Raw genomic sequence first — 112,448 nt, forward strand, 5'->3', positions numbered from 1 at the left:
GTCGGCACCTGGCCCAGCGGGTTGGTCGGCAGGATGGTCGCGTCGCGCTTCACCGGGCCGGCCGCGCTCGGCAGGCGCTCGATGCGCTCGGCGATGCCGAGCTCGTGCGCGACGACCATGCATTTGCGCACGAAGGGGGAAGCGGGGGAATAGAAGATCTTCATGATGGGTGTGAAGTGTGTGGTGTCAGGCGTGTTCGTCGTGGCCATGGGCCAGGTGCATGCCGGCAGCCCAGCCGAAGGTCAGGGCCGGTCCCAGCGTGATGCCGGGCGCAGGATACTCGCCTCCCATCACCGAATGCATGTCGTTGCCGGCCACATACAGGCCCGCGATCGGCGAGCCGCGCGCATCGAGCACGCGCGCATGGCCATCGGCGCGCACGCCCAGCGCCGTGCCGATGTCGCCGGGGTAGACCTTGACCGCGTAGAACGGCGCCTTCGCGACCGGTGCCACGCAGGCATTGGGCTGGTGCTCGGGGTCGCCGAGGTAGCGGTTGTAGGCCGTGCTGCCCTTGCCGAAGGCCGGGTCCTCGCCGCGAGTGGCCGGTGGGTTGAAGGCGGCCACGGTGCGTGCGAGGCCGTCGGGGTCGACATCGGCCTGGCGTGCCAGCGCCTCGAGCGTATCGGCGCGGTACAGGTAGCCGGCGCGCACCAGGTGCTCGCGCGAGCGCCCGCCCGGCAGCGCGAGGCCCAGGCCCCACTTCTCCATGAAGTCGCTGTCGCACACCAGCAGCGCCGGAACGCTCGTGCCGGCCTCGTTGGCCTGGTACATGCCGCGCACGAACTCGTGGTACGAGGTCGACTCGTTGACGAAGCGCTCGCCGCGCGCATCGACCGCGATCAGCCCGGGCTTGGCGCGGTCCCACACCAGGTGCGGATAGCGCAGCATGCTGCCGTCGGGGCGCTTCATCATCGACACCGGTGCCCACAGCGCCGGGCCCAAATGGCCGGTGCCGAGCACGCCGCCGGCCTGCCGCGCCATCGCGATGCCCTCGCCGACATTGCCCTGCGGCGACATCGAGTAGGGCCCGGTCGGCGCGGGATAGTGCTCGGCGCGCATCTGCGCATTCCACGGAAAGCCGCCGGTCGCGACCACCACGCCGCGCCGTGCCTGCAGCACGATCTCGCGTCCGTCGCGCTTCACGCGCACGCCGGTCACCGCACCGCCCGCATCCTGCTCGAGCGCCAGCGCGGGCGTCTCGAGCCAGAACGGAATCTTCTCCTTCAGCAGCCCGTGGAACAGCCGCCCCGCGAGCGCATTGCCCAGCAGCAGCCGCGTGCCGCGGTGGTGGCCGCTCAAGCGGTCGGCGAAGTAGCGCAGCACCAGCTTCATGCCGTGCTTCCACGACGCGAACGAGCGCGTGACCGCGAGCAGATGCTTCACGTCGGTCATGTTGACCATCATCCCGCCGAGCACGCAGAACTCGGGCAGCGGATCGCGCAGGGTGCGGAAGTGCGGGCCGAGCAGCCGGCCGTCGAACTCGATCGGATCGAGCGAGCGGCCGCCCATCGCGGCGCCCTCGCGGTCGGGGTGGTAGTCGGGCGAGTAGGTGCGCGCGGCGAGCTGCACGTCGGTGCGCTCGCGCAGGTAGCGCAGCGCGCGCGGCCCGGCCTCGAGGAAGGCATGGCGCAGCGCCTCGTCGCCGGCCGCGCCCACCGTGTTGCGCAGGTAGGTCAGCGCTTTCTCGCGCGTATCGGGATGGCCCGCAGCCTCGGCCTGGTCGTTGAGCGGCACCCACACCGCGCCGCCCGAGATCGCGGTCGAGCCGCCGATGCGGTCGGTCTTCTCGATCACCAGCACGTCGAGGCCCTCGAGCTTCGCCGTGAGCGCGGCCGCGAGCCCGCCCGCGCCGCTGCCGATCACGACCACGTCGTAGCCGGTCTTCTCCTGGGGCTGCGCCATCACGCCCCCGAGCCGCCGAGCGACTTGCCGCCGTCGACGAACAGCACCTGGCCCGTGACGAAGCCGGTGGCCGGCGAGGCGAAGAAGGCCACGGCCTGCGCGATGTCCTCGGGCCGGCCGGCCGCGCCCGTGGGCTGCAGCGCGAGCTGCGCGGCGCGGCGCTCGGGCGTGAGCGCGCGCAGCAGCGGCGTGTCGATCAGGCCCGGCGCGATCGCGTTGACCAGGATGCCGCGCGGCGCGAGCTCCATCGCGCTGGCGCGCGTGTAGCCCACCAGCGCGGCCTTCGAGGCCACGTAGTGCGGATGGTTCTTCGCGCCCAGGTAGGCGCGCGAGGCGATGTTGACGATGCGCGCGCCGTCGGCCATCTTGCGTGCGGCCTCCTGCGTGAGCGTGGCCACCGCCAGCAGGTTCACCTCGTACATGCGGCGGAAGTCGGCCGAGCTCACGTCCATGAAGGCGCGCTCGTCGAAGATGCCGGCGTTGTTCACCAGCGCGGCGAGCGGCGGCAGCGACTGCACCATCGCGCGCACCGCGGCCTCGTCGGTCAGGTCGATGGCGCGATAGTCGACATCGAGGCCGGCGGCGCGCAGCACCTGGGTCTCGCGCTCGGCCAGCGCGCCGTTGTAGTCGGCCATCACCACGCGCCAGCCATCGCGCGCCAGGCGCTCGACGATGGCGCGGCCCATGCCGCTGGCGCCGCCGGTCACCAGGACCAGCGGCTTGTCTTCACTGCTGTCGTTCATCGTTGTTCCTTGATAAGTTCAGGAAGCCAACAGCCGGACGCAGAGGACGCGAAGGTTCCGCAAAGAACGCGAAAAAGATTCAAGAGACATCTTCTTGAATTTCCCTTTTGCGACCTTCGCGGAACCTTCGCGTCCTCTGCGTACGGCTGTCCGCGTTCGCGTCATGCCGCCAGATAGCCCCCATCGACCGGCAGCACCACCCCATTGACGTAGCTGGCCATCGCCGAGGCGAGGAAGACCACCGGCCCGGCGATCTCGTCGGCCTCGCCGTGGCGCTTGGTGAGCACGCGGCTCATGTACCAGTCGGTGCCGTGCTCGGTCTCGCGCTGGCCGGCCGTCATGTCGGTCACCATGAGCCCGGGCGCCACCGCGTTCACGCGCACGCCCCAGGGCGCGAGATCGCGCGCCAGCACCTGCGTGAGCGAACGCACGCCGCCCTTGGCCACCACGTAGCCGGCCGAGGAGATGCCCGCGCCGAAGGCCACGATCGACGACAGGTTGACGATGCTGCCGTGCGTGCGCTTGAGCGCGGGCACGAAGGCCTGCGTGACGTTGAACACGCCCTGCAGGTTGACCGACAGCACGCGGTCCCAGGCCTCGCGCGCGCCGGGCTCGTCGAACTTCGAGCGCGCCGAGATGCCGGCGTTGTTCACCAGCACGTCGATGTCGCCGTGCGCCGCGGCGATGCGCGCGGCGAGCGCGTCGACCGCTGCCGCGTCGCTGACGTCGACGCTGTCGGCATCGGCGCGCCCACCCGCGGCGCGGATCGAGGCCGCCACCCGTTGCGCGGGCTCGAGGTCGCGGTCGACCACCAGCACGTGCGCGCCTTCGGCCGCCATGCGGCGCGCGATGGCCTCGCCGAGGCCGCGCGCGGCGCCCGTGACGAGCGAGAGCTTGTCCTTCAGAAGCATGGGAATTCCTTTGCGAAAGCGGCGTCGTTCAGACGCCGAGGTAGGCGCGGCGCACGGCCTCGTCGTTGGCCAGCTGCGCGGCCGGGCCGTGCAGCGAGATCTCGCCGTTCTCGAGGATGTAGCCGTAGCTCGACACCGCGAGCGCGAGCTGCACGTTCTGCTCGACCAGCAGGATGGTGATCTTCTGTTCGCGGTGCAGCCGTTCGATGATCTCGAACATCTGCTCCACCAGCAGCGGCGACAGGCCCATCGAAGGCTCGTCGAACAGCATCACGCGCGGGCGCGCCATCACGGCGCGGCCGATCGCGAGCATCTGCTGCTCGCCGCCCGACAGCGTGGCCGCCATCTGGCCCTGGCGCTCCTTCAGGCGCGGGAACATCGCATACACGGCCTCGAGGTCGTTGCGGATGCCCGCGCGGTCACGCCGCAGGTAGGCGCCGAGGTCGAGGTTCTCGCGCACGCTCATGTCGCGGAACACCTGCCGGCCCTCGGGCACCTGCACGATGCCGCGCTTGACCAGCGCGTCGGAGCCCAGCCGGTCGATGCGCTCGCCGGCCAGCCGCACCTCGCCCTCGGTGCAGTCGACGATGTTCGAGATGCAGTTGAGCGTGGTGGTCTTGCCCGCGCCGTTGCTGCCGAGCAGCGCGACGATCTCGCCCTCGGGCACGTCGACCGAGACATGGCTCAGCGCCTGGATGCGGCCGTAGGCGGCCGAGATGGCGCGCAACGACAACAGCGATTCAGCCATGCGCGGCCCCATTTGCACTTCCCTTGCCCAGATAGGCCTCGATCACGCGCGCGTCGCTGCCGATCTGCGCGGGCGTGCCCTCGGCGATCTTCTCGCCGAAGGCCATGACGGTGATGCGGTCCGAGATCGACATCACGAGCTGCATCACGTGCTCGACCAGCAGCACCGTGATGCCGTCGCGCGCCACCAGCTCCTTGAGCAGCCGGTCCAGGCTCTCGATCTCGCGGTTGCGCAGGCCGGCCGCGGGCTCGTCGAGCAGCAGCAGCTTCGGCTTGATGGCCAGCGCGCGCGCCAGCTCGAGCAGCTTCTGGCGGCCGAAGTCGAGGTCGCGCGCCGGCTGGTGGCGTTCGTCGGCCAGGCCCACGCGCTCGAGCAGGTGCAGCGCGAAGTCCTCGGTCTCGCGGTCGGGGCGGCGCAGCAGCCGGCCCAGCGTGCCGGTGCCGCGCGCATGGGTGCCGAGCAGCACGTTCTCGAGCACCGAGAGTTCGGCGAACAGCTCGAGGTTCTGGAAGGTGCGCGCGATGCCCAGCGAGGCCATGCGGAAGGGCGACACGCGCGTGAGCTCGCGGCCCTCGAAGACGACGCTGCCGCTGCTGGGCGTGTAGAAGCGCGAGATGCAGTTGAAGGTGGTCGACTTGCCGGCGCCGTTGGGCCCGATCAGCGCATGGATGCGGCCCTGCTCGACCTGGAACGACAGGCCGTTGACCGCCTTGAGGCCGCCGAACACCACGCTGATGTCGCGCACGTCGAGGAAGGCGGTGGCATTGGTCGTGCTCATCGCGCGCCTCCCGCCGGGGCCGCGCGGCGCGTGGCCTTGCGTGCCGCGAACAGCGAGGCCATGCCCTTGGGCAGGAACATCATGAACAGCATCAGGATGCCGCCGTAGATGATCTCCTGGTAGGACGGTGCCTGGCGCAGCAGCTCCGAGGCCAGGCCGAACACGATGGCGCCCGCCACCGCGCCGCGCACCGAGCCCAGCCCGCCGACCACCACCATGGTGAGGATCAGGATCGTGGTCTGGAAGCCCAGGCTCTCGGGATGGATGAAGGAGGTGAACAGCGTGTACATGCCACCGGCCACGCCCGCGAAGGCCGCCGACAGCACGAAGGCCGTGACCTTGACCGCGCGCGTGTTCACGCCCATCGCGATCGCCGCCACGTCGCTCTCGCGCACCGCACGGAACGACGAGCCCAGCCGCGAGCGCGACAGCGCCACCGTGAGCCACAGCATCAGCGCCGCGATCGCGACCACGAAGGGATAGGCCTGCAGGTCGTTCATCAGCCGCAGGCCGCCGAGCGCGGCCGGCTTCATCTGCAGGCCGTTCGAACCATTGGTCACCTGTTCCCAGTTGAGGAACACCCATTGCATCGCCTCGCCGAAGGCGAAGGTGGCGAGCGCCAGGTAGATGTCGCGCATGCGCAGCGCCAGCAGGCCGATGACCCAGCCCAGCGCGGCCGCGAGCAGCGCGCCCGCGAGGATCGACACCACGAACGGCGGCTGCCACTGGTTGTTGATGAGCCCGGCCGTGTAGATGCCGATGCCGAAGAAGGCCGCGTGCGAGAGCGCGAACTGGCCGGTCTCGCCGATCACCAGGTGCATGCCGAGCGCGAGCACGCTGAACACCATCAGCAGGTTGACCACGTAGAGCACGTAGCCGCTGGCCGCGAAGGGCAGCACCGCGAGCACCGCCGCCATGGCGATCAGCACGCCGCGGTCCCACCAGGGAGAAGTGGTCTGCATGCTCATACCTTCTTCACCTGCGGCTTGCCGCCGAACAGGCCCTGCGGCCGCACCAGCAGCACCACCATGATCGCGACGAAGGGCGCGACCACGATGGCATTGGACGAGATGAACAGCCCCACCAGGTTCTCGACGATGCCGATGACGAAGCCGCCGACCACCGCGCCCGGCAGGCTGGTGAAGCCGCCGACGATGGCGGCCGCGTACGCCAGGATCGCGATGTGGCCGATGTCGGGCGTGATCAGGATCTTGGGCGTGATCAGCAGCGCCGCGATGGCCGACAGCAGCCCGGTCAGGGCCCAGATCTTCATGCGGATGGTGCCCAGCTTCACGCCCACGATCTGCGCGCCGCGCGGGTTCATGCCGACCGCGCGCATGGCCTGGCCGGTGCGGGTGCGGGTGAACATCAGGTACAGCAGCACCATCACCACCACGGCGGTGCCGAAGATCGCGAGGTCGAGCAGCGTGAGCGAGGCCTGGCCGATGGTGATCGGGTCCTGCGGCACCAGCGAGGGCAGCGAGCGCGGCGTGTCGCCCAGCCCGGTCTTGCGCACCAGGCCCTTGAGCAGGTAGGCGAAGCCCAGCGTGGCGATCACGAGCTGCACGCCGACGCCGCGCGAGGCGGTCACGCGCTGCATCACCACGCGCTGGAACAGCGCGGCCACGAGCGCGGTGACCGCGAGGCTCGCGAGCACCGCGCCCCAGTAGGGCCAGCCCCACACCACCAGCGGGAACAGCGCGAGGTAGCCGCCGGCCATGAAGATTTCGCCCTGCGAGAAGTTCGGCACGTCGGTGGTCTTGAAGACCATGACGATCGCCACCGCGAGCAGCGCGTAGACGCTGCCGGTGACGATGCCGGACAGCACGCCCTGCTGCACGAACAGCCAGATGTCGGAAAGGCTCATGAGATCGCAGCCGTCCTCAGGGCTTGTACTTCCACACGCTCTTGTAGCTGCCGGGCACGAGCGTCATGTTGGTTGCGTCGAACTTGATGTAGATGGCCGCCTCCTGCGCCGCGCGGTCGTCGGGACCGAACTCGATCGGGCCGGCCATCACGCCGGAGTCGAACTTCATGGTCGACAGCGCCGTGAGCACCTTCTCGCGCGTGGGGCTGGGACCGGCCGCCTTCAGCGCATTGACCACCGCCATGGCCGAGGGAATGCCGTAGGGCATGTAGGTCTGCGGATAGCCGGGCTTGGCGGCCAGCTCGGGGTAGGCGGCCTTGTACATGTCGTAGACCCACTTGAGCTTGGGACCGCCGGGCACGTCGGCCAGCACTTCCTGGATGTAGACGTTCTTGAAGGCTTCCTTGTTGCCGACGTTCTCCACCAGCTGCTTGAGGTCGGCGGTGGAGTTCACGGCCAGCACGATCGGCTTGTTGAAGCCGAGCTCGAAGGCGCGCTTGACGATCAGGCTCACGGGCCGCGCGTAGGTGGTCAGCAGCAGCACGTCGGGGTTGGCGGCCTTGATCTTGAGCATCGGCGCCGTGACGTCGGTGATGTTCGGGTTGACCGACTGCACCTGCAGGTCGACGCCGCCGAGCGCCTTGGCCTGCGCCTGGGCCGACTCGAGGTTCCAGCCGCCGTAGGCGTCGTCGTGGTTGATGTAGCCGATCTTCTTCGCCTTCAGGTGCTCGCTCGCGAACTGCACCATCGAGCCGCCCACCGCATGCTGCGAGATCGAGAACGCGCCGTAGATGTACTTGGAAGGCGGATACAGCGCGCCGTCGCCCGAGGCGTTGAGCATCACCAGCGGGATCTTCGCGCGCTCGACGTATTCGCGCGCGCCGACCACGGCGGCCGAGCAGGAGCCGCCGTTGAGCAGGAACACCTGGTCCTGCTCGGTGAGCTTCTTGACCGCGGCCAGCAGGTCGTTGGCGTTGCAGCGGTCGTCCTCCACCACGAGCTCGATCTTGCGGCCGTTCACGCCGCCTTCCTTGTTGATCTTGTCGTAGTACATCTTCGCGGCGTTGATGACGTCGAAGCCGTAGTTCATCGACGCACCCGACATCGGCGAGAACATGCCGATCTTGATGGTCTTGTCGGTCAGGCCGGGCTCGGCCTGCGCGGCGGCATTGGCCGCCAGCGCGCACAGCGCGGCGCCGAATGCCAGGGCCAGAAAGTTCTTTTTCATGACGTGTCTCCGTTGGTATGGGTGAGTGAAAGGCGCCGCCCGGTCGCCGGCGCCGGGCGTTACTGCATGCGGTAGCCGCCGTTGACGTCGATCACGTTGCCCGTGATGTAGGCCGCCTGCTCCGACACCAGGTAGTCGACCGCGCCGGCCACGTCGTCCACCGTGCCGATGCGCCCGAGCGGGATGTTGGCGGCCGCGGCCGTCAGCGCGCCGCTGCTCTGCACGGTGCCGCGCAGCATCTCGGTGTCGATCAGGCCCGGCGCGACCGAGTTGACGGTCACGCCCAGGTGCGCCGACTCGCGCGCCATGGCCTTGGTCAGGCCCAGCACCGCGGCCTTGGCGCCGATGTAGGTGGCGCTCGAGCGGTAGCCGCCGAGCTGCGCGGCCACCGAGCCGAAGGTGACGATGCGCCCGTGCGCCACCGGCCGCGCTTCGCGCCGGCGCAGGTAGGCACGGCCGCAGAGGAACACGCCGCGCGCGTTCACGGCGAAGGTGCGCTCCCAGTCCTCGAGCGAGGTGTCCTTGATCGGCGAGCGTTCGCCGCCGGGCATCAGCAGCAGCCCGGCCACGCAGACCACCACGCCGACCGGGCCGATGCCGGCCTCGATGTCCTCGAAGGCGGCCTCGACCGCGGCCTCGTCGCTCACGTCGAACTGGCGCGCATGGTGGCCCGCGCCGAGCGAGGCGGCCACGGCGCGCGCGTTGTCGCCGTCGATGTCGGCCACGACGACGCGCAGGCCGCTGGCCGCGAGGCGCCGGCACACGGCCTCGCCGATGCCGCGGCCGCCGCCGGTCACGAGGGCCAGCCGGCCGGGGGCTTGTGCATGATGTTCCGCCATGGGATGCGAGGTCTCCGAAGCCGCGTCGGATGCGGCGTGAAAGTTAATCCAGGACCGCATTGTGTATACATGACGATCTTTATACGCCCTCGTTTTCCCTTATTCGATCCCTATTGAACCAATTTCCACGGCATCATGTATACCTGACATGGACACACTCTCCCAACAAGTCACCGAGACGCTGCGCACCTGGATCCTGCACGGACGGCTCACCCCGGGCACGCGGGTGGAGGAGGTGCCGATCGCCGAGACCCTCAAGGTGTCGCGCACGCCGGTGCGCGCCGCGCTCGCCGCGCTGGCGATGGAAGGGCTGATCGATCACCAGCCGAAGAAGGGCTACCTGGTGCGCGCCTTCGCGCTCGAGGACATCCTGGCCGCCTACGAGGTGCGCTCGGTGCTCGAGGGCCTGGCCTGCCGGCGCTTCGCGGCGCTCGGCGTGGACGACGCGACCGCCGCGCTGCTGCGCGACTGCCTGCGCACCGGCGACGAGATCCTGGCCAAGGGACAGCTGCTGCTCGACGACCTCGCGCCCTACCAACAGATGAACGTGACGCTGCACAACACGCTGATGCAGGGCGCGCGCAATCCGTGGGTGGTGCGCTTCGGCGCCCAGGCGCAGGCCGTGCCCTTCGCCTCCGACCGCATCATGCTGTGGCACGACCACGGCGTGATCCTGCGTTCGCACGACGACCACCACCGCATCGTGCAGGCCGTGATCGACGGCGACGCGGCGCGCGCCGAGCAGCTGATGCGCGAGCACGTGTACTACGCGGGCATCCTGCTGCGCGACAACTACCAGCGCGTGCTCGACGAGCGCGCGGGCAGCGCGGTCGCGCAGGATCCGCCGCTGGCCCTGAGCAACGGCGCCTAGAAGGCGCCCGCGCTCACGAGGACTTGGCCGCCGGCTTGCCCAGTACCGCGCCCACGCCGTCGAGCAGGCTGGCCACGCTGGCCTGGATCACGGGCTCGATCTCGGGCACCGGCAGGCCGTAGACCCACTGGCGGATGCCGTGGTACTGGATCTTCTCGACCACCGTCTTCGCAAGCTCGATCTCCTGCACCGCGAAGGGCTGGCCGTCGCGGCCGGCTTCCGTGTACTGGCGCAATGACAGCGCGATCGGTTCGTAGACGCGCTGGCGCATGACGCGGAAATACGGCGACATGTCCCAGCCGTGCAGCGCGAAGAACAGAGACAGCCGCACGCGCTCGCGCCGCAGGTGCACGCGCGCGAAATCGCGGTGGAACTCGAGCAGGCGCTGCGCGACGGCCTGCTCGGGCGCAAGGATCATTTCCTCCCACAGCGGATTCCAGTTCGACAGGAAGGTCTCCTGGAACACGCGCTCGATCAGCGCCTCCTTGTTCTGGAAGTAGCGGTAGAGCAGCGGCTGCGCCACGCCGAGCTGGCGCGCCAGGCCGGTGGTGTCGCCCGCGAAGCCGACGTCGGCGAAGTACTGGATCGCGCCCTGCACGATCTCGCGCTCGCGGTCGGCGCGCCGCAGTCGCACGACGCCGCCGGTGGCGGGGGCCGCGGAATCCGAGGGTCTGGAGGCGGAAGGGGCGCGAGGCATGCGAGATCGCTGGGAAGGTGGCCGGTGCCGGTGCGGCGGGAGCCGGCACGATACCAGTTCACCCGGGCGCGCCCGCCGCCTCCGCGTGGGCGCGCGTGACCAGGTAGCGGCCGCCGCCGAAGGCCAGGCCCTCGGCGGCCGAGCGCTCGAAACGCTCGATCAGCCCCAGGAACACCGCGTGGTCGCCGCCGGGCCAGGTCGTGACCTTGCGGCATTCGAAATGGGCGCAGCAGTCCGCGAGGATCGGCAGGCCGCCGAGGCCCGGGCGGCACTCGACGCCGGCGAACTTGTCGGCGCCCGGCGTCGCGAAGCGCTGCGAGAGCTCGCGCTGGTGCTTCGCGAGCACGTTCACGACGAAGCGCTCGTGCCGGCTGAAGGCGGGGAAGCTGCGCGCATTGAGCGCCTGGCTCCAGAGCACCAGCGGCGGATCGAGCGACACCGAGCTGAAGGAGTTGGCCGTCACGCCGCAGGGGCGGCCCTCGGCGTCGAGCGTGGTGATGACGGCGACGCCCGTGATGTAGGCGCCGAAGACGTCGCGCAACTGCCGGCGGTCGATGGCGGAAGGGGTGGCTGCGTGCATGGCGTGGCGGCTCAGCGGTAGTTGAGTTCGATCGAGATCCCGTTGGGATCGGTGACGAAGATCTGCCGCAGGTCCAGCGCCGCCACCAGCCGTTCGCGGTACGGCACGCCGAGCGCCTGGCAGCGAGCGATGGTGTCCTCGTAGCCCTCGGCCAGCAGCGCCACGTGGTCGATGGCGCCGCTGCCGTGCAGCGAATCGGGATCGCGCGGACCGAGGTAGTCGTTGATCCAGGCCAGCCGCTGCGCATCGTTGCGGTCGAAGGCCGTGACATGGACCACGGGCACGTCGTCCGCGTCGTAGAGCCAGGCGCCGGTCGCGCGCGGCGGATTGCCGGGCCGCGGCCCGTCGCGCAGCTGCAGCACGCGCGTATAGAAATCCAGCGTGGCCTCGAGCCGTTCGGTGCGGATGTTGAAGTGTTCGAGTCTGCGAATGCCCATGAAGAACTCCCGTGAGTGGCCTGGGGCGCGATTGCCGGCCTTGGGCGATCGTAGCGACGGCCTCGATCTTTCTTTATAGGGTTATCACCAAAATTCCGATCGCCTCTCACGGCTTCGCGAAGCTTTCATTCCTCACCATCGGCATTAACGATTGATTCAGGATCCGTTGGATGCCCGCACGCATGGTGATAACCCTATCAATAAATGATAGTTCTATCACTAGCATCCGATCGCCATGACTCACCACCCGCCGCATCCGACCATGCAAACACAGGCCCCCCTGCCCGATTCATCCGACACCGCCGCCAGCGAACTGCTGCGGCGCGCACGCGAACTCCAGCCCGTGCTGCGGCAACGCGCCGCGCAGGCCGAGCGGCTGCGCCGCGTGCCCGACGAGACCATCGACGACTTCCATCGCGCGGGCCTGTTCCGCGCCCTGCAGCCGGCGCGCGTGGGCGGCGCCGAGCTGCACCCGGCCGATTTCTTCGACATCTGCGCGGAGGTCGCGCAGGGCTGCGCCTCGAGCGCCTGGGTGCTGTCGAACCTGGCCTACCACCACCAGTTCCTCGCGCTCTGGCCGGACCGGGCGCAGCAGGAGGTCTGGGGGCCCTCCCCCGACACGCTGGTCGGCTCCTCGTACATCTTCGCGCGCGGCACGGCGCGCCAGGTCGACGGCGGCTACGAGCTCGAGGGCCAGTGGCCGTTCTCGAGCGGCATCGATCCCTGCGGCTGGTGCGTGCTCGGCGCCATGGCCAGCGACGCGCCCGGCGAGCCGCCGCGGCCGCGCTACTTCCTGCTGCCGCGCGAGGACTACGAGGTGCTCGACACCTGGCACGTGGTGGGCCTGCGCGCCACCGGCAGCAAGGACGTCGCCGTCGGCAAGGCCTTCGTGCCGGGCTACCGCAGCCTGTCCTTCGACGAGGTCGCCGCCGCGCGGGCGCCGGGCCTGGCCCTGCACGCGGCGCCGCTGTTCCGCGTGACCATGCAGGGCGTCGGCGGCTTCGTGCTGCTGCCGGTGCTGCTCGGCGCCGCGCGCGCGGCGGCCAACGAGTACGTCGAACGCACGCGGCAGCGCAAGACCACGGTCGGCACGCGCAGCCAGGCCGAGTTGCCCGGCGTGCAGGACCGCGTCGCCCATGTCGAGGCGCTGCTCGACACGGCGCAGCTCGTCGCGCGGCGCAGCTGGTGCGATGCGATGGACTCGCTCGAGAGCCATCCCGCCATCCCCGGCGCCCTCGGCGCGCGCCTGCGCCGCGACTCGGCCTTCTGCGCGCGCCTCGTCACGCAGGCCGTCGACCTGGTGTTCGCGGGCACCGGCGGCGCCGGCCTGCAGGAGGCCGATCCGATCCAGCGCATGTGGCGCGACGTGCATGCGGGCGCCGCGCAGTTCGGCCTGCAGTGGGACGTGTCGGGCCCGGCCTATGGCCGGGTGCGGCTGGGCCTGCCGAGCGGCATGCCGGGGCTGGGCGTCTAGACCTTCGATTCATCGCGACCGGCCGCCTCGATGCGCCGGCAACCACAAGGAGCAGGAGACATGATTTCTTCGATGCAACGCCGCAGTTGGCTTCGCGCCAGTCTCACGGCACTCGCGCTGGTCCTCCCCGCGCTGGACTGCCAGGCCCAGGCCTACCCGGCCAGGCCCGTGCGGCTGATCCTGCCGTTCCCGGCCGGCGGCACGGCGGTCGCGGTCACGCGCCACCTCGCCCACAAGATGAGCCTGGCGCTCGGCAAGCCCTTCGTGGTCGACAACGTGGTCGGCGCGGCGGGCACCATCGGTCTCGCCCAGGGCCTGCGCGCCGCGCCCGACGGCTACACCATCACGCAGATCTCGAACACCAACACGGTGGCGGCGCTGCACATGTTCAAGCGCCTGCCCTTCGATCCGCGCAAGGACATGGTGCCGGTGGCGAGCCTGTTCCAGATACCGTCGGCGGTCGTCACGAATCCCCGCGGCAATGCGTTCGGCAGCTTCGCCGAGATGCTGGCCTACGCCCGCGCCAACCCGGGCAAGCTGTCGTACGCCTATTCGCATGCCACCGGCGCGGTGGCGGGCGCGAGCGTGAAGCAGGCCGCGGCCATCGACATCGTCGCCGTGCCCTACAAGAGCGGCCCGCAGGCGGTGGTCGAAACCCTCTCGGGCGAGATGCCGCTGCTGTTCACCGACCTCGGCGCGGTGCTGCCGCAGATCCGCGCCGGCAAGCTCAAGGCGCTGGCGGTCACCTCGGCGCAGCGCTCCGCGTTGCTGCCCGACGTTCCCACCCTGCGCGAGGTGCTGCCCGGCGCCACCGAGTTCACGGGCTGGAGCGGCTTCGTCGTGCCGGTCGGCACGCCCAAGGCCGTGGTCGACAAGTTGCACGAGACCCTGCAGCAGATCCTCGCGAGCGAGGACACCGCGAGCTTCCTGCGCGGCCTCGGCGGCGAGCCGATGCCGATGTCGGCCGACGAGTTCGCCCGCTTCATCAAGGACCAGGAACCGCTGTGGGCCAAGGCACTGGCCGCGGCCGGCATCGCGCCCGAATGAACAACCCCCTCCCCACGAACCCCACCCCGGAGACCGCCATGCATCGCAAATTCGTCGACCTGTCCATCTACCTCGAGAACGACGTGCTCTCGGACCCGCCCGGCAAGGGCCCGAAGATCGAGTACTTCCACCACCAGAACTCGCACCACCAGCTCACGAACTTCTTTCCCAAGCTGCAGAAGGAAGACCTGCCCGACGGCGAGGCCTGGGCCGTGGAGCGCGTGTCGCTGTCGACGCACAACGGCACGCACCTCGATGCGCCCTATCACTTCCACAGCACGATGGACAAGGCGCTCGGCGAGCCCCGGCCCTCGATCACCATCGACGAGGTGCCGCTCGAGTGGTGCTTCCAGCCCGGCGTGAAGCTCGACTTCCGCCACCTGCCCGACGGCTACGTGGTCCAGCCCCAGGACGTGGAGGCCGAATTGGCGCGCATCGGCCATGCGCTGCGGCCGCTCGAGATCGTGATGATCAACACGCGCGCCGGCGCGCTCTACGGCGATCCGGTCTACGTGAGCTCGGGCTGCGGCATGGGCTACGAAGCCACCATGTACCTGCTGGAGCGCGGCATCCGGCTCACGGGCACCGACGGCTGGAGCTGGGACGCGCCCTTCGTCCACACCGCGAAGAAGTACGAGGCGACCGGCGACGCGGGCCTGATCTGGGAAGGCCACAAGGCCGGCCGCGACATCGGCTACTGCCACCTCGAGAAGCTGCACAACCTCGAGGCACTGCCCGCCGACGGCTTCCACGTCGCCTGCTTCCCGCACAAGATCCGCAGCGCCTCCGCCGGCTGGACCCGCGCCGTCGCGATCTTCGACGAGCGCCTGAACGCGGGCTGATCGTCGTCCACGCACCGTCCATCCACTCCAGCGAGGATTCCATGGCACTCGACTTCACCCACGACCCCGCGCGCCGCTGCATCGTCGCGTCCGCGCATGCGCCCGGCTGCGACTTCACCTTGCAGAACCTGCCGTTCGGCGTGTTCCGCCGCAAGGGCGGCAACGACCCGTTCCAGGGCGGTGTCGCGATCGGCGACCAGGCCCTGTGCCTGGCCGACGCACAGGCGCGCGGCTGCTTCGACGGTCTCGCCGGCCAGGCCGCGAGCGCCGCGGGCGGCTCGATGCTCAACGAGCTGCTCGCGCTGGGCCCGCCCGCATGGCGCGCGCTGCGCCATGCGCTGGTGCGCCTGCTCGATGCGCAGGAGCCGCATCCGAAGGCCGCGGCGCTGCAGGCCGCGCTGGTTCCGCTCGCGGACATCGAGCATGCGCTGCCGATCCGCATCGGCGACTTCACCGACTTCTACACCTCGATCCACCATGCCGAGAACGGCGGCCGCCTGCGCAATCCGCCCGTGGGCCTCGCGCCCAACTTCCAGTGGATGCCGATCGCGTACCACGGCCGCAGCTCGTCGCTGGGCGTGAGCGGCGAGCGCATCCATCGCCCCTGGGGCCAGGCCCGGCCCTCGAGCGACGAGCCGCCGGTGCTGCGGCCCTGCGAGATGCTCGACTACGAACTCGAGCTCGGCGTGGTCATCGGTCGGGGCAACGCGCGCGGCACGCCCGTTGCGCTGGCCCATGCGATGGACCATGTGTTCGGCCTCACCCTGCTCAACGACTGGTCGGCGCGCGACGTGCAGGCCTGGGAGATGACGCCGCTGGGCCCGTTCCAGGCCAAGAACTTCGCGACCACGCTCTCGCCCTGGATCGTCACGCTCGATGCGCTGGCGCCGTTCAGCGTGCCCTGGCGCCGGCCGGCCGATCATCCGCAGCCGCTGCCCTATCTCGAGTCCGCGGGCCATCGCGCCGCGGGCGCGCTCGACATCGAGCTCGAGGCCTGGCTGCAACCCGAAGGCAAGCCGGCCTCGCGCCTGAGCCGCACCAACTTCCGCCACCAGTACTGGAGCATCGGCCAGATGATCGCGCACCACACGGTGGGCGGCTGCAACCTGCGCGCGGGCGACCTGCTGGGCACCGGCACGATCTCGGGGCCGACCGCGCCCGAGGCCGGCAGCCTGATCGAGCTGAGCCGGCGCGGCCGCGAGCCTGTCGCGCTGGCGAACAGCGACGACCGGCGCGCCTTCCTGCACGACGGCGACCGCCTGATCCTGCGCGGCTGGTGCGAGGCGCCGGGGCGCGCGCGCGTCGGTTTCGGCGAAGCGGCCGGCACCGTGCTGGCCGCCCATCCGGCGGGGAGCCTCTGACATGGCGCGCTATGCACGCGTGACGCCCGCGGACGGCGTCCTCCAATGGGCGGTGGAACGCCATGGCGAACTCTGGGGCCTTGGCGCCGAGGTGCCGGCTGGCGCGCAAGACACGGCCTGGCAGGAACTCGTGGCCTCGGGACCGGGCGCGGCGATGCTGTCGCGCGCCACCCTGCTCGACCCCGCGCGGCTGCGCTGGGAAACGCCGGTGGCGCGCCCCGGCAAGGTGATCTGCCTGGGCCTCAACTACGCCGCGCACGCGGCCGAGGGCGGCAATGCCGCGCCCGACTACCCGAGCTTCTTCCTGCGCGGCGCCACCTCGCTGATCGCGCACGAGGCACCGCTGGTGCGCCCGCGCGTGTCCGACAAGCTCGACTTCGAGGCCGAGCTGGCCGTCGTCATCGGCCGCCGCGCCCGGCATCTCACGCCCGCGCAGGCGCTCGACGCCGTGGCCGGCTACGCCTGCTTCAACGACGGCACGCTGCGCGACTACCAGCGCCGCACCGCGCAATGGACCATCGGCAAGAACTTCGACGGCACCGGCGCCTTCGGCCCCTGGCTAGTGGCGGCCTCGGCGCTGCCGCCCGGCGCGAGCGGGCTGCGGATCGAATCGCGCCTCAACGGCGGCCTGATGCAGAGCGACCGCACCGACCACATGCTCGTGACGGTGGCGCAGGCCCTGGTGCTGCTGAGCGAGGCGCTGACGCTCGAGCCCGGCGACGTGGTGGCCATGGGCACGCCCTCGGGCGTGGGCTATGCGCGCAACCCGCCGGTGTGGATGAAGCCCGGCGACCGCATCGAGATCGAGATCGAAGGCGTGGGCCTGCTGTCGAACCCCGTGGTCGCCGAGGCCGCGCCCGAGTGAAGGCCCGCGCCTTCCCGAAACCGGGCCCCTAGCGCCGCGCAGGCGCCTCCCTTCCCATCCACGGCCCGCGGGCCGCGAAGAACAACACCCCAGGGGCGCATCGCCCCTGGGCGGCGCGCTGTCGCCCATTCCACGTCACCCCAAGGAGGAGATCATGAAGTTCGGAGCTTTACGGTTCGCGCTGCCCCTGTGCGCGGGCCTTGCATCGCAGGTCCAGGCGCAGTCGTCGCTCACGCTCTACGGCATCGTCGACGCAGGCTTTCGCCATGTAAGCAACAGTGGCGTCGGCTCGATCGACAGCCTGTCCAGTGGCGGCTACCGCACCAGCCGCCTCGGCATCCGCGGCTCGGAGGACCTCGGCGGCGGCCTGCGCGTGGGCATCAAGCTCGAGACCCTGATCGGCGTCGACACCGGCAACGTCGGCTCGACCAGCATGCCGGGCCAGTTCTGGAACCGTGGCTCCTACGTCGAGATCCTCGACCGCGGCTGGGGCACGCTGCGCCTGGGCTACGACCTCCATCCGGTCTACGTCACCTGGATGGAGAACGATCCCTGGCTCAACATCGGCATGGGCAGCTCGGGCAATCTCTACGACACGCTGCAGAACGGCCCGCTGCGCGCGGTGTTCGGCCCGCTCTCGAAGAACGACACCACCTTGCATTACGCGCGCAACATGCTGCAGTACTTCAGCCCCAACGTGCATGGCTTCTCGGGCGCGCTGGCTCTGGCCCCGCGCGAGAACGAGACCGTCGCCACCGGCGCGGCCCGGCTGCGGCTGATCCGGCTCGGCTACAACGCCGGCGGGCCCTTCAGCGCGGCGGTCGCGCATGCGGTCTCGGACGTGCAGCTGCGCGCCGGAACGCCGACGAACCGGCTCGACGATTCGGTCGCGACCGTGGCCTACGACTTCGGCGTCGTGCGGCTGGCCGGCACCTGGCGCCAGTTCCGCGCGGCCGGCAGCCGGCAGGCGAACTGGATGCTGGCCGCGACGGTGCCGGTGGCGACCGGCAAGGTGCAGCTCTCGCATGGCCGCACGCGGCTGTCGGGCACGGTCACGACCCAGCTCGCGCCCGGCACCGTGGCCGGTCCCGTCGACGGCAATGGCGGTGCGATGTGGGTGGTGGGCTACGCGCATTCGCTGTCGAAGCGCACCACGCTCTACACCCAGGCGGCACGCATCGAGAACCGCGGGCAGTCGTTCATGGCGCTGCCCGGCGGGCCCGCGGTCAACGCGGGCAATTTCGCGGGCGGCCGGTCCACGGGCTTCGAGCTCGGCATCGCCCACACCTTCTGAGGCCGGGGTCTAGCCCTTCTTCAGCGCCCGGATGCGCAGCATGCCTTCCTGCGCCGTCGAGGCCACGAGCCGGCCATCGCGCGTGTAGATGCTGCCGCGGCACAGGCCGCGCGCGCCGCTCGCGCTCGGCGAATCGAGCACGTAGAGCAGCCAGTCGTCGAAGCGGAAATCGCGGTGGAACCACATCGCGTGATCGAGGCTCGCGGGCCGCACCTGGCCGGTCATGAAGCTCAGGCCGTGCGGCAGCATGGCGGCGCGCAGCAGGCCGTGGTCGGACGCATAGGCCAGCAGCGCGCGATGCACCATCGGGTCGTCGGGCAGCGGCGCGACGGCGCGCAGCCAGATCGCGCTGTCGGACGCGGGCCGCGGCACCGGCGCGAGCAGGTCGTCGGGCTGGACCCGGCGGTACTCGATGCCGTGCGGCTCGATCGCCTTGCTGCGCCAGGGCTCGGGCAGCCGGTCGCCGAGCGCGATGCGCTGGTCGAGCTCGCTGACCAGGCCGTCGGGGCCGGCCACCTCGGGCATGTCGATCTGGTGCTCGACACCGTCGTCCACGGTCTGGAACGAGGCCGACATCTCGAAGATGATGCGCTCCTGCTGGCGCGCCACCACGTGGCGGGTGGTGAAGCTGCGGCCGTCGCGCACGCGGTCGACGCTGTACTCGATCGGCGCATGCTCGCCCGGCAGCAGGAAGTAGGCGTGCATCGAATGCACGGGCCGATCGGCGCCGACCGTGAGGTTGGCCGCCATCAGCGACTGGCCCAGCACCTGGCCGCCGAACACGGCCGGCGTGCCGATGTCCTCGCTCTGCGCCAGGAAGCGGTCGCCGCCCAGGGGTTCGAGCTGCATGAGGGCGACGAGGTCGTCGACGAGGCGGGCGGCGGTGGCGGTATCGGGGGTCATCGGGAGCGGCTGGACGAAAGAGAGCCGCAAACGATAGCAAACATGGAGCCCAAAGGGCTGTCGCGCAGGAAGCCCGAAAGCGGGAACCGTACGCAGAGGACGCGAAGGTTTCGCGAAAGACGCGAAAGAACAGCCGAAATGATGTGAGCCGCGCCTGATCGACCACGGCGCCCCGAGCAAGGCTCGCCTCGAAGGGAGCGCGGCGGCGCCTCGACGACAGCCCACCTTTTTCAGGTTTCTTTTTTGCGTGCTTCGCGAAACCTTCGCGCCCTCTGCGTTCGGCTGTCCGCTCCCGCTCCCGCTCCCTCAGCGGTCCAGGTCGACCCCGTCCGCCGCCAGCTTCGCCTGCAGCGCCGCCACGTCCACGTCGGCGAACGCGCCGCCGCCGAGCGTGGCCGCCGCCGTGCCCGCGGCCTGCCCCATCACGAAGCAGCCGCCGCTGGCGCGCGCGGCCGACTGGCCCTCGTGCGTCATCGAGGCGCAGCGGCCGGCCACCAGCAGGTTGGCGACCGTGCGCGGCACCAGCATGCGCCAGGGCAGGTGGTTGTAGGCGTTGTCGGCATCGCGCGGGAAGGCCCACTCGATGCGGCCATCGGCATGCATCTCCATTGGCCAGGCATTGAGGCCGATGGCGTCGTCGAACTTGGCCGACGACAGGATGTCCTCGCGCTCGAGCGCGTACAGGCCCTGGATGCGCCGCGTCTCGCGGATGCCGACCTGCGGCGCGATCTCGACGATGGCCGACTGCGCGAAGCCCGGCACCTCGGCCTTGAGAAAGCGGAAGTACTCGGCGATCTGGCGCCGGCCCTCGAGCTCGCCCTCGGTGAGTTCGCGCGCATCGACGCCGTTCATCGCGCGGCCCTGGGCGTTGCGGATCTGCGTGACGTTGGCGCGCCATTCGCGCGGGTCCTTGTTGGGCCGCAGGATCGCGCCCTCGCGCGGGAAGCGGTAGGCGCCGGGCTTGCTCGCCTCGGCGCGCGCCATGAAGTCGTTGATGGCCTTGAACTCGCCCACCGCCTCGAGCGCGGCCGGCGCGTCGACCTGGCCGATGCGGAACATGGTGGTCGGGAACAGGCCGCTGCCGTGGCCGTCGCCGACCTCGAAGGGCACGCCCGCGAAGGCCGCCACGTCGGCGTCGCCGCTGGCGTCGACGAAGGCATTGGCGCGGATCGCCTGCCGGCCCGACTTGGTCTCGACCACCAGCGCCGCGATGCGCTCGCCGTCGTGGATCACCGAGGCCGCGAGCGCATGGAACAGCAGCTTCACGCCGGCCGCCTCGAGCAACTGGTCGGCCGCGAGCTTGTAGGCCGAGGTGTCGTACGAGCGCACGCGGATGCGTCCGCCCATGCCGTCCTGCGGATCGTTCATGCCGTTGAGCGCCACGATGCGCTCGACCAGCTCGTCGACCACGCCGCGCACCAGCTGCGTCATCTGGCCGCGGCGCTTGCCGTACAGGCCCGCGAAGTTGGTGACGCCGCCCGCCGTGCCCATGCCGCCGAGGAAGCCGTAGCGCTCCACCAGCAGGGTGCTCGCGCCGTGGCGCGCGGCGCTCACGGCGGCGGCGATACCCGCCGGACCGCCGCCGACCACCACCACGTCGTAGCTGCCGAACACCGGCAGCGAACGCGACGGCTCGGCCATCGTCATTGCAGCCGTCATTGGAGAGTGATGCCCTTGGTCGAGATGATCTTGGTCATGATCGCGGCCTCGTCGTTGACGCGCGCGCGCATGCCGTCGGGCGAGGTGCCCACGGCCTGCCAGCCCTGCTCGAACAGCTTCTGACGCACCTCGGGCTGCTTCATCACCGCCTCGAGCTCGCGCCCGATGCGCGCCTGCGCGGCCTTCGAGAGGTTGGCCGGGCCCAGGAGCGCCACCCACACCTCGAGGTTGAAGTCGCGCACGCCGGCATTGGCCAGCGGCGGCACCTCGGGCACCAGCGCGCTGCGGCCGGCGGTCAGGCCGATGGCCTTGAGCTTGCCCGCCTTGATCTGCGGCATCGCCACGCCGGGCGGGATCAGGCCCATCTGGATCTGGTCGCCGAGCATGCCGGTGATGACCTGCGGATTGCCCTGGTAGGGCACGTGCTCGGGGTTGAAGCCCGGCACGCGGCTCTTGAGCAGTTCCATGCCCAGGTGGCCGACCGAGCCGATGCCCACCGAGCCGTAGTTCCACTTGTTGCCCGCCTTGCGGCCGGCGTCGAAGAAGGCTTCGCCCGAGGGCAGGTTGTTCTGCGCCACCAGCACCAGCGGCGCGGTCGCGAGCAGCGAGAGGTAGGTGAAGTCCTTGGCCGGGTCGTAGGGCAGCTTCGGATAGAGCAGCTTCGACGAGGTGAGGTTGCCGTTGATGACGACGCCCAGCGTGTGGTCGTCGCTGGCCTTGGCCACCGTGTCGGCCGCGATGTTGCCCGAGGCGCCGGGCTTGTTGTCGACCACGATCGGCTGGCCCAGCGCCTTCGACAGCGGCTCGGCGATGGTGCGCGCGGCGATGTCGGGCGTGGAGCCGCCCGGGAAGCCGACGAGCAGGCGGATGGGCTTGGTGGGCCAGGCGGGCGTCTGCGCGCTCGCGGCCAGCGGCAGCGTGGCGGCAGCCAGGCCGCAGGCGATCAGGAGGGCTCTCTTGGTGGCTTGCATGAAGGAAGAAATGTCAAAAAGTGTCAAAACAGGCGGGCAGCTTAACTGCCCCAAGCAAGGCACGGGCCGCTATTCGAGGCTGATGTTGCCCCTGCGCACCAGCTCGCCGTAGACCTTGGACTTGGCCTCGGCCTGGCGCTCGATCTCCTCGGGCGACCAGGCCAGCGGCTCGAAGGCGAAGGTGTCGAAACGGGCGCGGATCTCGGGGTCGGCGATGACCTTCGCCACGTCGGCGTTGATCTTCGCCTTGATGGCCGCCGGCACCCCCTTGGGCGCGAGCAGCGAGACGAAGGAGTTGACCTCGAGGCCGGCCGGGCCGCCGGCCTCGGCCATGGTCGGCACCTCGGGCATCTGCGGAATGCGCTTGGCCGCGGCCACCGCGATGTAGCGCAGCTTGCCGGCCTTGTAGATGCCCTGGCTCGAGGGAATGCTCGCGAAGGCCCACGGCACTTCGCCGGTGCCCACGTTCGAATACAGCTGCGAGACCTCGCGGTAGGGCGCGTGGCGCATGCGGATGCCGCTCAGCGCCTCGAGCTGCTGCGCGCCCAGGTGGCCCGGGCTGCCCACGCCCCAGGAGCCGTAGACGATGGCGTCGGGATCGGCCTTGGCGGCGGCGATCAGGTCGGCCATGTTCTTCCATTTGGAGTCGCTGCCCACGGCCACGAAGAAGGGCGTGCGGAACAGCGAGGCCACCGGGTCGAAGTGCTGCAAGGTCACGAAGTTGCGCGACTTGTACAGGTGCGGCAGCGCGGCCACGTGCTCGCTGTCGAGCTGCAGCAGGGTGTAGCCGTCGGGCGCGGCGCGCCGGGCCTGGTCGATGGCGATGAAGCCGCCGCCGCCGGGCCGGTTGTCGATCAGCACGCGCTGGTTCCACAGCCGCGAGAGCTTGTCCGAGACCAGCCGCAGCACCGCGTCGGGGCCGCTGCCGGCCGCGAAGGGCGTGACCAGCGTCACGGGCTTGTTCGGATAGTCGCCGGCCTGGGCCGCCGCGCCGCCGGCCATGGCCAGCGAGGTCAGGGCGAGAAGGCCGGTCAGCAGTGCGCGCGGGAAGTTCATGGTCGTTTGTCTCCGGTGGGCCTGGGGCCTCGATGGTTGTGGATCTTGAAGGCGTCGGGTGTCAGTGTGGCGAAAGCGCGGCGGCCTCGGTGCGTGCCGATCGGCGCAGCGCCTCGGGCGCGTCGTCCAGGCAGCGCTCGGGGCGCCAGGCATAGAGCCACTCGACCGCATCGTAGAAGCGCTCGGGCGTGCGGCCTGGCCAGAGGCTGTTGCGCACCAGGCGCTCCACGCCCCTGGCATGGTAGAGCCGGCCCATCTCGCGCACCGACAGCACCACGCGGGCCGTGCGCGCCACGCGCGCCGCCTCGTAGAGCCGAAAGGCGGCCGGCAGGTCGAAGTCGCAGGCCTTCACGGCCTCGCCCAGCGTCACCGCGTCCTCGAGCGCCATGCAGGCGCCCTGCGCCAGGTACTGCATCATCGGATGCGCCGCATCGCCCAGCAGCGTGGCCGCGCCCTCGCTCCAGCGCTCGACCGGATCGCGGTCGGCGGTGCTCCAGCGGCGCCACGAGGTCGGGCGATCGAGCAGCTGGCGCGGGCGCGCATGCACGCCCTCGAAGTACGACAGCACCTCGTCCTTGCTGCCGTCGGTCACGCCCCATTCCTCGCGCTCGCGGCTGTGGAAGGTGACGACCAGGTTGTATTGCTCGCCATGGCGCAGCGGGTAGTGCACCAGGTGGCAGTCCGGGCCGGCCCAGACCACGGGCGCGTTCCAGCGCAGGTCCGCCGGCATGTCGGCCGCCGGCACCACCGCGCGGTAGACCACGTGGCCCGAGACGCGCGGCGCGTCGCCGATCAGCGCGGCGCGCACCACCGACTTCACGCCGTCGCAGCCGACGATGGCATCGGCCTGGAAGCGCCGGCCGTCGCGCGTGACCGCCACCACGCCCTGCCCCCGGGTGTCGAGGGTCTCGACCTGCGCCGAGGTGTGGAAGCGGATCAGCGGATGCTGCTTCACGGCCTCGTGGATCGCGCCGTGCAGGTCGGCGCGGTGGCTCACGGCATAGGGGTTGCGAAAGCGCGCGCGGAAGGCCTCGCCGACCGGCACCGAAGCCACCTCCGAGCAGTCGACCGCGTCCATCATCACCAGCCGGTCGGTGAACACCGAGCCCCGGCGCACCGCCTCGCCCACGCCCAGCGCGTCGAGCGCGGCGAAGGCATTGGGGCCGAGCTGCAGCCCGGCGCCGATCTCGCCGATGGCGGCGCTCTGCTCGAGCAGGTCGATCGACACGCCCAGGCGTGCCAGCGCCAGCGCGGCGGCCATGCCGCCGATGCCGCCGCCGACCAGCAGCACGGTGGGGGAAGGGGTCGGGCTCATGCGCGGCTCGCTCAGTCGATGCGAACGCTCAGCGAGGGCAGGCGCTCGATGCTGACCTTGATCGTCTGGCCGGGCTTCACCGCGCCCACGCCCTCGGGCGTGCCGGTGAAGATCAGGTCGCCGGGCTGCAGCGCGAACAGGGTCGACAGGTTGGCGATCACTTCGTTGACCGACCAGATCAGGTGGGTGATGTCGCTCTTCTGGCGCACCTCGCCGTCGACCTCGAGGCGAATCTCGCCGCCATCGATCTCGCCCACCTCGGCCAGCGTGCGCAGCGGCGCGATCGGCGCCGAGAAGTCGAAGGCCTTGCCGATCTCCCAGGGCCGGCCCTGCTCGCGCATCTTCATCTGCAGGTCGCGGCGGGTCATGTCGAGGCCGACGGCATAGCCGTGGATGTGGCTCGCGGCCTGTTCCACCGGAATGTCGCGGCCGCCCTTGCCGATGGCCACCACCAGCTCGGCCTCGTAGTGGTAGTTGGCGGTCAGCGCCGGATAGGGAATGGCGCCGGTCGCGCCCTCGGCCACCGGCACCACCGAGGCGTCGTCGTTGGGCTTGCAGAAGAAGAACGGCGGCTCGCGGTCGGGATCGAAGCCCATCTCGCGCGCATGGGCCGCGTAGTTGCGGCCCACGCAGTAGACGCGGCGCACGGGGAACTGCTTGTCGCTGCCGACGATGGGCAGGCCGACGATGGAAGGGGGCGTGAAGACGAAGGACATGAGGGCTCCTGCCGCGTGGGGCGGCAACGGTCGAGGGAAAGGAAGAAAACGAAAAGGGCCGGGACTCAGGCGTTCTCGAGGAAGGCTTCGCGCAGGATCCCCATGGCCTGCTGCACCGGCCGGTCCGAGAAGCTGAAGAGCACGCAGTCGCCGTTGGGCGCGTGCAGCGTGAGCGGCGCCCATGAGGGCACGACGAAGGTGTCGCGCGGCCCGAACTCGAAGCGCTGGCCCGCGATCTCGGCGCTGCCATGGCCTTCGACCACGCTGTAGACGCTGCCGTCGGTGGCGCGATGCGTCTTGCCCGCGAAGCCCTTGGGCAGCAGCTGCAGGTTGGTCGAGATGGTCGGCATCGGCGAACCGCCGGTCAGCGGATTGATGTAGCGCAGCTTGTGGCCCAGCCAGGCATCGGGCGCTTCCTGCTTCTGCAGCTGCGTCAGCGCCTCGCGGCTGCGTGCATAGGGGTAGTTGAAGATCGGCGAGGTCTGCGACGCATGGTCGTGCCGCACCGGCACCATGTTGTGGCCGAAGCGCGCGAGGCTGTGGCCCTCGGGCCGCGCCACGTGCTGCACCTTGGCGTCGTCGTTCTCGGCGAAGCCGGCGTCGAAGAAGCGCAGCATCGGGATGTCGAGGCCGTCGAGCCAGACCACCGGCTCCACCACGCCTGCTATGCCCTCGTTGCCATGGTCGTGCCAGGCCCACGAGGGCGTGATGATGAAGTCGCCCGGGTACATGGTGGTGCGCTCGCCGCCCACGGTGGTGTAGGCCCCCTGGCCGTCGACGATGAAGCGCAGCGCCGACTGCACGTGGCGGTGCGAGGGCGCCACCTCGCCCGGCATGATCAGCTGCAGCCCGGCATAGATCGACTGCGTGATCGAGGAGTTGCCGGGCAGCGCCGGGTTCTCGAGCACCAGCACGCGGCGCACGGCCTCCTCGGCGGTGATGAGGTCGGCCGACTCCATCAGCAGCGGGCGGATCTCGTCGTAGCGCCACAGCGCGGGCACGCAGGGCGTCTGCGGCTCGCGCGGCACCAGCGCATGCAGCGATTCCCACAGTGGCGTGAGGTGCAGCGGGCGGATGCGGTCGTAGTAGTCGCGGCGCTCATCCGCATTGGAGGGCGCGGCGCGGGCGGTGGAGGGGTTCATGGCGTGTCTCTCGCGGTGCATGGCGCGGCGGCGACGTGGGACGCCGGCTTGGTTAGAACTTCCGAATCAACGGGATCATCCGCCCGCACTACTATTGGCGCAATGGGGGACCGGCGATAGCTCCGATCCTGTTTTTCGATAATGGTGGCCAGCGGGCCGCACACGGCGAGGGCCGCGCCCATGGCACAACTCGATCTGGAATGGCTCTTGGTGTTCGACGAGGTCTACAAGACCGCCAACGTCTCGAGCGCCGCCGAACGGCTCGGCATCTCGCAGTCGGCCGCGAGCACGGCGCTCGCCAGGCTGCGCACCCACTTCGGCGACAAGCTGTTCGTGCGCACCTCGCGCGGCATGGAGCCCACGCCCTATGCGCGCCAGACCCAGCCGCTGGTGCTCGACATCCTCGACCGCCTCAACCGCGCCAAGGGCGGGCGCGCGGTGTTCGACCCCGCCACGGCCGAGCGCAGCTTCCGCATCTGCATGACCGACATCAGCGAGGTGGTGCTGCTGCCGGGCCTGCTCGACCACCTGCGGCACGTGGCGCCGGGCGTGCGCATCGAGACCGAGATCATCTCGACCGAGAGCGGCCGCCGGCTCGAGGACGGCGCGGTCGACCTCGCGGTGGGCTTCATGCCGCAGCTCGAGGCCGGCTTCTACCAGCAGACGCTGTTCATGCAGAACTTCGTCTGCCTGGCCGCGCGCAACCATCCGCGCGTGGGCGCCCGGCTGACGCGCAAGCGCTTCGAGGCCGAGGCGCATGCGGTGGTGGCCTCCTCGGGCACCGGCCATGCGATCGTCGACAAGACCATCGCGCGGCTCGGGCTGCGGCGCCACGTGGTGACGCGGCTGTCGAGCTTCCTCAGCGTGGCGCGGATCGTGGCCCACACCGAGCTGCTGGTGGTGGTGCCGCGCATCCTCGGCCAGGTGCTGGCCACGCAGGAGCCGGTGCAGCTGCTCGAGCCGCCGTTCGAGCTGCCCTCGTACGCGGTCAAGCAGCATTGGCACGAGCGCTTCCATGCCGACGCCGGCAATGCCTGGCTGCGGCGCACGCTGGCGCAGCTGTTCAACGAGGGCGAGGCGGCGGGCCCGGCCTGAGCCGGTGGCATGGCGCTTGCGGCCCGGCGGGCATGCCCGGACGACGGGCGGCGGCCGAACCGTCATGCGCGCCCTCGCATAATCGCCTCCCCCACGTTCCGGCCCCACGGCCCCTTCCGAAAGCAAAAGGCACAGCATGTCTTCCATCACCCTGCGATTCCTCGCCGAACCCAACACCGTCAACTTCGGCGGCAAGGTCCACGGCGGCACGGTCATGAAGTGGATCGACGAGGCCGGCTACGCCTGCGCCACGAGCTGGGCCAAGCGCTACTGCGTCACCGCCTTCATCGGCAGCATCCGCTTCCACCGTCCGATCATGATCGGCGACCTGGTCGAGGTCGAGGCGCGCATGGCCTACACCGGCAAGACCAGCATGAACATCTCGGTCGAGGTGCGCAGCGGCGACATGAAGGGCGGCGCGATGGAGAAGACCACCGAGTGCCTGATCGTCTTCGTCTCGGTCGACTCGCACGGCCGGCCGCTGCCGGTCGAGGCCTACGTGCCGGGCACGCCGGGCGAGATGGCGCTGGCCGAGCGCGCGCGCGCGCACCTCGACGCGAGCCGCGCGGCCTCGGGCAACCCCTGAGCGGTCCGCCAAAGACCCGAATAGGCAAAAGGCTCTAACCGCGCACGGCCCGCGCGGCTAGAGTTCGGCGGTTTCCGGCAGACCGCCCCTTTGCCCCTTTCCCCCTTTCCCGCTCCCCACCCATTCGGACCGCACATGGCCACCCAGGACGACGACCGCTTCGACAAGACCTCCGACCGCATCAAGGATTCCGCGCAGCAGATCTGGCTGGCCGGCCTCGGCGCCTTCGCCAAGATGCAACAGGAGGGCAGCAAGGCCTTCGAGTCGCTGGTCAAGGACGGCGCCGGCATGCAGAAGCGCACCCAGCAGGCCGCCGAGGAAACCCTGTCGCAGGCCCAGGCCCGCATGGCCGGCTTCGCGAACGAGTTCGGCACCAAGGCCGCGGGCCAGTGGGGCAAGCTCGAGAACATCTTCGAGGAGCGCGTGGCGCGCGCGCTCGACAAGCTCGGCATGCCGCCGCCGGCCGAGGTGGCCGCGCTGCAGGCGCGCGTGACGGCGCTCGAGGCCGAGCTGGCCGCCCTGCGCGGTGCGGCCGGCAGCGCGAAACCCGCCGCCAGTCCGGCGCGCGGTGCGCGCGCCGCGCGCCATGCCAAGTCGGCCGAGACGCCGGCACGCAAGGCCACGGTGCGGCGCAACAAATCGAGCGGCGCCGAATAAAGCCGCTTTCCGGCCTCGAAGCGGCCGATTCCGGCGCCGAATGCGCGCCGTGGCGCTGGACGGCACCACGCGCATGCGGCACTGCACAAACGCAGTGCCCCGCAATTCAATGTCCCCCTGCGCGCTTCGCGCGGCGTTCCTGCGCTAGAGTGTTTCCAAGAGACAACCCGGGAGCACCGACATGGCCAGGAAAGCGCCACGCCGCACTGCACAACGCATTCTCGAAGCCGCGCTGGACCTGTTCAACCGCTTCGGGGAGCCGAACGTCTCCACCACGCTCGTGGCCGGCGAGCTCAACATCAGTCCCGGCAACCTCTACTACCACTACCCGGCCAAGGAAGAGCTGATCAACAAGCTCTACGAGGGCTACGAGACCGAGCTCGGCGAGCTGCTCCATGCGAGCGAGGGCATCCACGACGTGGAGGACGCCTGGTTCTTCATGCACAGCCTGTTCGAGCTGATCTGGCGCCACCGCTTCCTCTACCGCGACCTCAACGACCTGCTGAGCAAGAACCGGCACCTCGAGACCCAGTTCCAGCTCGTGCTCAAGCACAAGGTGCGCGCGATGCGCCAGCTGATCGCGGGCCTGGGCTGCGCCGGCCACCTCGAGATCGATGCCCACGAGGTCGACACGCTGGCGCAGAGCATGGTGGTGGTGCTGACCTACTGGCTCAGCTACGAGTACGTGCGCAACCCGCGCCAGGCGCTCGAGCCGGCCCATGCGCAGGCCGCGCTGCTGCGCGGCGCCCGCCACACCCTGCACCAGCTCGCGCCCTACCTCGGCGCCGAGCAACGGCGCCATTTGCTGACACTGGGCCGGGCCTACGGCGGCGAAGATGCCGCCAGCGGCTCCACGGCTTCGTCCCCCGCCGATATGGCCGCCTGAACCATGTCTCCCCACGATTTCAAACCCCTCCCGCTGATGCCCACGGCGACGGCCGGCGGCGCGCCCGGCGGCACCGGCTCCAGCCCCTGGGCGCCGCTGCCCTACGCCGACGTGCCGCGCTTCGATGCGCGCAGCCTGATCGCCCACTGGAAGCGCTTGCATGCCGGCCACGAGATGCCGGCGCCCGAGCACAACGAGGCGCTGGCCGAGGGCTGGGCGCTCTATCACAGCGGCGAGTTCGAACGCGCCGCCGCCATCGGCCTGCTGCATGGCGCCGAGGGCCTGGCGCTGGCCAACCAGGCGACCGCGATCTATGCCAACTACCTCGAGCCGCGCGAGGCCGTGCGGCTCGCGATGTTTCGCCAGGTGGTGGAGCGCGCCGGCGCACGGGTCGCGGCCGAACCCGACGACTGCCAGGCGCTGTACTGGCAGGCCTATGCGATGGGCCGCTACAGCCAGGGCATCAGCGTGGCGCGCGCGCTCGCGCAGGGCCTGGGCACGCGGCTCAAGGAGGCGCTCGAACGCGTGATCGCGCTCGAGCCGCGCCATGCCGACGCCCACGTCGCGCTCGCCACCTTCCATGCCGAGGTGATCGACAAGGTCGGCGCGCTGGTCGGCCGCATGACCTACGGCGTGCGGTCCGAGACCGCGGTCGAACTGTTCGAGCACGGCATCGCGCTGCATCCGCACTCGGCCAGCGCGCTGATGGAGTACGCGCGCGCGCTGCTGATGCTGCATGGCGACGCGCGCATGGCCGAGGCCACGCGGCTCTACGAGAAGGCCGCGGCGCTCCAGCCGGCCGACGCGAAGGAGCGGCTGGACGTGGAGCTCGCGCGCGCCGGCCTGTCCGAGTAGGACGGCGCCGCGACCGATGATCCGGTGGACGCGCGCGCGCGTACGGAGGGCATGAACCCACCTTCCCTCGCCTCTTGCGTCGATCTCAAGCGCACGGCCGCCTGGCTGGCCCCTTGCCTGTGCGCCGCGCTGACGGCCTGCGCGACGCCGACGCCGTCGATCGCGCCGGCGCCCCAGGTCGACATCGCGCGCTTCATGGGCGACTGGTACGTGATCGCGCACATCCCGACCTTTCCGGAGAAGAACGCGTTCAATGCCGTCGAGTCCTACGCTCAGCGGCCCGATGGCCGCATCCAGACCGACTTCCGCTACCGCGACGGCAGCTTCGAGGCGCCGGTCAAGACCCTGCATCCCGTGGGCACCGTGCGGCCCGACACCGGCAACGCGGTCTGGGGCATGCAGTTCATCTGGCCGATCCAGGCCGAGTACGTGATCGCCGACGTGTCGGCCGACTACCAGAGCACCATCGTCGCGCGCAGCAAGCGCGACTACGTCTGGCTGATGGCGCGCACGCCCGAACTGACGCCCGAGGCCTACGCGCAGGCGCTGCGCAAGATCGAGGCGCTGGGCTACGACCTCGCGAAGCTGCGCCGCGTGCCGCAGCGCTGGCCGGAGCGGTGAGCAGAGGCTGCGCATGATCCGCCGGCTGGTGCTGGTGCTCGGTGACCAGCTCGATGCCGACGCCGCGGCGTTCGACGGCTTCGACAACGCCCGCGATGCCGTCTGGATGGCCGAGGTGGCCGAGGAGTCGACGCATGTGTGGTCCAGCCAGCCCCGCATCGCCCTGTTCCTCGCGGCCATGCGCCACTTCGCCGCCACCCTCGCGGCGCTGGGCCGCACGGTGCACTACGGCCGTCTCGACGATCCGGACGCGCACCCTGGCCTCGGACAGGCGCTGGCATCGGCCATCGACCGGCTGCGACCGGAGGAACTGGCGCTGACCGCGCCCGGCGACCACCGCGTGCTGCGGGCGCTGCGCGCGGTGGCGCGCGCGCACGGCCGGCCGCTGCGGATCGAGAAGGACCGGCATTTCTTCTGCACGGTGCGCGAGTTCGCGGCCCATGCCGCCACGCGCTCCACGTTGCGCATGGAGTTCTTCTACCGCGAGATGCGGCGGCGCCATGGCGTGCTGATGGACGGCGACGAACCGTGCGGCGGCCGCTGGAACTACGACGACAGCAACCGCAAGCCCTTCGGGCGCGGCGGCCCCGGTGAGTTGCCCGCGCCGCCGCGCTTTGAGCCCGATGAGCTCACGCGCGAGGTGCTCGCGCTGGTCGCGCGGCGCTTCGCCGATCATCCGGGCCAGCTCGAGTCCTTCGCCTGGCCCGTGACCCGCCCGCAGGCCCTGCAGGCGCTGGCGCGCTTCGTGCGCGAGCGCCTGCCCTTCTTCGGCCGCTGGCAGGACGCCATCTGGCATGGGCAGCCCTGGCTCTGGCACTCCCAGTTGTCGGCCGCGCTCAACCTCAAGCTGCTGAACCCGCGCGAAGTGGTGCGGGCCGCGGAGAGCGCCTATCGCGGCGGCGACGTTGCGCTGGAAAGCGCCGAAGGCTTCATCCGCCAGATCCTCGGCTGGCGCGAGTACGTGCGCGGCATCTACTGGACCCGGATGCCCGGCTACCTCGAACTCAACGCGCTCGATGCCCGGCTGCCGCTGCCGCGCTTCTACTGGAGCGGCGAGACCACGATGGCCTGCCTCGCCGACGCGATCGGCCAGACCCTGGCGCACGGCTACGCCCACCACATCCAGCGCCTCATGGTCACGGGCCTCTACGCCCAGTTGCTCGGCGTCGATCCGAAGGCGCTGCACGCGTGGTACCTGGCGGTCTATGTGGATGCCGTGGAATGGGTCGAGCTGCCCAACACGCTGGGCATGAGCCAGTCGGCCGATGGCGGCCTGATGGGAAGCAAGCCCTATGTTGCGAGCGGGCGCTACATCGAGCGCATGAGCGGCGGCAGCGCCTGCGCGAACTGCCGCTTCCGACCCGGCGAGCGCGTGGGCGAGAGCGCCTGTCCCTTCACGACCCTGTACTGGGACTTCCTGATGCGCCACCATGCGCGCCTCGCGGCCAACCCGCGCATGCGCATGCAGCTCGAAGGCCTCGCGCGCATCGACGCGCCCGAGCGCGCGCGCATCGCGCAGCAGGCCGCGGCGATCCGCGAGGTCGCGGCCAGCGGCGAGAGCGTGGCCTGAGCGAGCAGGCCCGCCGCCGCTTCCTACATGCCTATCAGGCCGGCCATCGCGCGCGCGATCGGGCTGTCGAAGCGCATCGATCCCTCCACCGCGGCCAGGCAGATGCATTCGCCGCCGCCCTGCACGGTCGGCTGGTGATGGACGCTGCCATCGGCCACGTCGAAATCGCCGGCGCCGAACACCTCGCGGCCATCGTCGAAGGCGCCGTGCAGGATCTGCGTCCACTCGCTGCCGCTGTGCGAATGCACGGGCAGGCCGCGGCCCTCGGCGATGCGCAGCAGGAACAGCCTGGCGCCGGGGTCCGACGGCAGGCGCAGCCGGCTCCAGCGCATGCCCGGGGCCAGGAAACGCCACCCGGTCGCGCTACAGGCCTCGAGGGCGCGCGGCCAGACCATGCCGGCCGGCAGCGCCGGCAGCGCGGGCGCCGGCCTGCGCGCGGGCACCTTGCGCGGCGGCGCGTCGATGGCGGCGAGCGTGTTGGCCAGGGCCTGCGGCGACAGCAGCCCCGGCTCCAGCTGTTCGAGCAGCACGCCCCCCGCGCACTCGAGCAGGCCGACGCGCGCGCGGCACTGCGCGCAGGCTTCGAGGTGCGTGGCCATGACCAGCGAAGGCCCCGCGGCCAGCGTGCCGGCCGCGAAGGCCAGCAGCAGATCGTCGCCGGGGTGGTGATGGATGGTCATGGGGTTCCTTCGAGCAGCTGGCGCAGGCGCCCGATGGCGGCACGGATGCGCGACTTCACGGTGCCCAGCGGCAGGTTCAGCGCCTGCGCGATCTTCGGGTGCGCCTGGTCCTCGAAGAAGGACAGGCGCAGGATGTGCACCTGCTCGGGCGACAGGCGCGCCATGGCCGAGCGGATGCGCGCCTCGTTCTCGCAGGCCAGCACCTGCTCGTCGAGCGCCGGCGCCGGATCGGGCAGTTCGGCCGCTTCGTCGTCGATGTCGGCCAGCAGGTGGTTGCCCTGGCGGCGCATGAAATCCACGCGCCGGTTGCGCGCGATCGCGAACACCCAGGTCGAGGGCGATGCGCGTTGCGGGTCGAACAGCCGGGCCTTGCGCCAGACGTTCACCATGGTCTCCTGCGTCAGTTCCTCGGCCAGGGCATCGCTGGCGCCCGCGAGCATGAGGAAGGATTTGACGCGCGGCGCGAAATGCTTGAACAGCGCGGCGAACGCCTGGCGGTTGCCATCGCGCGCGACGGCTTCGAGCCATTCGGCGAGCTGGTCAGGTGTCGGCACGGGTCTTTTTCGCTGGTCCTGGGTCACGATCGACAGCCAGGGCGATGGGGAACCGGCTGCGGCACTGGCAGCGATTATGGCTTTGGGGGCGGTGCGCATGCCCGCTGTACGCGGCGGCCACCGGTTCGGATCGCGCGGATGGGCAGGGCGGCCCCAAAAAAAAGCGCGCCCGCGGGCGCGCCCTCCCCTTTTCGACCGCGCCGCTCAGGGCAGCTGGGTCCAGTTCTGGTTGTTGCCGCCGTTGCAGGTCCAGGTGATCAGCGCCGTGTCCTGCGTGGTGGATCCGTTCGGGACGTCGAGGCAGGAGCCGGAGGCGCGGTTGCGCAGGGTCGAGCCGACCACCGTCCACTGCGTCGCGTTGCCGGCCGTGCAGGCCAGTTGCACCACGGCGGCATTGGTGGTCGCGTTGCCGCTCTGCGCCAGGCACAGGCCGCTGTGCTGCGCCACGAACTGCACGTAACCGCCGCTGCTGGTCACCGTGAACTTCTCGTTGGCGTCGTTGCCGCAGGGCCACTGCACCGCGGTGGCGCCGCTGGCGGTCGACACGCCCTTGATGTTCACGCACAGGTTGCTGGCGTCGGAGCGGATGCGCGCGACCAGCGGCGGCGCGGTGTCGAGCGAGCGCACGTACTCGCGCAGCGCCACCACATCGGCCGGCGGCAGGCCGTTGGCGTTGCCGTGGCCGCTGTCGAGCACAGCCTGCAGCGAGGCGGCCTGGCCGTTGTGGAAGAACGAGGTCACGCCCCAGGTGCCCGACAGCGTCGGCGTGTCGAAGCCCACGCCCGGCAGCGGCTGGTTGCCGCCCTTGCCCGACGAGAGCTGGATCGTGCCCACGTCGTGCCGCTGGCCGTCGCGGAAGGTGCCGCCGGTGTGGCAGGTCGCGCACTGCGCGGTGTTGAACACCGTCTGGCCGCGCGCGGCCTCCACGCTGAGGTTGCCGTCGGCCGCGCGCGCCGGGCTGCGCATGAACTTGTCGAGCGACGACAGGTAGGCCGCGAGGTCGTCGAGCTGCGCGTTGCGGCCGGCCTTGGGCGTGCCCAGCGGATTGGAGGTGGCCGCGAAGTCGGCATTGCTCAGGAAGCCGGTGCCGCCGAACTCGTTGCGGATGTCGTTCTCGAAGTCCTGCACCTCGTCGAAGTTGGCGCTCCAGTGCAGCCGGCCGTGGCTCATGCCGCGCCGCCCCTGCAGGCTGATGGTGCGGCGCAGGCCCTCGCCGCGCTGGGTGAAGTCCCACACCATGCCGTCGTCGCCGCCATCGGCATGGCAGCTCGCGCACGAGATGTAGTTGTCCTTGCTCATGCGCCGGTCGGCCGCGTTGTAGAACACCTGCTTGCCGCGCAGCGCGGCCGCGGCCAGCGGCTCGGTCGCCACGGTCTGCACGTTGCGCACGAAGACCGCCGCGTTGCTCTCCGAGGCCAGCACCGCCGCCACGTCGTGCACCGACACCGAGCGCGCGAGGAAGTTGTTGACGAACAGGCGCTTGCGCGCGGCGTCGAGGAACAGGCCGTGCGGCGCGCTGCTGGTGTCGATCTCGCCGCGAACCGAGCGCGTGTAGGAATCGACGATCGCCACCCGGTTGCCTTCCATCTGCGCCACGAAGATGTAGTCGCCCGCGGGCGAGAACAGCGCGGCGCGCGCCGGCGCGCGGTCGTCGAAGTCGATCTGTTCGCCGGCCACGTGGGCCGCCGACTGCAGGTCGACCTGCGACAGGATCGAGCGCACGGTCTGGTCGTGCACCAGGTCGCGACCGTCGCGGAAGCGGCCGCGCACGATGTTGTCCTTCTTCGAGGGCAGGATGGCGCGCTTGCCGTCGGGCGAGATCACGACCTGGCTCAGGTAGTTGGCCACGCCGCGCGCGCCGGCCTCGGTGTCGACGGTGGTCGTGTCCACCGGCAGCGCGATGGTCGACAGCGCGCTCATCGAGGCCAGGTTGACCTTGTAGAGCTCGCCGCCGGTCATCTTCGACTTGAAGCGCGTGACGTAGGCGATCTGCGCATCGCCCGTGACCGCGATGCCGCGCACCGTGCCGTCGAGCGGCAAGGTGGCCGTGACCGCGCCGGTGGAGGGATTGAAGCTCACGAGCCGCGACTTGCTCTCCAGCGTCAGCAGGCCCTTGGCGCCGTCGGGCGTGAAGACCACGCCGTAGGGACCGCTGCCGTAGTCGAACGGCACGGTGACCGAGACGCTGCCGTCGGCGGCGTTGAGCGCGACCAGCTTGTCCTCGCCCTGCACCGCGACCCAGACGCGGCCGTCGGGGCCGAGCGCCAGCGTCTTGGCCTCGCTGCCCACCGACACCTCCCACAGCTTGGCCAGGCTCTGGGCGTCGATCGCCGCCACCGTGCCGCTGTCGGGATTGACCGCGTAGACCCGGTTCGCATCGCCCGCGATGTTGCCGGTGTGCCGCGGCGCGCTCGCGGTGACGGGCGCGATGATGGTCACGTTGTAGGTGTAGTAGGTCTCGCGGCCCGCGCTGTCCTTCACCGTCAGGGTCACGGTGTAGTGGCCGGGCGTGGTGTAGGTGTAGCTGTAGCCGGCCTGGCTCGAGAAGGCCGTGACCGTGCCATTGCCGAAGTTCCAGCGGAACTGCGCGCCGCCGCTGCCGAGCGTGGCCGGGTTGAAGTTCAGCGTGCCGTTGACCACCTTCGGCCCGCCGCCGATGCCGGGGTCGCCGATGATCGCCTGGCCGCGCAGGGTCGCGACCTCGGCATCGCCGAGCACGCGGTTGAACACCCGCACATCGGCCAGCGTGCCCTTGAAGAAGTCGGCATTGCCCTGGATCTGGCCCAGCCACTGGAACTTGGTCGAAAGGCCCTTCACGCCGGCGAGGCCGGTCGAGCTGGTCTTGGCGCCGTCGATGTACATGGTCTGCGCACCCGAACCGGCGTCGCGCGTGAGCACCACGTGGTGCCAGTTGCCGTCGTTGACCGGCGCGGTCGAGCGCGTGCCCGGGTTGTTGCCGGCCGCGTTGGCCACCGACAGGTTGAGCCGGCCCGTGTTGTCGAGCCAGCCCCAGAACACGTCGTCGGCGCCGCCCGACTGGTCGCGCCCGAAGATGCCGGGCGCGGTCCAGGCGTTGGCGCTGCCGTTCTGCGTGGTCTTCATGTAGAAGCTCAGCGAGGCGGTGCCGCCCAGCACGGTGGCCACGCCGTCGTTCTTGAGCTGCACGCCGCCCGCGCGGTTCGCGAAGTTCAGGCCGATGCTCTCGAAGGCGTCGCCGGATGCCGGCGTGCCGTCGTTGTTCGAGATCGGGTCGCTGAGCTTGCCGTTGAGCGCCCAGTGATAGCTCAGGCCCACCTCGGCCGCATTGCCGGTGTTGAAGGTGGACTTGAAGTCGGCGCCGATGGCGTTGCCCGCATAGTCCTTCACGCCGTTGGCCGGCAGGAACACCTCGTAGCTGGTGCCCGGCTGCAGCGGCTGCGTGGGATGGAAGTTGACGATGCCCAGCTGCACGCTGTAGGTGCCCGCGAGCGTGTTGCCGCCCACAGGCCGCACGATGAAGGTGTTGGCGTTGACGCTCTCGGGCCGGATGTTGTCGGTCATGCCCAGGCCGATGCGCGAGGTCAGCGCCTGCTGCTTCGCGCCGTTGGCGGGGGAGACCTGCTTGACCTCGGGCCGGGTGGTGTCGGGGTCGACCTGGTGCACGACGAATCCGCTGCCCGAGCCGTGGTCGTTGCCCACGAACACGAGGTTGCCGAACATCGCGACCTGGCCGTTGTCCGAGTGCGAAAAGTTCGGATCGTCCTCGCGCAGGATGCTGCCGCGGCCCACCTCCACGTGATTGAGCGGATTGCTCACGTCGACCTTGTGGATGCGCGTCTGCGCGCCCTGGATCACGTAGTGGTCCTGCGTGGCGCAGTACAGCTGCTCGTCGATGACCAGGCGGTTGTCCTCGGCCACGAATCTCGAGCGGTCGATCAGGTCGTAGCTGTACATCTTCGCGCCGCTGTTGCGCGTGGAGACATGCAGGTTCCGGCCGTCGAAGCAGGTCGCGTAGTAGAACGGCGTGGTGCCCACGATGGCGTCGAGCACCTTGGGATTGAGCGGGTCGGAGATGTCGAGGCTCGCGAAGCCGCCGTTGCTCTCCATCGCGGTCAGCACCATGTGGTTGCCCATCGTGAAGATCGGGCCGATGCGAAAGCCGCCGAGTTCGCCGGTGGGCACCGGGTTGGCCTTGCCGGCGCCGCGGTTGGCGAGCACGGCGTTCGCGGGGTCGGCGGCATCGACGATGAACATGCCGCGGCCCGCCGAAGCCACGTACAGATACGGCGCCTGCCACCAGAGCTGCCAGGCGACGTTCTCGTAGTCACCGGCATTGACACCGGGCAGCGCCAGCTTCTTCACCTGCTTGATGTCGTTGACGTCGGTGAAGTCCCAGAACTCCACGCCGTTGATGCTGGGCAGCACCACGTAGGTCTTGTCGCCGATCCGCGCGGTGCCGAAGGAGTGCGTTTCGCGGAACTCGCTGGTGCGGCCCTCGGGCTCGTAGATCTTCTTGACGAGCCGGAGCTGGCGCGGGTTCGACACGTCGTACAGCAGGAAGCCGCCCGGTCCGAGGCCGCTGTCAGGGGCGAAGGACGTGAGGAAATAGCCGTTGACCATGATGCCGGCGTTCATGCCGTAGTCCTTGCGGCCCGGGTAGGTGGCGGGCACCTCGCGCGACTCGTGGGCGCTGCTGTGCGCGGGGTCGAGCGGATGCGCCGGGCTGGTGATCATCGACACCGGCTTGAACAGCTCCTCCGAGGTGTAGGTGAGGTTGCCCAGCCCCGGCCCCTGCAGCGGGAGCGGATCGGCGACGGCCTCGGACACCGCGGTCGCCATGTTGCCGAGGGTCGTCATCGGACTGACCCCGGTGATCGCCGCGTGCGTCAACAGGGTGACGAACGGCACCATCAATGCCATCACGTAATACCGGATCTTCATCGTTGCCTCCAAGTGTTGTTGGAAGTTCGCAGGGGAATCTGCTGGCTCGTTCTTCTCTGGCTCGAATCACGACATGCGCGCGCAGCGCACCCCGGCGGGCGACGGGCGTCGCCTGCCGTGACGAAAAAAACCTGTTCGCCGGAAGCCGCGCGAAAAGCCGCGCCGAAGCCGGGCTACCGGCTTCGCGCCGCGCCGCCCGATTCGTAGAGGGCCCAGGCCGCTTCCGCGCTGGCGCCCTCGTGGATCATCGCCATCAGCGCGCTCACCACCGCAAACGGGTTGGCGTGCTGGTAGACGTTGCGGCCGTAGACCATGCCCACCGCGCCCTGGTCGAGCAGCACGCGCGAGCGCGCGAACACCTGCTGCAGATCTTCGCGGCCGCCGCCGCGCACCAGCACCGGGCAGCGCGCGGCCTGCACCACGCGATGGAAGTCCTCGGGGTCGCTGGTCGGGTCGGCCTTGACGATGTCGGCGCCCATCTCGCGCGCGAGCCGCACCAGGGTCACGATCTTCTCGGCGTCGCCGTCGACCATGTAGCCGCCGCGGCCCGCGCCGTGCGCCTGCATCACCAGCGGCTCGATCATCAGCGGCATGCCATAGCGGTCGCAGTCGGCGCGCACGCGCGCGATGTTCTGCACGCACTGGCGGAACAGCTCGGGCTCGTCGGGCAGCATGAACAGGTTGACGACCACGCAGGCCGCGTCCATCTGCACCGCGGGCAGCACGGGGTCGTGCTCGTTCTGCAGCACGGCCCACATCGAGCGGTGGCGCGTGGCGTTGTAGGGATTGCCCATGTCCAGCCGCATCACCAGCGCCGGGCGTTCATGGCCCGGGCGCAGCTGCAGCAGGTCGGCCTGGCCGTAGTTGAGCTGGATCGCATCGGGCGCCGCAGCCACCAGGCGGTCGATGACGCCCGGCATGTCCTCGAGCCCGTCGAGGAAGCTGGGCTCGTTGCACACGCCGTGATCGAGCGCGATGTCCAGGCCGCGGCCGGCCTTCAGCAGGCGGGCGATGCGGACCTCTTTGCCTTTCGACATACGAAAGAACTCCTTGAAGGTGGGTAAGAAACGATGAACGCTGTGCGTCCGTTATCTGCAAGACCGTTCGGGCTGAGCCTGTCGAAGCCTCGCGCGGCGCTTCGACCCTTCGGCAAGCTCAGGGCTGGCCAAGCTCAGCGTGAACGGCCCGTCGAGTGGGCGTCGACCGGACATCACGCCAGCGCGCCCAGGTGCCGCTTCGCGGCGGTATCGATCTGCAGCAGCGCGTCGGCGCCGAGCGCGACCGAGCCGGCCGCGGCGTTCTGGATCGCCTGCTGCCGGTTGCGCGCGCCGCACAGCGACAGCGAGACGGCGCCGTGCTCGAGCGTCCAGGCGATCATCATTTCGGAGAACGAGCAGCCCAGCGCGGCGCGCAGCGGTTCGAGGTCGGCGAAGAAGGCCGCGAGCCGCGCGCGGTTGTCGGCGCCAAAGCGCGGATTGCTCGCGCGCTGGTCGTCGCCCGTGAAGGCGCGCGCGGGATCGATCGGCCCCGCGAGCAGGCCCAGCGCGAGCGAGGAATAACCCATCACCGCCACGCCATGCTCCTTGCACAGCGGCACCAGCGTGGCCTCGATCTCGCGGTCGATCAGGCTGTAGCGCTCCTGCGCCGCGTCGACCGGGCCGTGGCGCAGGTACTCGGCGAGCGTGGCGGCATCGACGTTGCTCACGCCGATCGCGCGGATCTTGCCCTGCTTCTTCAGGTCGAGCAGCGCGCCCATGGTCTCGGCCACCGGCGTGGTGGCGTCCTGCCAGTGCGTGATGTAGAGGTCGATATAGTCGGTCTGCAGGTTCGCGAGGCTCTGCTCCACTTCGTACGCGATCGCATCGCGGCCGAGGTAGCGGTAGACGGGATGGCCGTCCTCCTCGAAGAAGTGCGTGCCCTTCTGCGTATGCCACACCAGGCCGCACTTGGTGGCGATCACGGCCTCGTGGCGCCGGCCCTTGAGTGCGCTGCCCACCAGCCGCTCGGAGCGGCCCAGGCCGTAGGCCGGCGCGGTGTCGATCAGCGTCACGCCCGCGTCGAGCGAGGCCTGGATCGCCAGCGTCGCGCCCGCGTTGTCGCCACCGCCCCACATCCATCCGCCCATGGCCCAGGTTCCCAGGCCGATCGCCGAGCAGCGTATGCCCGACGGTCCCAGCGTCGTCGTCTTCATCTCTTGGTCTTCCTCACGTTGAGCAGGTGGTCGATGGTCACGGCCACGAGCAGGATCAGTCCCTTGATCACGTCCTGCCAGTAGGGCGAGACGTCGAGCAGGATCAGCGAGCTCGTCACCACCGACAGCAGCGCCAGGCCGAGCACCGCGCCGAGCACGGTGCCCGAGCCGCCCTTGAGGCTGGCGCCGCCGATCACGGCGGCGGCGATCACGTTGAGTTCCATGCCCATGCCGAAGGTGGGCGTGGCGGCGCCGAAGCGCGCGGTGTAGATCACGCCGGCCAGGCCGGCCGAGGCCGAGCACAGCACCGTGACCCAGAACTTCACGCGGCCCACGCGGATGCCCGAATAGAGCGCGGCCTTCTCGTTGCTGCCGACGTAGAACACCTTGCGCAGCAGCGTGGCGCGGCGCAGCACGAAGTCGCTGATGGCGACGATCGCGACGAAGATCAGGATCACGGCCGGGATGCCGAACAGCGTGCCCTGGCCGATGAACTTGAACTCGGCCGGCAGCGAGAACAGCGACTGCGGCGTGCCCTGCGTGAAGGCCAGGCACAGCCCGCGCACGATCACCATGAAGGCCAGCGAGGCGATGAAGTGGTTCAGCCCGATGCGCGTGACGCAGCCGCCGATCATCGCGCCGATCATCGCGCTGGCGCCGATCGCCACCGCGCTCGCGAGCCAGGGGTCGACGCCCATGAGGAACAGCTTGCCGGTGATCACCATCGCGAGGCACACCACCGAGCCCACCGAGAGGTCGATGCCGCCCACGATCAGCAGGATGGTCATGCCGACCACCACGATGCCCTCGATCGAGAACGACAGCAGCATCGCGCGGACGTTCTCCCAGGTGAGGAAGTACGGCGACGCGAAGCTCATGCCCACGCACAGCACCGCGATGATCAGCAGCAGGCCGGCCTCGCGCATGCTGCCGAGTCGAAAGGGTAGGTTCACGGCGTCTCCTTTGGCCCCCGCCGCCGTGCCGGTGCCGGCGCTGCTCGCGGGGTTGGTGCCGTCTATTCTGAATTGGTAGCTCACTGCATCTCCTGTTCGCCCAGTCCCGAGGCCAGCCGCAGCAGGCCCTCTTCCGTCATCTCGGCCGTGCCGAGCTCGCCGGCCAGCCGGCCTTCGCGGATCACCAGCGCGCGGTCGCACAGGCCGATGATTTCCGGCAGTTCCGACGAGATCACGATCACCCCCACGCCCTGGTTCGCGAGCGCGCGCAGGATGTGGTGGATCTCGGATTTCGCGCCCACGTCGACGCCGCGCGTGGGTTCGTCCATCAGCAGCACCGACGGCTTCGTGGCCAGCAGCTTGGCGATCGCCACCTTCTGCTGGTTGCCGCCCGACAGGCTCGCGACCTCGATCGCCACGCCGTCGGACTTGAGGTTGAGCTGCGCGCCGAGGTCCTGCGCCAGCTTGCGCTCGGCCGCGCGTTCCATCAGGCCGAAGCGCGAGCTCACGCGCCGCAGCGCCATCGCGCAGACGTTCTGCGCGATCGGCAGGTCGAGGAACACGCCCGCGGCCTTGCGGTCCTCGCTGAGGTAGGCGATGCCGTGGCGCAGCGCGTCGGCGTACTTGCGGATCGCGAGCGTCTTGCCGCCGAGCCGCACGCTGCCGCGCCGCGCGGGCCGCAGCCCGCACACGGTTTCGGCGAGTTCGCTGCGCCCGGCGCCCATGAGGCCCGCGATGCCGAGGATCTCGCCGCGCCGGAGCGCGAAGGAGATGCCCTGCACGCGCTCGCCGTCGGCGATGTCGTCGACCTGCAGCAGCGTCTCGGGCGCCTCGGGCAGCGTGGCGCGCGGCGGGTAGTAGTTGCCGAGGTCGCGGCCCACCATGCGGCGCACCAGCTCGTCGGGCGTGGTGCCCGCGAGCGCGCCGCAGTGCACGTTGCGCCCGTCGCGCAGCACGGTGGCGCGGTCGCAGTTGGCGAAGATCTCGGCCATGCGGTGGCTGATGTAGATGATGCCGATGCCCTGCGCCTTGAGGTCGTGCAGCACGCGGAACAGCGCGGCCGACTCGAGCTCGGTGAGCGCGGCCGTGGGCTCGTCGAGGATCAGCACCTTGCAGTCGAGCGTGAGCGCCTTGGCGATCTCCACCAGCTGCTGGCTCGAGATGCCGAGCTCGTCCACGCGCGCGGCCGGGTCGATGTCCTGGCCGAGGCGGCGCAGCACCTTCGCGGCGCGCGCGTTGAGGCCGCCGTAGTCCATGAGGGCGCGGCCGCCCGCGTTGATCTCGGGCATGAAGATGTTCTCGGCGACGGTGGCGTCGCCGCACAGCGCGATCTCCTGGTGCACCAGGCCGATGCCCAGCCGCATGGCATGGGCCGGGCCGTCGATGCGCACCTCGCGGCCGTCGAGCGCGATCGTGCCCTCGTCGGGCTGGTGGATGCCGTCGATGATGTTCATCAGCGTCGACTTGCCGGCGCCGTTCTCGCCGCACAGGGCGTGGATCTCGCCGGCGCGCAGCGAGAAGTCCACGCCCGCGAGCGCGCGCGAAGCGCCGAAGCGCTTGCTGATGCCGCGCAGCGAGAGCAGCGGCTTCGGGTCGTCGCTCACTCGCCGATTCCCTTGGTGCCGCGGCGCGCCAGGTACTTGTCCCAGTAGAAGTCGTCGGCGTTGGCCTTGCTCACCACCGACAGGCCGTTGTCGAGGAAGGGCACCGACATCGGGTTGGTGCCGTTGCGCTTGGCGTCGTTCATCGGGTCGATGAGCTGCGGGTTCTTGGCCAGGAACAGCATCATCATCCCCATGTAGCCCTGCATGCCCTGGTTGGGATTGATGGCGCCGAACACGTCGCCGGCCTTGATCATGTCGAGGATCTTGGCGTTGACGTCGCAGCACATCACGCGGATGTTCTTCTTGGTCTCGATCTTGGCCTGCGCCGCGCCCAGCGCCGAGTTGGCCTCGGGCATGAACAGCGCGCCCAGGTTCGGGTTGGCCTGCGCGAGGCTCAGCACCGCCTGGTAGGCCTTGCTCGGGTCCTGGTTGCTGGCCGCGCGGCCCGCGAGCTTCATGCCCGGGTGCTTGGACTTCATGCGGTTGATGAAGGCGGCGATGCGGCGGTCGTGGTTGTCCTGGCCCGGGTTCTCGAGCACCGCGTACTCGCCCTTGCCGCCGAGCGCGGCGGCGATCGCGTCGGCCGCCTGCGTGCCTTCGCGGTCGTTGTCGGAGGTGACGAACGAGGCGCGCTTGGAGTTCGGCGAGTCGGCCGCGAAGGTCACGACCGGGATGCCCGCCGCCACGGCGCGGTTGATCGGCTCGATGAACGGATCGGGGTTCATCGGGTGCAGCAGGATGCCCGCGGGCTTGCGCGCCAGCTCTTGCTCGAAGGACGCGAGCTGCTTGTTCACGTCGTACTCGGGGGTGCCGGTGTAGCGGGTGCGCACGCCCAGCGTGCGGCCCAGCTGTTTCATCATTTCGTAGACCGGAAACCAGTACTCGACGCCCGAGACCATCACGTTCATCACGTAGACGTCGCTCGCGTTGCCGCGCAGGCCGGTGGCCGCCGGTGCGGCGGGTTGCTGGGCGAAGGCGCTGGAGCCGGCCAGGCCCAGGCCGGTGGTGGCTGCGGCGGCCGCCGCGGACTTCAGGAAATCTCTTCTCACTTCTGTCTCCTCGTGTTGCTCTGACCTGGCAGATGGGCCGCCTTGGCGGGTGGCTTTGGATCTCTAGTCGTCATGCTTGTTGTCATGACAGGTCAGAATGTATGCGGCTCGTTTTGGCCGGAATACTAGGGGAAACGCTACTGCGATCTGAACCAAATTGCCCGAAGCTGTTATGACATGACAACGAACATCTACCTGGGTATAGACATGGGGTCGAGCAGCCTGAAGGCGCTCGCGCTCGATGCCGACAGCGGCCGCACGATGGCGCTGGCGCGCGCCGCGCTGCCGCACGACCGGCGCCCCGGCGGCGGCTGCGAGGTGGCCGAGGCGGCGATCCATGCGGCGCTGGGCCGCGTGCTCGGCGCCATCGCGGGCCAGCTCGGACCGCTGGCCGCCGCGGTGCGCGCCATCGGCTGCACCGGTCACGGCGCCGGCCTCTATGCGCTCGACGCGGCCGGCCGGCTGGTCGGCGGCAGCGCGGTCGCCTCCACCGACCAGCGCGCCACCGCGCGGGCACTGAAGCTCGCGCGCAGCCACGGCGCGGCGCTGTTCGACGACGTGGGCTGCGGGCCCTGGCCCGGACAGCCGACGCTGATCGCGGCCGAGCTGTTCGGCCACGACGCGGTGCAGCGCGGCGAACTGCAGCGCCTGCTGTTCGCGAAGGACTACCTGGGCTTTCTCCTGACCGGCGAGACCGCCACCGACCTCAGCGACGCGAGCACCGCCGGGCTGGTGACGCTGGCCAGCGGCCGCTGGTCGCAGCAGGCCTTCGACGCCGCGGGCCTGTCGGACCTGTCGCCGCGCATGCTCGGGCGCATCGTGCCCAGCGGCGAGGTGTACGGCCGGCTGCTGCCGGCGCAGGCCGCGGCCTGCGGCCTGCCCGCTGGCGTGCCGGTGGCCATGGGCGCGATCGACCTGCTGGCCTCGATGACCGCGATCCGCGCCGAGGCGCGCGGCCATGCGGTGGCGGTGTTCGGCACCTGGAGCGTGAACGCGGCGATCGGAGCGGCCACGCCCGCGGGCACGCCCAAGCCGCCGGTGGCCGGGGTGGTGAACTTCGGGCCGACAGACCGCCGGCTCTACATGGAGAACAGCCCCTCGTCGATGGCCAACATCGCCTGGGCCGCCGAGGCGCTGGGCTTCGGCAGCGAGCAGGCCGTGATCGATGCCGCCATGGGCTCGCCGCTGGGCGCGCATGGCGTGCGCTTCCTGCCCTTCGTCAACGGCGGCAGCGCGCCGCCGGGCGCGAGCGCGGGCTTCGTCGGCCTGCGCAGCCACCATGGCCGCGCCGACATGGCGCGCGCGGTGGTCGACGCGGTGGTGGCGCTGCATGCGCGCCACCTGGGACGGCTCGCGGCCCACGGCCTGCTGCCCGAAGCGCTCACCATGCTCGGCGGCGGCGCGCGCGACGCGCGGCTGGCGCGGCTGCTGGCCGGTTTCCTCGGCCGGCCGGTCGCGCGCTGCGGCGACGACGAGACCGGCGCGCGCGGCGCGGCGCTCTATGCGGCCATCTCGCAGGGCCTCGACCTCGACGCGCCCGCCAACGCCCACCTGCTCGCGCCCTGCGAGACCCTCGCGCCCGAAGCGGGCGACATCCCGGCCTGCGCCGATTTCCTGGCCGGCTTCGATGCGCTGCTCGACAGCCTCGCACCGGCCTTCACCCTGACCACCGGCACCACCCGCATGCCGGATTCCGCACGATGAGCGCCTGGCAACTGCCCTTCACCCGTCCCGCCTCGCTCGCCGGACGCCATTTCTCCACCGTCATCGTCGGCGCCGGCATCAACGGCGTGGGCGTGTTCCGCGACCTCTCGCTGCAGCGCGTGGATTGCCTGATCGTCGACAAGGGCGACTTCGGCGCCGGCGCCAGCAGCGCGCCCTCGCGCATGATCCACGGCGGCCTGCGCTACCTCGAGAACGGCAGCTTCTCGCTGGTGGCCGAGGCCACGCGCGAGCGCAACCTGCTGCTGCGCAACGCGCCGCACCTGGTGAAGCCGCTGAAGACCGTGGTGCCGCTCGCGAGCCTGTTCGGCGGCATGCTCGGCAGCGCGCTGCGCTTCCTCGGCCGGCCGGCCTCGCCGCGCACGCGCGGCCTGCTCGCGGTGGCGCTGGGGCTGCGCCTGTACGACCTGCTGGGCCGGCGCCAGCGCGTGATGCCGGGCCACCGCATCGACCGCGTGCCGCCGCGCGACCGCCAGCTGTTCCGCGCGGCGATCCGCTGGACCGCCACCTTCTTCGACGCCTGGATCAGCCATCCCGAATGGCTGATCCTCGAGCTGATCGCCGATGCCTGCCGCGACCAGCCGCGCTCCACCGCGGTCAACCACTGCCGCGTGATGGGCTGCGCCGGCAACATCCTCACCCTGCGCGACGAGATCACGGGCGAGCTGGTGCGCGTGACCGCCGACACGGTGGTCAACGCCAGCGGCGCCTGGCTCGACCGCAGCACCGCGGTGCTCGGCGGCAGCGGGCCGCGCGTGATGGGCACCAAGGGCTCGCACCTGGTGCTCGCCCACCCCGCGCTGCGCGACGCGCTCGACGGCCGCATGGCCTACTTCGAGGCGATGGACGGGCGCGTGTGCATCGTCTATCCCTTCCTCGACCGCGTGCTGGTCGGCTCGACCGACATCCCGGTGGAAGACCCCGACCAGATCGCCACCGAGCCCGAGGAGGTCGACTACCTGCTCGAGGTGCTGCGCGAGGTGTTCCCCAACCTCGCCTTCGACCCGGCCGACGTGGTCTACACCTATGTCGGCGTGCGGCCGCTGGCGCGCTCCGATGCCGACAAGCCGGGCCAGATCTCGCGCGACCACTCGGTGGCCATCGATCCGCCGAACGCCACGCGCGACATCCCGATCGTCTGCCTGGTGGGCGGCAAGTGGACCACCTTCCGCGCGCTGGCCGAGGAGGCCACCGACGCGGTGCTGCGCCACCTCGGCCGCGCGCGCACCGCCTCCACCGACATGCTGCCGATCGGCGGCGGCGCCGAGTTTCCGGCCGACGCGGCCGCCACCGAGCGGCTGCTCGAACGCCTGATGGCCACCGGCGCGAACCGCCGCCGCGCCCAGGCGCTGTTCGCGCGCTACGGCGCCAAGGCGCTGCCGCTGGCGCAGCGGCTCGCGGCCTCGGGCGACGTGCCGCTGCTGCATGCGCCCGACTACTCGGTGGCCGAGATCGGCTACCTGTGCCTCGAGACCGGCGTGATCCACCTGTCGGACCTGGTGGTGCGCCGCACCCTGCTGGCGATCCGCGGCCAGGTCACCGACGCCGCGCTGGCCGAGATCGCCGGCATCGCGGCCGAGGCCCTGGGCTGGGACGCGCAGCGCCAGCGCGAGGAGCTCCATGCCTGTGCCACCGCGCTGCGCGAACGCCACGGCGTGCGCCTGCAGACCACCGCCCCGGCAACGGACTCCCCTTTGGATGCATCATTGATGGCCTCCAAGCCCATCCTCACGTGAACAGCCCGACCTTGACCGCGCCCGCCCTCGACCGGAATTCCGAATCGCCCCTGTGGGCCCAGTTCCGTGACCTGCTCCGCCGGCAGATCCTCCAGGGCGAACTGCCGATCGGCGCCAAGCTGCCGTCCGAGGCCGAGCTCGGCGACCAGTACGGCATCTCGCGCATCGTGGTGCGCGAGGCGCTGGCCGATCTGGTGCGCAACGGCCTCATCTACAAGATCAAGGGCCGCGGCGCCTTCGTCGCATCGCGCGAGCGCGACGATGATTTCGTTTCCACCGTGCTGGGCTTCTCCGACGAGATGGAGCGCAAGGGCCGCTCGGTGCGCACCCAGATCCTGACCCAGGAGCTGCGCCTGCCCACCGCGCTCGAGGCCGGCGCGCTCGGCCTGACCGAGGACACGCAGGTGGTCGCGCTCAAGCGCCTGCGCAGCGTGGACGGCGAACTGCGCCTCTTGGTCGAGACCGTGGTGCCGGCCGACATGGCGCCGGGCCTGCACCGCATCCGGCTCGAGGACCGCTCGCTCTACGACGTGCTGCGCCGCCAGTACGGCCTGCGCCCGGTGCGCGCCGAGCGCTGGATCGATGCGGTGCTGCCCGACGCCCAGACCTGCGAGCTGCTGAACCTGTCCGCGCCCGAGCCGCTGCTGCGCATCGAGTCGATCGCCTACGGGCTCAACGGCCGGCCGCTCGAGCACTACCTTGCACTGCACCGTTCCAAGTCGAGCCGGCTGCACGTGCAGACCACGACCTGAGTCCCCTCACGCGGCGCGGGCTCGAACGAGGGTGACTGTCGGGTCAGTAAGATGACCGATTCTTTCCACCCACTTCCGCCCCCCCGCCATGTCCGACCTCGACGAACGCTTCCAGACCGCCCAGGCCAATTCCAAGCTGCTGGCCGAGCGCCCCGACAACCCCACGCTGCTGAAGATCTACGGCCTGTTCAAGCAGGCGACCGAGGGCGACAACACGGCCAAGAAGCCCAGCTTCAGCGACATCGTCGCGCGCGCCAAGTGGGACGCCTGGACCTCGCGCAAGGGCCTGAGCGGCGACGAGGCGAAGGAACAGTACATCGCGCTGATCGAGTCGCTGCGCGGCTGAGCGCCGGCCTCCCTCACGCCCCGCCGATGATCCCGCGCTCGCGCAGCGCCGCGATCTGGCCGGCGGTCAATCCGATCTCCTCGAGCACCGCGTCGGTGTCCGCGCCCAGCGCGGGCGCGTTGAGCCGGTGCGCGGCCGGCGTGCGCGAGAGCTTGGGCACGAAGCCCGGCACCGACAGCTCGCTGCCGTCGTCCATGCGCAGCCGCTGCAGCATGCCGCGCGCCGCGTAGTGCGGGTCGGCCGCGATGTCGGCGATCGTGTAGATGCGCCCGGCCGGCACGTGCGCGGCATCGAGCGCGGCCAGCACCTCGTCGACGGTGCGGCTGGCGGCCCAGTCGCCGATGGCGGCATCGAGCACTTCCACCCGAGCCACGCGGCCGGCGTTGTTCGCCAGCGCGGGATCGGCCGCGAGATCGGGCCGGCCGATGCAGCCCATGAGCCGGCGGAAGATGCTGTCGCCGTTGCCCGCGACGATCGCATAGCCGCCGTCGGCGCAGCGGTAGGCATTGGTCGGTGCGATGCCCGGCAGCGCGCTGCCCGCGGCCTCGCGCACCGCGCCGAAGGCGCCGTACTCGGGCAGCAGGCTCTCCATGCAGTTGAAGACGGCCTCGTAGAGCGCCACGTCGACCACCTGACCCAGGCCCTTCGGATGCTCGGCGCTCGCGGTCGCATGGCGGTGCTGCAGCGCCATCAGCACGCCGACCACGCCATGCAGCGAGGCCAGCGTGTCGCCGATCGACACGCCCACGCGCACCGGCACCCGGCCCGGCTCGCCCGTGAGGTGGCGCAGCCCGCCCATGGCCTCGGCCACCACGCCGAAGCCCGGCCGGTCGCGGTAGGGCCCGGTCTGGCCATAGCCGCTGATGCGCAGCATCACGAGCGCGGGATTGGCCGCGAGCAGCGCATCGGGCCCCAGGCCCCAGCCCTCCATCGCGCCGGGTCGGAAGTTCTCGATCAGCACGTCGGCCTCGGCCGCGAGCTGGCGCACGATGGCCTGCGCCTCGGCCTCGCGCAGGTCGAGCGCCAGCGAGCGCTTGTTGCGCGACTGCACCTGCCACCAGACCGAGGTGCCGTCCTTCATCAGCCGCCAGCTGCGCAGCGGATCGCCCGCTCCGGGCGGCTCGATCTTGACCACCTCGGCGCCGAAGTCGGCCAGCGTGCGGGCCGCGAAGGGGCCGGCGATCAATTGGCCGAGCTCGATGACCTTGAGGCCGGCGAGCGGGCCGGCGGCGGGAGAGGAAGCGGTGGATGTCGTCATGGCCTGCGAGTGTGCCGCGTGCCGTCGCGCGGGTTCCGGGCGGCTTCGGGGCGGGAAAACACCTATGAATTCTTGACGCTGGCACGGCGCCGCAACGCCCGCCCTTCCGCAGCGCAGCAATATCGATCGGCAACGGCCGTTTCCCTCGGGGAGAAAGCCCTTTGCTGCGCCGCAGCGCGGACCGCGAAGCATGCCGCGCGGCCCGCATCCGGCATCAAAAAAGTATCGATTCGGGCCGCCATCTCTGGTTGTTGGCATCGGGAGCGATTCGTACAGTCCGCCCCACGCTGTCACGCACCCCCAACCGAACACTGCCCGAGGAACAACGAGCGCCATGCAACCCGATCTGGAAATCGTCGAAGTCCGCGGTGACGAATCCTTCGCCTGCTGGGCCCACGGCTACCCCTACCGCACCGTGCGCTGGCACTTCCATCCGGAGTACGAGATCCAGCTCATCGTCGAGACCCAGGGCGTCTACTTCGTGGGCGACCACGTCGGCCACTTCGAGCCCGGCAACCTCGTGATGATGGGCCCTGACCTGCCGCACAACTGGATCAGCGACGTGCCCGCGGGCCAGAGCGTGGAGCGGCGCGGCATCGTGATCCAGTTCCCGGCCGGCCTGGTGCGCAACATGGCCGCGAGCTTTCCCGAGTTCGCGCGCATCGCGCCGCTGATCGCCGAGTCGGGCGCGGGGCTGCTGTTCTCGGCCGAGACCGCGGCCGCCGCCAAGCCGATCATGGAAGCGCTGCTCGAGGCGCGCGGGCTGCGCCGCGTGATCCTGCTCTTGTCGCTGCTCGAGCTGCTGGCCGCGAGCCAGGACCGCCAGCGGCTCGCGAGCCCGGCCTTCAAGCCCGATCCCAAGGCCTTCATGTCGCACGCCATCAACAACGTGCTGGCCCACATCGCCGCCAACCTCGGCGACGAGCTGCGCGAACCGATGCTGGCCGAACTGGTGGGCCAGAGCCCGAGCGCCTTCTCGCGCGCCTTCCGCAAGCACACCGGCCAGTCCTTCGTGCGCTACGTGAACCGGCTGCGCATCAGCCGCGCCTGCGAGCTGCTGACCACCAGCGAGAAGCCGGTGCTCGACGTCTGCATGGACGTGGGCTTCAACAACGTGTCGAACTTCAACCGGCAGTTCCTGCTGCACAAGCGCATGCCGCCGACCAAGTTCCGCAACTTCCACCGCATGCAGGCGGCGCAGGCCGCGCACCTGCGCGGCGCCAGCCCGCCGTAGGCGGCCCGCCCCCCGTTTCCCGCATCGCCATCGGCGCGGGCCCGTTCGGGCACCGCGCGGGGCGAAGCCTTGCCCGCGTCCTTTCCACCGTCATCACCCAAGGAGACATGCCATGAAGAAGAACATCCTCGCCACCGCCACCTTCGCCGCGCTGCTGTGCGCCGCCGCCGCCGCGCAGGCCCAGGCGCCGAAGCAGCCGCTGCGCATCGGCATGAGCTTCCAGGAGCTCAACAACCCCTACTTCGTGACCATGAAGCAGGCGCTCGAGGAAGCGGCCGCGAGCATCGGCGCCAGCGTGGTCGCGACCGACGCGCGCCACGACGTGGCCAAGCAGATCGGCGACGTGGAGGACATGATCCAGAAGAAGGTCGACATCCTGCTGCTGAACCCGACCGACTCCACCGGCGTGCAGTCGGCGGTGCGCTCGGCCAAGAAGGCCGGGCTGGTGGTGGTGGCGGTCGATGCCAACGCGCAGGGCCCGGTCGACTCCTTCGTCGGCTCGAAGAACACCGACGCGGGCCGGCTGGCCTGCGAGTACCTGGCCAAGGCCATCGGCGAGAAGGGCGACGTGGCGATCCTCGACGGCATTCCGGTGGTGCCGATCCTCGAGCGCGTGAAGGGCTGCCGAGAGGCGCTCGCGAAGTACCCGGGCATCAAGGTGGTGAGCACGCAGAACGGCAAGCAGGAGCGCGCCACCGCGCTCACCGTGACCGAGAACATCCTGCAGGCCAACAAGGACCTCAAGGGCGTGTTCAGCGTCAACGACGGCGGCTCGATGGGCGCGCTCGCGGCCATCGAGGCCAGCGGCAAGGATGTGAAGCTCACCAGCGTCGACGGCGCGCCCGAGGCCATCAAGGCGATGCAGAAGCCGGGCTCGAAGTTCATCGCCACCACCGCGCAATACCCGCGCGACCAGATCCGGCTGGCCATCGGCATCGCGCTCGCGAAGAAGTGGGGCGCCAACGTGCCGGCGGCGGTGCCGGTCGACGTGAAGCTGATCGACGCCGAAGGCGCGAAGAGCTTCAGCTGGTAAGGCGCGGACGGACCCTGGCCGTGACCATGAACGACACCGCCGAGATGCTGCGGCTGGAGGGCGTCTCGAAACGCTTTCCCGGCGTGCAGGCGCTCTCGGGCATCGACCTCTCGATCCGCAAGGGCGAGGTGCATGCGCTGCTCGGCGAGAACGGCGCGGGCAAGTCGACGCTGATGAAGATCCTCTGCGGCATCCACCAGGCCGACGAGGGCCGCATCTACATCGACGGCAGCGAGCGCCGCTTCGCGGGCTATGCCGACGCCATCGCGGCGGGCGTGGGGATCATCTTCCAGGAGTTCAGCCTGATCCCGCACCTGGACGCGGCCGAGAACATCTTCCTGGGCCGCTACCCCACGCGCCGCTTCGGCCTGATCGACAAGGCCGCGATGCGGCGCGCGGCGCGGCAGCTGTTCGACGAGCTCGGCGTGCGCATCGACCTGCGCGTGCCGGTGTGCCGGCTCTCGGTGGCGCAGCAACAGTTCGTGGAGATCGGCAAGGCGCTGTCGCTGAAGGCGCGCCTGCTGGTGCTCGACGAGCCGACCGCCACGCTGACGCCGAACGAGGCGGACCACCTGTTCCGCATCATGCGTTCGCTGCGCGAGCGCGGCGTGGCGATGATCTTCATCTCGCACCACCTCGACGAGATCTTCGAGGTCTGCGACCGCATCAGCGTGCTGCGCGACGGCGCCAACGCGGGCCATGCGGAGGTCGGCGCGACCGACATCGACGCGCTGGTCGAGATGATGGTGGGCCGTCGCATCGAGCAGAGCTTTCCGCCCAAGCCGCAACCGGCACCGCATGCGGCCGGCGCGCGCAAGCTGCTCGAGGTGCCCGAGATCCAGCTCGCGAAGGGCGGGCCGGTCAATGCCTTCGAACTGCATGCGGGCGAGATCCTCGGCTTCGCGGGACTGGTCGGCTCGGGCCGCACCGAGCTAGCGCTCGGCATGATGGGCGCCGACCGCGCGCACCGCAAGACGGTGCTGCGCAACGGCACGCCCGTGCGGCTCGACGACCCGACGCAGGCGCTCTCGCACGGCATCGGCCTCTTGCCCGAGAGCCGCAAGGTGCAGGGGCTGATCACCGACTTCACGATCCGCTTCAACATCACGCTCAACAACCTGGGCCGGCACCGTCGCGCGGGCCTGGTGCGCGAGGGCGCCGAGAAGCGCGAGGCCGCCGAGCTCGCGCGCCGCGTGGGCGTGAAGGCGCCCGACCTCGAGACCCGCGTGGCCACGCTCTCGGGCGGCAACCAGCAGAAGGTGGTGATCGCGCGCTGGCTCGGCCACGACTGCGAAGTGCTGATCTTCGACGAGCCCACGCGCGGCATCGACGTCGGCGCCAAGGCCGAGATCTACGCCCTGATGCGCGAGCTCACGCGCCAGGGCAAGGCGGTGCTGATGATCTCGAGCGAGCTGCCCGAGATCGTCGGCATGTGCGACCGCGTCGCGGTGTTCTCGGGCGGGTCCATCGTGGCCACGCTCGAGGGCGACTCCATCCACTCCGGCGACATCATGCGCCACGCAACCACAGGGGGTTCGCCATGAACGCCACCGCCAGCCATCCCGCGCCGCCCGCTCCCGCCGGCGGATTCCTCACCGAGCTGCGCCGCTCCACGGCCTTCCTGCCGCTGGTCGGGCTGGTCGCGATCTCGGTCTTCATGATCGTCGCGACCGACAACTTCCTGTCCTGGGGCAACCTGCAGAACATCGCGCTGCAGTCCTCGATCAACGCCATCATCGCGGTCGGCATGACCGCGGCCATCCTCACCGGCGGCATCGATCTCTCGGTGGGCGCCGTGGTGGCGCTGTCGGGCACCTTGGCCTCGGGGCTGATGGTGCAGTTCGGGCTGCCGCCGCTGCTCGCGGTGCCGCTGGGCCTGGCCGTGGGCGCGGTCATCGGCCTGTTCAACGGCTACTGCGTGGCCTACCTGCGCATGCCGCCGATCATCGTGACGCTGGCCACCATGGGCATCGCGCGCGGCATCGCGCTGATCTACACCGGCGGCTACCCGATCGACGGCCTGCCCGAGTCCTTCGCCTTCCTCGGCGGCGGCACGCTCGCGGGCATCAAGGTGCCGATCCTGCTCATGCTCGCCACCTACCTCGCGGCCTACGTGCTGCTGAACATGGCGCCCTTCGGTCGCTACGTCTACGCCATCGGCGGCAACGAGGAAGCCACGCGGCTGTCGGGCGTGCGGGTGTCGCGCTACAAGCTGCTGGTGTATGCGCTCAGCGGCTTCACGGCCGCGGTCGCCGGCATCGTGCAGGCCTCGCGCGTGACCAGCGGCCAGCCCGGCGTGGGCGTGGGCTTCGAGCTCGACGCCATCGCCGCCGTGGTGATGGGCGGCACCTCGATCGCCGGCGGCCGCGGCGCGATCGTCGGCACCCTCGTCGGCGCGCTGCTGCTGGGCGTGCTCAACAACGGGCTCAACATGATCGGCGTGTCGCCGTACCTGCAACTGATCATCAAGGGCGGCATCGTGCTGCTGGCGATCTTCATCAGCCGCGAAGCAAAAAAATGAGCTCGCCCCCAGGCTTCGCGCACTTCGTGTCGCTTCTCCCACCCCCTACCGGGGGCAACACCAGCGGCCCGGCAAAGCCGGTTCCGCGGTGTTCCGCGAAAGAACCGCAATCCTTCTGACCAGAAAGAACCATGAGCTACCAGAAACTCCAGCCCGGTACGTCGGGCGCCATCTCGCAACTCGCTTCCATGCAGGCCGTCGTCTGCCACGGCCCCAAGGACTACCGCCTCGAGACCGTCGAGGTGCCCGCCATCGGCGCCAACGAACTGCTGATCTCGATCGCGGCCTGCGGCATCTGCGCTTCCGACTGCAAGTGCCACTCGGGCGCGAAGATGTTCTGGGGCGGCGATGGCCAGCCCTCGTGGGTCAAGGCGCCGGTGATCCCGGGCCACGAGTTCTTCGGCTACGTCGAGGCGCTCGGCGAAGGCGCGGCCGAGCACTTCGGCGTCGGCAAGGGCGACCGCGTGATCGCCGAGCAGATCGTGCCCTGCGGCAAGTGCCGCTTCTGCACCTCGGGCAAGTACTGGATGTGCGAGGTGCACAACATCTTCGGCTTCCAGCGCATCGTGGCCGACGGCGGCATGGCCGACTACATGCGGCTGCCGCCGACCGCGCGCGTGCACAGGATCCCCGACGGCATCCCGCTCGAGGACGCGGCCATCATCGAGCCGCTGTCGTGCGCGATCCATACCGTGAACCGCGGCGACATCCAGCTCGACGACGTGGTGGTGATCGCGGGCGCCGGTCCGCTCGGCCTGATGATGACGCAGGTGGCGGCGCTCAAGACGCCCAGGCAGCTGATCGTGATCGACCTCGTGCCCGAGCGCCTCGCGCTCGCGAAGCAGTACGGCGCCGACGTCGTGATCAACCCGAAGACCGAGAACGCCGACGCCATCGTCAAGGGCCTGACGGAAGGCTATGGCTGCGACGTCTACATCGAGACCACCGGCGCGCCGATCGGCGTGACGCAGGGCCTGGAGATGATCCGCAAGCTCGGCCGCTTCGTCGAGTTCAGCGTCTTCGGCGCGGAGACCAGCGCCGACTGGTCGATCATCGGCGACCGCAAGGAACTCGACGTGCGCGGCGCCCACCTCGGCCCCTACTGCTACCCGATCGCCATCGACCTGCTGGCGCGCGGGCTTGTGACCTCGAAAGGCATCGTCACGCACGACTTCCCGTTGACCGAATGGGAGCGCGCCTTCGCGCTCGCCAACTCGCTCGACTCGATCAAGGTGCTTCTCAAGCCACAGCCGCGGACGGCCCCATGAAGTACGTGATCGGCGTCGACATCGGCACGCAGAGCACCAAGTGCCTGCTGGTCGGCGTCGACGGGCGCGTGCGCGCGCAGGCCGGCGTGGCCTACCAGCCCGAGACGCCGAAGCCGCTGTGGGCGCAGCAGGACTGTGCCGTGTGGTTCGACGCCGTGTGCGAGAGCGTGCGCGCCTGCGTCGCGAAGAGCGGCGTCGCGCCCGGCGACATCGCCGCGATGTGCGTGAGCAGCCTCTATGGCGGCGCCGGCATCCCGGTCGACGAGGCCATGCAGCCGCTGCATCCCTGCCTGATCTGGATGGACCGCCGCGCCACCGCGCAGGTCGATGCGGTGAACGCGACCGTCGACGTCGAGAAGCTGCAGGCGATCACGGGCAACGGCGTGGACAGCTACTACGGCTACACCAAGATGCTGTGGATCCGCGAGCACCGGCCCGAGGTGTGGGCGAAGACGCGCTGGTTCCTGCCGCCCAACAGCTACGTCAACTGGCGCCTGACCGGCGAGCTCGCGGTCGACCACAGCTCGGCCGGCAACATCGGCGGCGTGTACGACGCGGCGCGGCGCGGCTGGTCCCATGAAGCGCTCGGCATGCTGGGCATTCCGGCGCGCATGATGCCGCCGCGGCTGGTCGAATCGAGTGACGTGGTCGGCGGCCTGAAGGCCGAATGGGCCGCGCAGCTCGGCCTCGCCGAAGGCATGCCCCTGATGGGCGGCGGCGTGGATGCCGCGGTGGCCACCTTCTGCGCGGGCGTGACCGGCAGCGGCGACCATGTCGCGATGATCGGCACCAGCATGTGCTGGGGCTTCGTGAGCCCGGGCGTGGACGCGCGCCACCGGCTCATCGGCATGCCGCATGTGTACCGCGGCGCGGACCGCAGCTACGTGTTCGGCGGCGCCATTGCCGCGGGCGCGGCCGTCACCTGGTTTCGCGACACCTTCTGCCAGGCCGAGCTGGCCGAGGCCGCGCGCACCGGCGAGGACGCGCATGCGCTGATCGAGCGCCAGGCCGTCGACGTGCCGCCCGGCGCGCAGGGCCTGGTGTTCCTGCCCTACCTGATGGGCGAGCGCAGCCCGATCTGGGACGCGCAGGCCAAGGGCGCCTTCATCGGCCTCTCGCTCGCGCACGGCCGTGCCCATCTCTACCGCGCCGTGCTCGAGGGCGTGAGCTTCGCGCTGCAGCACAACATCGAGGCCGGACGCCGCAGCGGCCAGCCGCTGGACCCGCGCCTGATCGTGGTCGGCGGCGCGGCCCATTCCGACCTCTGGATGCAGATCGTGGCCGACATCACCGGCTATCCCGTGTTCACCATCGAGGAGGAAGTCGAGGCTGCCCTCGGCGCGGCAATGCTCGCGGCGCTGGGCGCGGGCCTGGTCGATGCGGCGACGGCCGAACGCGGCTGGGTCACGCTGGTGGAACGCGCAAGGCCCGAGCCCGAGGCTCAGGCCGTCTACCGCGAGCGCTTCGAGATCTACAAGTCGCTCTACCCGGCATTGCGCGATGCAATGCACCGCCTCCAATGAGTGCACGACCACGGCACCAGCCACACGACCATCACGCCTCTCGTGCACAGGGCAGTGGGTGCTTCCCGCAGCGAAATAAAGGAGGAGGCCGAAGGCCGGGGGACATTCGCGGAGGGAAGTACCCGCTGTCCTGTGCACGCGCCCCGAACCCAAGCAACCCGACATGACCATCACCTTCGATTTCAGTAACCGCAAAGCCCTGGTCACCGGCGCCAGCAGCGGCATCGGCCACGCCGTGACCACGCAGCTCGCACGATCGGGCGCCGCGGTCACCGCCGTGGGACGCAACGCCGAAGCCCTTCGCGAGCTGGCAGCGGAGACTGGCTGCACCCCGCTCGTGCTCGACGTGTCCGATCCGCAAGCCCTCGACCGGGCATTCGCGGAACTGCCCGCCTTCGACCTCGTCGTGAACTGCGCGGGCATCGCGCTGCTCGAACCGGCGCTCGAGTTGCAGGCCCACAGCTTCGATGCCGTCATGGCCGTCAATGCGCGTGCCGCGGCGCTGGTCGCCGCGCGCTGCGGCAAGGCGATGGCCGCGGCCGGCGTGCGCGGCAGCATCGTCAACGTCTCGAGCCAGGCCGCGCTGGTCGCGCTCGACGACCACCTCTGCTATTGCGCCTCGAAGGCCGCGCTCGACGCGATCACGCGCTCGCTGTGCCTCGAGCTCGGGCCGCACGGCATCCGCGTCAACAGCGTCAATCCCACCGTCACCCTCACGCCCATGGCCGAACAGGCCTGGGCCGATCCGGCCAAGAGCGCGGCCGCCATCGCGGGCATTCCGCTCGGGCGCTTCGCGCGCGTGGAGGAGGTGGTGGCGCCGATCCTCTTTCTCTCGAGCGAGGGCGCGTCGATGATCAGCGGCGCGGCACTGCCGGTCGATGGCGGCTACACCATTGCCTGAGCGCCGCGGGTGTCAGGCGAAGCGGTTGCCGCCCTCGGCCGGCCCCAGCAATGCATCGAGGTTGCGGCTGATCTTCTGCTCGATCATTTCGCTGAAGCTGCTGAAGAGGAAGCCGAGCGTCGCGTCGAAGGTGAAGGTCTGGGCCGTCACCTCGACCGTGCCGTCGATGCCGGCGCGCGTGAAGGTCGCCACGTCGCGCTCCTCGCCCTCGGTGTAGACGCAGTCGAGCCCGAACTCCTGCTCGGCCTGCCGCACCCACTTGCGTGCCACCTGGCGTGCGCGGGCGATGCCCAGGGTGTGTTGGCGTTCGATATGGATGTCAGGCACCGTCGTGTTCTCCGTTGTTGTCGTGGCCGCGGCCGCGCCGCGTCTGCTGGATGCCGCTGGCCGTGGCGAGTGCCTGGCGGCGCTCCTCCATGGTCGGCAGTCTGCCGATGCGGCGGACCTCAGTGTAAAAGCGCGGCCAGCTCCTGCCCTCGCGTTCGAACAGCGCCTCGAAATTCGGCACCAGGTCGTCGTAGGCGCCCTGCGCGCCGAAGGCCGCGTTGTTGGCGCGCGCCACCCAGCCGTCGTAGGCATGCTGGCGCGGGCCGGGCCAGCCCTCGCGCAGCGCCGCGTAGCGGGCGCGAAAGTCGTCCATCGCGGCCTGCTTCATCGCGGCCACGGCCTTCCAGTCCTCGGCCTTGGCCTCGGGCGATTCGTAGACCCGCGTGAGCGCGCGCCGGGTGTCGAGCGCGAGCGCGCGGAACTGCTGGCGCTGGGCATCGAACTGCGCGTACTCGCGGCGCGCCGGCTCGCCGGCCTCGCGCTGCAGCCACAGCGCGCCGCCGATGCGCTCGACCGCCGTCGCATAGGACTCGTTGAACACCGTGTCGCCCGCCACGTAGAGCACCTGGTGCGCGAGCTCGTGGAACACCAGCCGCGCGAGCTCGCCCTCGGGGTAGCCGATGAAGGTCGACAGCAGCGGGTCGCCGCCGGCCCAGTTCATCCAGCCCAGCGTGGAATACGCGGGCACCGGGTAGACCGAGACCTCGAGGTCCTGCCGCTTCTGCGCCTCGGCCTCGGCCTTGGCCGCCTCCTCGCTGTAGTAGCCGCGATAGCCCACGCAGCCCGCGACGGGGAAGCACCAGCTCTTGAGCGTGAGCGAATACGGCGGCGCCGCCACCACGTTCCACACCGCGGCCGCGCGGTGCAGGTCGGCGTAGGCGGTGTAGCTGGGGTTGTCGGGCAGGCCCAGCTCGGCGCTCGCGAAGCGGCGGATGCGCTGCGTGAGCTCGAGCTTGGTCTTGAGCGCCGCCGGCACCGCCGGGTCGGCCAGCCACTCGGGCACCGGCTTGGCCGCGCGCATGATCCCGATGTGACCGCTGGCCGACTGCCAGTAGTAGCGCAGGTCGGCGCAGCCGCCGAGCAGCAGCGCACCGGCCAGCACCGCGACCGAGGCGGCCTTCACGCCGTCGCCGCCTGCGTGCCGGCCACGCGCTCGACCTCGACCAGGCAGTCGTAGAAGGTCGGCCCGCGGCCGATGTCGGTCAGGCGCTGGCTCGTGAGCTGGTTGACGTTGGTGCCGTCCATGCCGAGCTTGCGCCACCAGATGCCCATGCCGTTGACCACGCCGGGGCGCGCGCGGCGCGAGACCTCGGCGCGGCAGCGGTGCTCGCCGCGGCCGTTGAACACGCGCACCAGCGCGCCGTCCTCGATGCCGCGCACGGCCGCGTCGTCGGCGTGGATCTCGAGCAGCGGCTCGACCTCGATCGCGCGCAGGCTGGTCACGTTGACGAAGGTCGAGTTGAGGAAGTTGCGCGCCGGCGGCGAGATCATCGCGAGCGGGAATTCGGTGGAGCTGCCCGCCGGCTCCCAGTTGGGCACGTGGTCGGGCAGGCCGTCCATGCCCATGGCCGCCAGGCGCGCGCTGTGGAACTCGCAGCGGCCCGAGGGCGTGGGGAAGCGGCCCTCGGCGAACGGCGCCTCGGGCAGCTTCACGCTGGTGAAGCCCTGCGCCAGCAGCTGCGCGAAATCGATGCTCCCCTCGGCGAAGGCGGTGCGGCACAGCGACTCGTCGCTCTCGGCGAAGCAGGGCTCGTCGAAGCCCAGGCGGCGCGCCAGCTCGCGAAACACCCAGGCATTGCTGCGCGCCTCGCCGCGCGGCGCCACGGCCGGACGGTTCAGCAGCACGTCGGTGTGGCCGTAGCTGCAGTGGATGTCCCAGTGCTCGAGCTGCGTGGTGGCCGGCAGCAGGTAGTCGGCGTAGTCGGCGGTGTCGGTGCGGAACTGCTCGAGCACCACGGTGAACAGGTCCTCGCGCGCGAAGCCCGCCGCCACCTTGGCCGACTCGGGCGCCACCGCCACCGGGTTGCTGTTGTAGACCACGATCGCCTGGATCGGCTTCGCGGCGTCGAGCAGCGCGTCGCCGATGGTGCTCATGTTGATGGTGCGCGGCCGGCGGCCCGCCAGCAGCTCGGGCCGCTGCAGCGCGGCGCGGTCGACCGGGTAATGGCCCGAGCTGCTCAAGAGCAGCCCGCCCGCGCGGTCGCGCCAGGCGCCCACCAGCGCCGGCAGGCAGGCCACCGCGCGCGCCGCGTTGCCGCCGCCGCGCACGCGCTGCATGCCGTAGTTCAGGCGGATCGCGGCCGGCTTGGTGGTGCCGTAGGCCCGGGCCAGCGCCACGATCTGTTCCTCGGGCACGCCGCACACGCGTGCCGCGCGCGCGGGCGGCCATTGCAGCGCGCGCTCGCGCAACTGCTCCCAGCCCAGCGTGTGCTGCGCGATGTAGTCGTGGTCGAGCCAGTCGTGCACGATCAGCTCGTGCATCAGCGCCAATGCCAGCGCGGCGTCGGTGCCCGGCAGCAGCGCGATGTGCTCGTCGCACTTGTCGGCGGTCTCGGTGCGGCGCGGATCGATGCACACCAGCCGCGCGCCGGCGCGCCGGGCCGCCTGGGCATGGCGCCAGAAATGCAGGTTGCTCGCGATCGAGTTGCTGCCCCAGATCAGGATCAGCTTCGCCTCGGCGAAGAACTCGATGCGCATGCCGACCTTGCCGCCCAGCGTGTGGACCATGGCCTCGCCGCCGGCCATCGAGCAGATGGTGCGGTCGAGCAGGCTGGCGCCGAGCTTGTGGAAGAAGCGTCGGTCCATCGACTCGCCCTGCACCAGGCCCATGGTTCCCGCATAGCTGTAGGGGAGAATGCTCTCGGGATCGGCCTGCAATGACCGAAGATGCGCGGCGATATCGTCGAGCGCGGCCTCCCAGCTCACCGGCTCGAAGCGGCCGCTGCCCTTGGGACCGACGCGCTTCAGGGGCTGGACCAGCCGTTCGGCATGGTCGTTGCGTTCGATGTAGCGGGACACCTTGGTGCAGAGCACGCCACCCGTGTGCGAATGGGCCGGATTCCCCTGCAGCTTGACCGCCACTCCGTCCTTGACGGTGGTGACGAGCGCGCAGGTGTCGGGGCAATCGTGGGGGCAGGCGCCGAGCACCGTGGCGGTGTCGGCGGGCGGGGATTCGTGGGGGGTGTCGTTCGAGGCGAGGGCCATCGGGCGAGTCTAAAGTTTTTAAGGTTTTCCAGGCATGCGCGGGGTCCGTCGCATGACGTATGGCAGGAGGGGGTTTTCGCAAATGATCCATCGCAGACATTTCTCGATCGCGGCCGGTGCCGCCGCGCTCGGCGGTTTCGCCGCCGTCGCCCGGGCCCAGGGCGACGGACCGATCGTGCTCGGCCAGTCGGCGCCGTTCACCGGCCCGGCAGCGCAGCTGGGCATCCAGTTCCACCAGGGCGCGAAGGTGTTCCTCGACGCCTACAACGCCCAGTCCGGCCGCCGCGCGGTGCAGATCAAGACGCTCGACGACGGCTACGAGCCCGATCGCTGCGCGGCCAACACGCAGAAGCTGATCGACGAGGACGTGTTCGCGCTGTTCGGCTACATCGGCACGCCCACCAGCCTGGCGGCGCTGCCGCTGGCGGTGAAGGACAAGGTGCCGTTCGTGGCGCCCTTCACCGGCGCGATGGCGCTGCGCGAGCCCTTCCACAAGAACGTGTTCCACCTGCGCGCCTCGTACAACGACGAGACCGCGCTGATGGTCAGGCAACTCACGCACCTGGGCCTGAAGAAGATCGCGGTGTTCCACCAGAACGACGCCTACGGCAAGGCCGGCCTCGACGGCGTGACGCTGGCGCTTTCCGAGCAGCAGCTCAAGCCGATCGCGCAGGCCACGGTGGAACGCAATTCGGTCGAGGTGGCGCCGGCCGTGAAGACGCTGCTGGCCGCGCGGCCCGACGCGGTGGTCCAGGTCGGCGCCTACAAGGCCTGCGCGGCCTTCATCCGCGAGGCGCGCAAGGCCGGCTTCGGCGGCACCTTCTTCAACCTCTCGTTCGTCGGCACCCAGGCGCTGTCGGACGAGCTCGGCAAGGAGGCCGCGGGCGTGCTCGTGACCCAGGTCGTGCCCTCGCCCTACAGCCAGGCCAACGCGATCGCGCGCGAGTTCACCGAGGCGGTGCGCAAGGCCGGCAACGGTGCCAGTGCCAATTTCTCGAGCCTCGAGGGCTATCTCGCGGCCAAGCTGCTGGTCGAGGGCCTGCGCAAGGCGCCCGGCAAGCTGTCGCGCGAGGGACTGATCACCGGCCTCGAGAGCATCGACCGGCTGCAGCTCGGCGGCTTCGAGGTCTCGTTCTCGGCGAAGAACCACGTGGGCTCGAAGTTCGTCGAGCTCTCGATGCTCACGGGCGACGGCAAGGTGCGGACCTGAAGCGGTCCGCCCGGTTCGAGCGGCTCAGCGCGCGCTGAGCCCGTCGGCGGCCTGGAACATGGCCTGCCGCGCCTGGCTCACGATCTGGCCGCGCCAGGCATCGGTGTCGGTGTAGAAGGCCTCGAGCGTGCGCCGGCGGATCGCGTCCGACAGGTCGGCCGGCGCCTCGGGATGGCGATGCAGCCAGTGGTCGCCGCGCAGCGCGGTCAGCACGTCGAGCACCGGCACGGTGCCGTACTCCATCGCGATGCCGGTGTACTCGGCCTGCGGGCATTCGTCGTAGACGGCATCCCACATCAGGCCGCGCAGCAGCGCCGAGGTCGACGAGCCGTCGTAGATCGAGGTGACGGGCGCCGCGTCGGCCTGGCCGGCGCCGTTGCCCCACCAGGCGTTGGCGCGCTCGTAGGCGCTCTTGTCGTCGCGGCAGGCGAAGATGCGCTCGCCGATGCCGTTCGGGCCCAGGCCGGTGTGCAGGTCGATCCAGGCCAGCCGGCGCGTGCGCCGCGTGTGGCGGCGCAGCACGGCGCGGATCATCCGGTGGCTCCAGGTCGGCGCCTTGCCGCCGAAGAACAGGCCGTCCTCGAACTGGTACTGGCCGCCGCTCACCGCGGTCTGGTAGGCACCGATGCCGTTCTTCTCGATCCAGGCATTGACCGCGGCCTGGTTCTCGGCCGTGGGCGGCCAGGTGTCGGGCACCAGCAGCGCATGCAGCTCGGCATAGGCGGCATTGACCGGCAGCGGCTGCGTGAAGTCGACGAAGTTGCGGTTCAGGTCGACGTTCTCCTGCGTCACGCGGCGGCCGAACGAGAAGCCGTGCGGATTGAGCGCATGCACGTAGAGCACCGCCACGCCGGCCGAGCGCGCCTTCTCGCGCCATTCGGCGTCGTGCAGCGCGAACACCTGCACGCCGCTGCCGCAGTGGCCTTCCACGCCGTGGCAGCCGCTGCTGAGGATCAGCAGCCGGTCGGCGTCGGGCGCGCCGTCGAAGGCCACGTCGCACGAGAGTTCCTCGCCGTCGCGTCCGCGCATCGGCAGCAGGTGGGGTTCCACGGTGAGGCCCGCGCTCAGGCAGGCCTGCAGGAATTTCTGGCGCGCCTGCGCATAGCGCGGCGCGAAAGCCTCGCCGATGCCGATCATTTCGGAGCGTCTCCGGTGGCGAGGAACTGCTCGGCGATCTGCACCCAGCAGGTGGCGCCCAGCGGGATCAGGTCGTCGTTGAAGTCGTAGCTCGCGTTGTGCAGCGTGCACGGGCCCTCGCCGTGGTGCACGTCGCGGTGCGCGCCGTCGCCGTTGCCGATGAAGGCATAGGCGCCGGGCTTGGCCTGCAGCATGAAGGCGAAGTCTTCCGAGGTCATGGCGGCTTCCTGCTTGAGCACGTTCTCGGGGCCGACGATGCCGCCCATCACGCGGCGCGCGAAGTCGGCCTCGGCCTCGGTGTTGATGGTGGGCGGGTAGTAGCGCTCGAAGCGGAACTCGCAGGTGGCGTCGTGCGCCGCGCAGATGTGGTCGCAGATCTTCTTCATGCGCGCCTCGATCATGTCGAGCACCTCGAGCGAGAAGGTGCGCACCGTGCCCGACAGCTCGCAGTTGTCGGGGATCACGTTGTTGGTTTCGCCGGCATGGATGGTGGTGACCGAGATCACGGCCGAGTCGGTCGGCTTCATCTTGCGCGTGAGGATGGTCTGGAAGGCCTGCACGATCTCGCAGGCGATCGGCACCGGGTCGACGCCGGTCTGCGGCAGCGCCGCATGGCCGCCCTTGCCCACCACGTTGACGTGGAACTTGTTGCCCGAGGCCATCACCGGGCCCGGGCTCACCGCGAACTGGCCGGCCTTCATGCCGGGCCAGTTGTGCATGCCGAACACCGCGTCCATCGGGAACTGCTCGAACAGCCCCTCCTTGATCATCTCGCGCGCGCCGCCGCCGCCCTCCTCGGCCGGCTGGAAGATCAGGTAGACGGTGCCGTCGAAGTTGCGGTTCTTGGCCAGATGCTGCGCCGCGGCAAGCAGCATCGCGGTGTGGCCGTCGTGGCCGCAGGCGTGCATCTTGCCGTGGTGCTTGCTCGCATGCGCGAAGGTGTTGAGCTCGGTGACCGGCAGCGCATCCATGTCGGCGCGCAGGCCGACCGCGCGGTTGCTGGTGCCGTTCTTGACGATGCCCACCACGCCGGTCGTGCCGAGGCCGCGGTGGATCGGGATGCCCCATTCGGTGAGCTTGCCTGCCACCACGTCGGCGGTGCGGACTTCTTCGAAGCAGAGTTCGGGGTGGGCGTGGAGGTCACGTCGGACGGCGGCGATGCCGGCCGCCTGCGTGACGAGCGAATCGATGAGTTTCATGGCTTGCTCTCAAAACGCCAGTCTATCCACTAAGGCATTTCCGGGCACATCGGAGAACACCCGATCCAGGGGCTTCATCGGGCGTGGTTCCAGAAGCCATGGTGCGGCGCGGCCGCCTCGTCCTCGAGCACCGGCCCGATGACTTCGATGGGCCGCTGGCCGCGCACGAAGACCTCGCGGCAGGGCAGCGAAAAGGTCGGGTTCTCGGGATGGTCGCCGGTGAGGCCGAGCAGCGCGTGCTCCGACAGCGCGTAGACCACGCGGCCGATGTTGGTCCAGTAGATCGCGCCGGCGCACATGCAGCAGGGCTCGGCGCTGGTGTAGAGCGTGCAGCGCGCGAGCGCTTCGGGCGCGAGCAGGCGCGCCGCCTGCGCGGCCGCGACCAGCTCGGCATGCTGCGTGGGATCGCCCTCGGGCGGCATCGAGTTGTTGCCGGCGCTGACGACGACCTCGCCGTGCTCGTTGGCCACCAGCGCCGCGAACGGGTGGCGGCCGCGGGCCTTCGATTCCTCGGACAGCGCGATCGTCATGCGCAGCAGTTCGAGGTCGCGGGGGGACAGGTCGGCGGATGGGAAGGCGGGTGTGTTCATGTCGATGGAATCCGTTGCAGGTCGCGGCGGACCGACGATCTCAGCAATCGCCGTGCCCGGCTCGCCCCAAGATACCGGAAACCGGCGGTCGCGGCCATCCGCGCGCGCCGCGCCGAGTTCCGGGACAATGCGCCGCATGTCCCTCACGCTTTCCCCCCGCAGCCTGGAACTGGCCCAGGCCCTGGTGCGCATGAACACCATCAGCGCCAACAGCAACCTCCAGCTGATCGAGCTGGCCCAGTCGCATCTCGCGGCCCTGGGCGTCAAGAGCCGCATCACCTACAACGCCGAGCGCACCAAGGCCAACCTGTTCGCCACGCTGGGCGAGGGCAAGCCGGCCGGCGTGATCGTCTCGGGCCACACCGACACGGTGCCCTGGGACGGCCAGGACTGGAGCGTCGACCCGCTCTCGGCCACGGTGCGCGACGGCCGCCTGTACGGCCGCGGCTCGGCCGACATGAAAAGCTTCATCGCGGTGGCGCTCGCGAATGCCGAGCGCTTCCTCGCGAGCGAGGCGCCCTTCGCGGTGCACTTCGCCTTCAGCTACGAGGAGGAGATCGGCTGCTTCGGCGTGAAGGAGCTGATCGCCGACATGCGCGACGCGGGCATCAAGCCGCTGGCCTGCATCGTGGGCGAACCCACGAGCATGGTGCCGGCCATCGCGCACAAGGGCGTGTACCGCTACAAGTGCTGCGTGCGCGGCAAGGAAGCGCATTCCTCGCTCACGCCGAAGTCGGTCAACGCCATCGAGATGGCCGCGCGCGTGATCGGCAAGGTGCGCGACATGGCCGAGGGCTTCGAGCGCGACGAGCCGCGCTACGAGGGCTTCGACGTGCCCTTCAGCACCGCCAGCGTGGGCCAGTTCCACGGCGGCATCGCCGACAACGTGGTGCCGCGCGACGCCGAGTTCCGCTACGAGTTCCGCGACCTGCCGACCGCCGACGCGAAGCGCATGCAGCAGGAAGTGCTGGCCTATGCGGGCTCGCTCGAGCCGGCGATGAAGAAGGTCGCGCCCGACGCCGGCTTCAGCTTCGACACCATCTGCGAGATCCCGAGCTTCCTCGGCAGCGCGAACGACGCGATCACCAAGCTCGCGCAGCGCCTCGCGGGCGAGGAGCGCACCACGCTGGTGGCCTTCGGCACCGAGGCGGGCCTGTTCAAGAACGCCGGCATCCCCACCGTGGTGTGCGGCCCCGGCAGCATCGAGCAGGCGCACCAGCCCGACGAGTACGTGAGCCTCGAGCAGCTCGCGCGCTGCGAACTCTTCATGCACCGCCTGGCGTCCTCGCCGGCCATCGGCTGAACAGGCCTTCGTTGACGACCCCGGCGGCCGAGGGCGACGCCGCGCTGCGGCGCATGAAGCGCGTGGCGCTGGGCCTGCTGTGCGCCGCCGCGGCGCTCTATGCGTTCGCCACGGTGCTGCACGATCGGCATCCGGCCTTCGGCTACCTCGCGGCCTTCGCCGAGGCCGCGATGGTCGGCGCCATCGCCGACTGGTTCGCGGTGGTGGCGCTGTTCCGCCATCCGCTGGGGCTGCCGATCCCGCACACCGCGATCATCCCGAGCAACAAGGACCGCATCGGCGCCAAGCTCGCGGGCTTCATCTGCAACAACTTCCTGAGCACCGCGCAGGTGCTCGCGAAGCTGCGCGAGTTCGATCCGGCCGGCCGCATGGCCGAGTGGCTCGCGCGGCCGGCCAGCGGCGAGCGGCTCGGCGAATGGGGCGTGACGGCCACGCGCTATGGGCTCTCGGCCTTCGACGACGCGCGCGTGCGCGACTTCATCGGCAAGGCCGCGGCGGCCGGGCTCGAGAAGATCGACCTGTCGCAGCTCATGGGCCAGACGCTGGGCGCGCTGACCGCGGGCGGGCGCCACCAGGCGCTGCTCGACGGCGTGCTCGAGCAGCTCGCGGGCGTGCTCGACGGCGAGGAGGTGCAGGCGCACATCACGGAGGCGATCGCGCGCGAGATCAAGACGCTGCGCTTCGTCGGCCTCGACCAGGTGGCGGCGCGCCTGGCCACGCGCAAGATCGTGGCGGCCGTGGCCCACACCATCGCCGAGCTCGCGGCCGAGCCCGACCATCCGATGCGGCGGCGCTTCGACCATTTCGTCGACGACTTCATCGTGCGGCTGCAACACGACCCCGAGTTCCATGCGCGCGGCGAGCGCATCCGCGCCGAGCTGATCGCGCATCCGGCGCTGGGCGACTACCTGCACGGGCTGTGGGGCGAGCTGCTGGCCTGGCTGCACGAGGACCTCGGCCGCGACGATTCGACGATCCGCCGCCGCATAGCGTCGATGGCGGCCGCGCTCGGCCAGCGGCTTTCGGGCGACGAGGCGATCCGGCGCTGGATCAACGAGCAGATCGAGGCCGCGGCGCCGCTCGCGATCGAGCGCTACCGCGAGGACATCCGGCGCTACATCGTGGAGCGCGTGGCGCAGTGGAACACCGAGGAGATGACGGCCGAACTCGAGCGCAACATCGGGCGCGACCTGCAGTTCATCCGCGTCAATGGCACGCTGGTGGGCGGGCTCGTGGGGTTGGTCATCCACGCGGCGACGCAGCTGCTGCGCGTTTGAACTTTCGCCGTGTTCGATACGACGTGCCTCTGGAGTGGCTCGTACATTGCCATTCATTGTTTTCTCCATTCATGCCCAAATGCGCGACAGCGGGCCGAGTTCTCATCCACTATTTGCCAGCGGCGTGAGCGCGTGTTTCATCGGAACTTTTAGGGCCTGGCATTCCAGGCGACCACTCGAAGACCTTTTGCACATGCTTCGCTTGCACCTGCGTATTTACCCCGAAGGCGGCGATATGAGATCTTCGACCCCGTTGTAAACTGACACGAGCATGTACAGCGGAACTGGTATCTACTCCATACAGGAAGCCTCGCGCCTTATCGGTGTGCCGGGCAGGGATATCCGTCGCTGGCTGTTTGGCTATCACTACCGTAAGACTCCCGGCGACGCCTCGACTCGCGTCGACATGGCGCCGCTTTGGACCACCGAGCTGGTGAACGAAGACCTGGACGATGACGTGCTCGGTTTTCGCGATCTGCTTGAACTGCGATTTATTCGCGAGTTCGCTAACCACGGTGTCTCAATGCAGGTCATCAGAAGATGCTTGATCAATGCTGCTGACCTATACGGTGTGTCTCATCCAATGACGCTGCCGCGATTCAGAACAGACGGCAAGACGATCTATTCCGAGGCTCTTCACGAAGAAGCAAAAGACAATTCATTGGTGGACCTCAAGAGCCGTCAATCCGTCTTCAAGGAAATCATTCGCCCGTCGCTATACACGGGGATCGTCTACGACAAGAGCGGAAAGCAAGCCAGCAAGTGGTATCCGGACGCCAGAAACAGCAGACGCACGGCGATCGTCATGGACCCTGCGCGTCAGTTTGGCGCTCCCATCATCGAAGCAACGGGCACACCCACCAATGTGCTCTATTCGTCGTACTTGGCAGAAGGCGGCGATGCAAAAGCGCTGACGATCACTGCTCGCGTGTACGACGTGCCAATCAAGTCCGTGGATATCGCGATCCGCTTCGAGGAAAACCTCGAGCGGCCGCTGCATTGAATTTTCTATTCGATGCAAACATGCCGCCCAACACGTGGACGGCAGGCGTCGCGGCGTTCAGTCATGCTCGCTTCGATGAAGGACATATCGGCGAGATCATCCATCTCCGAGAAAAATTCAAAGCCGCCACACCCGACATTGAGTGGATCACAACCCTTGGCAAGGAAGGCGGATGGACCATCATTTCGCGTGATGGCTTCCGCAAGAAAATGGCGCCGAACGGCAGGTGCTGCGGCAGTATGGGCTTTCGGTATTTGTGCTTCAGCGGGCGTGGTCCAACCAGCCTTATTGGGCCCTGAGCGCGCAATTCATCCATTGGTGGCCTCGAATCGTTGTCCATGCATGCACGACAGAGCGGGCGACACTCGAAGTTCCGTGGCGGACAAGCGGGAAATTTCAGCAGATATAAGTGAGGCGGTAGTCGCAGCATCCCGCCAGAGAGTTTCCAAAGGCTGGATGAATATCAGTCTCGGGGACCCGGTGGCTCATTTCTTAGGGCTTTTTTGCAAGAAGCTTCGACGCGACACATCCAGCCGGCTTAGATTTCGCGCTGCTGCGCGATCACCAGCAGCCCGTCCATGATCAGGCTCTCGACCAGCTCGAAGTGGCCGTTCATCACCGGCGCCATCTTCCAGCCCGCGCCGCCGGTCATGTAGCAGGCCGGCTCGGCGCCGCAGTGCGAGCGCACGTGCTGCACCATGCGCTCGACCGCGCCGGCGATGGCGTAGGTGCCGCCGCTGGTCAGCGCGTCGCTGGTGTTGGTGGGGAATTCGCGCACCTCGCCGGTGGGCACGTGCAGGCCCGCGGTGCCCGACTCGAGCGCGCGCAGCATGATGCCGTGGCCCGGCAGGATCAGGCCGCCGAGGAACTTGCCGTCGGCATCGACGGCCTCGACGGTGACCGCGGTGCCGATCAGCACCACCACCATCGGCCGTGGCGCGCCTTCGCGCAGCATGCGGTGGCGCGCGCCGATCATGGCGACCCAGCGGTCGGCGCCGAGGCGCGTGGGATGGTCGTAGCCGTTGACGATGCCGGCCTCGGCGAGGCTGGGCATGACCCAGCGCGGCGGACAGTCGAAGCGCTCGACCACCTGCTCCTCGGCGCGGCGGCGCAGCGCGTCGCCGGCGACGACGCAGCCGAGCATGCTGGAAGGCGATGGCAGATCGGCCCAGGGGCCATCGGCGAGCCGCTCGATGTGATCGAGGAACTCGGCACCCTGCGCCAGCAGGGCGGCGCCGGGGCGAGCCGCATCGTAGAGCGCCCACTTGAGGCGCGTGTTGCCGATGTCGATCGCGAGAAAGGGAGCGGTGGCTGCGGACATGCGCGGCATTATTGCGACTTTGTGACTATTCCTGCTGTCGCGGTGTTGTCGGTCGCGGTCGGGGACTACGCGGAGCGCCCATGTCGCGCCGCTACATTCGCGGATTCCATCGACCACCCGATCAAGGAGAGAACCATGGGATTGCTGAGTTTCATCAAGGAAGCGGGCGAGAAGCTGTTCGGCGGCTCGTCGGCCCACGCGGCCGAACCCGATGCCAACGACAAGGCCGCGGCCGCCATCAAGACCTACATCGAGACGCAGAACCTCGGCCTCACGAACCTCGCCGTGACCTATGCGGCGAGCACCGGCATCGTGACGCTCGCGGGCAATGCGCCCTCGCAGGAAGCCAGCGAAAAAGCCTCGCTCGCGGCCGGCAACGTGGCCAACGTGACGAGCGTGGAGAACAACCTGGTCGCGCCCGCGGCACCGCCCGCGCAGTACCACGACGTGGTCAAGGGCGACACGCTGTCGGCCATCTCCAAGAAGTACTACGGCGACGCCAACAAGTACAACGCGATCTTCGAGGCCAACAAGCCGATGCTGTCGCATCCGGACAAGATCTATCCGGGGCAGAAGCTGCGGATTCCGCCGTTGAACTGACTGGCTCTTTTGCCCCGGAAGCCCTTCGATTTTTCGAGGGGCTTTTTTTTGGGGCTTTCGACGGTTGGGGGCGCGTGCACAGGACAGTGGGTACTTCCCTCCGCGAATGTCCCCCGCCTTCGGCTCCTCCTTTATTTCGCTGCGGGAAGCACCCACTGCCCTGTGCACGGGAGGCGCAGCGGTGGTGCGGCCGGTTCTACGGCCGTGCCCAGGCTCACGTCGATGGGGTACTCCCCGCAGCGAAATAAAGGAGAAGGCCGCAGGCCGGGGGACATTCGCGGAGGGGAGTACCCCGTCGGCGTGAGCCCGCCCCAGACCTCACCCGAATTTCAGTTCTGCTTCCAGGGCAGCCCACGCTTGCGCCACCCCCCAACAAACCCCCGGTGCCCGTTCTCGTCCGGATTCCCCTCGAACCCCTCGAGGATGTTGTAAGCCTCCACCCCCAGCTCCGTCGCCCGCTTCGCAGCCGCGATCGAACGCACGCCGCTGCGGCACAGCAGCACCACCTTCTTCCCGCCCTCGCCAGCCGCGCGCACGCCCTCGTCGAAGCCCGGGTTCAGCGCCATCCCCGGCCACTGCTTCCACGCCAGCGGCACCGCGCCCGGCACGAAGCCGACCCACTCGCGCTCGGCATCGGTGCGCACGTCGACCAGCACGGCCTCGCCGCTGGCCATCCATTGCGCCGCCTGTTCGGGCGTCACGTCGCCGGCATAGCCTTTTTCACCCACGGGTTCGGTCATCTTCTGCATTCCTTCCAATTCGTTCGATGGCAAGAGGGTTCCCACGCAGCGGCGGCCATCTTTACCGGTCCCGGTGGCCGCCGGATGGTGGAATTTTTCACCGGTTCGTGAAAACCCTGTTTGTCGTGTTTTGCTGCGCGCCAAAGATGGCGGCTTGGGCCTGTCAACCATAACTCCAAGACGGCGGCCTGGGATTTCCCCAGTCAGACCTATGGAGAGAGACAACATGACAGACAGCAAACCGACCCGCCGTCGCAGCCTGCTCAAGGGCGCCGCGGTGGCCGCAGGCGCCATGTCGGCGCCGATGGTCGCCATGGCCCAGACCACCACGCTGCGCTTCCAGAGCACCTGGCCGGCCAAGGACATCTTCCACGAGTACGCGCAGGACTACGCGAAGAAGGTCAACGACATGGCCGGCAGCCGCCTCAAGATCGAGGTGCTGCCCGCGGGCTCGGTGGTGCCGGCCTTCCAATTGCTCGACGCCGTCGCCAAGGGCACGCTCGATGGCGGCCATGGCGTGGTCGCCTACTGGTACGGCAAGAACTCCGCGCTCGCGCTCTGGGGTTCGGGCCCGGGCTACGGCATGGACGCCAACATGATCCTGGCCTGGCACACCTACGGCGGCGGCAAGGCGCTGATGGACGAGATCTACAAGAGCCTCAACCTCGACGTGGCCTCGTACCTCTACGGCCCGATGCCCACGCAGCCGCTGGGCTGGTTCAAGAAGCCGGTGTCCAAGGCCGAGGACATGAAGGGCCTGAAGTTCCGCACCGTGGGCCTCGCGGTCGACGTGTTCACCGACATGGGCGCCGCCGTGAACCCGCTGCCCGGCGGCGAGATCGTGCCCGCGCTCGACCGCGGCCTGATCGACGCGGCCGAGTTCAACAACGCCTCGAGCGACCGCGTGCTGGGCTTCCCCGACGTGGCCAAGAACTGCATGCTGCAGAGCTTCCACCAGTGCGGCGAGCAGTTCGAGGTGCTGTGGAACGGCTCCAAGCTGCGCGCGCTGCCGCCCGAGCTCAAGGCCGTGATCGAGTACGCGACCCAGGCCGCGAGCGCCGACATGAGCTGGAAGGCGATCGACCGCAACTCCAAGGATTACGAGGAGCTCAAGAAGAGCGGCATCAAGTTCTACAAGACGCCCGACTCGGTGCTGCGCGCGCAGCTCGCCTCGTGGGACAAGACCATCGCGAAGAAGTCGGCCGAGAACCCGCTGTTCAAGAAGGTGCTCGACTCGCAGCGCGCCTTCGCCGAGCGCGCCGGCCAGTGGCAGAACGACTACTCGGTCGATTTCAAGATGGCCTACAACCACTACTTCGGGCGCCAGGCCAAGAAAACCTGAACGGGTCTTCCGGCCAGAGAAAGAACGCGAGGGCACCCCGAGGCGGGTGCCCTCTTCTCATTCCCGATTTCGCCCGGCGCTGGCCGCGCACGACGCGCGCCGCGCCCGGCGAGGAGTTCGTCCCGATGCAATCCTTCCTGTTGGCGGTCGACCGGTTCTCGACGTGGATCGGCAAGACTTTCGCCTGGTGTGCCCTGCTGCTCACGCTCTTGATCAGCTGGGAGGTGTTCTCGCGCTACGTGCTCAACCGGCCGCATGCCTGGGTGCTCGACGCGCAGATCATGCTCTACGGCGCCATGTTCATGACCGCCGGGGCCTACACGCTCTCGAAGAACGGCCACGTGCGCGGCGACGTGCTCTACGGCTTCTTCATGCCGCGCACGCAGGCGCTGGTCGACCTGGTGCTCTACATCGTCTTCTTCCTGCCCGGCATCGTCGCGCTGACCTGGGCCGGCTGGATCTACGCGAGCGAGGCGCTCGCGATCCGCGAACAGACCTTCTCGGCCGAGCCGCTGCCGCTGTACCCGTTCAAGTTCGTCATCCCGCTCGCGGGCTTCACGCTGCTGTTGCAGGGCATCGTCGAGATCATCCGCTGCGTGCAGTGCATCCGCGACGGCGCCTGGCCCTCGCGCGAGCAGGACGTCGAGGAGGTCGACGTCGAGAAGCTCAAGGAGATGGTGCACGTGAAGGACGCCGACATCGCCGCGCTCGACCGCGTGGTGGTCGCCAACGAGGCACGGGAGGGCGCGCGATGAAGATCCGCCGCGAACTCTGGTTCGGCCTCACCTTCATGGCCCTGATCGTGATCGGCGGCGCCACCGTGCTGCTGCGCGCCGAGACCATCACCAACGGCCACCTGGGCCTCTTGATGCTGTCGCTCGTGGTGGTGGCGATCATGCTGGGCTTCCCCACCGCCTTCACGCTGATGGGCATGGGCATGCTCTTCACCTTCCTGGCCTACGACCGCGACTGGCATCGCACGCTCGACCTGATGGTGCAGTCGGCCTACAAGACCATGGCCAACGACGTGCTGATCGCCGTGCCGCTGTTCGTCTTCATGGGCTACCTGGTCGAGCGCGCCAACCTGATCGAGTCGCTGTTCAAGAGCCTGCACCTCGCGCTCGCGCGGCTGCCGGGCGCGCTCGCGGTCGCCACGCTCGTGACCTGCACCATCTTCGCGACCGCCACCGGCATCGTCGGCGCGGTGGTCACGCTGATGGGCCTGCTGGCGCTGCCCGCGATGCTGCGCGGCGGCTACAGCGTGCCGCTGGCCGCGGGCGCGATCACCGCGGGCGGCTGCCTGGGCATCCTGCTGCCGCCCTCGGTGCTGCTGATCGTCTATGGCGCGACCGCCGGCGTGTCGGTGGTGCAGCTCTACGCGGGCGCCTTCTTCCCGGGCCTGATGCTGTCGGGCCTCTACGTGCTCTACGTGATCCTGATCGCGAAGCTCAAGCCGCAGTGGGCGCCGCCGCTGTCGGCCGCCGAACGCGTGGTGCCGCTGCCGCCTCTGACGCAGCGGCTCGCGAGCAGCCCGACCGCGCATGCGCTGGTCGGCCTGCTCAAGGGCAAGCGCAACGGCGACGTGCCGTTCTCGCACGTGCTCAAGCAGCTCGGCATCGTGGCGCTGCCCGCCGTCATCTACGCGCTGCTCGCGCTGTCGAGCTACAAGGCCGTGACCACGGTCGAGGCCGAGGCGCGCTACGACATCGAGGAGATCGGTGCCTCGCGCGGCAGCAGCAGCGGCAGCAGTTCGGGCGGCTTGCAGGAACCGCCGGCCGAAGGTGGCCTGCAGGAGCCGCCCAGCGAGGGCGGGTTGCAGGAACCGCCGAGCGAGGAGCCCGCGGCCGGCGCCGTCGCCGAACCGCCGGGCGCCGAAGCACCGCCGGCGGCGCCCGCCGCCACGGAGACCGCGCAGACCGCGCAGACCGCACCGGCCGGCGCCAGCACCAGGCCGCCGCCCACCTGGTGGGTCGCGACCTTCTCGGTGCTCGGCGCGCTCACGGCGCTGTTCTACCTGTTCCTGAGCTTCGCGCGGCTCGAGATCTTCAAGATGCTGCTGGCCTCCTTCTTCCCGCTGCTGCTTCTGATCCTCTCGGTGCTGGGCTCGATCGTGCTGGGCCTCGCCACGCCCACCGAGGCCGCGGCCATGGGCGCGCTCGGCGGCATGCTGCTGGCGGCGGCCTACCGGCGGCTCAACTTCACGGTGCTCAAGGAGTCGGTGTTCCTCACCGCCAAGACCTCGGCGATGGTGTGCTGGCTGTTCGTCGGCTCGGCCATCTTCTCGGCTGCCTTCGCGCTGCTCGGCGGCCAGGCGCTGGTCGAGGAATGGGTGCTGGGCATGAACCTCACGAAGGTGCAGTTCCTGCTGCTGAGCCAGGTGATCATCTTCCTGCTCGGCTGGCCGCTCGAGTGGACCGAGATCATCGTGATCTTCATGCCGATCTTCATCCCGCTGCTCGACAACTTCGGCGTCGATCCGCTGTTCTTCGGCCTGCTTGTGGCGCTGAACCTGCAGACCGCCTTCCTGTCGCCGCCGGTGGCGATGGCGGCCTTCTACCTCAAGGGCGTGAGCCCGCCGCATGTCACGCTGAACCAGATCTTCCTCGGCATGCTGCCCTTCATGGGCATCCAGGTCCTCGCGATCTTCCTGCTCTACATGTGGCCGCAGATCGGCCTGTGGCTGCCGCAGCTGCTCTACAAGTAGCGAGAACGACGGCGGAGGGGAAACGCATGGCGGCGGCCGACCACCGACCGCCGCCATGCGCGCGGTCTCACTCGCCTTCGATCTTCGCGGCCTCGACCACCTTGCCCCAGCGCACGTATTCGGCCTTGCTGTAGTCGGCCAGCTTCTGCGGGTTCATGTAGTCGGCCGTGGCGCCGAGCTCGGCGGCCTTCTGCTGGAAGGCCGGCGTGGCCACCACCTTGGCGATCTCGGCACTGAGCCTGTCGATCACGGGCTGCGGCGTCTTGGCGGGCGCGAACACCGCGAACCACGAAGTCGCGTCGAGGTTCGGCAGCCCGACCTCGGCCGCGGTCGGCACGCTCGGCAGCGAGGCCACGCGCGCCTTGCCGGTGACGGCCACCGCGCGCAGCTTGCCCGACTGGATGAAGGGCATGAACGGCGGCGGCGTGCCGAAGGTCATGTCGACCTGCGCGCCCAGCAGGTCCTGCAGCGCCGGGCCGGTGCCCTTGTAGGGGATGTGCGTGAGCTGGATGCCGGCCTGCTGCTCGAGCATGGCGCCGGTCACGTGCTGCAGCGAACCCGGGCCCGAGGAGGCATAGGTCAGCTTGCCCGGGTTGGCCTTGGCATAGGCGATCAGCTCGGCCATGTTCTTCACCGGCAGGCCCTCGCGCACCACCACCACCTGCGGCGCGCTCAGCACGTTGGCCACGGCGCGGAAGTCCTCGGGCACCCACTGGGCCTTCTGCTTCGTGACGTGGGGCGAGATCACGTGGTAGCCCGAGTACTGCATCAGCAGCGTGTGGCCGTCGGCCTCGGCGCGCTTGACCGCCACCGCCGCGATCACGCCGCTGGCGCCGCCGCGGTTGTCGACCACAACCGGCTGGCCCAGCGCCTTGCCCAGCGGGTCGGCGAGCATCCGCCCCGCGATATCGGTGGTGCCGCCGGCGGCCGTGGGCACCAGCATCGTGATCGGCTTGGAGGGATAGGTCTGGGCCAGGGCCGGGCCGGCGAGCAGCGCGGCCGCGGCCAGCGCGGCGATGAAGCGAAGGGGTTGCATTCGAATGTCTCCTGGTCTTGTGGGATGAAAGGGAAGCGAAGCGGTCTCAGTGCGCGCGCGCGGCCTCGCGCGCCAGCGCGCGTTCGCGCGTGGCCTCGAAGTCCGCGGGCGGCGCATGCAGGTCGAGCCGGCGGCCGGCCTTGACGATCTGGCTCGGGATGTCGTGGCCGATCAGCGCCGGCAGCCGGCGCGCGGCATCGATCACGCGCGCGAGGTCGACGCCGGTGTCCCAGCCCGAGAGCTCGAGCGCATGCACGATCTCCTCGCTGCAGACGTTGCCGGTGGCGCCCGGCGCATAGGGACAGCCGCCGATGCCGCCGATCGACGCGTCGAAGCGGCGCGCGCCGGCGTCGATGCCGGCCAGCACGTTGGCCAGGCCCATGCCGCGCGTGTTGTGGAAGTGCAGCGTGAGCTCGGTGCCGGGCCAGCGCTGCAGAAAAGCGCGCGTAAGCGCATGCACCTGGCCGGGCCAGGCCATGCCCGTGGTGTCGCACAGCGTGACGCCGCCGGCGCCGAGTTCCTCGACGAAGCGCTCGCACCAGCCGAGCACGCCGGCCTCGGGCACGTCGCCCTCGATCGGGCAGCCGAAGCTGCACGACAGCGAGACGTTGACCGCCACGCCGGCCTGGCGCGCGAGCGCCGCCACCTCGGCCAGCGCGCGGAACGACTGCTCGCGCATCATGCGCAGGTTGGCGAGGTTGTGGCTCTCGCTGGCCGACATCACGAGGTTCATCTCGTCCACGCGCGCATCGATGGCGCGCTCGGCGCCGCGCACGTTGGGCACCAGCGCGGTGTAGGCCACGCCGTCCACGCGCTCGATCTCGCGCAGCACCACCTCGGCGTCGCGCAGCGCGGGAATGGCCTGCGGCGAGACGAAGGCCGAGACCTCGATCTTCGCCATGCCGGCGCGCGAGAGCGCGTTGCACAGCGCGATCTTGTCCTCGGTCGGCACGAAGGCCGCCTCGACCTGCAGGCCGTCGCGCAGGCCCACCTCGCACATCCGCACGCGGCGATCGCCGTCGAATGTTCTTCCGTTCCAGACCGCGTCGTTCATGCAACCACCTTCCTGCCGCGCAAGGCGGCGATGTCTTCCGATGTGAATCCGATCTCGCCGAGCACCGCGTCGGTGTCGTCGCCCAGCCGCGGCGCCGAGGAGCGCACCGTGCCCGGCGTGCCCATGAGCTTGGGCACCACGCCAGGCACCTCGATCTCGTGGCCGTCGCGCGTGGGCTGGCGCAGCAGCATCTCGCGCGCGCGGTAGTGCGGGTCCTCGGCGATGTCCTTCGCGGTGTAGACCTTGCCCGCGGGCACGCGCGCCGCGCCGAGGACTTCGAGCACCGTCGCCACCGATTGCGGCAGCGTCCAGGCCTCGATCGCCTGGTCGATCTCGGCCACGCGCGCCACGCGGCCCGCGTTGTTCGCGAGCGCGGGATCGGCGCCGAGGTCGTCGCGGCCGATGCTCTGCATGAGCCGGCGGAAGATGCTGTCGCCGTTGCCCGCGATCAGCACGTAGCCGTCGGCGCAGCGGTAGGCGTTCGAGGGCGCGATGCCCGGCAGCGCGCTGCCCGCGGCCTCGCGCACCGCGCCGAAGGCGCTGTACTCGGGCACCAGGCTCTCCATCACGTTGAACACCGCCTCGTTGAGCGCCACGTCGATGACCTGGCCCTGGCCGCCGTTGACCTTGCGGTGGTAGAGCGCGGTCAGCACGCCGATGGTGCCGTGCAGCGCGGCCAGCGTGTCGCCGATCGAGATGCCGCAGCGCACCGGCACCCGGCCCGGCTCGCCCGTGAGGTGGCGCAGCCCGCCCATGGCCTCGCCGATGGCGCCGAAGCCCGGCAGGTCGCGGTAGGGGCCGGTCTGGCCATAGCCCGAGATGCGCAGCATCACCAGGCCCGGGTTGCGCTCGCGCAGCACCTCGTAGCCCATGCCCCAGCCCTCGAGCGTGCCGGGGCGGAAGTTCTCGATCAGCACGTCGGCCTCGGCGATCAGCCGGCGCGCGATCTGCTGGCCCTCCTCGCTGCGCAGGTCGAGCGCCAGCGAGCGCTTGTTGCGCGACTGCACCTGCCACCAGACCGAGGTGCCGTCCTGCAGCAGGCGCCAGTTGCGCAGCGGGTCGCCGCTGCCGGGCGGCTCGATCTTGATCACGTCGGCGCCGAACTCGCCGAGCGTCTTGCCGGCGAAGGGGCCGGCGATCAGCTGGCCCATCTCGATGACGCGCAGGCCTTGCAGCGCGCCGGGACTCAGGGGAAGGTTCATGGCTTGGGGGCTTTCTCGGCGAAGGCGACGGCGGACGCATGCAGCGCGCCGCTCGCGGGGGAACGTGGAGCGGCCGACGGACGCGGCTCGCGCCGGCGCAGCGATTCGGGCAGCGCGAAGGCCAGCAGCGCGGCGCACAGCAGCGCCAGCGCGCCGATGACGTAGAGCGCGGGGGTGGTGCTACCGCTCAGGTCCTTGATGCGGCCCACCATCACCGGGCTCACGATGCCGCCGAGCTGGCCCAGCGTGTTGATCAGCGCGATGCCGCCGGCCGCGGCCGCGCCGCTCACCAGCTTGGGTGGCAGCGCCCAGAAGGCCGGGATCGAGGCGATCACGCCCGCGCCCATCACGGCCAGCGCGAGCACCAGCAGGTCGGTGTGGTGGTCGAACAGGCCGGCCGCGAAGAAGCCGATGGCCGCGAGCAGCAGCAGCGCGATCACGAAGCGGCGGCGCTCGCCGCTGCGGTCCGACAGCCGCCCGACCACCACCATCGCGATCGCGCCGCACAGGTAGGGCACGGCCGTCAGCAGGCCGATCGCCGTGGGATCGGTGCTGCCCGAGGCGCGGATCAGGTGCGGAGCCCAGAAGTTGAGGCCATAGGACGCGACCTGGATCAGGAAATAGATCAGCCCGAGCATGAGGAAGCCCGGCGTCTTCAGCGCGTCGAGCAGCGAGCCGTGGGCACCGGCAGTGCCACCCTGCTCGGCGATGCGCTGCGAGAGGCGTGTGCGCTCGTCGGGCGTGAGCCAGTGCGCGTCGGCGATGCGGTCGTCGAGCCGCACGAACACCAGCAGGCCGAGCGCGATGCACGGCAGCCCGCCGACCAGGAACAGCCAGTGCCAGCCGGCGATGCCGAGCAGGCCGTCGAAGTGCGCGAGCACCAGGCCCGCGGCGGGCGCGCCGAACAGGCCCGCGAAGGCCGAGGCCAGGAACAGCATCGAGGTGACGCGGCCGCGGTGCGCGGCGGGGAACCACAGCGTGAGGTAGAACAGCACGCCGGGCGCGAAGCCCGCTTCCATCGCGCCGATCACGAAGCGCAGCGCATAGAACTGCCACTCGGTCTGCACGAACATCATGAGCGCGGTGGCCACGCCCCACGAGACCATGATGCGCGCGATCCAGCGCCGCGCGCCGACCTTGTAGAGCATCAGGTTGCTCGGCACCTCGAACAGCACGTAGCCGACCACGAACAGGCCGGCGCCGAAGCCGTAGGCGGTGTCGCTCAGGCCCAGGTCGCTCTGCAGCGCGAACTTGGCGAAGCTGATGTTGATGCGGTCGAAGAAGGCGAAGAGATAGCACACCATGATGAGCGGCATGATTCGCCACGCGACCTTGCGCACGATGGCGCCGTCGTCGTCGAGGAGGGAAGTGGGGGTAGCCATGGGAGCCTTTGTCTGAGCGGCTCGCCAGCACGACGCCGCATTCGTTGCCCGGATTCTGGGCAGCGCGGCCGCGCGGGAGAACGACAAAGGCGAGCACGCAGCTTTCGCGGAACGCGAAAGCGCCCGAGGGTTAACCCTGGCAGAGGTGGTCGATCAGGGTGCGCACGTGGCGCGGCACCACGCCGGCGTCGCGCAGGCCGATCAGCAGCCGGCGCTCGGCCCAGGCGTCGTCGAGCGCGATCTCGCGCAGGCCCATCGAGCGCAGGTGCGGCTGGATCGCCGCGTGCGGCAGCACGGCCACGCCCATGCCGGCCGCCACCATCTGGCACACGGCATCGAAGCTGCGCACCTGGATGCGCAGCCGCAGCCGCCGGCCCAGCGCCTCGGCCGCGGCCTGCAGCCGCTGCGCGAGCGAGGTCTCGGCCGGCAGGCTCACGAAGTCGTACTCGGTCGCTTCCTCGAGCCGCACGCTGCGCCGGCGCGCCAGCGGATGGCCGCGCGGCACCACCATCACCAGCCGGTCGACGCGGTAGTTGACGAGGTGCAGCCCGAGGCTCGGCGTGCCCTCCGCGAAGATGCCCGCGTCGGCGCGGCCGTCGAGCACCGCGAGCACGATCTCGCTGCTGTTGCGTTCCTCGAGCTCGATGCGGATGCCGGGATTGGCCGCCACGAAGCCCGACAGCCCGCGCGGCAGGAACTGCGTGACGGCCGAGGTGTTGACCCACAGCCGCACCACGCCGAGCACGCCCGAGGCGTAGTCGGACAGGTCGGCCGCGAGCTGGTCGACGTCGTCGAGGATGCGCTGCGCATGGCGGTGCAGCGCATCGCCCGCGACCGTGAGCGTGACGCCGCGCGAATGGCGCTCGAGCAGCGGCGTGCCCACGGCCGCCTCGAGGTCGGAGATGCGCTTGCTGGCCGCGCCCACCGCGAGGTGCGCGAGCTCGGCGCCCTTGCTGATACTGCCGGTGCGCACCACCAGGTTGAACAGCGACAGCGAGACCAGGTCGAGGCGGTGCAGGTTCATGGCGCCGGTCCTTGCCTCAGCGGCGGCGCTCGACGTAGGGCCGCGCCTGCAGCAGCACGATGCGCTCGCCCACGGTGGCCCATTCGATGTCCTGGTCGACGCCGCCGAAGCCGCGCTTGACCGCCGCGCCCACGTTCGCGAGCCGCACCACGAGCTCGTCGGTCAGCACGCCGCGGCCGGCCTCCAGCGGCACCTCCTTCACGCCGCCGTCCTTGTCGAGCTGCAGCGCGCTGTCCTCGGCCGAGCGGCTCAGCACCTGGATCGCCTTCGACCAGCTCGAGTACATGAGCTGCTCGGCCACGCGCCGGCCCTCGACCACGCGGATGCCGATGCCGCGCTTGGCCGAGATGTAGGTGACGTGCGGATGGCCCGCGTCGAAGGGGTCGCGCGTGATCATCACGCCCGCGCTGGTGGCGTCGATCGCTGTCTGCACGAACACGCCCATCAGCACCGACTCGGCACCGAAGCCCGCGGCGCCGCGCGCCTCCCAGGCTTCGGCATTGAAGACCGAGGCCCAGACCTTCTTCACCGCGAGCTCGAGCGCATCGCCGCTCTTCACGTTGGGCACGGTGGTGTAGAGGCCGGCGCCGCTGAAGCCCGGCAGGTCCTCGGAGTTGGACGAGCTGCGCACGAACACGCCGCCGCCGCCGAGCTGCGACTGCCAGGCCGCGCGCCACGCGGCCGCAGTGGCGGGATCGACCGGCCACTGCACGATCTCGGCGCGCAGCGCCTCGAGCGCGCGCTGGCGCACCAGCGGGTCGGCCGCGAAGCCCGGCGCCTGCTGCATGCGCGCGAGGCGCTCGGCCAAGCCGTGGGCGCGCATGAAGCGGTCGTAGTGCGCGAACGGAATGCAGAAGCCGTCGGGCACGCTGGTCGACGGTATGCGCGCGGCCTGCAGCGCGCCGAGATTGGCCGCCTTCACGCCGCACTGCGCGCTGTGGCGCGCGCGCAGCGAAGCCAGCGGCAGCAGCCGCGCCTCGCGCAGGTCGGGCCGCACGGCCGCGGCGCCGCCCGGCGCGGCGGCACCGCGGCCCATGGCGGCCGTGCGCGCGGCGCGCGTGGGCAACGCCGCGATCTCCTCGGGCGTGAGCGGACGCACCTGGTAGCCCGAGGCCGCGACCTTGAGCGCCACCCACTGGCCCGCATGCGCGCGCAGCGCTTCGGCCGCGTCGCGCACGTAGGCGTTGGGAATGCCCCAGCCCTTGGCCAGCAGGTTGACGTGCGACAGCGCCGTGGACGGCCGCTCGGTCAGCACGCCCGCCACCGGCGGCAGCGCGATCGGCACCTGGCGCAGCACCGCGATGTCCTCGGGCAGCAGCGCGTTGACGGCGCCCTCGTCCTCGACGATGCGCACCCGGCCGCTGGCCGTGCCGAGGTTCATCGGCAGGTAGGGCTGCTCGCGGATCAGCGCCTCCTGCGTCACGAAGTCGACGCCGGCCTCGCGCGCCACGCGCTCGTGCAGCGTCGAGTTGGTCTTGAACTTCAAGGGCGCGAAGAAGCTGGCCTTCACCGCGCGGTCGGCCTCGCGCAGCAGTGGCGCTGTGAGGCGGTCGCCTTCCCAGAATTCATAGCCGAAGCCCGCGACGTTCTGCTGCCAGCTCAGCGTGCCGAACAGGAAGCGGCGGTCGGGCACGAGGTAGTTGCGGTCGATCTCGCGCTTGCCCGCGTGGGGCGCCAGGCCGGTGTCGCGCACGAAGCGCACATGCAGCTGCCAGCGCGGCGTGTCGAGGTAGTAGATGCGCGGCGCCGGCTTCGCGCGCCGGTCGATCACGAACAGCACATGCGGCAGCGCCATCGGCGTGCCGGCGTCGTAGGTGCGCGCGAGCGCGTCGAAGTCGGCGCGGCTGGCGAGCGCGGGCAGCGACGAGGCGCCGCCGGCGGGGCGCACGGGCGAGGCCGGCGCCTCATCGCGCTTTTGCGCGTCATAGAACGAGGGCTTGCGCGCGAGCTGCGCATCGGCGGGCAGGGGCGCGAGAACCGACAGGCACGCCACGAGCAGCGCCAGCCGGCGCGCGACCGCGCCGCGTGGAAGGTGCCTGGGGGCGTTGTTCTTCATGCGGATGTCTCTGTCCTTCTTTGCCGACGAGCGCGGATTCTCGCTCGACCGCCGTCGGCGCGCGCGGGCCCCAAGCCCCGTGCCGGGCAGCGGTCATCGACGCGGGCTACAGTGCGCTCGCAAAGGAGAGCCTTGTTCCATGTCCACCCCCTACGACTTCGATCTCTTCGTCATCGGCGGCGGCAGCGGCGGCGTGCGCGCCGCGCGCATGGCCGCGCAGACCGGTGCCCGCGTCGGCCTGGCCGAGGCCGCCGAACTCGGCGGCACCTGCGTCAACGTCGGCTGCATTCCCAAGAAGCTCTACAGCTACGCGGCCGGCTATGCCGAGTCCTTCGAGGAAGCCGCGGGCTACGGCTGGCAACTGCCGGGCGAACCGGTGTTCGACTGGTCGCACCTGAAGTCGCAGCGCGCCACGGAGATCTCGCGGCTCAACGGCATCTACGCCTCGCTGCTCAAGAACGCGGGCGTCACGCTGGTCACGGGCTGGGCCCAGCTCGCCGATGCGCACACGGTGGAGGTCGACGGCAAGCGCCACACCGCGCGCCACCTGCTGGTGGCCACCGGCGGCACGCCCTTCGTGCCCGAGATCCCGGGCCGCGAGCACATCGTGACCTCCGATGCGATGTTCGACCTCGACCCGTTCCCGCGCCGCCTGCTGGTGGTGGGCGGCGGCTACATCGCCTGCGAGTTCGCCTCGATCTTCAACGGGCTCGACGCGAAGGTCACGCTGCTGCACCGCCGCGCACACCTCTTGACCGGCTTCGACGACGACGTGCGGCAGTTCCTCGCCAGCGAGATGGGCAAGGCCGGCGTCGACGTGCGGCTGAACTGCGAGGTGGCCTCGGTCACGCGCACCGCCGACGGCCTGGTGGCCACGCTCGCGCGCGGCCAGCAGATCGAGGCCGACACGGTGCTGTTCGCCACCGGCCGCGTGCCCAACACGCAGGGCCTGGGCCTCGAGGCCGCGGGCGTGGCGCTCGACGAGCGCGGCGCGATCGCGGTCGATGCGCACTACCGCAGCTCGGTGCCCTCGATCTACGCGGTGGGCGACGTCTCCACGCGCGTGCAGCTCACGCCGGTGGCGCTGGCCGAGGCGATGGTGGTGGTCGACGAACTGTTCGGAAAGGGCAAGCGCCGGCTCGACTACGAGTTCATTCCCACGGCCGTGTTCACGCACCCGAACATCGGCACCTGCGGCTACGGCGAGCTCGAGGCGCGCGCGAAGTTCGGCCAGGTCACGGTGTTCTCGAGCGAGTTCAAGTCGCTGCGCCACACGCTCTCGGGCCGCAGCGAGCGCACCTTCATGAAGCTGGTGGTCGACACCAAGAGCGACCGCGTGGTGGGCCTGCACATGGTGGGGGCCGACGCGGGCGAGGTGGTGCAGGGCTTCGCGGTCGCGATGCGCGCGGGCGCCACCAAGGCGATGTTCGACAGCACGGTGGGCATCCACCCGACCGCGGCCGAGGAGTTCGTGACGATGCGCGAGCCGATGCCGGGCTGAGGTCGATCGGGCACCATCGGTTCGGGCTGCGCCTTGGTCTGCCGGGACGGTGGCCCCCATCCGTTCGGGCTGAGCCTGTCGAAGCCTCGCGCAGCGCTTCGACAAGCTCAGCGTGAACGGTCTGGGCCGAACCGACAGGGGTCTGGCTTCACCCCTTCTCCGACGCTCCCGACGCCTTGTCCTCGAGCAGCCGCACCAGCGTCCACAGCAGCCGGTTGGCGGGCACCGGCACGCCCAGCGCCTCGCCGCGGCGCAGCACGAAGCCGTTGAGATGGTCGATCTCGCTGCGCTTGCCGCGCGCGAGGTCCTGCGCGGTCGAGGAGAACTGCGCGGGCATGGTGCGCGCGATGCCCGCCACCGCGGCATCGATGTCGCCCGGGATCGTCACGCCCTCGGCCCGCGCGACCGCGAGGCATTCGGCCACCACGTCGCGCAGCACGCCGGGCACGCCCTCGTTCTGAACCAGCACGCCGTAGGGCAGCTGCGTGATCGCCGACAGCGCGTTGTAGGCGCAGTTGAGCACCAGCTTGGCCCACAGCGCACCGCGCACGTTGTCGGAGATCTCGGTCGGCACGCCGGCCGCGCGCAGCGCCTGCGCCACTTCCTCGCCACGGGCCGAGGGCGCGATCACGAGTTCGCCGCGGCCGTTGTGCTTGACGTGGCCCGGGCCCGCCATGCCGGTCGCGACATAGACCACGGCCGCGGCCACTTCATGGGACCGCAGCACGGAGCGCGCGCGCTCGTCGTTGTCCACGCCGTTCTGCAGCGTGAGCACCAGCGCGCCGGGCGCGAGGTGCGGCGCGATCTGCGCGGCGGCGGCCTCGGTGTCGGTCGACTTGACGCAGAACAGCACGAGGTCGGCGCCCCGCACGGCATCGGGCTCGGTGCTCGCGGCCATCGGCACGTGCTCGTCGAAGCTCTGGGCCTCGAGGCGCAGGCCGCGCGCCCGCACGGCTTCCACGTGCGCGGGCCGGCCGATCAGCACCAGCTCGTGGCCCGCGCGCGCCAGCATGGCGCCGTAATAGCAGCCGACCGCGCCGGCGCCCATGACTGCGACTTTCATCGATGCATCGTCCTTGTCGTGAAGAGGGATGGCGAGCGTAACCACTCGCGCGCTTTCATGCCTCGGCCTCCACGCCGCGCGACTTCTGGCCCTCGTCGAGCAGCCAGGCGCGAAAGGCCGCGAAGGCCGGCAGGTCGAGCCGGTCGGGCCGGTAGCAGAGGTAGTGGCCCTGGTTCACGCCGACCGGCGTGCCGCAGGGACTGAGCAGCGAGCCCTCGGCGAACTCCTCCTGCACCAGCAGCTTCGGCACCAGGCCGATGCCGAGCCCGTTGAGCGCGGCCTGGATCAGCGCCGAGTACTGCGCGAAGCGCGGGCCGGCCACGGTCTGCACCTCGGGCACGCCGTGCTGCGCGGCCCACTGGCGCCAGGCGGTGGGCGCGCCCTCGTGGTGCAGCAGCGTGTGGCCGAGGATGTCGGCCGGCTGCGCGATGCGGTGCCGCCCCTCGACCAGCGAGCGCGCGACGATCAGCACGAACTCGCGGCCCGCGATGTATTCGGACACCACGCCGGGCCAGCCATCGGGCCCGTAGCGGATCGCCGCGTCGACCCCGGCCGGGATGCCGTCGCTGGGCTCGAGATGGCGGCTGAAGCTCAGCATGACGTGGCGGCTCTTCTGGCTGAACGCGGGCAGCCGCGGGATCAGCCACTTGGTGAGGAAGGTGGGCACACTCGCGAGCGTGAGCAGGCCGGCGCCGGCATCGCCCGAGCGCGCCTCGAAGGTGGCGGTCTCGATCGCGCGCAGGCCGCCGGCGATCTTCTGCCAGTAGACGCGGCCCTGCGGCGTGAGCTGCACGCCGCGCCCGTTCTTCTGCAGCAGGGCGCGGCCGAGGAAGGCCTCGAGCCCCGCGATCTGCTTGCTGACCGCGCTCACGGTGATGCACAGGGCGCCGGCCGCGAGCGTCAGGCTCTCGTGGCGCGCCACCGCGTCGAAGGCCAGCAGCTCCTGGATGGTGGGGCAGTCGCGCTTCATGCATGGCTCCGGTTGATGAAAGTTCGGTGAAAAACAGTTGCCAAGCACTCAAGTGTCGTCATCCAACTTTCACCCATGAATACGCAGGCGCTTCCTAGAATTCAGTCCGATGCGGCGGAAGACCGGCGCAGACAGTAGCGCATCCGGAAAGTATGCCGGCCGCGCGTGACACGGAGACAAACCCTTGGTTCGCGGCATCTCGCTCCTCTACGGCCTGTACCTGCTGCTGCCCATCGCCCTGCTGCTGGTCGGCAGCGTGGGCGGCAACTGGACCAACACGCTGCTGCCCACGGGCCTCACCGGGCAGTGGTATGTGGACCTCTGGCTCGACACCTCGTTTCGCAAGGCCTTCGTGAGCAGCCTGGTGGTGGCGCTCTCGGCCTGCGCGATCAACACCGTGCTGGCGCTGCCGCTGGCCTATGCGCTCTATCACGGCGCGCGGCGCGGCGGCAGCCTGGCGGCGCGCATCGTGAGCGCCACGCCGGTGGCGGTGCCGGCGATCACGCTGGCCTTCGGCTACATGATCGTGTTCAACACCGACCTCGCGCCCTGGCTGGGCTCGATGCCGCTGTTGATCGCGGCGCACGCGATCCTCACGCTGCCCTACCTCACGAACACGCTGCTGACCGACCTGCGCCACCTCGACCTGGACCGGCTCGAGCAGGCCGCGGCCACGCTCGGCGCCTCGGGCTGGCAGCAGTTCAGCGGCATCGTGCTGCCGAGCCTGCGCCAGAGCCTGATCAGCGGGCTGGTGATGGTGGCGGCGATCTCGGTCGGCGAGTTCGGCGTGTCGAACCTGCTCACCAGCTTCCAGAACCGCACCTACCCGGTGGTGCTGCTGCAGGCCTTCTACGGCGCCACCGGCTTCGCCTGCGCGGCCACGGTCATCCTCCTGGTGCTGGCGAGCGCGTCGGCGCTTCTTTCCTCCTCCCTGGTGAAGCAACGCGCCGTCACGCCATGAGCCTCCTCCTCGACACGGTCAGCTACAACTACCCCGGCAGCACGCACGGCCTGCACGAGGTCTCGCTCGACGTGCGCACCGGCGAGCTGGTCGCGGTGATCGGGCCCAGCGGCTCGGGCAAGTCCACGCTGCTCAAGCTGGTGTCGGGCCTCGAGACCGGCCACACGGGCCGCATCGCGCTCGACGGCGAGGACATGTCGCGCACGCCGGTGCACCGGCGCCACATCGGCATGGTGTTCCAGAGCTATGCGCTGTTCCCGCACCTGAGCGTGCTCGACAACGTGGCCTACGGCCTCAAGCTGCGCAAGGTGGCGACCGCCGAGCGCCGCCAGCGCGCGCAGGCCTTGCTCGACACCGTGGGCCTGGGCGAGTACGCGCAGCGCGCCGTCGCGCAGCTCTCGGGCGGGCAGCAGCAGCGCGTGGCGCTGGCGCGCGCGCTCGCGATCGACCCGCGCGCGCTGCTGCTCGACGAGCCGCTGTCGGCGCTCGACGCCAGCGTGCGCGGCCACCTGCGCGACCAGATCCGCGCGATCCAGCAGCGCTTCGGCGCCACCACGCTGCTGGTCACGCACGACCAGGAAGAGGCGCTCGCCATGGCCGACCGCGTGGCGATGCTCAAGGACGGCCGGCTGCTGCAGATCGCCACGCCGCGCGAGATCTACGAAGAGCCCGCGAGCCGCGCGGTGGCCGAGTTCGTCGGGCTCTCGACGATCCTGCCGGCCAAGGTGGCGGGCCTCAACAAGCTCGACCTGGGTTTCGCCCAGCTCGCGGCGCCCACCGGCATGCGCGCGCCCGGCACCGCGCTGCACGTGCTGGTGCGGCCCGAGCACATGGCGCCCGATCCCGCGCCCGGCACGCCGAACCGCATCGCGGGCCGCTGCGGCGCGCAGCGCTACCTCGGCGCGCTGACGCGCTACGACTTCGAGGTGCCGGGCGCGTCCAAGCCCTTCCTCGCCGAATCGGCGCGGCCGGCCACCGAGGCCATCGCGATCGCGCCCGAACACCTCCGCCTGCTCGACCACTGACATCCCTTCCTCCCCAGGAGCCACTTCCATGCAACGCAGACATCTGATCCAGGCCGCCGGCGCCCTGCCCGTGCTGGCGCTCGCGCGCACCGCCTTCGCCTTCGACGGCCCCGAACTCTACGCGGGCGAGAAGGCGCTCTACGCCGAGGCGCAGAAGGAAGGCCTGTGCGTCTCCTTCGACACCGGCCCCGAATGGGCCAACTGGAAGTCGCTGTTCCGCGACTTCAAGAAGCGCTATCCCGAGATCGAGCTGACCTACAACGACATCGGCTCGGCCGCCACCGTGGTCGCGCTGGAGAAGACCAAGCGCCGCCCGCAGGCCGACACCGCCTACTACTTCGCGGCCTCGGCCGTCGATGCCGCGAAGAAGGACGTGGTCGCGCCGTTCAAGCCCGTCAACTTCGACAAGCTGCCGGCCGTGTTCCGCGAGGCCGAGGGCCGCTGGTTCACCATCCACACGCTCAACATCGCCTTCCTCGTGAACAGGAAGCTGGTGAAGAACGTGCCCACCGGCTGGGCCGACCTGCTCAAGCCCGAGTTCAAGAGCACGGTGGTCTATCTCGACCCGCGCTCCACCGGCATCGGCCAGGTGCTGACCTTCGCCGCGGCCTATGCCAACGGCGGCGGCGTCGACAACGTGCAGCCCGGCACCGACTACCTCGGCAAGCTGCACGCGGCCGGCAACGTGCTGCGCGTGGAAGGCACCACGCCCTACGCCAAGTTCCTCAAGGGCGAGATCCCGGTGTGGATCAGCTACGAGAACGACGGCCTCAAGGCCAAGCATGTCGACGGCATGGGCGACGCGGTCGAGGTCGTGATCCCGAAGGAGGCCAGCGTGGCCGCGCCCTATGCGATCAGCCTGGTGAAGAACGGCCCGAACCCGAACGCCGGCAAGCTGTGGCTCAACTTCATCATGAGCGAGGCCGGCCAGTCGCTGTTCGCGCAGGGCTTCGTGCGGCCCGCGGTGCCGGGCACGCCGCTGTCCGCCGACGTCGCGGCCAAGATGCCGGCCGCGCCGCAGATCAAGCCGCTCGACGTGGTGAAGGCCTCGGAGCGCAAGGCCGAGCTCGACCGGCTCTGGGCCCAGGCGGCGCTGGGGAAGTAGGCGCTTCGTGACGAGACGCTTCGGTGCCTGGCCCGCCTGGGCCTTCATGGCGCTGTTCTTCGCGGTGCCGCTGGCGGCGCTGCTGCCCGAGGCCTTCGCCGAGCGCGGCAGCGCCTTCGGCCGGCTGGTGGGCAACACGCTGTTCTTCGGCGCGCTGCGCAACACGCTGGCGCTCGGGCTGGCGGCGGGCGCGGTGTCGGCGCTGGTCGGCACCTGCATTGCGATCGAGCTCGCGCGCCAGCCGGCTGCGCGGCGCCAGTGGCTGATGACCCTGCTGGGCCTGCCGCTGGCGTTCTCGGGGCTGGTGATCGCCTACGGCTTCATCCTGGCCTTCGGCCGCGCGGGCTTCGTGACCCAGCTCATGGCCGGGCTCGGCGCCGACCCGGCCGTGCTCGGCAGCTGGATCTACAGCGTGTCGGGCCTGGGCTTCGCCTATGCCTACTACCTGATCCCGCGCGTGGCGCTGTCGCTGTACCCGGTGTTCGCCAACCTCGACCCGCGCCCGGCGCAGGCCGCGCGCACGCTCGGCGCCTCGCGCGCGAGGGCCTTCTGGGACACGGTGCTGCCCGAGGTCGCGCCCTCGGTGCTGTCGAACGCCTGCATGGTGGCCGCGATCGCGATGGGCACCTACGGCACGGCGCTGGCGCTGGTGGGCACGCAGCTCAACATCCTGCCGCTGATGCTGCTGGCGCAGGTGGGCGACGGCGGTTCCGATTTCGCGGTGGCGGCGGCCCTGTCGCTGGTGCTGATGGTGGCGTGTGTGATCGTGATGGGAGTGGGCGATGTGCTTGCGCGAAGGCGGGAACGCGGTGCGGTCGGCGCCGGTCATTGAGGCGCTCGCGCGCCTCGCGCAGCGGCAGCGCGGGCCCGATCGCCATCGCCAGCCGGTGGCGATCATCGGCCCGGGCGATGGCGGGCCCGCCGAGTGCGAGGCCGCCTACGCGGTAGCCCATGCGCTGGCCGGCGCGGGCATGGCGGTGGTGTGCGGCGGGCGCGGCGGCGTGATGGCCGCGGCCTCGCGCGGCGCCGCCGAGGCCGGCGGCATCGCCGTGGGCATCCTGCCCGAGGACGACGACCGCAACGCCAACGAATGGCTCGGCGTGGCCATCCCCACCGGCATGGGCGAGCTGCGCAACGGCATCGTCGCGCGCAGCGGCCTGTGCCTGGTCGCCATCGGCGGCAACATGGGCACGCTGTCGGAGATGGCGATGGGCCTGAAGTGGGGCAAGCCGGTGTTCGTGATGCACGGCGACATCGCGCTGCCGGGCGCGGTGCCGGTGGCGGATGTGGACGACATGCTCGCGAAGGTGCTGGGCTGTCTCTTGGCCTGAGGTTCCAGCCCGCGGGCGGTCACGACGGCATTGCACAATGCCGCCATGCCCTACATGCCCCCCTTCGTCGCACCCGCCCGCTTCACCGACGCCGCCGCCGCGCTCGACCAGGTGAAGGCCATCTACCAGGGCGGCCTCGCCCATCTGCGCGCCTCGATGCTGCGCTTCGTGGACGGCGAGGAGCTGCCGGGCCGCGTGCGCGCCTGCTATCCCTTCGTGCGGGTCCACACCCACACGGTGGCGCGCCACACGCCGCCGGCCAATGCCGGCCTGAGCTACGGCTTCGTGGCCGGACCCGGGCGCTACGAGACCACGCTGACGCGGCCCGACCTCTATGCGCGCTACTACCTCGACCAGTTCCGGCTGCTGCTCGAGAACCACCAGGTCGAGCTCGAGGTGGGCACCAGCACGCAGCCGATCCCGATCCATTTCTCGTTCGCCGAGAACGATCACATCGAGGGCACGATGAGCCCCGAGCGGCGCGCGCTGATGCGCGACGTGTTCGACCTGCCCGACCTGGGCGCGATGGACGACGGCATCGCCAACGGCACCTTCGAGGCGCTGCCCGGCGAGGCGCAGCCGCTGGCGCTGTTCACCGGCGCGCGCGTCGACTACTCGCTGCACCGGCTGCGCCACTACACGGGCACCCTGCCCGACTGGTTCCAGAACTTCGTGCTGTTCACCAACTACCAGTTCTACATCGACGAGTTCGTGCGCCTGGGCCACGAGGCGATGGCCGACGAGAACAGCGAGTACATCGCCTTCATCGAGCCCGGCAACGTGGTGACGCGCCGGCGCGGGCTCTCGGCCGGCGCCAGCGCCACCTTCGGCCACCTGCTCGACGGCAGCCAGGGCACGGCGCCGCCGCGGCTGCCGCAGATGCCGGCCTACCACCTGGTGCGCGAGGACTACAGCGGCATCACCATGGTCAATATCGGCGTCGGCCCGGCCAACGCCAAGACCATCACCGACCACATCGCGGTGCTGCGCCCGCATGCCTGGATGATGCTGGGCCACTGCGCGGGCCTGCGCAACACGCAGCAGCTCGGCGATTACGTGCTGGCCCACGCCTACGTGCGCGAGGACCACGTGCTCGACGAGGAGCTGCCGCTGTGGGTGCCGATCCCGGCGCTGTCGGAGATCCAGCTCGCGCTCGAGCAGGCGGTGGCCGACGTCACGAAGTGCGAGGGCCCCGAGCTCAAGAAGATCATGCGCACCGGCACCGTGGCGAGCACCGACAACCGCAACTGGGAACTGCTGCCCGGCAACCAGCCGCAGCGCCGCTTCAGCCAGAGCCGCGCGGTGGCGCTCGACATGGAGAGCGCGACCATCGCGGCCAACGGCTTCCGCTTCCGCGTGCCCTACGGCACCCTGCTGTGCGTCAGCGACAAGCCGCTGCACGGCGAGATCAAGCTGCCCGGCATGGCCAACCACTTCTACCGCGAGCGCGTCGAGCAGCACCTGCGCATCGGCATGCGGGCGATCGAAATCCTGCGCCAGGAAGGCTCGACCCGGCTGCACAGCCGCAAGCTGCGCAGCTTCGCGGAAGTGGCGTTCCAGTGAGATCCGACCTGCCAAAAGCGTGACTTAGTTCCGTATTTGGCGAGACTGGAGGCCCATTCCCAGGGTTTTCCCCTGGGCGTCTGTCACCGGCACGACAGGCGCTGTGCGTCATCATTTGTTTACCTTTTTAGACAATCGGAAACAAACATGCCGCACCCGACCGCCCTGCCGCCTTCGCCCGGACGCCGGCGCTTCCATGCCTGGCTGGGCGCGCTGGCCGTGCTGGGAACGGGGGCGGTGCGCGCGGCCGAGCCGCAGCTCACCGCGAAGCTTCGCATCGTGATCCCCGCCAACGAGGGCGGCGGCTGGGACCAGACCGGCCGCGCGCTCGGCGCCGCGATGCTGGCCTCGGGCGCGGTGGGCGAGGTGGTGTACGAGAACATCGGCGGCAAGGGCGGCACCATCGGCCTGGCGAAGTACGTCGAGAAATACGACGCCGACCCCGACGCGACCCTGATGAGCGGCATGGTGATGGTCGGCGCGGTGGCGCTGCAGAAGCCGGCCGTGACGCTGGCCCAGGTGGCGCCGGTGGCGCGCCTCACGAGCGACTACGAGGTGGTCGCGGTGCGCGCCGATTCGCCGATCAGGACGCCCAAGGACCTGATCGCCCAGCTGCGCGCCGACGCCGCGAAGACCGTGATCGCAGGCGGTTCGGCCGGCGGCGTGGACCACATGTACGCCGGCATGCTCGCGCGCGTGGCGGGCAACACCGCGGCGCTGGTCTACCAGCCGCACCCGGGCGGCGCGCAGGTGGTGGAGTCGCTCGAGTCGGGCAAGTCGGCGGCCGGCATCTCGGGGTACAGCGAATTCAGCGAGGCCCTCGCGAGCGGCAAGCTGCGCGCCATCGGCGTGTCGGCCAGGCGGCCCTTCCTCGGCATCCCCTCGGTGCGCGAACAGGGCGTGGACGCCGACCTCGCCAACTGGCGCGGCGTGCTCACCGGCAAGAAGGTGACGCCCGAGCGGCGCGCCGTGCTGCTCGAGGCGGTGCGCCGCGCCACCGTGGCCGACCTCTGGCAGAAGACCATCCGGAAGAACAACTGGGACGCCTACTGGATGGCGGGCAAGGACTTCGAGGGCTTCCTCGAGCTCGACACCGCGATGGCGGGCCCGCTGATCTACCTGCTCAAGCTCAAGGCCTGATTCGAGGCGATCAGGCACCGGCGAACAGCTCGGGCATCTCGCGCACGGCCTTTGGCGTGAGCGCGAGCGCGCGGCCGTCGAGCTCCTGGCGCACCCAGCCGCGCTTCAGCGAGAGCTGCAGCCAGGCGGCGCCGAGCGCGCCGCCCAGGTGCGGGCGGCGCTCGCTCCAGTCGAGGCAGGCGCAGGCGAAGCGGCGGCGCGAACGCCGCACCGCGTCGACCTCCACGCCCAGGCTCTCGAGCGCGACCGCGCCCTCGGTCGTGAGTTCGTAGGAGCCGCTCGCGAGGCCGCTGAGCCAGCCCTGCGCATGCAGCCGGTCGTGCAGCGCGACGCCCGCCGTGCCCGCCATGTGGTCGTAGCAGGTGCGCGCGCTGCGCAGCCGACTCGGCGTGCTGGGCTTGAACCCGGCCACGCGCGGCGCGCCGGCCACCACCATCAGGCCTTCGAGCGCGGCCGCCACGTCGTCGTCGGCGAGCCGGAAGTAGCGGTGCTTGCCCTGCACCAGCAGCGCGACCAGCCGCTCTTCCCTGAGCCGCGCGAGGTGCGCGCTCGCGGTCGAGGGCGCGACCTCGGCCACGGTCGCGAGCTCGGTGGCGGTGCGCGCATGGCCGTCCATCAGGCAGCTGAGCATGCGGGCGCGCGCGGGCTCGGCGATGGCGCCGGCGAGGCGGGCGAGCTGGAGGTCCGGGTTCGCGGAGGCGGCGGTGTTCATGCGGCGATCCTAAGGCGCCATGCCATCCCACACTTCGGCCGCGAGCGAAGTGTGACGGACACGCGCGGCGCAGACTTCGGCCATGAGCACGCCGCACCCCACCCTCGAGACGACGGCCCCGACCGACCCCGTCAAGGCCGTCGTGCATCCCGATCCCTATCCCTTCTACGCCACCCTGCGCGACGGCCCGCCGCTGGTCTGGAACGCCACGCTGCGCCTGTGGGTCGCGAGCCGCGCCGAGGTCATCGAGACGCTGCTGCAGGCCCACGGCGCGCTGCGCGTGCGCCCGGCCGCCGAGCCGGTGCCACGCGCCATCGTCGGCCAGCCCGCGGGCGAGGTCTTCGGCCACCTGGTGCGCATGAACGAGGGCGCGGCGCACCAGGCGCACCGGCCCGCGCTGCAGCGCGCGCTCGCGGGCCTCGACCTGCAGGGCGCGCATGCCGTCGCGCTCGAAGCGGCCGCGCTCACGCGCGCGCTGCCGCTGTCGGACGCGCTGTTCTCGATCCCGCTGCGCGCGGTGGCGCGGCTGCTGGGCTTCGGCGATGCGGCGCTGCCGCGGGTCGACGGGTGGATGCGCGACTTCGTGGCCTGCCTGTCGCCGCTGTCGAGCGAAGCGCAGCAGCGTGCGGCGAGCGTTGCGGCGGCTGCGCTGATGACGCGCTTCGAAGCCCTGGTGGCCGACGCACCGGCCGCGCGCGGCACGCTGCTCGCGGCGGTGCGCGAGGCCGAACCCGCGGACACGCCGGCCTCGCGCGCGCTGCTCGCGAACCTCGTCGGCCTGCTGTCGCAGACCTGCGATGCAACGGCCGGCCTGCTCGGCAATAGCCTGATCGCCTGGCGGCGCGAACCGGCCGCGCGCGAGGCAGCGGCCACGCGCGACGGCCTGCAGAAGGTGGTGCAGGAGACCGCGCGCCACGACCCTTCCGTGCACAACACGCGGCGCTTCGTGGCCGAGCCGGTGGACATCGCGGGCACGCCGTTGGCCGCGGGCGATGCGGTGCTGCTGGTGCTGGCGGCGGCGAACCGCGATCCGGGCTTCAATCCCGAGCCCGATCGCTTCCAGCCGCTGCGCGCGCGGCGCCGCATGCTGGGCTTCGGGCATGGGCTGCATGCGTGCCCGGGGCAGGCGCTGGCCTGCACGCTCGCGGCGGCCGGGCTCGAGGCCCTGCTGGGCGAGCGCCGGGCGGAGATGGAGCGCGTGCTCGAACGCGGGTGGCGCTATCGGCCCTCGGTCAACGGGCGCATTCCCTCGTTCGATTGAGACCCCACCGTTCGCGCCGAGCTCGTCGAAGCGTCGCGCGAGGCTTCGACAAGCTCAGCCCGAACGGTGGGAGGACTCCGCCCACTGCCCCATGCGCGCCAGGAACGGCGACAGCTGCGCCGCGCCCCAGCGCAGCGGCAGCGCGCCGGGCCGGCGCAGCACCTGCTGCACGCGCAGCCGCAGCAGCCGCTCGGCGCCCTCGAAGGACGCGAGCTCGGGCCCGTCGATCACGATCTCGGCCGTGGCCGCGACATGCAGCATCTCGCCGCTGTCGAAGTCGACGAACAACAGGCCCGCGCGCTGATAGGCCAGCAGGTTGCCGAAGGTGTTGAAGAAGCGGTTGCCCGTGAAGTCGGGCACCGTCAGCACCCCGCCGCCGATATCGTCCACGCGCACGAAGCCGGGCCGGCCGCCGCGGTGCGAGACGTCGACGCCGCGCGCGCTGGCATCGACCTCGTCGCCCTCGATCGCCGCGCTCGCGGGATGGGCGCTGGCGATGAACAGCGTGTCGGCGCGCTGGATCAGCGCGCGCGCCGCGTCGTCGAGGCCGTCGAGCCATTGCACCGCCGCGGGCGCCGAGGCCGGCGGCCGGTAGGCGGGCTCGCGCGCCTGGATGTACTTCGGGCAGTTGCCGAAGCTCTGCTGCACCTCGAGCGTGAAGCCCGCCGCGTCGAGCGCCTCGACCGTGCCGTTCATGCGGTTGCGCCGCCGCGTGTGCGGCTGGATGCCGAGCAGCCCGAGCGTCGCGCCGTCGCGCAGCGAGGCCGCGAGCGGATCGCCGGCAGCGGGCAGCGCATCGATGCGCAGGTGCGTCGGGTCGGGCGAATGCGCGAAGCCGGCCGGCGCGGCCAGCATGCTGGCCCAGGGCTGGCCCTGCGCGTCGATGCTGCCGGTGACCAGGAAGGGCAGCAGCGCGAAGAAGTCGCGGTGCTGGTCGGGCATGAAGTCGCGGATCACGCGCGAGCCGGCTGCGGCCATCACCTCGCGCGAGCCGGCCTGCAGCTGCATCGCGCGTTCGCCGGCGTGGAAGGGAACATCGATCATGGCGGACCTCCGCGAGTTTCTTCGGTGAGCGTGGAGGCGATCAGGCGGCCAGCGCGACGGGCGAACGCACCATCGGCACGAAGCCCGGCAGCGCCTCGACGCGCGCGAGCCACTGCCGCACGTGGGGATAGGGATCGAGCGACACGCCGCCCTCGGGCGCATGGGCCACGTAGGCGTAGTTCGCGATGTCGGCCAGCGTGGCCGACTCGCCCACCAGGAAGGGCCGGGTTGCGAGGTGCTGCTCCATCACCTCGAACAGCGCATGGGCGCGCTTGCGCACCTCGCTCGGATCGTCGGGCCGGCCGAACAGCGCGAACACGCGCGCGGCCGCCGGCCCGAAGGCGAGCTGGCCCGCCGCCACCGAGAACCAGCGCTGCACCTGCGCCGCGCCGAAGGCATCGCGCGGCATCCAGCGGCCGGGATCGGGCGCATAGCGCTCGTTGAGGTAGACCAGGATCGCGTTCGAATCGGCGAGCGTGAGTTCGCCGTCCTCGATCACCGGCACCTGGCCGAAGGCATTGAGCGCGAGGAACTCGGGCGTGCGGTTGGCGCGCGCGCGCATGTCGATGTCGATGGCCTCGAAGGGCAGGCCCAGCAGCGACAGGAACAGCCGCACGCGGTGCACGTGGCCCGAGATCGGCGTGCCGTGGAGCTTGATGAACTGGGCCGGTTGGCGCGAAGCGGTCATGGTCGGAATCCTCGAAGTGGTGGCGTCGGAATGGATTCTTCTCTCTTGCGTCGATCGAAGGAATACACGTCATCGGATTTGACTGCTGCGTTTTTCGGATGAATCCGATCTAATCGCCCGATGGATCGCTTCAAGGCCATGCAGACCTTCGTGCAGATTGCCGACCAGGGCAGCCTGACCCGCGCCGCCGAGGCGCTCGGCAGCTCGCTGCCCGCGGTGGTGCGCGCGCTCGCCGCGCTCGAGGCGCACCTCGGCGTGCGGCTGTTCCACCGCACCACGCGGCGGCTGTCGCTGACCGAGGAGGGCCGCCACTACCTGCCCGCCGTGCGCGAGGTGCTGCTGGCGGCCGACGCCGCCGACCTCGCGCTGCAGGCCGAGGCGCGCGAGCCCGAAGGCCGGCTCACGATCACCGCGCCGGTGCTGTTCGGCCACATGTACGTGGCGCCCGCGATCACGCGCTTCATGCAGCGCCACGCGCACGTGCGCTGCAGCGTGCTGCTGTACGACCGCACGGTGAACCTGCTCGAGGAAGGCATCGACGTGGGCATCCGCATCGGCAGCCTCGAAGACTCCTCGCTGGTCGCGCAGACGCTCGGCAGCATCCGCCGCGTGGTGGCCGTGAGCCCCGCCTACCTGAAGCGCCACGGCACGCCGCGCCATCCGCGCGACCTGGCCGGCGCGCCCGCGGTGCGCGGCCGGCTCGATGCGCCGGCGCAATGGAGCTTTCACGAAGGCAGCCGCACGATCCATGTGGCGACCGTCACGCGGCTCGAGTTCAACCACCTCGCGCCGGCCGTCGAGGCCTGCGCCGCGGGCATGGGCTTCGGCACCTTCTTCTCCTACCAGGTGCTGCCGCTGGTGGCGCAGGGCCGGCTCGCGCTGGTGCTCGAGGACTTCGAGCCGCCGCCGCGGCCGGTCAGCGTGATCTATCCGAACGCGCGGCTGCTGCCGGCGCGCACGCGTGCCTTCATCGACTGGATGAAGGACGAGTTCACCGGGCTGCGGATGTAGCCCGGAGGCTCAGGGCGCCTCGGGCGGCAGCGGCCGGCCGTCGCACAGCCGCTCGGCGTCGTTGACCATGCCGCGCACCGCTTCCTCGAGGCCGAGGTTCAGCACCGCCATGAACTCGCCGTTGGCGCTGGCCCAGTTGGCGCGCGTGCCCATGCCGTGGTACTGGCGCGAGACGGTGGCGCCGCCCGGCAGCCGGTAGTCGACCTTGATCGCCACGTGCGACACCAGGTTGAGGTCGACCGACCAGGCATGCGCGAGCCGCAGCGAGACCTCGGCGCCGAGCTGGCGGCGCGCCAGGCCCGCGGCCGGCGGCGCCTCCGCGAGCGCGTCGAAGCCGTAGCGGCGCGTGGCCAGCAACGCATCGCGCACCCAGGGCACGGCATCGCCGCCGCGCAGCGACTCCACGCGGCGCGGCGTGGCATGCACCGTCGGCAGCATGCGCGTGAGGTTGCCCATGTGGCTCTTGTTGCGGCGGATGTCGTCGACGCGCGCGAGGAACAAGGTGCAGCGCTGCGCGATGCGGAAGGCCAGCACCGGTGCCTCGTCGGGCCGCTGCCCGGGCTCGGGCGAGGACTCGAAGACCATGCTCAGCGGCTCGTTCTCGTCGACCGCGTGCGCCAACGGCGTCAGCGCGCCGGCCAGCAGCACGAGTACGGCAGCGCGATGAAAGCGAAGGCGCGTCATGGCACGGTGCTCCGGATCGAATACAGCGCCTTGTCCTCGTCGCGGAACAGCACGCGCGGCGGACCGGCCTGCGTGTCCTCGATGCCCTGGCCGCCGATCACGACCCATGTGCCGTTGACGTTGAAGCGCCCGGTCTTCACCGGGCCCGCGCGCGCGCCCGCGATGTCGAGCGCGAACAGGCGCATCGTCTGCGCCACCGAGTCGCGCATCACGGCGCGCAGCGCCTGCCCATCGTTGGCGACCAGCCGCCGCACCACCGTGGGCCGCGTGCCGCCGCCGATCGGCGACTGGTAGATCGCGCCCGCACGGTAGACCGGCTCGCTGCCGCCGTCCTGCCACAGCAGCGCGGTGGTGCGCGTGGTGAAGGCGCCGAGCCCCGGCTCGAGCGCGTACTGCAGCAGCAGCACGAGATAGGCGGGCCCGTTGCGCGTGGCCGCGATGCGTGCCTCGTGCTGTGCCTTGGGCGGCATCGCGGGCAGCACCTGCGCCGAGGCGATGCGCAGCGGCGGATAGAGGCCGGTGGCACCGATCTCGCCGAGCGCGATGCCGGCCTCGGTGCGGTAGTCGTAGTCGAGCAGCGGCCCGACCGTGGCGCCGACCTCGGCGCTCATCTCCTTCTGCCGCGCCTGCTGCACCGAGGAGTCGATCAGCGCGCCGATCATGCCGCCGCCGAGCGCCGCGGCCGCGCCGGGCGGCTGGGCCGAGAACATGAAGCTCTCCTGCGCGACCACCACGCGCACGTCGACCTCGGGCAGCTTCGCGCGCTCCGCCGCGCCGATCGACCGATGGAAGGGCGCGCAGGCCGCGAGCAGCGCGCTGCACAGCACGAGCAGCAGCGCGGGCCACGGCCGCGACGAGGTCGATGCCCTCATCGGCCGCGGCCCCGGAAGAAGAAGGAAGTGCACGGCCTGTGGCTTGTCGGCATGGAAGGTCGGACGAAAGAATGCGTGAACGGACTACGGCCGGGGCCGGCGAAGCCGCGATTGTGTATCGCTTGCACGCGCCGTGGGCTCGCGGTGAACCCTGGTCCCCGACGGACGGCGCCGCACGCGGGCCTGCGTCAGAATCGTCGCGTTCCGCGGTCCTCCTCATCTCCCTTCTTCCGGTCCCGCCCGTGTACACCTCCGCCTCCCAAGCTGCCTCCGCTCCCTCGCCGGCCACCGCGCCCGCCGCGCCGCTCTTTCGCGTGGCGAACCTGCGCAAGCGCTACGGCGACACCACGGTGGTCGACGATCTCTCGTTCGACATCGCGCCCGGCGAGTGCCTCGGCGTGATCGGCCCGAACGGCGCCGGCAAGACCACCACCATCCGCATGTGCCTGGGTCTCACCGCGCCCGACGGCGGCAGCATCGAGGCGCTGGGCCTGCAGATGCCGCGCGACGCGCTGGCGATCAAGGCGCAGCTCGGCGTGGTGTCGCAGTTCGACACCCTCGACCCCGACTTCAGCTGCGCCGAGAACCTCGTGGTCTACGGCCGCTACTTCGGCTTCGCGAAGAAGCAGGTGCGCGAGCGCGTGCCGCAGTTGCTGGAGTTCGCGGCGCTCTCGCACAAGGCCGATGCCAAGCCCGGCGAGCTCTCGGGCGGCATGCGGCGCCGGCTCTCGCTGGCGCGCGCGCTGGTCAACGACCCCAAGCTGCTGCTGCTCGACGAGCCCACCACCGGCCTCGACCCGCAGGCGCGCCACCTGATGTGGGAGCGCCTGCAGGTGCTGCTGCAGCAGGGCAAGTCGATCCTGCTGACCACCCACTTCATGGACGAGGCCGAGCGCCTGTGCTCGCGCCTCTTGGTGCTCGACCACGGCCGCAAGATCGCCGAGGGCCGCCCGCGCGACCTGATCGCCGAGCACCTCGAGCCCGACGTGGTCGAGGTCTATGGCAACGGTGCGCTCGCGCTGGCGAACGTCGACGCACTGCGGGCCCTGGCCGCGCGCGTGGAGGTCAGCGGCGAGACGGTGTTCTTCTACACGCAGGATGCGCGCCGCCTGCTCGAGGCGCTGTCGCAGCACCCGGGCTTGCGCACCTTCCACCGGCCCGCGAACCTCGAGGATCTGTTCCTCAAGCTCACGGGGCGGCAGATTCGCGAGGACGGCTGACGCCTGTGACGCGCCACGCCACGAGAACATCAGAGACACCCACCGAGCGCATCGCATGACCACCCCGACCCTCGCCACCGAGCCCTCCTCCTCTTCTTCGCCACCCTCGCCTTCCGCGTGGCGGCCGCCGCAGCTGTCGATGCGCTGGTGGCCCGTGTTCCTGCGCAACCTGCTGGTGTGGCGCAAGCTCGCGATCCCGAGCCTGATCGGCAACATCGCCGAGCCGCTGATCTGGCTCGTGGCCTTCGGCTACGGCATGGGCGCGCTGGTGGGGCAGGTGAGCGTGGGCGAGACGAAGGTGCCCTACATCCTGTTCCTGGCGAGCGGCTCGATCTGCATGAGCGCGATGAACGCGGCCTCGTTCGAGGCGCTGTATTCGGCGTTCTCGCGCATGCACGTGCAGAAGACCTGGGACGGGATCATGAACGCGCCGGTGGGGCTGGACGACATCGTGCTGGCGGAGATGCTGTGGGCGGCGTTCAAGTCGATCTTCACGGTGACGGCGATCCTGTTCGTGATGCTGGGGCTGGGGATCAGTCACAGTCCGAAGCTGTTCGTGGCCTGGCTGGTGCTGGCGGGGGCGGGGGTCACGTTTTCATCGATCGCGCTGATCTTCAATGCGCTGGCGAAGGGGTATGACTTCTTCACCTACTACTTCACCTTGTTCATGACGCCGATGATGTTCTTGAGCGGGGTGTTCTTTCCGCTTGAGCAGCTGCCTGGGGCTGTGCAGGTGGTGGCTGGGTGGTTGCCGTTGGCCAATGCTGTGGCGTTGGTTCGGCCCTTGTTCATGGATCAGTGGCCTGTGGGGTGGGGGCGGCATGCTGGGGTGCTGGTTGTGTATGCGGGGGTGGCGTTTTGGGTGGCGTTGGCTTTGACTCGGAATCGGTTCAGGGCTTGATGTTTTTTGAGGGTGCGCTTTTTGGTTGGGCCGTTGGCCGGGTCTCGCCCCGGCGGGCGACTCACTTTTCTTGTCTCGCCAAGAAAAGTAAGCAAAAGAAGGCGACCCCACTGTCTGTGTCCCTCCGCTTCGCTGCGGGCAACCTGCGGTGCTCGGGGAAAGCGGGGGTCCGCAGAACTCGCTGCACTTCGTTCCGCTCAGACAGCTGCGGCCCTGATCCCGCTTTCCCCTGCGCTCCTCGGCACAGCCAGAGGGGGGTGATTCGGGCCTTTGCTTCGCTCGGCCTGGCATGCCCAACGGGCCTTCGCTGCGCTCGGCCGCGGGCACCTAACAGGCCATCGCTTCGCTCGGCATTGGTATTGCCCCCTCTCCCTCTGGGAGAGGGCTGGGGTGAGGGCTCCGGGCGGTGGATACCGTCAGACCCTTGGTGAGGCCCAGTGCCCTCACCCTAACCCTCTCCCAGAGGGAGAGGGGACAAGACAAACACAAGGCCGAGCGAAGCGATGGCCCGAACAGCATTGCAAGGCCGAGCGCAGCAAAGGCCCGCCCCACCCCCTCTGGCTGCGCCGAGGAGCGCAGCGTTTCGCGGATCAGGGCTCGCAGCTGTTTGAGCGAAGCGAGTTCTGCGAGACCCCGCGAAACGCGAGCACCGCAGGTTGCCCCGGAGCGAAGCGGAGGGGTCGCAGACAGTGGGTCGCCTTTTCTTTGGTTGGCGGTTTCAAAGACCAAGTGCAACGGTCGGGACAAGGCCTGCTTTGTCCATATAAACGTTGTCGAAGAACACCTCGGCAGGACTGCGCCAGCCGAGTGTCTTGCGAGGCCTCATGTTGAGTTCCCAAGCCATGCCGTCGAGCTCCCGCTGGGAGTGCACGCTCAAGTCGGTGCCCTTGGGCAGGTATTGCCGCAGCAAACCGTTGGTGTGTTCGTTGATGCCTCGCTGCCATGGACTGTGCGGGTCGCAGAAGTAGATCTTCAAGCCCGTGTTTTCGGCGAGCTTCTTGTGCAGCGCCATTTCCTTGCCTTGGTCGTAGGTCAGCGTCTGGCGTATTTCCGGGGGCAATGCCGAGAAGGCCAGTGTGAAGCCATTGAGCGCGTCCAGTGCGGTGCTGCCATCGAGTTTGACCAGCATGGCGAACAACGATCTGCGGCATACCAGCTTGCCCACGGCCGAGGCATTTGCCTTGCCCTTGATAAGGTCGCCTTCCCTCGTACTGGCCAGGCCGCACGACGCACCCGCCGCGCTCGCTGGCCAGCTCGGCTCGCGTCGTAGCCTCCAGCGACTCGCGGCCGGCCCATCACACACTGCTCGGACTCGTTTTGGTAACCATTGCGGCGCAGCTCTCGAGTGATGGTGCTCGGCGACCTGCCCAGCACTGCGGCAATGGATCGAGCGCTGTAGCCCTGCACTTTCATGGCCATCACCACTCCACGCTCTTCCGCACTCAACTGCTGATAGGTATTCGCCATGCAACTCCTCTGAATTTGAAGTGTTGCACTTGGTCTTTGAAACCGCCGTTACTTTCTTTTGGCGAAGCAAAAGAAAGTGACTCGCCCGCCGGGGCGAGACCCGGCCAACGGCCTAACCAAGACACAAGCACCTTAAGAAAACCCAAACCCCTGTCTCACCAGCGACCAATTCCCCCTCCACATTCCCTAGACTCCCCCGCGCGTCCCAAAAAAAGGCCGAACAAAGAGAAGAGAGAAGGAGACCCCGTGCCCATCCCCCCGCTGTTCCGTCACCTGGCCATCGCCGTAGCCGCCCTGCTCGCAGCCTGCAGCACGACAACAACCACAACGAGCCAACCGTCAACGCCCCCAGCAGTCGCACAGACACCAGAGCCAACACCCGCAGCGGCCACCGCTCTCGTCACCACAAGACCCACAGCCTGGCACCCCCCAGAGCCCCTGGTCCAACCTTCGTCCTTCTCCGGCGTCCACGGCCTCGCCATCGACCAAAAAGGCCGCCTGCTCGCAGGCTCGGTCCTGGGCAACACCCTCTGGGAAGTCGACAGAAAAACCGGTGCAGCAAAGATCCTGATCGACGCCCCCGAAGGCCAATCCGACGACATCGCCATCGGCCCCCAAGGCGAGATGGCCTGGACCAACTACCTCATGGGCATGCTGCGCTACCGCGAGCACGACAGCGCCCCCATGCGCGTCCTCGCCAAGGACCTGCCCGGCCTCAACTCCCTGGCCTTCGACCCGCGCAACGGCAAGCTCTACGCCTCGCAGGTGTTCCTCGGCGATGCGCTGTGGGAGATCGACCGCGCGGGCCAGAAGCCGCCGCGGCTGATCCGCAAGGACATGGGCGGCTTCAACGGCTTCGAGGTCGGGCCCGACGGCATGCTCTACGGGCCGCTGTGGTTCAAGAACCAGGTGGTGAAGATCGATCCGGCCGACGGGCGCATCACGCCGATCGCCGACGGCTTCCAGATCCCGGCCGCGGCCAACCTCGACGGCAAGGGCAACCTCTGGGTGGTCGACGCGCGCAGCGGCGAGCTCGTGAAGGTCGAACTCGCCACCGGCCGCAAGACGGTCGCGAAGCAGCTCAAGGCCTCGCTCGACAACCTCGCGATCGCGCCCGAAGGCACGATCTACATCTCGAACATGGCCGACAACGAGGTCATGGCCTTCGAGCCCGCCACCGGCGAACTGCGCACGCTCACCGGCGGCAAGCTCGCGGTGCCGGCCGGCATGAAGCTCGACGGCAACGACCTCTGGGTCGCCGACGTGTTCGGCTTCCGGCGGGTGGACGTGCGCAACGGCGAGGTGCGCGACGTGTTCCGCATGCAGCGCGAACCCGAGCTCGAGTACCCGTTCGCGGTCGGGCTCTCGGCGCGGCTGTTCGCGCTGAGCTCGTGGTTCACGGGCACGGTGCAGCTGGTCGACCGGCAGACGCTGAAGACGGTGGAGACGATCCACGGCCTGAAGGCGCCGTTCGATGCGATTCCGATGCCCGACGGCAGCGTGATCTACGCCGAGATCGCCACCGGCAGCATCACGCGCGCGAGCGGCGCGAAGTTCGCCGAGCGGCAGGTGATCGCGAGCGGGCTAAACGGGCCGGTGCAGATGGTGATCGGCCGCGACGGCGCGCTCTACGTCACCGAGGCGGCCGGCAAGCTGCTGCGCATTCCGCTCGACGCCAGCGCGCCGCTGCGCACCATCGCCGACAAGCTTGCGCTGCCCGAGGGCCTGGCGCAGACGCCCTGGGGCAGCTTCGTGGTGGCCGAGAGCGCGGCGCGGCGGCTGGTGGAGATCGACCCGGCCGATGGCTCGCGCCGCACCATCGCCGAGAACCTGCCGATCGGGCTGGCGCCCGGGCCGGGACTGCCGCCACCCTACGTGGTGACCGGCGTGGCGGTCGGGCCCGACGGCACGGTCTACATGGCGGCGGACCGGAACAACGCGATATACCGGATCCGGCCTCAGCGCTGAAAAATTAAGAAAAAAGTAATCTAAACAGAACTGTAAAACACCAGTTTACTTTTAAAAACAAACATTACAAACTCGCCCGGAACGGTCCGGTACCACCGATTCCCGGGGGCGAGCGGTGCCGTCTTGCTGTCGAAAGGACATCCCATGACACCGCTCGTCGCAGGCCAGCTGCTGTCGCCCGAATACTCGTTGGGGCTGGTGGCACTGTCGTACTTCATCTCCTTCGCCGGCTCGCTGACCGCGCTGATCTGCGCCGGACGCATGGTCGGCCCCGATGGCCGCCCGAACCTCGCGGCCGTGGCCTGCGCCGCGGTGGCGCTCGGCGGCATCGGCATCTGGTCGATGCACTTCATCGGCATGCTGGCGTACCGGCTGCCGATCTCGATCGCCTACAACATGCCGCTGACCGTGGTTTCGCTGGTGGCGGCGATCCTGATCTCGGGCATCGCGCTCTACCTCGCGGGCGGACGCCGCAGGTTCAGCCGCGCGGGCTGGCTCGCGGGCAGCCTGCTGGCCGGCCTGGGCGTGTGCGTGATGCACTACATGGGCATGTTCGCGATGAACAAGCGCGCGTCGATGCAGTTCGATCCAATGGCAGTCGGGCTGTCGGTGCTGATCGCCATCAGCGCCGCCGCCGCCGCGCTGTGGCTGGCCTTCAACGTGCGCAAGCTCAGTCTGCAGATCGGCGCCGCGGCCGTGATGGGCCTGGCGGTGTGCACCATGCACTACGTGGGCATGAGCGCGGCCACCATGGTCTGCACCGCCGCCGCCCCGGTCGACGCGCTCGCCATCGGCGGCAGCTACATGGGCCTCACGGTGTTCGGCACGGCCGGCGCGGTGCTGATCTTCATCTACTGGGTGCTCACCGGCAACAGCATCGAGTCGCCGATCTCGGCCGCCTCGAACGCGCGGCCGGCGCCGGCCACGGCGCGCCGCGCGCGCACCAGCTAGTTGGCGCAAGCCCCGAGACCGGGGCGCGCCTAGAGTGGCCTGCGATCGGGGCCGGGAGTGCCCCGCCCGTACGGACAGCATGCACTACACGCACGAACACCTCGAGATCCAGAAGACCCTGCGCCGCTTCATCGACGAGGAGATCAATCCGCACGTCGACGCGTGGGAGGCGGCCGAGGCCTTCCCCGCGCACGCGGTCTTCAAGAAGCTCGGCAACCTCGGCCTGCTGGGCCTCAACAAGCCCGAGGCCTACGGCGGCGCCGGCCTCGACTACTCGTACGCGATGGCGCTGGCCGAGGCGCTCGGCCACGTGAGCTGCGGCGGCGTGCCGATGGCGATCGGCGTGCAGACCGACATGTGCACCCCCGCGCTCGCGCGCTTCGGCAGCGACGAACTGCGCCGCGAATTCCTCGCGCCGGCGATCGCGGGCGACACCGTGGGCTGCATCGGCGTGTCCGAGCCGGGCGCGGGCAGCGACGTGGCGGGGCTCAAGAGCCATGCGCGCAAGGATGGGGACGACTACCTCATCAGCGGCCAGAAGATGTGGATCACCAACAGCCTGCAGGCCGACTGGATGTGCATGCTGGTCAACACCGGCGACGGCCCGGTGCACCGCAACAAGTCGCTGGTGATCGTGCCGATGGACAGCCCCGGCATCGAGAAGGCGAAGAAGATCCGCAAGATCGGCATGCATTCGAGCGACACCGGCCTGATCCATTTCGACGAGGTGCGCGTGCCGCAGCGCTACCGCATCGGCGGGGAAGGCCAGGGCTTCGTCTACCAGATGCAGCAGTTCCAGGAAGAGCGGCTGTGGTGCGCGGCCAGCTCGCTCGAGCCGATGGACGACTGCATCGCGCAGACCATCGAATGGGCCCAGCAGCGCAAGATGTTCGGAGGCACGCTGGCCGACCAGCAGTGGGTGCAGTTCAAGCTGGCCGAGCTCAAGACCGAGGTCGAGGCGCTGCGCGCGCTGACCTACCGCGCCTGCGACCTCCATGTGCAGGGCCAGGACGTGACCGAGCTGGCCTCGATGGCCAAGCTCAAGACCGGCCGGCTCACGCGCGAGGTGGCCGACACCTGCCTGCAGTTCTGGGGCGGCATGGGCTTCACGCTCGAGAACCGCGTCTCGCGGCTGTACCGTGACGGCCGGCTGGGCTCGATCGGCGGCGGCGCCGACGAGGTGATGCTCGGCATCCTCGCGAAGACCATGGGCATCGCGAAGCGGCCGCCGCGCGGCTGAGCCCGCCGTCCGCGGAAAACTGTTCTCCAGCGGCGACGCGGTCTTTCGTGCCGCGCCTGCATACCATCGTCCGCACGCCGCGGGCCCCTTCCCTGCCCCGCGGCAGCTGGAGGCCTCGCGTGATCTTCGTCTTTCATCCCCCCGCGCCATGTTCAAGCACATCGTGATGTGGGACCTGCGCGCCGACACGCCCGAGGAGAAGGCGCGCGTCACCCGGTTCGTGAAGCAGCAGTTCGAATCGCTGCGCGGCCAGGTCCCGGGCCTGCTGCGCATCGAGGTCGGCATCGATTCGAGCCGCGTCGCGTATGCCTGCGACGTGGTGCTCTATTCGGAGTTCGACAGCCAGGCCGCGCTCGACGGCTATGCCACGCATCCGGCGCACCTGCGCGTGCGCGAGGCGCTGGGCGATCTGCGGATCGCGCGGCACCAGGTGGATTTCGCGGCCGAATAGGCTCGCGAGATCCGTACCGTCAATCCTGGGCCGGCGGCTTGCCGGCCTTCGCCGCTTCCGCTGCCTGCGCCGCGCGCAGCTTGTCCTTCTTGCTCGGCCGCGTGCCCTTGATCCCGCCCGTGCCGCTCGCATCGACCAAGGGCGGCGCGACCTCGGTGGGCTCGAAACCCTCGATGCGCTCGCGCGGCACGCGCCGGTCCTGGCGCTTCTCGATCAGGCGGAAATGCGCCTCGGAGGCCGGCGTCACGAAGCTGATCGCCAGGCCGCTCTCGCCCGCGCGGCCGGTACGGCCGATGCGGTGCACATAGTCGGTGGGCGAGCGCGGCAGGTCGTAGTTGACGACCACCGGCAGCCGCGCGATGTCGAGGCCGCGCGCGGCCAGGTCGGTGGCCACCACCACGTCCCAGCGGCTCTGCTTGAACTGGTCGAGGATGTCGGTGCGCGCGCCCTGCGAGATGTCGCCGTGGAAGGGCACGGCATAGATGCCGTGGCGGTAGAGCTTCTCGGCCACGGTCTGGGCGGCATGCTGGGTCGCGACGAAGACCAGCACGCGGCCCCAGGCCTCGCCGTGCTGCTCGAGCAGGTGGCGCAGCAGCTGGGTGCGGCGGGTGCTGTCGACCTCGATCGCGCGCTGCACGATGTCGGGCGCGGTGCCGGGCTCGCCCTGCACGTCGATCGTTTCGGGGTCGCGCAGCATGCGGTCGGCCAGCGCCTGGATGGCCTGGGGAAAGGTCGCCGAGAACAGCAGGTTCTGCCGCTTCGCCGGCAGTTGGGCGAGGATGCGGCCCAGCTCCTCGGCGAAGCCCAGGTCGAACAGGCGGTCGGCCTCGTCGAGCACCAGCGTGGCGATGCCGTCGAGCCGCAGCGCGTTGTGCTCGACCAGGTCGAGCAGCCGGCCCGGCGTGGCGACGATCAGGTCGGCGCCGCCGCGCAGGCCCATGAGCTGCGGATTGATCGACACGCCGCCGAACACCACGGCGATGCGCAAGCGGTCGGGCAGTGCGCGCGCCAGGTCGCGCAGGGTCTCGCCGACCTGGGCCGCGAGCTCGCGCGTGGGCACCAGCACCAGCGCGCGAAGCCGGCGCTCACCCCCGGCGGAGTCGGCAGCCAGCCGGTGCAGCAGCGGCAGCGAGAATGCCGCGGTCTTGCCCGAGCCGGTCTGGGCCGAGCCGCGCAGGTCGCGTCCCTGCAGAATCGCGGGAATGGCCGCGGCCTGGATCGCGGTCGGCGCGTCGTAGCCGCGTTCGCCGGCGGCGCGCACGAGCGCCGGGGCCAGCCCCAGCGATTCGAAGGACGGGGTGGGCGCAGCGGTCAAGCGGCGGTCTCCACTCGGAAGAAGGCGGGCGGCAGGTGCATCGGAAAGGCTCGTCTGGGCTGGTGGAAAAGAAATCGGGAACGAAGAGAACGCAAGAACATGGCAACCCACAAGGACAACCCGGCGGCCACCCGTCTGGTGTATTCGACCGAGGCCGGCGGCCGCATGTGCCCCGATTGCGGCGAACCGCTGGCGCAATGCCGCTGCAAGGACCTCGCCGAGCAGGCGCGGCTGCGCGCCGCCGATGGCATTGTGCGTGTGTCGCACGAGACCGCGGGCAGAAAAGGCAAGGGCGTGACCGTGGTGAAGGGCGTGGCGCTCGATGCGGCGGGCCTGCTTTCGCTCGGCAAGCAGCTCAAGGCGGCCTGCGGCACCGGCGGCACGGTGAAGGACGGCACGATCGAGATCCAGGGCGACCACCGCGAACAGGTGATCGCCACGCTCACGAAGCTGGGCCACACGGTCAAGCGCGCGGGAGGCCGCTGATGAAGCCCGAGGACCTCGAGCGCCTGGTCACGCTGGCGATGCCGTTCGGCAAATACAAGGGAACGCTGATCGCCGACCTGCCGGGCAACTACCTGACCTGGTTCGCGCGCGAGGGTTTTCCCGCGGGAGAGATCGGCCGCTTGCTCGCCCTGATGCATGAAATAGACCACAACGGGCTCTCCGGTCTGCTCAAACCGTTGCGAAACCGCCCGTCGGGATCAGAGGTTTCCCGATGAATGTGCAATTAAAAGCTTGATTTCCCGGCCAAACCGGGATAATCGCCGCTACGTGTCAGTGAGCCATCGGCTCCCGTGCACGTTATCCGGTGATCGGTCAGTTTCGCGCACAGCGCCTTTGTTTGTTGTGATTCTGGGACTCCATCGCTTTTTCTGTTATTTGGTTTTTTTGAGTTGAGGAGTCCCTTTCATGGGCAAGAAACTTTACGTGGGCAATCTCGCCTACTCGATCCGTGACAACGACCTGGAGCAAGCTTTCGGCGCCTACGGTGCCATCGTCAGCGCCAAGGTCATGATGGAACGTGACACCGGCCGCTCCAAGGGCTTCGGCTTCGTGGAAATGGGTACCGACGCCGAGGCGCAAGCTGCGATCGCCGGCCTGAACGGCCAGCCGGTCCAGGGCCGCGCCCTGACCGTGAACGAAGCCCGTCCGATGGAAGCCCGCCCGCCCCGTAGCGGTGGCGGCGGCTACGGCGGTGGTGGCGGCGGTTACGGCGGTGGTGGCGGCGGCGGCGGTTACGGCGGCGGCGGCGGTGGTCGCAGCGGCGGTGGCGGCGGCTACGGCGGCGGCGGCGGTGGCCGCAGCGGCGGTGGCTACGGCGGCGGCGGTGGCAGCGACGACGGCTACGGCCGCGGCGGCTACTAAGCTCTCGCAGCACCCACCCATCGAATGGCGGCCCGGCCGCCTTTCACTGAAAAGCTCCTTCGGGAGCTTTTTTCGTTTCTGCGCCACCCGTGCACCGGGGCCGCGCGGGCTTACCCGTAGTAAGCGCTACGCATTAGTCCCTACCGGTCAGGTCAGCCAGCGGT

103 protein-coding genes and 2 pseudogenes (1 of these 105 running past the window's edge) are annotated in these 112,448 nt (G+C 70.0%); 53 read left to right on the top strand and 52 right to left on the bottom strand.

Features of this window, described 5'->3' with window-relative positions; translation table 11 throughout:
• The 10 genes from INQ48_28955 to INQ48_29000 all read right to left on the bottom strand — a co-directional run.
• Nucleotides 1-164, bottom strand: the 5' portion of a protein-coding gene (locus tag INQ48_28955; GenBank protein ID QRF57275.1) for a glutathione S-transferase. 445 nt of this gene lie to the left of the window's left edge; 164 of the gene's 609 nt are visible here — the first part of the coding sequence; it begins with the start codon at nt 162-164; its stop codon lies beyond the left edge, outside the window.
• Between the two features lie 22 nt (nt 165-186).
• Nucleotides 187-1,902 carry an FAD-dependent oxidoreductase gene (locus INQ48_28960; protein QRF57276.1) on the bottom strand — a complete coding sequence of 572 codons (1,716 nt, stop codon included), beginning with the start codon at nt 1,900-1,902 and terminating at the stop codon, nt 187-189.
• Nucleotides 1,902-2,645: an SDR family oxidoreductase gene (locus tag INQ48_28965; protein QRF57277.1), complete on the bottom strand. Its 744-nt coding sequence runs from the start codon at nt 2,643-2,645 to the stop codon at nt 1,902-1,904. Before INQ48_28965 ends, INQ48_28960 begins: the two co-directional genes overlap by 1 nt.
• A 161-nt stretch (nt 2,646-2,806) precedes the next feature.
• On the bottom strand, nt 2,807-3,556 hold the full coding sequence (locus INQ48_28970) for an SDR family oxidoreductase (protein QRF57278.1): 750 nt from the start codon (nt 3,554-3,556) through the stop codon (nt 2,807-2,809).
• A 28-nt stretch (nt 3,557-3,584) separates the two neighbouring features.
• A complete protein-coding gene (locus INQ48_28975; GenBank protein QRF57279.1) occupies nt 3,585-4,304 on the bottom strand; it encodes an ABC transporter ATP-binding protein in 720 nt (239 codons plus the stop codon).
• Nucleotides 4,297-5,082 (bottom strand): ABC transporter ATP-binding protein, encoded by a 786-nt coding sequence (locus INQ48_28980; protein ID QRF57280.1) that lies wholly within the window; start codon nt 5,080-5,082, stop codon nt 4,297-4,299. The genes INQ48_28975 and INQ48_28980 overlap by 8 nt, the downstream gene beginning before the upstream one ends.
• Nucleotides 5,079-6,044, bottom strand: a complete 966-nt coding sequence (locus INQ48_28985; protein QRF57281.1) for a branched-chain amino acid ABC transporter permease — start codon at nt 6,042-6,044, stop codon at nt 5,079-5,081. The genes INQ48_28980 and INQ48_28985 overlap by 4 nt, the downstream gene beginning before the upstream one ends.
• A gap of 2 nt (nt 6,045-6,046) precedes the next feature.
• Nucleotides 6,047-6,949 (bottom strand): branched-chain amino acid ABC transporter permease, encoded by a 903-nt coding sequence (locus INQ48_28990; protein QRF57282.1) that lies wholly within the window; start codon nt 6,947-6,949, stop codon nt 6,047-6,049.
• Nucleotides 6,950-6,965: 16 nt separating this feature from the next.
• Nucleotides 6,966-8,177, bottom strand: coding sequence for an ABC transporter substrate-binding protein (locus INQ48_28995; GenBank protein ID QRF57283.1), 1,212 nt, complete (start codon nt 8,175-8,177; stop codon nt 6,966-6,968).
• Between the two features lie 59 nt (nt 8,178-8,236).
• Nucleotides 8,237-9,016 (bottom strand): SDR family oxidoreductase, encoded by a 780-nt coding sequence (locus INQ48_29000; protein ID QRF57284.1) that lies wholly within the window; start codon nt 9,014-9,016, stop codon nt 8,237-8,239.
• Between the two features lie 148 nt (nt 9,017-9,164).
• Between INQ48_29000 and INQ48_29005 the strand changes: the two genes are divergently transcribed.
• On the top strand, nt 9,165-9,887 hold the full coding sequence (locus INQ48_29005; protein QRF57285.1) for a GntR family transcriptional regulator: 723 nt from the start codon (nt 9,165-9,167) through the stop codon (nt 9,885-9,887).
• Between the two features lie 13 nt (nt 9,888-9,900).
• Here the strand turns inward: INQ48_29005 and INQ48_29010 are convergent, their stop codons facing one another.
• Genes INQ48_29010 through INQ48_29020 form a run of 3 tightly spaced genes read right to left on the bottom strand, consistent with a single transcriptional unit; the run spans nt 9,901 to nt 11,601 of the window.
• On the bottom strand, nt 9,901-10,584 hold the full coding sequence (locus INQ48_29010; protein ID QRF57286.1) for a TetR/AcrR family transcriptional regulator: 684 nt from the start codon (nt 10,582-10,584) through the stop codon (nt 9,901-9,903).
• 58 nt (nt 10,585-10,642) lie between these two features.
• Nucleotides 10,643-11,164: a flavin reductase family protein gene (locus INQ48_29015; protein QRF57287.1), complete on the bottom strand. Its 522-nt coding sequence runs from the start codon at nt 11,162-11,164 to the stop codon at nt 10,643-10,645.
• Between the two features lie 11 nt (nt 11,165-11,175).
• Entirely contained in the window at nt 11,176-11,601 is a 426-nt protein-coding gene (locus INQ48_29020; GenBank protein QRF57288.1) for a VOC family protein, read from the bottom strand.
• Between the two features lie 262 nt (nt 11,602-11,863).
• Between INQ48_29020 and INQ48_29025 the strand changes: the two genes are divergently transcribed.
• From INQ48_29025 to INQ48_29050, 6 genes are all read left to right on the top strand, one after another.
• Nucleotides 11,864-13,075: an acyl-CoA dehydrogenase gene (locus INQ48_29025; GenBank protein ID QRF57289.1), complete on the top strand. Its 1,212-nt coding sequence runs from the start codon at nt 11,864-11,866 to the stop codon at nt 13,073-13,075.
• A 60-nt stretch (nt 13,076-13,135) separates the two neighbouring features.
• The gene (locus INQ48_29030; GenBank protein QRF57290.1) at nt 13,136-14,122 is read left to right on the top strand and encodes a tripartite tricarboxylate transporter substrate binding protein; all 987 of its coding nucleotides are present in this window, start codon (nt 13,136-13,138) and stop codon (nt 14,120-14,122) included.
• Between the two features lie 38 nt (nt 14,123-14,160).
• On the top strand, nt 14,161-14,964 hold the full coding sequence (locus INQ48_29035) for a cyclase family protein (protein ID QRF57291.1): 804 nt from the start codon (nt 14,161-14,163) through the stop codon (nt 14,962-14,964).
• Nucleotides 14,965-15,005: 41 nt separating this feature from the next.
• The gene (gene fahA / locus INQ48_29040) at nt 15,006-16,325 is read left to right on the top strand and encodes a fumarylacetoacetase (GenBank protein QRF57292.1); all 1,320 of its coding nucleotides are present in this window, start codon (nt 15,006-15,008) and stop codon (nt 16,323-16,325) included.
• Between the two features lies 1 nt (nt 16,326).
• Nucleotides 16,327-17,190 carry a fumarylacetoacetate hydrolase family protein gene (locus INQ48_29045; protein ID QRF57293.1) on the top strand — a complete coding sequence of 288 codons (864 nt, stop codon included), beginning with the start codon at nt 16,327-16,329 and terminating at the stop codon, nt 17,188-17,190.
• 154 nt (nt 17,191-17,344) lie between these two features.
• Nucleotides 17,345-18,484: a porin gene (locus INQ48_29050; protein QRF57294.1), complete on the top strand. Its 1,140-nt coding sequence runs from the start codon at nt 17,345-17,347 to the stop codon at nt 18,482-18,484.
• A gap of 9 nt (nt 18,485-18,493) precedes the next feature.
• On the opposite strand, the gene INQ48_29055 is transcribed toward INQ48_29050, so the two are convergent.
• From INQ48_29055 to gtdA, 7 genes are all read right to left on the bottom strand, one after another.
• On the bottom strand, nt 18,494-19,387 hold the full coding sequence (locus tag INQ48_29055; GenBank protein QRF57295.1) for an acyl-CoA thioesterase II: 894 nt from the start codon (nt 19,385-19,387) through the stop codon (nt 18,494-18,496).
• Nucleotides 19,388-19,693: 306 nt separating this feature from the next.
• Entirely contained in the window at nt 19,694-21,046 is a 1,353-nt protein-coding gene (locus tag INQ48_29060; protein ID QRF57296.1) for an FAD-dependent oxidoreductase, read from the bottom strand.
• Complete coding sequence (locus INQ48_29065; protein QRF57297.1) at nt 21,043-22,017, bottom strand: tripartite tricarboxylate transporter substrate binding protein; 975 nt, start codon at nt 22,015-22,017, stop codon at nt 21,043-21,045. Before INQ48_29065 ends, INQ48_29060 begins: the two co-directional genes overlap by 4 nt.
• Nucleotides 22,018-22,086: 69 nt before the next feature.
• Nucleotides 22,087-23,073 carry a tripartite tricarboxylate transporter substrate binding protein gene (locus tag INQ48_29070; protein ID QRF57298.1) on the bottom strand — a complete coding sequence of 329 codons (987 nt, stop codon included), beginning with the start codon at nt 23,071-23,073 and terminating at the stop codon, nt 22,087-22,089.
• 61 nt (nt 23,074-23,134) lie between these two features.
• The gene (locus tag INQ48_29075; GenBank protein ID QRF57299.1) at nt 23,135-24,388 is read right to left on the bottom strand and encodes a 3-hydroxybenzoate 6-monooxygenase; all 1,254 of its coding nucleotides are present in this window, start codon (nt 24,386-24,388) and stop codon (nt 23,135-23,137) included.
• Between the two features lie 11 nt (nt 24,389-24,399).
• Nucleotides 24,400-25,104 carry a fumarylacetoacetate hydrolase family protein gene (locus INQ48_29080; GenBank protein QRF57300.1) on the bottom strand — a complete coding sequence of 235 codons (705 nt, stop codon included), beginning with the start codon at nt 25,102-25,104 and terminating at the stop codon, nt 24,400-24,402.
• Nucleotides 25,105-25,169: 65 nt separating this feature from the next.
• The gene (gtdA, locus tag INQ48_29085) at nt 25,170-26,246 is read right to left on the bottom strand and encodes a gentisate 1,2-dioxygenase (GenBank protein QRF57301.1); all 1,077 of its coding nucleotides are present in this window, start codon (nt 26,244-26,246) and stop codon (nt 25,170-25,172) included.
• Nucleotides 26,247-26,426: 180 nt separating this feature from the next.
• Here gtdA and INQ48_29090 point away from each other — a divergent pair, with 180 nt between their 5' ends.
• The 7 genes from INQ48_29090 to INQ48_29120 all read left to right on the top strand — a co-directional run bounded on the left by INQ48_29090 (nt 26,427) and on the right by INQ48_29120 (nt 32,516).
• Nucleotides 26,427-27,341, top strand: a complete 915-nt coding sequence (locus tag INQ48_29090) for a LysR family transcriptional regulator (protein ID QRF57302.1) — start codon at nt 26,427-26,429, stop codon at nt 27,339-27,341.
• Between the two features lie 136 nt (nt 27,342-27,477).
• Nucleotides 27,478-27,927 (top strand): acyl-CoA thioesterase, encoded by a 450-nt coding sequence (locus tag INQ48_29095; GenBank protein QRF57303.1) that lies wholly within the window; start codon nt 27,478-27,480, stop codon nt 27,925-27,927.
• Between the two features lie 135 nt (nt 27,928-28,062).
• Nucleotides 28,063-28,584, top strand: coding sequence for a phasin family protein (locus INQ48_29100; GenBank protein ID QRF57304.1), 522 nt, complete (start codon nt 28,063-28,065; stop codon nt 28,582-28,584).
• Nucleotides 28,585-28,765: 181 nt separating this feature from the next.
• Complete coding sequence (locus tag INQ48_29105; protein QRF57305.1) at nt 28,766-29,470, top strand: TetR/AcrR family transcriptional regulator; 705 nt, start codon at nt 28,766-28,768, stop codon at nt 29,468-29,470.
• Nucleotides 29,471-29,473: 3 nt separating this feature from the next.
• Nucleotides 29,474-30,325, top strand: coding sequence for a hypothetical protein (locus tag INQ48_29110; protein ID QRF57306.1), 852 nt, complete (start codon nt 29,474-29,476; stop codon nt 30,323-30,325).
• Nucleotides 30,326-30,376: 51 nt separating this feature from the next.
• On the top strand, nt 30,377-30,946 hold the full coding sequence (locus tag INQ48_29115; GenBank protein ID QRF57307.1) for a lipocalin family protein: 570 nt from the start codon (nt 30,377-30,379) through the stop codon (nt 30,944-30,946).
• Between the two features lie 13 nt (nt 30,947-30,959).
• Complete coding sequence (locus INQ48_29120) at nt 30,960-32,516, top strand: cryptochrome/photolyase family protein (GenBank protein QRF57308.1); 1,557 nt, start codon at nt 30,960-30,962, stop codon at nt 32,514-32,516.
• Nucleotides 32,517-32,539: 23 nt separating this feature from the next.
• On the opposite strand, the gene INQ48_29125 is transcribed toward INQ48_29120, so the two are convergent.
• From INQ48_29125 to INQ48_29160, 8 genes are all read right to left on the bottom strand, one after another.
• Nucleotides 32,540-33,196 carry a cupin domain-containing protein gene (locus INQ48_29125; protein ID QRF57309.1) on the bottom strand — a complete coding sequence of 219 codons (657 nt, stop codon included), beginning with the start codon at nt 33,194-33,196 and terminating at the stop codon, nt 32,540-32,542.
• Nucleotides 33,193-33,849, bottom strand: coding sequence for a sigma-70 family RNA polymerase sigma factor (locus INQ48_29130; protein ID QRF57310.1), 657 nt, complete (start codon nt 33,847-33,849; stop codon nt 33,193-33,195). Before INQ48_29130 ends, INQ48_29125 begins: the two co-directional genes overlap by 4 nt.
• 105 nt (nt 33,850-33,954) lie before the next feature.
• Complete coding sequence (locus tag INQ48_29135) at nt 33,955-38,670, bottom strand: ricin-type beta-trefoil lectin domain protein (protein ID QRF57311.1); 4,716 nt, start codon at nt 38,668-38,670, stop codon at nt 33,955-33,957.
• Between the two features lie 173 nt (nt 38,671-38,843).
• Nucleotides 38,844-39,707, bottom strand: coding sequence for an aldolase (locus tag INQ48_29140; protein QRF57312.1), 864 nt, complete (start codon nt 39,705-39,707; stop codon nt 38,844-38,846).
• A 173-nt stretch (nt 39,708-39,880) separates the two neighbouring features.
• The gene (locus INQ48_29145; GenBank protein QRF57313.1) at nt 39,881-40,861 is read right to left on the bottom strand and encodes an aldo/keto reductase; all 981 of its coding nucleotides are present in this window, start codon (nt 40,859-40,861) and stop codon (nt 39,881-39,883) included.
• A complete protein-coding gene (locus INQ48_29150; protein ID QRF57314.1) occupies nt 40,858-41,814 on the bottom strand; it encodes an ABC transporter permease in 957 nt (318 codons plus the stop codon). Before INQ48_29150 ends, INQ48_29145 begins: the two co-directional genes overlap by 4 nt.
• 80 nt (nt 41,815-41,894) lie before the next feature.
• Complete coding sequence (locus tag INQ48_29155) at nt 41,895-43,397, bottom strand: sugar ABC transporter ATP-binding protein (GenBank protein QRF60947.1); 1,503 nt, start codon at nt 43,395-43,397, stop codon at nt 41,895-41,897.
• Between the two features lie 17 nt (nt 43,398-43,414).
• Complete coding sequence (locus INQ48_29160; protein ID QRF57315.1) at nt 43,415-44,467, bottom strand: substrate-binding domain-containing protein; 1,053 nt, start codon at nt 44,465-44,467, stop codon at nt 43,415-43,417.
• Nucleotides 44,468-44,644: 177 nt separating this feature from the next.
• On the opposite strand from INQ48_29160, the gene INQ48_29165 reads away from it, so the two are divergent.
• The 4 genes from INQ48_29165 to INQ48_29180 all read left to right on the top strand — a co-directional run bounded on the left by INQ48_29165 (nt 44,645) and on the right by INQ48_29180 (nt 49,023).
• Nucleotides 44,645-46,171 (top strand): carbohydrate kinase, encoded by a 1,527-nt coding sequence (locus INQ48_29165; protein ID QRF57316.1) that lies wholly within the window; start codon nt 44,645-44,647, stop codon nt 46,169-46,171.
• A complete protein-coding gene (locus INQ48_29170) occupies nt 46,168-47,925 on the top strand; it encodes a glycerol-3-phosphate dehydrogenase/oxidase (protein ID QRF57317.1) in 1,758 nt (585 codons plus the stop codon). The genes INQ48_29165 and INQ48_29170 overlap by 4 nt, the downstream gene beginning before the upstream one ends.
• Complete coding sequence (locus INQ48_29175; protein QRF57318.1) at nt 47,922-48,677, top strand: GntR family transcriptional regulator; 756 nt, start codon at nt 47,922-47,924, stop codon at nt 48,675-48,677. Before INQ48_29170 ends, INQ48_29175 begins: the two co-directional genes overlap by 4 nt.
• A gap of 88 nt (nt 48,678-48,765) precedes the next feature.
• Entirely contained in the window at nt 48,766-49,023 is a 258-nt protein-coding gene (locus tag INQ48_29180) for an acyl-CoA-binding protein (GenBank protein ID QRF57319.1), read from the top strand.
• Nucleotides 49,024-49,036: 13 nt separating this feature from the next.
• Here the strand turns inward: INQ48_29180 and INQ48_29185 are convergent, their stop codons facing one another.
• Entirely contained in the window at nt 49,037-50,281 is a 1,245-nt protein-coding gene (locus INQ48_29185; protein QRF57320.1) for a CoA transferase, read from the bottom strand.
• A gap of 334 nt (nt 50,282-50,615) precedes the next feature.
• On the opposite strand from INQ48_29185, the gene INQ48_29190 reads away from it, so the two are divergent.
• The 7 genes from INQ48_29190 to INQ48_29220 all read left to right on the top strand — a co-directional run bounded on the left by INQ48_29190 (nt 50,616) and on the right by INQ48_29220 (nt 58,761).
• Entirely contained in the window at nt 50,616-51,515 is a 900-nt protein-coding gene (locus INQ48_29190; GenBank protein ID QRF57321.1) for an AraC family transcriptional regulator, read from the top strand.
• 112 nt (nt 51,516-51,627) lie between these two features.
• A complete protein-coding gene (locus INQ48_29195) occupies nt 51,628-52,548 on the top strand; it encodes an ABC transporter substrate-binding protein (protein ID QRF57322.1) in 921 nt (306 codons plus the stop codon).
• A gap of 44 nt (nt 52,549-52,592) precedes the next feature.
• Nucleotides 52,593-54,092, top strand: a complete 1,500-nt coding sequence (locus INQ48_29200; GenBank protein QRF60948.1) for a sugar ABC transporter ATP-binding protein — start codon at nt 52,593-52,595, stop codon at nt 54,090-54,092.
• Entirely contained in the window at nt 54,089-55,069 is a 981-nt protein-coding gene (locus INQ48_29205) for an ABC transporter permease (GenBank protein ID QRF57323.1), read from the top strand. Before INQ48_29200 ends, INQ48_29205 begins: the two co-directional genes overlap by 4 nt.
• A gap of 131 nt (nt 55,070-55,200) precedes the next feature.
• On the top strand, nt 55,201-56,337 hold the full coding sequence (locus INQ48_29210) for an alcohol dehydrogenase catalytic domain-containing protein (GenBank protein ID QRF57324.1): 1,137 nt from the start codon (nt 55,201-55,203) through the stop codon (nt 56,335-56,337).
• The gene (locus tag INQ48_29215; GenBank protein QRF57325.1) at nt 56,334-57,860 is read left to right on the top strand and encodes an FGGY-family carbohydrate kinase; all 1,527 of its coding nucleotides are present in this window, start codon (nt 56,334-56,336) and stop codon (nt 57,858-57,860) included. Before INQ48_29210 ends, INQ48_29215 begins: the two co-directional genes overlap by 4 nt.
• A 163-nt stretch (nt 57,861-58,023) precedes the next feature.
• Nucleotides 58,024-58,761, top strand: a complete 738-nt coding sequence (locus INQ48_29220) for an SDR family oxidoreductase (GenBank protein ID QRF57326.1) — start codon at nt 58,024-58,026, stop codon at nt 58,759-58,761.
• A gap of 12 nt (nt 58,762-58,773) precedes the next feature.
• On the opposite strand, the gene INQ48_29225 is transcribed toward INQ48_29220, so the two are convergent.
• The 3 genes from INQ48_29225 to INQ48_29235 are packed head-to-tail and all read right to left on the bottom strand — an operon-like array spanning nt 58,774 to nt 62,292.
• Nucleotides 58,774-59,088, bottom strand: a complete 315-nt coding sequence (locus INQ48_29225; GenBank protein ID QRF57327.1) for a polyhydroxyalkanoic acid system family protein — start codon at nt 59,086-59,088, stop codon at nt 58,774-58,776.
• Nucleotides 59,081-60,211 carry an aminopeptidase gene (locus tag INQ48_29230; protein ID QRF57328.1) on the bottom strand — a complete coding sequence of 377 codons (1,131 nt, stop codon included), beginning with the start codon at nt 60,209-60,211 and terminating at the stop codon, nt 59,081-59,083. Before INQ48_29230 ends, INQ48_29225 begins: the two co-directional genes overlap by 8 nt.
• Nucleotides 60,208-62,292, bottom strand: a complete 2,085-nt coding sequence (locus INQ48_29235; protein QRF57329.1) for a molybdopterin oxidoreductase family protein — start codon at nt 62,290-62,292, stop codon at nt 60,208-60,210. Before INQ48_29235 ends, INQ48_29230 begins: the two co-directional genes overlap by 4 nt.
• An 82-nt stretch (nt 62,293-62,374) precedes the next feature.
• On the opposite strand from INQ48_29235, the gene INQ48_29240 reads away from it, so the two are divergent.
• The gene (locus tag INQ48_29240; GenBank protein ID QRF57330.1) at nt 62,375-63,502 is read left to right on the top strand and encodes an ABC transporter substrate-binding protein; all 1,128 of its coding nucleotides are present in this window, start codon (nt 62,375-62,377) and stop codon (nt 63,500-63,502) included.
• Between the two features lie 24 nt (nt 63,503-63,526).
• Here the strand turns inward: INQ48_29240 and INQ48_29245 are convergent, their stop codons facing one another.
• The 3 genes from INQ48_29245 to INQ48_29255 all read right to left on the bottom strand — a co-directional run bounded on the left by INQ48_29245 (nt 63,527) and on the right by INQ48_29255 (nt 66,428).
• Nucleotides 63,527-64,639 (bottom strand): M14 family metallopeptidase, encoded by a 1,113-nt coding sequence (locus tag INQ48_29245; protein QRF57331.1) that lies wholly within the window; start codon nt 64,637-64,639, stop codon nt 63,527-63,529.
• A complete protein-coding gene (locus INQ48_29250) occupies nt 64,636-65,838 on the bottom strand; it encodes an amidohydrolase (GenBank protein ID QRF57332.1) in 1,203 nt (400 codons plus the stop codon). The genes INQ48_29245 and INQ48_29250 overlap by 4 nt, the downstream gene beginning before the upstream one ends.
• Nucleotides 65,839-65,912: 74 nt before the next feature.
• Nucleotides 65,913-66,428, bottom strand: a complete 516-nt coding sequence (locus INQ48_29255) for a nucleoside deaminase (protein QRF57333.1) — start codon at nt 66,426-66,428, stop codon at nt 65,913-65,915.
• Nucleotides 66,429-66,564: 136 nt separating this feature from the next.
• Between INQ48_29255 and argE the strand changes: the two genes are divergently transcribed.
• The 4 genes from argE (at nt 66,565) to INQ48_29275 (ending at nt 70,310) form a co-directional block, all read left to right on the top strand.
• Nucleotides 66,565-67,731 carry an acetylornithine deacetylase gene (gene argE / locus INQ48_29260; GenBank protein ID QRF57334.1) on the top strand — a complete coding sequence of 389 codons (1,167 nt, stop codon included), beginning with the start codon at nt 66,565-66,567 and terminating at the stop codon, nt 67,729-67,731.
• 53 nt (nt 67,732-67,784) lie between these two features.
• A complete protein-coding gene (locus tag INQ48_29265) occupies nt 67,785-69,008 on the top strand; it encodes a DUF445 domain-containing protein (GenBank protein ID QRF60949.1) in 1,224 nt (407 codons plus the stop codon).
• Nucleotides 69,009-69,279: 271 nt separating this feature from the next.
• Complete coding sequence (locus INQ48_29270) at nt 69,280-70,011, top strand: DUF433 domain-containing protein (protein ID QRF57335.1); 732 nt, start codon at nt 69,280-69,282, stop codon at nt 70,009-70,011.
• Between the two features lie 20 nt (nt 70,012-70,031).
• Complete coding sequence (locus tag INQ48_29275; GenBank protein QRF57336.1) at nt 70,032-70,310, top strand: hypothetical protein; 279 nt, start codon at nt 70,032-70,034, stop codon at nt 70,308-70,310.
• Between the two features lie 239 nt (nt 70,311-70,549).
• On the opposite strand, the gene INQ48_29280 is transcribed toward INQ48_29275, so the two are convergent.
• On the bottom strand, nt 70,550-71,332 hold the full coding sequence (locus INQ48_29280; GenBank protein QRF57337.1) for a type III pantothenate kinase: 783 nt from the start codon (nt 71,330-71,332) through the stop codon (nt 70,550-70,552).
• 135 nt (nt 71,333-71,467) lie between these two features.
• On the opposite strand from INQ48_29280, the gene lysM reads away from it, so the two are divergent.
• The gene (gene lysM, locus INQ48_29285) at nt 71,468-71,932 is read left to right on the top strand and encodes a peptidoglycan-binding protein LysM (GenBank protein ID QRF57338.1); all 465 of its coding nucleotides are present in this window, start codon (nt 71,468-71,470) and stop codon (nt 71,930-71,932) included.
• Between the two features lie 329 nt (nt 71,933-72,261).
• On the opposite strand, the gene INQ48_29290 is transcribed toward lysM, so the two are convergent.
• The gene (locus INQ48_29290; GenBank protein QRF57339.1) at nt 72,262-72,672 is read right to left on the bottom strand and encodes a rhodanese-like domain-containing protein; all 411 of its coding nucleotides are present in this window, start codon (nt 72,670-72,672) and stop codon (nt 72,262-72,264) included.
• A 226-nt stretch (nt 72,673-72,898) separates the two neighbouring features.
• On the opposite strand from INQ48_29290, the gene INQ48_29295 reads away from it, so the two are divergent.
• The 3 genes from INQ48_29295 to INQ48_29305 all read left to right on the top strand — a co-directional run bounded on the left by INQ48_29295 (nt 72,899) and on the right by INQ48_29305 (nt 76,718).
• Nucleotides 72,899-74,014, top strand: coding sequence for a TRAP transporter substrate-binding protein (locus tag INQ48_29295; GenBank protein QRF57340.1), 1,116 nt, complete (start codon nt 72,899-72,901; stop codon nt 74,012-74,014).
• Nucleotides 74,015-74,139: 125 nt separating this feature from the next.
• A complete protein-coding gene (locus INQ48_29300; protein QRF57341.1) occupies nt 74,140-74,769 on the top strand; it encodes a TRAP transporter small permease subunit in 630 nt (209 codons plus the stop codon).
• Nucleotides 74,766-76,718, top strand: coding sequence for a TRAP transporter large permease subunit (locus INQ48_29305; protein ID QRF57342.1), 1,953 nt, complete (start codon nt 74,766-74,768; stop codon nt 76,716-76,718). The genes INQ48_29300 and INQ48_29305 overlap by 4 nt, the downstream gene beginning before the upstream one ends.
• 67 nt (nt 76,719-76,785) lie before the next feature.
• Here INQ48_29305 and INQ48_29310 read toward each other — a convergent pair whose 3' ends face one another.
• The 6 genes from INQ48_29310 to INQ48_29335 all read right to left on the bottom strand — a co-directional run bounded on the left by INQ48_29310 (nt 76,786) and on the right by INQ48_29335 (nt 84,472).
• Entirely contained in the window at nt 76,786-77,754 is a 969-nt protein-coding gene (locus INQ48_29310) for a tripartite tricarboxylate transporter substrate binding protein (GenBank protein ID QRF57343.1), read from the bottom strand.
• A gap of 46 nt (nt 77,755-77,800) precedes the next feature.
• Nucleotides 77,801-78,808 carry a hydroxymethylglutaryl-CoA lyase gene (locus INQ48_29315; GenBank protein ID QRF57344.1) on the bottom strand — a complete coding sequence of 336 codons (1,008 nt, stop codon included), beginning with the start codon at nt 78,806-78,808 and terminating at the stop codon, nt 77,801-77,803.
• On the bottom strand, nt 78,805-80,010 hold the full coding sequence (locus INQ48_29320; protein ID QRF57345.1) for a CoA transferase: 1,206 nt from the start codon (nt 80,008-80,010) through the stop codon (nt 78,805-78,807). The genes INQ48_29315 and INQ48_29320 overlap by 4 nt, the downstream gene beginning before the upstream one ends.
• On the bottom strand, nt 80,007-81,392 hold the full coding sequence (locus INQ48_29325; GenBank protein QRF57346.1) for an MFS transporter: 1,386 nt from the start codon (nt 81,390-81,392) through the stop codon (nt 80,007-80,009). The genes INQ48_29320 and INQ48_29325 overlap by 4 nt, the downstream gene beginning before the upstream one ends.
• Nucleotides 81,393-81,522: 130 nt before the next feature.
• Nucleotides 81,523-82,416: a LysR family transcriptional regulator gene (locus INQ48_29330; GenBank protein QRF57347.1), complete on the bottom strand. Its 894-nt coding sequence runs from the start codon at nt 82,414-82,416 to the stop codon at nt 81,523-81,525.
• Between the two features lie 16 nt (nt 82,417-82,432).
• Nucleotides 82,433-84,472, bottom strand: a complete 2,040-nt coding sequence (locus INQ48_29335) for a pyruvate, phosphate dikinase (protein QRF57348.1) — start codon at nt 84,470-84,472, stop codon at nt 82,433-82,435.
• Between the two features lie 139 nt (nt 84,473-84,611).
• On the opposite strand from INQ48_29335, the gene gorA reads away from it, so the two are divergent.
• The gene (gorA, locus tag INQ48_29340) at nt 84,612-85,973 is read left to right on the top strand and encodes a glutathione-disulfide reductase (GenBank protein QRF57349.1); all 1,362 of its coding nucleotides are present in this window, start codon (nt 84,612-84,614) and stop codon (nt 85,971-85,973) included.
• Between the two features lie 148 nt (nt 85,974-86,121).
• On the opposite strand, the gene INQ48_29345 is transcribed toward gorA, so the two are convergent.
• Both INQ48_29345 and INQ48_29350 read right to left on the bottom strand, forming a co-directional pair.
• Nucleotides 86,122-87,036, bottom strand: coding sequence for a 2-dehydropantoate 2-reductase (locus INQ48_29345; GenBank protein ID QRF57350.1), 915 nt, complete (start codon nt 87,034-87,036; stop codon nt 86,122-86,124).
• A 55-nt stretch (nt 87,037-87,091) separates the two neighbouring features.
• Complete coding sequence (locus tag INQ48_29350) at nt 87,092-88,006, bottom strand: LysR family transcriptional regulator (protein ID QRF57351.1); 915 nt, start codon at nt 88,004-88,006, stop codon at nt 87,092-87,094.
• A gap of 184 nt (nt 88,007-88,190) precedes the next feature.
• Here INQ48_29350 and INQ48_29355 point away from each other — a divergent pair, with 184 nt between their 5' ends.
• The 7 genes from INQ48_29355 (at nt 88,191) to INQ48_29385 (ending at nt 95,131) form a co-directional block, all read left to right on the top strand.
• The gene (locus INQ48_29355; GenBank protein QRF57352.1) at nt 88,191-88,967 is read left to right on the top strand and encodes an ABC transporter permease subunit; all 777 of its coding nucleotides are present in this window, start codon (nt 88,191-88,193) and stop codon (nt 88,965-88,967) included.
• On the top strand, nt 88,964-89,992 hold the full coding sequence (locus INQ48_29360) for an ABC transporter ATP-binding protein (GenBank protein QRF57353.1): 1,029 nt from the start codon (nt 88,964-88,966) through the stop codon (nt 89,990-89,992). The genes INQ48_29355 and INQ48_29360 overlap by 4 nt, the downstream gene beginning before the upstream one ends.
• 28 nt (nt 89,993-90,020) lie before the next feature.
• Nucleotides 90,021-91,097 carry an extracellular solute-binding protein gene (locus tag INQ48_29365; protein ID QRF57354.1) on the top strand — a complete coding sequence of 359 codons (1,077 nt, stop codon included), beginning with the start codon at nt 90,021-90,023 and terminating at the stop codon, nt 91,095-91,097.
• 7 nt (nt 91,098-91,104) lie between these two features.
• On the top strand, nt 91,105-91,929 hold the full coding sequence (locus INQ48_29370; protein ID QRF57355.1) for an ABC transporter permease subunit: 825 nt from the start codon (nt 91,105-91,107) through the stop codon (nt 91,927-91,929).
• On the top strand, nt 91,880-92,428 hold the full coding sequence (locus INQ48_29375; GenBank protein ID QRF57356.1) for a TIGR00725 family protein: 549 nt from the start codon (nt 91,880-91,882) through the stop codon (nt 92,426-92,428). The genes INQ48_29370 and INQ48_29375 overlap by 50 nt, the downstream gene beginning before the upstream one ends.
• Nucleotides 92,429-92,473: 45 nt before the next feature.
• Nucleotides 92,474-93,991, top strand: a complete 1,518-nt coding sequence (locus tag INQ48_29380) for an AMP nucleosidase (GenBank protein ID QRF57357.1) — start codon at nt 92,474-92,476, stop codon at nt 93,989-93,991.
• Nucleotides 93,992-94,138: 147 nt separating this feature from the next.
• Nucleotides 94,139-95,131 (top strand): tripartite tricarboxylate transporter substrate binding protein, encoded by a 993-nt coding sequence (locus INQ48_29385; protein QRF57358.1) that lies wholly within the window; start codon nt 94,139-94,141, stop codon nt 95,129-95,131.
• A 10-nt stretch (nt 95,132-95,141) separates the two neighbouring features.
• On the opposite strand, the gene INQ48_29390 is transcribed toward INQ48_29385, so the two are convergent.
• The gene (locus INQ48_29390) at nt 95,142-95,843 is read right to left on the bottom strand and encodes a helix-turn-helix transcriptional regulator (GenBank protein QRF57359.1); all 702 of its coding nucleotides are present in this window, start codon (nt 95,841-95,843) and stop codon (nt 95,142-95,144) included.
• Nucleotides 95,844-95,925: 82 nt separating this feature from the next.
• On the opposite strand from INQ48_29390, the gene INQ48_29395 reads away from it, so the two are divergent.
• On the top strand, nt 95,926-97,104 hold the full coding sequence (locus INQ48_29395; GenBank protein QRF57360.1) for a cytochrome P450: 1,179 nt from the start codon (nt 95,926-95,928) through the stop codon (nt 97,102-97,104).
• A gap of 54 nt (nt 97,105-97,158) precedes the next feature.
• On the opposite strand, the gene INQ48_29400 is transcribed toward INQ48_29395, so the two are convergent.
• Nucleotides 97,159-98,148: a pyridoxamine 5'-phosphate oxidase family protein gene (locus INQ48_29400; protein ID QRF57361.1), complete on the bottom strand. Its 990-nt coding sequence runs from the start codon at nt 98,146-98,148 to the stop codon at nt 97,159-97,161.
• Nucleotides 98,149-98,188: 40 nt separating this feature from the next.
• Nucleotides 98,189-98,836: a glutathione S-transferase gene (locus tag INQ48_29405; protein ID QRF57362.1), complete on the bottom strand. Its 648-nt coding sequence runs from the start codon at nt 98,834-98,836 to the stop codon at nt 98,189-98,191.
• Between the two features lie 120 nt (nt 98,837-98,956).
• On the opposite strand from INQ48_29405, the gene INQ48_29410 reads away from it, so the two are divergent.
• A complete protein-coding gene (locus tag INQ48_29410; protein QRF57363.1) occupies nt 98,957-99,847 on the top strand; it encodes a LysR family transcriptional regulator in 891 nt (296 codons plus the stop codon).
• A 9-nt stretch (nt 99,848-99,856) separates the two neighbouring features.
• Here INQ48_29410 and INQ48_29415 read toward each other — a convergent pair whose 3' ends face one another.
• Complete coding sequence (locus tag INQ48_29415) at nt 99,857-100,531, bottom strand: hypothetical protein (protein QRF57364.1); 675 nt, start codon at nt 100,529-100,531, stop codon at nt 99,857-99,859.
• Nucleotides 100,528-101,403, bottom strand: a complete 876-nt coding sequence (locus tag INQ48_29420) for a hypothetical protein (GenBank protein QRF57365.1) — start codon at nt 101,401-101,403, stop codon at nt 100,528-100,530. Before INQ48_29420 ends, INQ48_29415 begins: the two co-directional genes overlap by 4 nt.
• 314 nt (nt 101,404-101,717) lie before the next feature.
• Here INQ48_29420 and INQ48_29425 point away from each other — a divergent pair, with 314 nt between their 5' ends.
• Together INQ48_29425 and INQ48_29430 are read left to right on the top strand one after the other, a co-directional pair.
• Nucleotides 101,718-102,623 carry an ATP-binding cassette domain-containing protein gene (locus INQ48_29425; GenBank protein QRF60950.1) on the top strand — a complete coding sequence of 302 codons (906 nt, stop codon included), beginning with the start codon at nt 101,718-101,720 and terminating at the stop codon, nt 102,621-102,623.
• A 55-nt stretch (nt 102,624-102,678) separates the two neighbouring features.
• Nucleotides 102,679-103,524, top strand: a complete 846-nt coding sequence (locus tag INQ48_29430) for an ABC transporter permease (protein ID QRF57366.1) — start codon at nt 102,679-102,681, stop codon at nt 103,522-103,524.
• Between the two features lie 718 nt (nt 103,525-104,242).
• On the opposite strand, the pseudogene INQ48_29435 reads toward INQ48_29430, so the two are convergent.
• Nucleotides 104,243-104,943 (bottom strand): annotated as a pseudogene (locus INQ48_29435) (IS30 family transposase).
• 453 nt (nt 104,944-105,396) lie between these two features.
• Between INQ48_29435 and INQ48_29440 the strand changes: the two are divergent.
• The 4 genes and pseudogenes from INQ48_29440 to INQ48_29455 all read left to right on the top strand — a co-directional run bounded on the left by INQ48_29440 (nt 105,397) and on the right by INQ48_29455 (nt 109,601).
• A pseudogene (locus INQ48_29440) lies at nt 105,397-106,959 on the top strand (PQQ-binding-like beta-propeller repeat protein).
• Nucleotides 106,960-107,103: 144 nt separating this feature from the next.
• Complete coding sequence (locus INQ48_29445) at nt 107,104-107,910, top strand: histidine kinase (GenBank protein ID QRF57367.1); 807 nt, start codon at nt 107,104-107,106, stop codon at nt 107,908-107,910.
• Nucleotides 107,911-107,989: 79 nt separating this feature from the next.
• Nucleotides 107,990-109,150: an acyl-CoA dehydrogenase family protein gene (locus INQ48_29450; GenBank protein ID QRF57368.1), complete on the top strand. Its 1,161-nt coding sequence runs from the start codon at nt 107,990-107,992 to the stop codon at nt 109,148-109,150.
• A gap of 148 nt (nt 109,151-109,298) precedes the next feature.
• Entirely contained in the window at nt 109,299-109,601 is a 303-nt protein-coding gene (locus INQ48_29455) for a Dabb family protein (GenBank protein QRF57369.1), read from the top strand.
• A gap of 19 nt (nt 109,602-109,620) precedes the next feature.
• Here INQ48_29455 and INQ48_29460 read toward each other — a convergent pair whose 3' ends face one another.
• Nucleotides 109,621-110,916 carry a DEAD/DEAH box helicase gene (locus tag INQ48_29460; protein ID QRF57370.1) on the bottom strand — a complete coding sequence of 432 codons (1,296 nt, stop codon included), beginning with the start codon at nt 110,914-110,916 and terminating at the stop codon, nt 109,621-109,623.
• 99 nt (nt 110,917-111,015) lie between these two features.
• Here INQ48_29460 and INQ48_29465 point away from each other — a divergent pair, with 99 nt between their 5' ends.
• The 3 genes from INQ48_29465 (at nt 111,016) to INQ48_29475 (ending at nt 112,284) form a co-directional block, all read left to right on the top strand.
• A complete protein-coding gene (locus INQ48_29465; protein ID QRF57371.1) occupies nt 111,016-111,402 on the top strand; it encodes a translation initiation factor Sui1 in 387 nt (128 codons plus the stop codon).
• Nucleotides 111,402-111,638, top strand: a complete 237-nt coding sequence (locus tag INQ48_29470) for a DUF3820 family protein (protein ID QRF57372.1) — start codon at nt 111,402-111,404, stop codon at nt 111,636-111,638. Before INQ48_29465 ends, INQ48_29470 begins: the two co-directional genes overlap by 1 nt.
• Nucleotides 111,639-111,828: 190 nt before the next feature.
• Nucleotides 111,829-112,284: an RNA-binding protein gene (locus INQ48_29475; protein ID QRF57373.1), complete on the top strand. Its 456-nt coding sequence runs from the start codon at nt 111,829-111,831 to the stop codon at nt 112,282-112,284.
• Nucleotides 112,285-112,448 lie beyond the last annotated feature (164 nt).

The organism is Variovorax paradoxus (assembly GCA_016806145.1).
Lineage (GTDB): Bacteria > Pseudomonadota > Gammaproteobacteria > Burkholderiales > Burkholderiaceae_C > Variovorax.

Bases quoted from the DNA above. Each gene is read 5' to 3' on its own strand.
- INQ48_29025 (QRF57289.1), top strand. From the start codon at position 11,864: ATGCAAACACAGGCCCCCCTGCCCGATTCATCCGACACCGCCGCCAGC.
- INQ48_29265 (QRF60949.1), top strand. From the start codon at position 67,785: ATGAAGCGCGTGGCGCTGGGCCTGCTGTGCGCCGCCGCGGCGCTCTAT.
- INQ48_29235 (QRF57329.1), bottom strand. From the start codon at position 62,292: ATGGCCCTCGCCTCGAACGACACCCCCCACGAATCCCCGCCCGCCGAC.
- INQ48_29335 (QRF57348.1), bottom strand. From the start codon at position 84,472: ATGAAGAACAACGCCCCCAGGCACCTTCCACGCGGCGCGGTCGCGCGC.
- INQ48_28970 (QRF57278.1), bottom strand. From the start codon at position 3,556: ATGCTTCTGAAGGACAAGCTCTCGCTCGTCACGGGCGCCGCGCGCGGC.
- INQ48_29410 (QRF57363.1), top strand. From the start codon at position 98,957: ATGGATCGCTTCAAGGCCATGCAGACCTTCGTGCAGATTGCCGACCAG.
- INQ48_29290 (QRF57339.1), bottom strand. From the start codon at position 72,672: ATGACCGAACCCGTGGGTGAAAAAGGCTATGCCGGCGACGTGACGCCC.
- INQ48_29280 (QRF57337.1), bottom strand. From the start codon at position 71,332: ATGTCCGCAGCCACCGCTCCCTTTCTCGCGATCGACATCGGCAACACG.
- INQ48_29060 (QRF57296.1), bottom strand. From the start codon at position 21,046: ATGACGGCTGCAATGACGATGGCCGAGCCGTCGCGTTCGCTGCCGGTG.
- INQ48_29295 (QRF57340.1), top strand. From the start codon at position 72,899: ATGACAGACAGCAAACCGACCCGCCGTCGCAGCCTGCTCAAGGGCGCC.
- INQ48_29130 (QRF57310.1), bottom strand. From the start codon at position 33,849: ATGCGCACCGCCCCCAAAGCCATAATCGCTGCCAGTGCCGCAGCCGGT.
- INQ48_29035 (QRF57291.1), top strand. From the start codon at position 14,161: ATGCATCGCAAATTCGTCGACCTGTCCATCTACCTCGAGAACGACGTG.
- INQ48_29050 (QRF57294.1), top strand. From the start codon at position 17,345: ATGAAGTTCGGAGCTTTACGGTTCGCGCTGCCCCTGTGCGCGGGCCTT.
- INQ48_29275 (QRF57336.1), top strand. From the start codon at position 70,032: ATGCCGCCCAACACGTGGACGGCAGGCGTCGCGGCGTTCAGTCATGCT.
- INQ48_29240 (QRF57330.1), top strand. From the start codon at position 62,375: ATGATCCATCGCAGACATTTCTCGATCGCGGCCGGTGCCGCCGCGCTC.
- INQ48_29180 (QRF57319.1), top strand. From the start codon at position 48,766: ATGTCCGACCTCGACGAACGCTTCCAGACCGCCCAGGCCAATTCCAAG.
- INQ48_29105 (QRF57305.1), top strand. From the start codon at position 28,766: ATGGCCAGGAAAGCGCCACGCCGCACTGCACAACGCATTCTCGAAGCC.
- INQ48_29345 (QRF57350.1), bottom strand. From the start codon at position 87,036: ATGAAAGTCGCAGTCATGGGCGCCGGCGCGGTCGGCTGCTATTACGGC.
- INQ48_29070 (QRF57298.1), bottom strand. From the start codon at position 23,073: ATGAACTTCCCGCGCGCACTGCTGACCGGCCTTCTCGCCCTGACCTCG.
- INQ48_29405 (QRF57362.1), bottom strand. From the start codon at position 98,836: ATGACCGCTTCGCGCCAACCGGCCCAGTTCATCAAGCTCCACGGCACG.
- INQ48_29110 (QRF57306.1), top strand. From the start codon at position 29,474: ATGTCTCCCCACGATTTCAAACCCCTCCCGCTGATGCCCACGGCGACG.
- INQ48_29165 (QRF57316.1), top strand. From the start codon at position 44,645: ATGACAACGAACATCTACCTGGGTATAGACATGGGGTCGAGCAGCCTG.
- INQ48_29380 (QRF57357.1), top strand. From the start codon at position 92,474: ATGCCCTACATGCCCCCCTTCGTCGCACCCGCCCGCTTCACCGACGCC.
- INQ48_29115 (QRF57307.1), top strand. From the start codon at position 30,377: ATGAACCCACCTTCCCTCGCCTCTTGCGTCGATCTCAAGCGCACGGCC.
- INQ48_29365 (QRF57354.1), top strand. From the start codon at position 90,021: ATGCAACGCAGACATCTGATCCAGGCCGCCGGCGCCCTGCCCGTGCTG.
- INQ48_29320 (QRF57345.1), bottom strand. From the start codon at position 80,010: ATGAACCTTCCCCTGAGTCCCGGCGCGCTGCAAGGCCTGCGCGTCATC.
- INQ48_29455 (QRF57369.1), top strand. From the start codon at position 109,299: ATGTTCAAGCACATCGTGATGTGGGACCTGCGCGCCGACACGCCCGAG.
- INQ48_29330 (QRF57347.1), bottom strand. From the start codon at position 82,416: ATGAACCTGCACCGCCTCGACCTGGTCTCGCTGTCGCTGTTCAACCTG.
- INQ48_29170 (QRF57317.1), top strand. From the start codon at position 46,168: ATGAGCGCCTGGCAACTGCCCTTCACCCGTCCCGCCTCGCTCGCCGGA.
- INQ48_29420 (QRF57365.1), bottom strand. From the start codon at position 101,403: ATGAGGGCATCGACCTCGTCGCGGCCGTGGCCCGCGCTGCTGCTCGTG.
- INQ48_29135 (QRF57311.1), bottom strand. From the start codon at position 38,670: ATGAAGATCCGGTATTACGTGATGGCATTGATGGTGCCGTTCGTCACC.
- INQ48_28990 (QRF57282.1), bottom strand. From the start codon at position 6,949: ATGAGCCTTTCCGACATCTGGCTGTTCGTGCAGCAGGGCGTGCTGTCC.
- INQ48_29015 (QRF57287.1), bottom strand. From the start codon at position 11,164: ATGCACGCAGCCACCCCTTCCGCCATCGACCGCCGGCAGTTGCGCGAC.
- fahA (QRF57292.1), top strand. From the start codon at position 15,006: ATGGCACTCGACTTCACCCACGACCCCGCGCGCCGCTGCATCGTCGCG.
- INQ48_29415 (QRF57364.1), bottom strand. From the start codon at position 100,531: ATGACGCGCCTTCGCTTTCATCGCGCTGCCGTACTCGTGCTGCTGGCC.
- INQ48_29395 (QRF57360.1), top strand. From the start codon at position 95,926: ATGAGCACGCCGCACCCCACCCTCGAGACGACGGCCCCGACCGACCCC.
- INQ48_29090 (QRF57302.1), top strand. From the start codon at position 26,427: ATGGCACAACTCGATCTGGAATGGCTCTTGGTGTTCGACGAGGTCTAC.
- INQ48_29375 (QRF57356.1), top strand. From the start codon at position 91,880: ATGTGCTTGCGCGAAGGCGGGAACGCGGTGCGGTCGGCGCCGGTCATT.
- INQ48_29445 (QRF57367.1), top strand. From the start codon at position 107,104: ATGACACCGCTCGTCGCAGGCCAGCTGCTGTCGCCCGAATACTCGTTG.
- INQ48_29055 (QRF57295.1), bottom strand. From the start codon at position 19,387: ATGACCCCCGATACCGCCACCGCCGCCCGCCTCGTCGACGACCTCGTC.
- INQ48_29075 (QRF57299.1), bottom strand. From the start codon at position 24,388: ATGAGCCCGACCCCTTCCCCCACCGTGCTGCTGGTCGGCGGCGGCATC.
- INQ48_29030 (QRF57290.1), top strand. From the start codon at position 13,136: ATGATTTCTTCGATGCAACGCCGCAGTTGGCTTCGCGCCAGTCTCACG.
- INQ48_29220 (QRF57326.1), top strand. From the start codon at position 58,024: ATGACCATCACCTTCGATTTCAGTAACCGCAAAGCCCTGGTCACCGGC.
- INQ48_29250 (QRF57332.1), bottom strand. From the start codon at position 65,838: ATGAAACTCATCGATTCGCTCGTCACGCAGGCGGCCGGCATCGCCGCC.
- INQ48_29190 (QRF57321.1), top strand. From the start codon at position 50,616: ATGCAACCCGATCTGGAAATCGTCGAAGTCCGCGGTGACGAATCCTTC.
- INQ48_29140 (QRF57312.1), bottom strand. From the start codon at position 39,707: ATGTCGAAAGGCAAAGAGGTCCGCATCGCCCGCCTGCTGAAGGCCGGC.
- INQ48_29195 (QRF57322.1), top strand. From the start codon at position 51,628: ATGAAGAAGAACATCCTCGCCACCGCCACCTTCGCCGCGCTGCTGTGC.
- argE (QRF57334.1), top strand. From the start codon at position 66,565: ATGTCCCTCACGCTTTCCCCCCGCAGCCTGGAACTGGCCCAGGCCCTG.
- gtdA (QRF57301.1), bottom strand. From the start codon at position 26,246: ATGAACCCCTCCACCGCCCGCGCCGCGCCCTCCAATGCGGATGAGCGC.
- INQ48_29430 (QRF57366.1), top strand. From the start codon at position 102,679: ATGACCACCCCGACCCTCGCCACCGAGCCCTCCTCCTCTTCTTCGCCA.
- INQ48_28995 (QRF57283.1), bottom strand. From the start codon at position 8,177: ATGAAAAAGAACTTTCTGGCCCTGGCATTCGGCGCCGCGCTGTGCGCG.
- INQ48_29215 (QRF57325.1), top strand. From the start codon at position 56,334: ATGAAGTACGTGATCGGCGTCGACATCGGCACGCAGAGCACCAAGTGC.
- INQ48_29450 (QRF57368.1), top strand. From the start codon at position 107,990: ATGCACTACACGCACGAACACCTCGAGATCCAGAAGACCCTGCGCCGC.
- INQ48_29475 (QRF57373.1), top strand. From the start codon at position 111,829: ATGGGCAAGAAACTTTACGTGGGCAATCTCGCCTACTCGATCCGTGAC.
- INQ48_28960 (QRF57276.1), bottom strand. From the start codon at position 1,902: ATGGCGCAGCCCCAGGAGAAGACCGGCTACGACGTGGTCGTGATCGGC.
- lysM (QRF57338.1), top strand. From the start codon at position 71,468: ATGGGATTGCTGAGTTTCATCAAGGAAGCGGGCGAGAAGCTGTTCGGC.
- INQ48_29000 (QRF57284.1), bottom strand. From the start codon at position 9,016: ATGGCGGAACATCATGCACAAGCCCCCGGCCGGCTGGCCCTCGTGACC.
- INQ48_29300 (QRF57341.1), top strand. From the start codon at position 74,140: ATGCAATCCTTCCTGTTGGCGGTCGACCGGTTCTCGACGTGGATCGGC.
- INQ48_29390 (QRF57359.1), bottom strand. From the start codon at position 95,843: ATGAACACCGCCGCCTCCGCGAACCCGGACCTCCAGCTCGCCCGCCTC.
- INQ48_29065 (QRF57297.1), bottom strand. From the start codon at position 22,017: ATGCAAGCCACCAAGAGAGCCCTCCTGATCGCCTGCGGCCTGGCTGCC.
- INQ48_29100 (QRF57304.1), top strand. From the start codon at position 28,063: ATGGCCACCCAGGACGACGACCGCTTCGACAAGACCTCCGACCGCATC.
- INQ48_28965 (QRF57277.1), bottom strand. From the start codon at position 2,645: ATGAACGACAGCAGTGAAGACAAGCCGCTGGTCCTGGTGACCGGCGGC.
- INQ48_29125 (QRF57309.1), bottom strand. From the start codon at position 33,196: ATGACCATCCATCACCACCCCGGCGACGATCTGCTGCTGGCCTTCGCG.
- INQ48_29270 (QRF57335.1), top strand. From the start codon at position 69,280: ATGTACAGCGGAACTGGTATCTACTCCATACAGGAAGCCTCGCGCCTT.
- INQ48_29350 (QRF57351.1), bottom strand. From the start codon at position 88,006: ATGAAGCGCGACTGCCCCACCATCCAGGAGCTGCTGGCCTTCGACGCG.
- INQ48_29360 (QRF57353.1), top strand. From the start codon at position 88,964: ATGAGCCTCCTCCTCGACACGGTCAGCTACAACTACCCCGGCAGCACG.
- gorA (QRF57349.1), top strand. From the start codon at position 84,612: ATGTCCACCCCCTACGACTTCGATCTCTTCGTCATCGGCGGCGGCAGC.
- INQ48_29205 (QRF57323.1), top strand. From the start codon at position 54,089: ATGAACGCCACCGCCAGCCATCCCGCGCCGCCCGCTCCCGCCGGCGGA.
- INQ48_29010 (QRF57286.1), bottom strand. From the start codon at position 10,584: ATGCCTCGCGCCCCTTCCGCCTCCAGACCCTCGGATTCCGCGGCCCCC.
- INQ48_29095 (QRF57303.1), top strand. From the start codon at position 27,478: ATGTCTTCCATCACCCTGCGATTCCTCGCCGAACCCAACACCGTCAAC.
- INQ48_29120 (QRF57308.1), top strand. From the start codon at position 30,960: ATGATCCGCCGGCTGGTGCTGGTGCTCGGTGACCAGCTCGATGCCGAC.
- INQ48_28975 (QRF57279.1), bottom strand. From the start codon at position 4,304: ATGGCTGAATCGCTGTTGTCGTTGCGCGCCATCTCGGCCGCCTACGGC.
- INQ48_29005 (QRF57285.1), top strand. From the start codon at position 9,165: ATGGACACACTCTCCCAACAAGTCACCGAGACGCTGCGCACCTGGATC.
- INQ48_29080 (QRF57300.1), bottom strand. From the start codon at position 25,104: ATGTCCTTCGTCTTCACGCCCCCTTCCATCGTCGGCCTGCCCATCGTC.
- INQ48_28985 (QRF57281.1), bottom strand. From the start codon at position 6,044: ATGCAGACCACTTCTCCCTGGTGGGACCGCGGCGTGCTGATCGCCATG.
- INQ48_29200 (QRF60948.1), top strand. From the start codon at position 52,593: ATGCTGCGGCTGGAGGGCGTCTCGAAACGCTTTCCCGGCGTGCAGGCG.
- INQ48_29305 (QRF57342.1), top strand. From the start codon at position 74,766: ATGAAGATCCGCCGCGAACTCTGGTTCGGCCTCACCTTCATGGCCCTG.
- INQ48_29145 (QRF57313.1), bottom strand. From the start codon at position 40,861: ATGAAGACGACGACGCTGGGACCGTCGGGCATACGCTGCTCGGCGATC.
- INQ48_29255 (QRF57333.1), bottom strand. From the start codon at position 66,428: ATGAACACACCCGCCTTCCCATCCGCCGACCTGTCCCCCCGCGACCTC.
- INQ48_29020 (QRF57288.1), bottom strand. From the start codon at position 11,601: ATGGGCATTCGCAGACTCGAACACTTCAACATCCGCACCGAACGGCTC.
- INQ48_29310 (QRF57343.1), bottom strand. From the start codon at position 77,754: ATGCAACCCCTTCGCTTCATCGCCGCGCTGGCCGCGGCCGCGCTGCTC.
- INQ48_29400 (QRF57361.1), bottom strand. From the start codon at position 98,148: ATGATCGATGTTCCCTTCCACGCCGGCGAACGCGCGATGCAGCTGCAG.
- INQ48_29470 (QRF57372.1), top strand. From the start codon at position 111,402: ATGAAGCCCGAGGACCTCGAGCGCCTGGTCACGCTGGCGATGCCGTTC.
- INQ48_29465 (QRF57371.1), top strand. From the start codon at position 111,016: ATGGCAACCCACAAGGACAACCCGGCGGCCACCCGTCTGGTGTATTCG.
- INQ48_29325 (QRF57346.1), bottom strand. From the start codon at position 81,392: ATGGCTACCCCCACTTCCCTCCTCGACGACGACGGCGCCATCGTGCGC.
- INQ48_29210 (QRF57324.1), top strand. From the start codon at position 55,201: ATGAGCTACCAGAAACTCCAGCCCGGTACGTCGGGCGCCATCTCGCAA.
- INQ48_28980 (QRF57280.1), bottom strand. From the start codon at position 5,082: ATGAGCACGACCAATGCCACCGCCTTCCTCGACGTGCGCGACATCAGC.
- INQ48_29045 (QRF57293.1), top strand. From the start codon at position 16,327: ATGGCGCGCTATGCACGCGTGACGCCCGCGGACGGCGTCCTCCAATGG.
- INQ48_29315 (QRF57344.1), bottom strand. From the start codon at position 78,808: ATGAACGACGCGGTCTGGAACGGAAGAACATTCGACGGCGATCGCCGC.
- INQ48_29185 (QRF57320.1), bottom strand. From the start codon at position 50,281: ATGACGACATCCACCGCTTCCTCTCCCGCCGCCGGCCCGCTCGCCGGC.
- INQ48_29385 (QRF57358.1), top strand. From the start codon at position 94,139: ATGCCGCACCCGACCGCCCTGCCGCCTTCGCCCGGACGCCGGCGCTTC.
- INQ48_29245 (QRF57331.1), bottom strand. From the start codon at position 64,639: ATGATCGGCATCGGCGAGGCTTTCGCGCCGCGCTATGCGCAGGCGCGC.